Here is a 112702-nt window from a genome sequence, read left to right as displayed (position 1 = left end):
GCGTTCATGTTTTGAATGTCAGGGAGAAATGGCGGAACCATACAAGAGCGGTCGCTATTCCCGGCGATCAGGTCAAAGGGCCGGATTATCCTCATAAAGGCGGGCAGATTGAAGGGGAATACACTGACGCGCCGGAAACCGGAAAGCCGCAATGGACCAAATTGCACTTTGGTAATTGAGCATCGTTTTTTTAATTTTATCTGCAAATTAACAGTGGTTTTCTTGGCGCAGGGGATTGCGGCGCAGGGCTGAACATATTAAAACAATCAGGGATAGAGAGAATCTCTGTTTTTTGTTCAGTTATAACGCGTAGTATCACGGCATATCATGGTTTCGGCCCTCGCCTTTTATTTCTTTGCGACGATTTTGATTATAGCGGCCCTTCTGGTGATTTCCGCACGTAATCCCGTGCATGCCGTTCTGTTCCTCATCCTGGCTTTCTTTAATGCGGCGTGTCTGTTCGTTTTGCTGGGCGCCGAGTTCCTGGCGATGATTATTGCCATTGTTTATGTCGGAGCTGTGGCGGTTTTGTTCCTGTTTGTCGTGATGATGCTGGATATCGGGATCGAAAAAGTCCGGGCGGGCGCGCGGCGTTATGTGCCGCTGGGGCTGGGCGTGGGTACGGTTTTGCTGGCGGAGCTGGCATTTGTTTTCAAGGGATGGCATGCCGCGCCGGCGGTTGAAGCGCGGGCGGCGTCATCCCCGGCGCTGGATAGTAGTCTGGGGAATACAGAAATTCTGGGCCGGTTGATCTACACCGATTATTTTCTGGCGTTCCAGATGGCGGGATTGATTCTTTTGGTGGCGATGATTGGCGCGATTGTCCTGACGCTTCGGCATCGTTCCGGTGTGCGGAAACAATCCGTAGCCCGGCAGGTATCCCGAACCCGTGAGGAAACCATGAAAATCGTCAAAATCACACCACGGACGGGGGTCTGACGATCATGGAAATCGGTGTTGAGCATTATCTGTATCTTTCAGCGGTGGTTTTTACGTTGGGTGTTTTCGGGATTTTTCTGAATCGCCGGAATGTGATTATCATCCTTATGTGTATCGAATTAATGCTGCTGGCGGTGAACATTAATTTTGTGGCGTTTTCATCCTTTATGAACGATATGGCGGGGCAGGTGTTCACCATGTTTATCCTGACCGTGGCTGCGGCCGAGGCTGCTATCGGTCTGGCGATTTTGGTCGTGTTCTTCCGTAAGAGCGGATCGATTGCCGTCGACGATATCGCCGAGATGAAGGGGTAGGGGGATGGTTGAATTATTCGCTGTATTCTCACCGCTTGCCGGATTTTTGCTGGCCGGGTTGTTCGGGAAGCAAATTGGGGATAAAGGAGCGCAATTTGTAACGTGTGCCGGGGTTATTCTGGCGGCGTTTTCGTCGGTTATTTTATTTTTTGATGTAATCATGGATAGCGATCCGCGTGTGATTACGTTGGCGCCATGGATTACTGTGGGTGCGTTTAGTGTTGACTGGGCGCTGCGCGTCGATCAGCTCTCCGTCGTTATGATGTGTGTGGTGAATGTGGTTTCGGCCTGCGTCCATGTTTATTCGATCGGCTATATGAGTCATGATCCGCATAAAGCCCGTTTTATGGCGTATCTGAGCCTGTTTACCTTTGCCATGCTGATGCTTGTGAGCGCCGATAATTTGCTCCAGCTGTTTTTTGGCTGGGAAGGGGTCGGTGTGGCGTCTTATTTGCTGATCGGGTTCTGGAACCACAAACACAGCGCCAACTTTGCGGCGGTGAAGGCGTTTGTGGTCAACCGGATTGGCGATTTTGGTTTGATCCTCGGGGTGATGGGGATTTACGCCATTTTCGGTACCGTCAAGTTTGACGAGATATTTGCGGCAGTGCCTGCGCATGCTTTGGATCACATGGTCTTTTTCGGATTTCATATTCATGCCCTGACCCTTGTCGGTCTGGCGCTGTTTATGGGGGCGATGGGGAAATCCGCACAGTTGGGCCTGCATGTGTGGTTGCCGGACGCGATGGAGGGGCCGACGCCGGTGTCGGCTTTGATCCATGCTGCGACGATGGTTACGGCCGGTGTTTTTCTGGTGGCGCGTTTTTCACCGTTCTTTGAATATGCACCGATTGCTTCGATGGTGATTTGTATCGTCGGGGCGTTGACAGCGTTTGTGGCGGCGACGATCGGCATGACCCAGTTTGATATTAAGCGGGTGATTGCCTATTCGACGATGAGCCAGCTCGGCTACATGTTTTTTGCTCTGGGCGTGTCGGCGTATGGCGCGGCGATGTTCCATTTGATGACGCACGCTTTTTTCAAGGCTTTGCTATTCCTTGGCGCGGGGTCGGTGATCCACGCGATGAGCGACGAACAGGACATGCGCAATATGGGCGGGGTCTGGAAGAAAATACCAATCACCTACATTTTGATGTGGATTGGCGGGCTGGCGCTGGCCGGGATCCCGTTTTTTGCGGGTTACTATTCCAAGGACATTATTCTGGAGTCAGCCTTTGCCGATCATACATGGTTTGGTTTGTTCGCGTATTGGCTGGGGATTGCCGCGGCGATTATGACGGCGTTTTACACGTGGCGGCTTATTATCATGACCTTCCATGGCAAACCGCGGGCCTCAAGCGAGGTTATGCATCATGTCCATGAATCGCCGCAAGTGATGATCGGGCCGCTGGTGGTGTTGGCGGCCGGGGCGATTTTTGCCGGGGCCGTATTTTACGAGCCGTTTGTCGGGGGGCTGCACAAGGGGCCGGAACTGGTCACGCATGAGCTTGAAATCGAGCACGATGTCGAAGCACCGGCACTGGAAGACGAATGGCTGGAGCCGGCGATTAACCGCCGGTCGTTCTGGGGGGATTCCCTGTATGTTTTGAAGGCAAACGACACGCTGGAAGCTGCGCACCATGTGCCTGAATGGGTCAAGATGGCTCCGCTTGTAGCCGGGTTTTCCGGTATCGCTCTGGCTTACCTTGTCTATATGATCTTCACGGGAGTTCCCGGCTGGATCGTCCGGTTTATGCGGCCTGTGCATGATCTGTTTTACAACAAATGGTATTTTGACCAGCTCTACGACTTCTTTATTGTGCGGGTGATCCGTATTTTGGGGAACTATTTCTGGAAGACCGGTGACGGCAAGCTTATTGATGGTATGGGGCCGGATGGTATGGCATCCCTTTCCTACATTACCGGTAAAATTCTGGGGCGTTTCCAGACGGGGTATATTTATCACTATGCCTTTGCGATGCTGGTCGGTGTGATTGTATTTATTTCCTGGCTTTTGGTCAGCGGAATTATGTAACGGGATACAGGGGTTATGACGGAACTGCCGATATTATCCATTATGATCTTCCTGCCGCTGGTCGGGATATTGTTTATCTTGATGATCGGTAACAAGGATACGGTCGAAGCGGCGAATAATGTCCGCAAAACGGCGCTATTTACATCGTTGTTTACCTTTGTGCTCAGCCTTTACATGTTGTTCCAGTTCGACGTTGGCGATCCGGGGTTCCAGTTTGTCCAAAAGTCTGAATGGTTCCCGGGACTGGGGATTTCCTATCATGTCGGGGTTGATGGTATTTCCCTGTTTTTTGTGATGCTTTCGGCTTTTCTGACCCCTGTCTGCATTCTGGCGAGCTGGGAGTCGGTCAAGACACGGGTCAAAGAATACATGATTGTGTTTTTGATCTTGGAAACTTTTATGATCGGGACGTTCACGTCTCTGGATGCCTTGTTGTTCTATGTTTTCTATGAAGGGTCGCTGATCCCGATGTTTTTAATTATCGGGATATGGGGCGGAGAAAACCGGGTTTATTCGGCCTATAAATTTTTCCTTTATACGCTGACGGGATCGGTGTTGATGCTGGTCGGGCTGTTGGCGCTGTATTTCCTGACCGGGACGACGGACATCCCGACTTTGATGGCCAACCCGGTGACGGCGGATATCCAGCGGTGGTTATGGCTGGCCTTCTTTGTCAGCTTTGCGATCAAGGTGCCGATGTGGCCGGTGCATACGTGGCTGCCGGATGCGCACGTGCAGGCGCCAACGGCTGGCTCGGTTATTCTGGCCGGGGTTTTGCTGAAAATGGGCGGTTACGGGTTTTTACGGTTTTCCCTGCCGATGTTCCCGGATGCCAGCGCTTATTTCGCTCCGCTGGTTTACGGGCTAAGCGTTGTGGCGTTTGCCTATGCTTCGCTGGTGGCGTTTGTCCAGCGCGACATGAAAAAGCTGATTGCCTATTCATCGGTGGCGCATATGGGCTTTGTGACACTGGGGATTTTTACGGGTACGATTCAAGGGCTTCAGGGCGGTGTTTACCAGATGTTGTCTCACGGCTTGATTTCTGCGGCTTTGTTCTTGTGTGTCGGGGTGGTTTACGACCGGCTGCATACGCGGGAAATGTCGCGTTATGGCGGGCTTGTGAACAATATGCCTGTGTATGCGACCGTGTTTATGATTTTGATGCTGGGGTCGGTTGGCTTGCCGGGAACGTCCGGGTTCGTCGGTGAGTTTCTGGCTTTGCTCGGGGTGTTCCATGTGAATGTGACGCTGGCGTTTTTCTCTGCCGGGGGGATTATTCTGGGCGCTATTTATATGCTGCGTCTTTACCGCAAAATCATTTTCGGGCCACAGGATAATGCGGATGCGTCTATCCTGCCGGATTTGAATATGCGGGAAATCGTTATTTTCTTCCCTATTGTCGGGATGGTGATCTGGTTTGGTCTGTTTCCGAATTTTATTCTGGAACGCACAGAACCGGCTTTGGAAAAGCTTATGCTGAATTATCACATCGGTTTGCAAAAGCCCCTAGAGCTTTCTCAATGGAACTTAAACGGGATTATGCCGGCGGCCGGGAATGAGGAAACAGAGGTGTTTGGCGTTATGCCGCCGATGCCGGAGGAAATTATAAATGAGTGATGTTGTATCTCTAGCTTCGCCGATCATTGCGTTGCCGGAAATATTTCTGGCGGCGGCGGCTCTGGTTTTGCTGGTGGTCGGGGTGTCCCGCGGCCGGGAACTGACGTGCGGCATTTGTGTTTCCGTGGTGGGCTGTTTTGGGTTGGCGCTTTTGTTTTTGCTGGGGATTGATTGGGACCGCGGTCTGGCCTTTGGCGGCATGTTTGTGATGGACCAGTTTGCCGGACTTATGAAGATGCTGGTTCTTGTCGGTTTGATGGCGTCCGTTGCGCTGTCTGTTAAATACCTCCAGCAGGAAGAAATGGTCCAGTTTGAATATCCGCTTCTGGTCATGCTGGCCGGGCTGGGGATGTTGTTGATGGTTTCGGCCAATGACATGCTGATGGCTTATATGGCGCTGGAATTACAGGCGCTCAGCCTTTATGTTCTGGCGGCTTTCCGGCGCGATAACCAGAGATCCGGCGAAGCGGGGATCAAATATTTTATCCTGGGCGCTTTGTCATCGGGGATGTTGTTGTTCGGTATTTCCCTTGTCTATGGCTATACAGGGGCGATCGGGTTTGATGCGATTGCCGCCGTGCTGGCGGAAGGCCCGATCCCTGTCGGCGTGACGGTCGGAATGGTGTTTATTCTGGTCGGGATGGCGTTCAAGCTCTCGGCGGTGCCTTTTCACATGTGGAGCCCCGATGTTTATGAAGGAGCCGCGACATCTGTGACGGCGCTGTTTGTTATGGTGCCCAAAATCGCGGCGATGGCTCTTTTGATCCGGCTAATGATGGTTCCGTTTGGTTCGATGGTCGATCAATGGCAACAGGTGCTTTGGGTGATATCTGTCGGGTCGATGGTTGTCGGGGGCTTCGGGGCTCTGGTTCAAACCAATATCAAGCGCCTGATGGCGTACAGCTCGATCAGCCATATGGGGTATGCACTGGTGGGGCTGGTGGTGGCTTCTCCGCAGGGAATAAGCGCCGTCATCATATATCTTGTGATTTACCTGATGATGACTGCCGGGGTGTTCTCTATTATTTTGATGATGCGTCGCGGCGGACTGCCGGCGGTGCAGCTGGCTGATCTGGCCGGTTTTTCCCGTCATAATCCGATGTATGCCTATGCTATGGCGATCCTGATGTTTTCCATGGGCGCTATTCCGCCGATGGCGGGTTTCTTCAGCAAGATGTTTGTATTTCAGGCCGCTGTTCAGCAAGGCATGTACGTTCTGGCGGTGATCGGCGTTTTAACGTCGGTTATTGCGGCCTTCTATTATTTGCGGATTATCAAGGTCATGTTTTTTGATCCGCCCGCCGATCCTTTCGATCAGGATTTCGGTCTGGGGCGCCGGGCTATGGTCCTGATTAGCGTGTTGTTTGTTCTGGCCTTTATTCTGGTTCCCGATACGCTGGTCCAGATTGCCCGGAATGCGTCTTCCGTATTTTTTGGCGGCTGATGGTTGACTGGCAAGTTCATACTTACGCGTCTTTGTCCTCGACGCAGGATTATGTCCGCGAGCTGGCGGAGGAAGGACTTCCCGAAGGCACGGTTGTGCAATGCCTGACCCAGACCAAGGGCCGTGGGCGGCAAGGCAACGAATGGAATTCACCGATCGGTAATCTTTATATGTCGGCTTTGCTGCGGCCCGGTTGCACCGCCAATCAGGCCGGGCAGCTGGCGTTTGTTGTGGCGCTGGCGGTGTCGGCGGCGATGGATGACGTGATTGAATCAGGGCACAAGAAAACGCTGAAATGGCCGAATGATATTCTTGTCGATGGCAAAAAGGCTGCGGGTATATTGCTGGAGAGTGATATTCAGGGCGACCGTGTTGAGGGGCTGACGGTTGGCGTTGGTGTTAATATTATGGCGCCGCCGGAGGGGGCGGCTGGCTTACAGGCGTTGAGCGGTGGCGGACAGGTTCCGATTCATCCGTTCCGGGACAAGCTGTTGGCTCATTTGGGCCGGGAATATGAATGCTGGCAGGGGGAGGGGTTTGCCCCTGTCCGGGAGGCATGGCTGGCACAGGCGCATGGTCTGGGGCAGGCTGTGAAGGTCCGGCTGGCTGCGGAAGAGTTTTCCGGTGTTTTTAAAGATTTGGACGCGGATGGTACTTTACTGGTAGAGCTGGCCGATGGAAATGTCCGGGCTGTGCGCGCCGGCGACGTGTATTTTGAAGAAAGCGAATAGAGCCTGTGTTGCTGGTTATTGATGCCGGAAATACGAATATTGTGTTCGCCCTGTATGACGGGGATGAGCTGTGCGCTATTCACCGGATGGAGACGGCGGCTGTGCATGCGGTGGACGACGTTCATTTGCCGTTTGACCTGTCCGGCGTAACGGCGGCTGTGGTCGGGTCGGTTGTGCCGCGGCTCGACCCGGTTGTGAAACAATTTGCCGGATCATGCACCGATTCCGAACTGCTGTTTGTGACGCATGAAACGGTTCCTATGGTGATAAAGCTTGATGTTCCGGCGCAGGCCGGGGCGGATCGCCTGATTAATGCCTATGCGGCGGCGTGTGATTATGGTGCGCCTGTGGTGGTGGTTGATTTCGGGACGGCGACAACGTTCGATGTCGTGGATGCGGATGGCGCGTTTGTCGGCGGTGTCATTGCGCCGGGTGTGAATTTGTCGAAAGAGGCCTTGGTCAGCGCGGCAGCCAAACTTCCAGATATCTGCGTAGAAAGCCCCGCGCATGTGATCGGGACAAATACGGTGGATGCCATGCAATCCGGTTTGTACTGGGGGTATGCCAGCATGATCGAAGGGATGCTGGCCCGGATAGAGGGAGAGCTGGGCGTGAAACCGGCTGTGGTCGCGACGGGTGGGCTGGCGCCCTTATTTGCCGATGCGATCCCGGCGATTGAAAAAGTGGATAAAGATTTGACTTTGCGCGGGTTAGCACGCATTTATCAAAGCCATGGAACAGAATAAATCACATACAGAAGCGGCAGAATGACCAAAAAACTAAAACTGGATCCGGATAAACTGCATTTCCTGTCGCTGGGCGGAAGTGAAGAGTTCGGTGTGAATTTTAACCTGTATGCCACGGACAATAAATGGTTGGCGGTTGATTGCGGGATCGGGTTTGCCGACTGGCGGCTGCCGGGGGTTGATATTTTGCTGCCCGATCCGGCGTTTCTGGAAGAACGCCGCAAGGATTTAAGCGCGATTATCATTACCCATGCGCACGAAGACCATGTCGGGGCGCTGGCGTATTTATGGCCGCGGCTGCGCGCGCCGATTTATTGCACGCCCTATACGGCGGCAATTCTGGAGCAAAAATTCAAGGAATTTCCCGATTGCCGGGATGCTGATGTCAATGTGGTCAAGGCCGGTGATACGATTGATGCCGGGCCGTTTAAGGTGACATTCGTGCATGTGACGCATTCGATCCCGGACGCGACGTCGTTGATTATCGAGACAGAGGCCGGGCGCGTGGTTCACAGCGCCGACTGGAACATCGACCCGACGCCGGTGATTAACGGGCAGACGGATGAAAAAACGTTCCGGGCCGCCGGTGACAAGGGCGTGATGGCCTATATCGGGGATTCCACGAATGCCCTAACGCCGGGGCGCGCCGGGTCGGAGGGCGACGTGGAAAAGGGGCTCGATCAGCTTATGGCCGATGAGAAAAAAGGCGCGCTGCTGGTTACCATTTTTGCGACCAATACCGGGCGGCTGCAGAGTATTTGCCGGGCGGCGAAAAAGCACGGGCGGAAAGTGGTTCTGGCGGGGCGCTCGCTGCACAAGCATATTGAGGCCGCCAAGGCTTGCGGCTATTTGCAGGATGTCGCGCCGTTTATCGATCAGGATGAAGCGGCGGATATGCCGCGCGGCAAGCTGGTGATCGTGGCGGCGGGATCGCAGGCGCAGCATAATGCCGCGCTGACCCGGATTATTCATGGCGATAACCCGCGCCTGAAAGTGAAAAGCGGCGATGTGTTTGTATTTTCTTCGCGGGTTATTCCGGGCAATGAGCGCGCGATTTATGATCTGACCAATATTCTGAGTGGGGAAGGCGTGCGGATTTTAACGCCGCACCGTTCGCCCTATAAAATCCATGTATCGGGTCACCCGTGTCAGGACGAGATCAACGATATGCTGGACTGGGTGCGGCCGGATACGCTGGTGACGGTTCATGGCGAGCGCGCGATGCTGGAAAAGCAGGCCGCAATGGGACGGGACAAGGGGATCAAGAATATTGTTATTCCGGGTAATGGTAAGATTGTGGCTTTGCAGGACGGGCAAAAGCCGAAAGTTGTAGCCGAAATTAAAACGGGGATGCTGGCTGTTGAGCCCAAGCGGATTTTAGATGTCGAGCATGAAGGGATTGCCGAGCGGCGGCGGTTGCAATATCGCGGCGCGGTTTTTGTTTCTCTGGTTCTGGACGAGCGGGGCGATGTGGTGGATCACCCGCAGGTCGACGTTCTGGGGCTTTTGGACCTGAATAGCGATGAAGACCGGGAGCTGGAACAGGATATCTATGGCGAGATCAAGGACATCCTTGCGGATATGGACCGGGACGATCGCCGCGACGACCACGCCGTTCACGAAGAGGTGCGCATTGGTGTGCGGCGGTTGATCCAGATTGTTCTGGGCTTTAAGCCCTATGTTACGGTGCATGTATCAAGAGTTTAAATTCAAATGCTAAGAAAACTTTTCATCTTATTGTTTTTAATTACGATTCCGAGCAAATCATTCGCGCAAAACCCGGAGGCTGTTTGCAAGCTTCTGGCGCGTCATGAACCGGAAAAGAGTGTCATTTACCAGCCCGGTGTCGATGTGCATGGAAATGCGGTGACGCCTGCGGATCTGGCGGCGGCGCCGGTGATTGTGCCTGATGTTGTGCGGATACCGCTGAGTGTTGATTTGGCGCAGGGGTTGCAGCCTTCGCTGCCTGCCGGGACGGAACTAAATGCGCATTTCGGTATGATAGAGATTTACCGCGACGGTACAGTTGTGTTTAATGGGCAGAATCTGACGGATGCGGCATTGACGATGTGCGGGATGAAAAAGCCCGAACCTGTTCCGCAGCCTGAGGCGGCCCAAGAGCCGCCCTTGCGTTTGGCGCCTGTCGTCAAAGATGAAGGTGAATTAATCTGGGGTGAAGGACATTAGGTTTTGATTTTAGAACTGTCATCCTGAGCGTAGCGAAGGATCTAAAGTCGTCAGTAAAAGATTCTTCGCTTCGCTCAGAATGACAAAGAGTAGGATATAATTAGAACATGAACGCACAGGCACAACAAAAAAAGAATACACGGACAGCAATTACGCCGACGCGGGAAGAAAATTTTCCTGAATGGTACCAGCAGGTCATCAAGGCGGCCGATATGGCGGAAAATTCGCCGGTGCGCGGCTGCATGATTATCAAACCCTATGGCTATGCCGTGTGGGAAAATATGCAGCGTATTTTTGATGGCATGATTAAGGATGCCGGGGTGGAGAACGCCTATTTTCCCCTGTTTATTCCGCTGAGTTTCCTGAGCCGTGAGGCCGAGCATGTCGAAGGTTTTGCCAAGGAATGCGCAGTTGTGACGCATCACCGGCTGGAAGCCAATCCGGATGGCAGCGGTTTGCGGCCTGCGCCAGGAGCGGAGCTGGACGAACCGTTGATCGTGCGTCCAACGTCCGAGACGATTATCGGTGATGCCATGGCGCGCTGGGTGCAGTCTTACCGTGATCTGCCGCTCAAGCTGAACCAGTGGGCGAACGTCGTGCGCTGGGAAATGCGGACGCGGATGTTCCTGCGGACATCTGAATTTCTCTGGCAGGAAGGGCATAACGCCTTTGAAACGGCGGAAGAGGCGCGCGAAGATGCGCTGAAGATGCTGGAAGTTTACCGGGTGTTTGCTGAAGAGTATCTGGCTTTGCCGGTGTTGACGGGGGAGAAAACCGAGGATGAACGTTTTCCCGGCGCCGATGCGACGTTTGCCATCGAGGGCATGATGCAGGACGGTAAAGCGCTGCAGGCCGGGACGTCGCATGATCTGGGACAGAATTTTTCCAAATCCTGCGGTATCAAATTTCAGGGACGTGAAGGGCAGGAGCAATTTGCTTACACAACGTCATGGGGTATTTCGACGCGCCTGATCGGCGGAATGATTATGACGCACGGTGATGACGACGGGATGATTATGCCGCCGCGCGTGGCCCCGTATCAGGTTGTGATTATTCCCGTCGCCCGCGATGACAGCGATGTAACGGCCATTCATGAGTATTGTCAAAACCTGGCGGCGCAATTGAAAGCACAAGGTGTTCGTGTCAAGCTGGATGACCGCGACATGCGGACACCCGACAAGATGTGGGAAGCCATCAAAAAAGGCGTGCCGCTGCGCGTCGAGGTTGGCCAGCGTGAAATGGAAGCCGGGCAGGTTACGCACGTACGCCGTGATCTGGGCCGCGAGTCCAAGGAAACCTGCGGTCTGGATGAGTTTACCGGCAAAGTGGGTGTTTTGCTGGATGCTATTCACGATGAATTGCTGGGCCGGGCGCGGTCTTTCCGTGATAATCATATTGAGGACGTATCGTCGCTCGACGAGATCAAGGCGTTTTTTGGTGCCGGGAAGATTGGTTTTGTCCGGATTGATACTAAATTGATCCAGGGCGGCGCATTTGAAACCCTTGCCAAGGAGTTTTCCCTGACCCCGCGTTGTATGCCCTTTGCGGACAAGGGTGAAAAAGTTTATATCGGAAAAGCTTATTAAGGAGAAATAGAATGGAAAATACTTTGCAAAACAAAGCCGAGGAAATCATCCAGTTGCTGATGCAGCAAAATGAATTGCTGGAAAAGCTGTTGGAGAAAAAAGGTTGTGGCTGCGGTGATAACGGCGGCTGTTGCAAGGACGAGTCTAAAGAAGCGTGCGTAGATGAAGACGAAGGGTCTTGCTGTGGCGGCGGCTGTCATTAATCCTGCCTGACGAGTGATTGTTCATATGTTTTCCCCTTTTGAAAGAATGGTGGCCGGGCGGTATCTGCGAGCGCGGAAAGCCGAAGGCTTTGTGTCCGTGATCGCCGGTTTTTCTTTTATGGGCATCATGCTGGGCGTGGCGACACTGATTATCGTCATGTCGGTGATGAACGGTTTCCGGGCGGAGCTGGTTGGCCGTATTTTGGGACTGAACGGGCATATGAACGTCTATACGCGCAGCGGGCCGCTTTATGATTATAACGTCCTGAGTATGAAACTGGCCGAGGTTGACGGGGTGACATCTGTGATGCCGGTGATTGAAACCCAGGCTTTGCTGTCGGTTCATGGCGCGGCGAATGGTGTGATGGTGCGCGGGATTGCCCCGGAGGATTTTGCCCGCAAGCCGATCTTGTCTGACGGGATTATTGTCGGTGACAAAAGCACGTTCACCGGTAATGTCGTGGCGATCGGCAAGGTTATGGCCGATAAATATCATTTGACGCTGGGGGATAAGGTGACGCTGATTGCGCCCAAGGGGAAATCCGGGCCTTTCGGGACGATGCCCCGGTCGCGTAGTTACCAGATTGGCGCGATTTTCGATGTCGGAATGTATGAATATAACAGCGGTTTTGTCTTTATGCCGCTGGAGGCCGCGCAGGTATTTTTCCAGTTGCCTGAAGCGGTTAGCTCTTTGGAAATTATGACCAAGGACCCGATGAAGCTGGAAGATGTGCGGCGGCGCATATCGCTGATCGTTGAAGGGCGCGCCGGGGTTTATGACTGGCGGGATATGAATAACAGCTTTTTCAATGCGCTGCAGGTTGAGCGCAATGTCATGTTCCTGATCCTGACGCTGATTATTATCGTGGCGGCGTTCAACATCATTTCCTCCATGATTATGCTGGTCAAGGACAAGGGCCGCGATATTGCCATTATGCGAACGATGGGGGCGCCGCGGCGCTCGATGATGAAAATCTTTATGCTGACCGGGGCGAGTATCGGTTTTGCCGGGACCTTTGTCGGGGCTGTGGCCGGGATTGCTTTTGCCCTGAATATCGAGGCCATCCGGCAATGGTTGCAGGGGCTGACCGGGGTGGACTTGTTCTCGGCCGAGATTTATTTCCTCTCACAATTGCCGGCGGAAATTGAATGGCACGAAGTGGCTTTGGTCGTCGTGATGGCGTTTACGCTGTCTATTCTGGCGACGTTATATCCGGCGTGGCGGGCGGCGCGGCTCGATCCTGTGGAGGCGCTGCGTTATGAGTAAGTTACTGGACGTGCAGGGGTTGGAAAAAACGTTCTATCAGGGCGGCGAAAGCCTGACGGTCCTGAAGGGACTGGATATGGCGATCGAAAAGGGTGAAATGGTCGCGCTGGTCGGGCCGAGCGGGGCGGGGAAATCGACTTTGCTGCAGCAGATCGGGCTGCTGGATACGCCGAGCGCCGGAAAAATTATTGTCGGCGGTCAGGATGCCAGTCATATGAATGATAGCGCCCGCACCGCCATGCGCCGTGATTTTATGGGCTTTGTGTACCAGTTCCATTATTTGCAGCCCGAATTTACGGCGCTGGAAAATGTGATCCTGCCGCAGATGATTGCCGGGCGTAAAAAGAAAGATGCCAAAGAGCGCGGTTCTCAATTACTGGGGGCTTTGGGGCTTTCCCACCGGTTGGAGCACCGTCCGGCGCGACTGTCGGGTGGAGAGTGCCAGCGTGTGGCGATTGCGCGGGCGCTGGCCAACGAGCCTAAATTACTGCTGGCGGATGAGCCGACCGGGAATCTCGACCCGGATACGGCGGATGGGGTGTTCGATATCCTGATCGAGCTGGTGCGTAATACCGGGATCGGGGCGTTGATCGCCACGCATAATATGGACCTTGCCGACCGAATGGACCGTGTCCTTGAGCTCGGTCAAGGCAAGGTTCGCGAGATTTAGGCCGTTTTTTTATCTCTAAGGTAGCTGCCCCAATAGATTCTCTTCTTACCGATGGTGTCTTCCAGCTTGTACCAGGCACGGGTCAGGGGATAGAACAGGCGCGGCAAGCCCGTCAGTTTGACCGTTTTATCAAAGCGCTCATCATTGCCAATCGTGGTTGCGGCGGCGGGGTCCGGAAAGAGTGGGGCCGGGTAGAGCACCAGCGTTTCTAATCCTGTTTCCCATGTGCGGCCCTGTAGCGTGTCGATCGGGATCCAGTTACGCTGCATATGCTTCAGCATTATTTCAGCGGCATTCCGGGTCAGCAGGTAGCCGTGGGCGCCGCCGGGGGCGGTCGGCAGGCGGGCATATTGATAGCGGGTATTGCCGAGCGGCGCGATTTTACGGCAGCCGCGTTTGTAGATTTTCTCACTGCCGAGGAAGCGGATGACATCCCATTTGCGTGACGATTGTGCGAGAGCCGTTAGCGCGTCTTTAAAATCGGGTTCGAAAATTACGTCGTCTTCAAGGATGACGGCCAGCGGGATGTCCTCTTTCACCATCTTTTCAAAGATATTCCGGTGAGAGAGCAGGCAGCCGATTTCTCCCTTGGTCATATCGCGGCCAAAATAACGTTTGCGTTTGGCGCTGTCATAAACGGCGGCGATATCCGTATCGCTCATTTCTCGGCCATTGATGGCCTCGATAAAGGTCAATTCCACAGCAACATTTTGTGCACGGGCGTTTATGCCGTCCCTGCGGTCGGTGTCTTTGGCCATATTGATGACGAAAATGGGCGGTAAATCGATTTTGCTCATGGGATTGTTATAAAAAAAGACTGGAGGAAAGCAAGCGCTATCCTTAAAACTAAAACTATGCCCGATTCTGTGAAAGACAATTTTGTGCATCTACACCTGCACTCTGCCTATTCTCTGGCGGAAGGCGCGATCACGGTCAAGGACCTGTTGGGGCTTTGTCAGAAATACAATATGCCGGCTGTGGCGATTACCGATACCGGCAACCTGTTCGGGGCGATGGAGTTTGCCACTTACGCCGCCAAGGCCGGGGTGCAGCCTGTTTTGGGGGCGCAGATTGCCTTGGGGCTGGAGGGGCATCAGCTGGTGTTGCTGGTCCAGAGCGAGCAGGGGTATCGCAATCTTTGCAAGCTTGTCAGCGTGTCTTTCCTTGAAACCGAAGGGACGGAAAAACCGCATATCGACTGGGAGACACTGGATGCGCATACGGAGGGCCTGATTTGCCTGAGCGGCGGTTTGAAGGGGCCTGTCGACCAGTATCTTCTGCATAACCAGACAAAAGAAGCGGAAGCGGCGCTCAAGCGCCTCAAGAAAATATTTGGCGATCGGCTTTATATCGAGCTGCAACGTCATGGCTGGCCGGAGGAAGACCGGATTGAAGGTGCGCTGATTGATCTGGCCTATAAGCATGATATTCCGCTGGTGGCGACAAATGATTGTTATTTCCCGACCAAGAAAATGCATGAAGCGCATGATGCGCTGCTTTGTATCGCGGAAGGGCGCTATGTCACCGAATCTGATCGTCGGAAGGTGACGCCAGAGCATTATTTTAAGAATGCTCTGGCGATGAGGGATTTGTTTAAAGATGTTCCGGAGGCTGTTGATAATACAGTTATTATTGCGCAGCGCTGTTCGTATCTTTTGAAACCGATTGACCCGTTGCTGCCGCCGTTTGATACGGGAGAGGGACGTAACGAGGCGGAAGAATTGCGCAAGCAGGCACAAGATGGTCTGCAGTGGCGGCTGGAGAGATTTGTATTTCCTGAGGACGCTGACGAGGCGAAAAAGAAAGAAATCGCCAGCCCTTATTTTGAGCGGCTGAATTATGAACTCGGCGTGATCGAGGGAATGGGGTTTCCCGGTTATTTTCTGATCTGTTCGGATTTTATCAAATGGTCGAAGGAGCATGATATTCCGGTCGGACCGGGCCGGGGGTCGGGGGCCGGTTCCGTTGTGGCCTGGGCCTTGCAGATTACTGACCTTGATCCGCTGGAGTTCGGTTTGCTGTTCGAGCGGTTTTTGAATCCGGAGCGGGTGTCGATGCCGGACTTCGACGTCGATTTTTGCCAGACACGCCGGGATGAGGTCATTCATTACGTACAGGATAAATATGGCCACGATAACGTCGCGCAGATTATTACGTTCGGTAAATTGCAGGCGCGGGCCGTGGTGCGTGATGTCGGGCGGGTGCTGCAAATGCCGTACGGGCAGGTCGACCGGATTGCCAAGCTGATCCCTGCAAACCCGGCCAACCCGATTTCACTGGCTGAGGCTCTGGAACAGGAGCCGGATCTGGCCAACGAGCGGATGCGGGATGAGACCACTGATAAGCTGATTACGATTGCCTTGCAGCTTGAAGGACTCTACCGCCATGCATCGACCCACGCGGCGGGGCTGGTGATTGGCGACCGAGAGCTGCACAAGCTGCTGGCGCTGTATCGCGATCCGCGTTCCGACATGCCGGTGACACAGTTCAATATGAAATTCGTGGAGCAATCCGGTCTGGTCAAATTCGACTTTCTCGGCCTGAAAACCATGACGGTGATTAAAAAGGCGCTGGATCTGGTTGAACAAGTTCATGGCAAGAAAATCGATCACCTTGAAATCCCGTTTGATGACCAGAAAACCTATGAGCTTTTGACCAGCGGCCAGACGGTCGGGGTGTTCCAGCTGGAAAGTGCCGGGATGCGCGATGTCCTGCGTAAGATGAAGCCGGACCGGCTGGAAGATATTATCGCTCTCGTCGCTTTGTACCGGCCTGGTCCGATGGACAATATTCCACGCTATATTGACATCAAGGACGGCAAGGAAGAACCGGATTACATGCATCCGAAGCTGCAGCCGATTTTGGAAGAAACCTACGGGATCATGATCTATCAGGAGCAGGTCATGCAGGCGGCGCAGCTTCTGGCCGGCTATACGCTGGGCGGCGCTGACCTCCTGCGGCGGGCGATGGGGAAAAAGATCAAGGAGGAGATGGACGCCCAGCGCGACATGTTCGTGAAGGGCTGTGCCAAGCACAACGATATCCCCGCCGAGCAGGCGAACGCGATTTTTGACCAGATCGCCAAATTTGCCGGGTACGGGTTTAACAAATCACACGCGGCGGCCTATGCGGTTATTGCGTACTGGACGGGCTGGCTGAAGGCGAACTACCCAGTTGAGTTTATGGCGGCTTCGATGACTCTGGATCTGGGGAATACCGACAAGCTGGCCGTATTTAAGCAGGATCTGGATCGTTCGGGCATTGCACTTTTGCTGCCCGATGTTAACCGGTCCCTGCCGGAGTTCAAGGTGGAAGACGGGGCGGTGCGTTATGCGCTGGCGGCCCTCAAGGGGGTGGGCGAGCATGCGATGGAAGTACTTGTTGCCGAGCGGGACAAGAACGGTCCTTACAAGGATTTACAGGATTTTGCCAACCGGCTGGATGCGGGGACGCTCAACCGGCGCCAGATGGAGCAGCTTGCCAGTGCCGGGGCGTTTGAGTGTCTGAACTCTAACCGGGCGCAGGTCCATGATTATGCCGAAGCACTTTTGCGCTATGCCCAGAACCAGCGCGAAGAACGGGAGAGCGGCCAGAACAGTTTGTTTGGCGGTGATGCCGAGGGAGAAGCTCTGGCGATGCCGGCGTTGTCGGATGTGCGGGACTGGGATCCGCTGGAGCGGCTCAAGAAGGAATTTGACGCGGTCGGATTTTACCTGTCGGCGCATCCGCTGGATACGAAAGCCGGGCAACTGGAAGGCATGGGCATTGTGCCGATGGCGCGGGTAGAAGAAAAGTTGGCCCACCGGAGCAGTGCGCTGATCGAGATGGCGGGAGTTTTGCTCAAAAAGCAGGTTAAGGTTTCGGCAAAAGGGAATAAATTCGCTTTTCTGCAGCTTTCCGATTCAACCGGCGTTTATGAAGTGACTCTGTTTTCGGAAACGCTGGCGCGGGTCAAGGATATGCTGGAGCCGGGGGAAGGGCTATTGCTCAAGGCTGTGGTCGAGCAGCGTGAGGAGCAGCTCCGCTATACCGTGCAGACAATTCAGCCGCTGGATGAGGCTCTGGCCGGGAAGGTCAAGGAAGTGCAGATTACACTGGCCGATCCGCGGCCGGTGGGGATGATGAAGCAGCTTCTGGAGGCCGACGGCGGTGGGCGCGTACAAGTTAAAATTTACACCGAAGCCAAGCCGGGGCTGATCGCGGAACTGACCTTGCCGGGGCGATGGGGTTTTTCGCCCGATACCCGCAACGCCCTGATCCGCGAGGAGGGCGTGAAAGAGGTGCGGGAGCTGTAAACCGCTTTGCTTTTCTAAAAAGAACCCGCTATAACGGTTTCTGCTTATATAAATAAATTTAAATGAGGGATGGCGGCGATGGTTGATTATATGGCGGCTTGGAAAGTTTCCGAAAAAGATTTCCCGCAAGACGGAACGGCAGCAGAAAAGCTGGCGTTTTGTGCGCGCTATGCCCAGTTGACACCTTCGACTTATAACACGCAGCCGTGGCTGTTTTCGATCAGCGGCAACAAGCTGTTTTTGTATGCCGACCGGCGTTACGGGTTGCCGGTGACGGACCCGGATGACCGGGGACTTGAGATTGCCTGCGGGTCGGCGCTGGCCAATTTACAGCTGGCGCTCCGGGCTTTTGGCTATGAGCAAACAACCCAGCTTTTGCCCGATCCGACCGATGACGACCTGATGGCGATTGTAACGCTGGGGCATAAGCTGGATACTCCGGTTGAAGAAAGTGACAAGGGGCTTTTTCAGGTTATTGCCAAGCGTCATATGAACTGGGGTTCGTTTTCGGATAAGAAAGTACCCGACGAGCTTTTGCGCGCTCTGGAGCAAGAAGCGGAAAAAGCCGGGGCGTGGCTTCATATCTGTGCGCCGCATGAGCGCGGCCAGATCGTTCACATGGTTGCGGAAGCCGACCATATCCAGACCGGGGACAAACATTTCCGCCGCGAGCTTTTGAACTGGATTCACCCGCGCCGTTTAGGTAGCGGCGATGGTATCCCCAGCGACAGTGCCCGTTATTCGGCGATTATGTCGTCTTTCTCGCCGCATCTGTTGCGGCGATTTGAGGGGGAGCACAATAAAGCCGCCCGTGACGACCAGCTTGATGAGGGATCGCCGGTGATTGCTGTCGTCGGCAGCATGTCGGGCGGAACCAAATCGCGCCTGATGGCCGGGATGGCCTTGATGCGCGTTCTATTGCGGGCGGAGGAGGCCGGGCTGGCCGCGTCGACGTTGAACCAGCCGTGTGAGGTGCCGGAGTTGCGTTTGCGGCTCCATGATGCTCTCGACAGACAGGGACGCGCCCAGTTTATCTTGCGGCTTGGTTATGGCGGAAAACCGGTTTACACGCCGCGGCGACCGCTTTCGTCCGTTTTGACGTTTGAGGGTAAGAAAGCCGAAGACGTCGAACACATCTTGTCCGGGAAATCATCCAACGGGATGTTCGGCAAATTCAAGCGGGCTTTCGGCGCAAAGTAATCCTTGCAATCTCTCTGAAAACCATATATATCAGCGCTCAACCTGCCGTTTTGGCAGGAATTCACATGCGGGAATTTAAGGCTTATCCAGCCTGTCCGGTCTGTTTTAAACAGTCCTCTCCCGTAGCGGCATAACTGGAAAAAAGGAGAAAAGACATGTCCATGCCTGAATTTACAATGCGCCAGCTTCTGGAAGCCGGTGTTCACTTCGGTCACCACGCCCAGCGCTGGAACCCGAAAATGAAGCCTTACATCTTTGGTGTTCGTAACGGCATTCATATTATTGACCTGCAACAAACCGTACCGATGCTGGATCGTTCCCTGAAAACGATCCGTGATATTGCTGCCAAGGGCGGTCGGGTTCTGTTTGTTGCCACCAAGCGTCAGGCGCAAGAGAAAATCAAGGAATCTGCCAAACGTTGCGGTCAGTACTATGTGAACCACCGCTGGCTGGGCGGTATGATGACCAACTGGCAAACTGTCACGAAGTCCATCAACCGTCTGCGTGAGCTGGAAGGTATTCTGGGCGGTGATATCGAAGGTTACACCAAGAAAGAAATTCTGATGATGACGCGTGAGCGCGACAAGCTGGAATCTTCGATCGGCGGGATCAAGGATATGGGCGGTCTGCCGGATGCCCTGTTCATTATCGACACAAACAAGGAAGACTTGGCTGTGAACGAAGCGCGTAACCTAGGGATTCCGGTGTTTGCGATTATCGATACGAATTCCAATCCCGATCACATTGATTTCCCGATTCCGGGGAACGATGATGCTTTGCGGGCGATTGAATTGTATTGCGATCTGTTTTCCGCGGCCGTTCTGGACGGTCTGCAGGCTGAAATGGCTGCTTCCGGTATTGATGCCGGCGCTGCTGTCGAGCCGAAAAAGGAAGACCTGATTGAAGCTCCGAAAAAAGCGCCGAAAGCCAAGAAAGCCGACAAGGCTGCCGAGGCAACCGAGGCTGAAGAAGAGCCGACCAAGAAACAAGCAACGGCCTAACGGGTCTTTGTTAACGCAATTTAGAGGAAAGAAAGAGGACGACATGGCTGCGATTACAGCATCAATGGTGAAAGAACTGCGTGAGAAAACCGGGGCGGGCATGATGGATGCCAAAAAAGCTCTGGAGGAAGCCGGCGGCGATATGGATGCCGCTGTCGATGCGCTGCGGACCAAAGGTCTGGCAAAGGCTGAGAAGAAATCAAGCCGGACGGCTGCCGAAGGTTTGATTGCGATGGCTGTTCAAGGCAATAGCGGGGCGCTGGTTGAGGTGAATTCCGAAACCGACTTCGTTGCCCGGAACGAACAGTTCCAGAGCTTCGTCAAGCAGGTTGCCGATATCGCCCTGAAAGAGGAAGCTGATATCGAAGCGCTGCAGGAAGCCCAGTTTGGTAACGGCAAAAGCGTTCGCGAGACCTTGACCTCAAATATTGCGACGATCGGCGAACACATGACTTTGCGCCGGACGGTTACTCTGAGCGTTAACCCGGGTGTTGTCACGGGCTATATCCACAATGCCGTGGCCCCGAACATGGGTAAAATCGGTGTTCTGGTGGCGCTGCAATCCGAAGGCGATGCCGACAAGCTGCAAGCGCTGGGTAAGCAAATTGCCATGCACGTTGCAGCGGCGTTTCCGAAATACCTGAACCGGGATGCGGTTGATTCTGACGTGGCTGAACGTGAGCGCAATATCCTGCGTGAGCAGGCGATGGCAGAAGGCAAGCCGGCGGAAATCGTTGAAAAAATGCTCGAAGGCCGCATGCGTAAATTCTTTGAAGAGATTTGCCTGATGGATCAAACCTTCGTGATTGATGGCGAGACCCGTATTGCTGACTTGCTGAAAAATGCAGCCGCCGACGTCGGTGCGCCGGTTGAACTGGTTGCTTATGAGCGCTTCCAGCTTGGTGAAGGCATCGAAAAAGAAGAAACAGATTTTGCTGCGGAAGTGGCTGCGGCCGTGAACGGCTGATAGCTCTTTTTCTGAGTGTTTTTTAACAGCCGCGTTGCAATCCGACGCGGCTGTTATTACATTGAGGCGGTTAAATTTTTTGAAATTTATAAAAAGGGTGTATAAGAATGGGCATGGCCGAACAAAGAACCGATGAGATAACCCCTATGACAGATAAAAAGCTCCGCTTTAAACGCGTTCTTCTAAAGATATCCGGTGAAGTTTTGATGGGAAACCGCGAATTCGGTCTGGACCCGGATACGGTGAACCGCGTGGCGCGCGATATCAAGCAGGTCGTCGATATGGGGGTCGAGGTTTGTCTGGTTGTCGGGGCCGGGAATATTTTCCGCGGCGTATCCGGCGCAGCGGCCGGAATGGACCGGACGACAGCCGATTATATGGGGATGCTGGGGATTGTGATCAATGCGCTGGCGCTGCAAAATGCGCTGGAGCAAATGGATGTGAATACGCGGGTGCAATCCGCCATTCCGATGTCGGCGATTTGCGAACCTTACATCCGTCGCCGGGCGTTCCGTCACATGGAAAAAGGCCGCGTTGTTATTTTTGCCGCTGGCACAGGAAACCCTTATTTCACATCAGATACATGTGCTTCTTTGCGGGCTTCAGAGATGAATTGCGATGCTATATTCAAGGGAACCAAGGTTGATGGTGTTTATACGGCCGATCCGATGAAGGATCCCGATGCCAAGCGCTACGATCATTTGACTTACATGGAAGTTCTGACCAAGGATTTGAAGGTTATGGATGCCGCTGCCATTTCGCTGGCGCGCGAAAATGACATTCCGATCGTTGTTTTTTCTGTGAAAGAAGAAGGGAATTTCGCCGAAGCCGTTAATGGCCAGGGTGCTTTTACGATTGTTGAGAACAAATAAAGCAAGGGAAAGTTAGGTATGAGTAATATTACAGCTGATTTGCGTCGCCGGATGGAAGGTGCCGTTGAGGTGCTTCGGGATGAATTTTCGGGGCTGCGGACGGGGCGTGCGGCCAGCAGCATGTTGGAGCCGGTTCAGGTCGATGCTTATGGTTCTAAAATGCCGCTCAATCAGGTTGCCTCGGTTAACGCGCCAGAGCCGCGCATGTTGACCGTGCAGGTTTGGGATGCTTCGATGTGCAAGGCGGTGGAAAAAGCGATCCGGGATTCCGGTCTGGGGCTGAACCCGATGGCGGAAGGTTCGATGATCCGGGTGCCGGTGCCGGAGTTGAACGAGGAACGCCGCACGGAATTGACGAAGGTGGCCGGGAAATATGCCGAGCAAGCCCGTATTTCTGTACGCAATGTGCGCCGTGACGGGATGGATGCAATTAAAAAGGCCGATTATCCTGAGGATGAGAAAAAACGTCATGAGACAGATGTTCAGAAATTGACCGACGAAGTGATCGGCAAGATCGACGGCATGCTTTCCGATAAAGAAAAGGATATTATGACGGTATGAGCGATCAGGACGAACATATCTCCGGGAAATCCGGTCCTGTGCCGCGTCATATTGCGATTATTATGGATGGTAACGGGCGCTGGGCGCAGGCGCGCGGGCTGCCGCGCACTGTCGGGCACAAGCACGGCGTCGAAGCCGTCAAGCGGGCGGTGGAAGCTGCCGGTGAGCTGGGCGTTGAATATCTGACATTTTTTGGCTTTTCATCCGAAAACTGGAAGCGGCCGGCGGACGAGATCAAGGAATTGATGCGTTTGCTGCGTATGTATCTGCGGGCTGAGACGGCTGAACTGCATCGTAACAATATTCGTTTGAAGGTCATCGGGGACCGGACGGCGCTGGCCGATGACATCGTGATTTTGATTGAGCAGGCGGAAAAACTGACGGCGAATAATGACGGGATTACGGTTGTTATGGCCCTGAATTATGGCGGGCGTCATGACATTATGCAGGCAGCTTGCCGCTGGGCACAGATGTGCGTGGAAAAGGGGCTTCAGCCGGATATGGCCGCTGCCGAGGAATATTTCCCCGGTTTCCTTATGACCGAAGATATCCCGGACCCGGATATGTTGATCCGGACCAGCGGCGAACAGCGCGTTAGTAACTTTTTGCTCTGGCAGTGCGCGTATGCCGAGTTTTATTTTACGGAGCATTGCTGGCCTGATTTTTCCCGTAGCGATATGGAAGAGGCCTTGGAAGTTTACCGGAAACGTGACCGCCGATTCGGAGGGGTTAAGCAGAAGGGCGGCACTTGATATGAGTGTCTCGTCCTCCCGATTTCAGGTGCGCATGTTGTCCAGTTTGTTGCTGGCGCCTTTAACGTTGCTGGCGATCTGGCTGGGCGGCGTTTTTTTTCTGGGAATGGTTTTGGCAGCGATATTTATCTGTTTGTATGAATGGATCGGTCTGTCAACCATTCAGGGGAAAACACGATATGGCGCTCTGGCGCTGGGGGCTGTGTATCTATCGATTTGTTTTGCCTCTTTTGTTTTTTTGCGCGCCGGGTTTGAGCAGGGCGTTTGGCTGACAATGGCCGTTTTCGTTTGTGTCGCAGCCAGCGATACCGGGGCTTATGCTTTCGGAAAGCTGATTGGCGGACCGAAAATGGCGCCCAAGATCAGTCCAAACAAAACATGGGCCGGGTTTGCCGGAGCTGTCGCGGCGTTTGCCGTTTTCTTGACGGGATTTGTTTTGCTCTTGCCGATCGTGAATGTGCCTTTGTGGGCGGTATTTTTGGCGGGCGGTTTTCTGGGCGCTGTCGGGCAGGTCGGCGATCTGTTTATTTCGAGTTTCAAGCGCCGGGCCGGGCTGAAAGACACGGGGAATTTGATCCCCGGTCATGGCGGGTTGCTCGACCGTATTGACGGCTTGTTGCTGGTTTCCCCGGTTTTTCTGTTTTTGTGGGAATTATGGCTGAGATAAAAACCATTAACATATTGGGGGCGACCGGTTCTGTCGGGCGCAGTACGGTGGATCTTGTTCTCTCGCAGCCTGACCGGTTTTCCGTGCAGGCGGTGACGGCCAATGAGAATGCGCGGGCGCTGGCGGATATGGCGGTGCAGTTGAAGGCGCGTAAAGCGGTTGTCGCGGACCCCCGAAAATATCAAGAGCTGAAAGAGAGCTTGTCCGGGACGGGTGTTGAGGCCGCCGCTGGCGCCGAAGCCTTGCTGGACGCTGCGGCGCAGCCTGTGGACTGGACGATGGCGGCGATTGTCGGGATGGCCGGTTTGTTGCCGATTATGAAGGCGATTGAACATAGCCGCTGCGTGGCGATTGCCAACAAAGAACCGCTGGTTGCTGCCGGCCCTCTGGTTATGGAGGCGGCGAAAAAACATGGCACAAAGTTGCTGCCGGTCGATAGCGAGCATAATGCGGTTTTCCAGGTTTTCGATCATGAGCGGCCCGCAGGTATCGACCGCATTATCCTGACGGCCTCCGGCGGCCCGTTTCGCACGTGGACAAGGGAAAAAATGGCGGCGGCGACGCCGGAGCAGGCCGTGGCCCACCCCAACTGGTCGATGGGGGCTAAAATTTCCGTCGACAGCGCCAGTATGATGAACAAAGCGCTGGAGGTGATCGAGGCGCATTATCTGTTCGCCATGCCGCCAGAGAAGATCAAGGTTTTGGTACACCCGCAATCCGTGATTCATTCGATGGTTGAATACAGCGACGGTTCGGTTCTGGCACAACTGGGCGCGCCGGATATGCGGACGCCGATTGCCCATGCGCTGGCTTGGCCGGATCGCATGAAGACGTCGGGGCAACGGCTGGACTGGGCAAAGTTAAAGCATCTGGATTTTGAAGATCTGGATGATGTGCGGTTTCCGGCGGTTGATCTGGCGTACCAATGTTTGAATAATGGCGCGGCCGCCTGCATCGCTTTTAACGCGGCCAATGAAGTGGCTGTCGATGCGTTTTTGTCCAGACGCCTTGGTTTTTCAGGGATTATCGAGGCTATTCGGCAGACGTTGAGGCAAGCCGGATGTTCGTCCTTAAAGAATCTCGAAGAAGTTATTGCATTTGATGCCACTGTAAGAGACATTACAAAGTCCTATATATCTAGGGACGCCGCGTAATCGGTAATAATAACCCGGGAGTTACCATGCATTCTATTTTCGATATGTTTCATCTTGTCGCCCAGAATATCTGGCTGTATGGCGGGGCGTTTGTCCTGATCCTCAGTTTGCTGGTTTTTATCCATGAGTGGGGGCATTACATTGTCGCCAGAATGTGCGGCGTTCAGATCGAAAGCTTTTCCATCGGGTTCGGAAAAGAAATATTCGGGGTGACGGACAAGCACGGGACGCGCTGGAAATTATCATTGGTGCCGCTGGGCGGTTACGTGAAGATGTTTGGTGATGTTGACCCATCCTCCGCCGGGCATACCGATAATGTTGAAGATAAAGATACAAAAGAAGTGCGGCCAATGACCGCGGCGGAGCAAAACCGTGCCTTTTTTGCGAAGCCTGTGGGACAGCGGGCGGCGATTGCTGTGGCCGGGCCGGCGATTAACTATATTTTTGCTATCATTGTTCTGGCCGGGCTTTACATGTTCTATGGCCAGCCGGTAACACCGCCGATGGCATCGGCGATTGTTGGGGGCAGTGCCGCTGAGCGGGCCGGTTTCCAGCCGCATGACGAGGTTCTCACAATCGACGGGGTGAAAATCAGCTCTTTTGAGGAAATCCGCCGCAAGGTTTTGATTGCTCTTGATACGCCGATGGATTTCAAAATCCTCCGGGACGGTAAAGAAGCTACGATTAATGTTGCGCCCGACCGTTTGCAGGAAGAAGACCGTTTCGGCTTTAAACAGTCGCGAGGATTGCTGGGGCTGATCGGGCCGGGGAATGCTATTGATGTCAGTTATATCGTGTCTGTCGACGGGCAACCGGTGGAAGGTGCCGAGGCGGCACGGGCAGCCCTGATGAAGCATATGGATGAACAGGTTCAGGTAGAGCTGGACCGGGGGCCGATGGTTGATCGTCTGGTCATTCAGCCGCTGTCGACTTTGAATGAAGCGTTTTTAAACGATGCGGATGAGAGTAATCATCTGCTGGTGATTGTGAACAGTGAAGAAGAAGTGCTTGTTCAACACAACTTGTTCACCGCGCCGATCGCTGCCGTGCAGGAAACGTGGTCGATTACCACGAGCACGCTGGAAGCTTTGGGGCAAATGTTTACGGGAACGCGCAGCGCGACCGAACTGGGCGGGATTATTCGTATCGGCGCGATGGCCGGTGATATGGCCCAAGCCGGATTTTTGGCCTTTATTACTTTTGCCGCGTTGCTGTCGATTAATCTGGGGCTGATTAACCTGTTTCCGATCCCGATGCTGGATGGCGGACACCTTCTGTTTTACGCGATCGAAGCCGTCAAGGGATCGCCGATTTCCGAACAGGTTCAGGAATATGCTTTTCGTTTAGGGCTGTTCATACTGGTCGGAATCATGTTATTTGCTAATGTGAATGATCTCGTTCAGATATTCATGTAAGTTTTTGATATTCTGGACTTTACCGATTACAAAGACCGCGAAAGAAGTGGCTTATGATTGATATGATAAAGATAAAACCGGTTTTGGTGGCGTTTGCCTTTTTCTGTTTCGCCTTTACAGCGCCGTTCTCGGGGCAGGCGCGTGCTCAATATTACGGAGCTGATACTCAGGGCGAGGTCATTAGCGAAATACGGGTTATCGGGGCCGAGCGGATCGAGCCGGAAACGGTTTTGACGTATATGGACCTGAAGGTCGGTGACAAGATGAATCAGGAAGGCCTGAACCGTACGCTGAAGGGCTTGTTTGCAACGGGGTTGTTTGCCGATGTTTCCTTGCGCCAGCGGGGACGCGTTCTGGAGGTTTATGTTCAGGAAAACCCGGTTATCAACGAGATTGCTTTTGAGGGGAATGATAAGCTGGATGACAAGGAGCTGATGTCAGAGATCCAGCTTCATCCGCGTCAGGTTTTTACCCGGACCAAAGTTCAGGCTGATGTCACACGCTTGCAGCAGCTTTATCGCCGCAGCGGGCGTTTTTCAGCCAAGGTCGAGCCTAAAGTTATCAAGTTGGAACAAAACCGCCTTAATCTCGTGTTTGAAATTGATGAAGGCGAAGTGACGAATGTGAAAAGTATTCGTTTTGTCGGGAATACGCATTACGATGATGACAAGTTGCGCAGCGTTATCAGTACGCGCGAAGAGCGCTGGTATCGCTTTATCAGCAATGATGATCGCTATGACCCTGACCGTCTGGCGTTTGACCAGGAATTGCTGCGTCGTTTTTATCTGGCGCAGGGGTATGCCGATTTCCGGATTATTTCCGCTGTGGCCGAATTGTCTCAGGATCGTGAGAATTTCTTTATGACGTTTACCGTGGAAGAGGGCGAACGTTACAAAATCAAGGATATTGCCATTAACTCCGCGATCCGCCATTTTGATGCGGATGTCCTGAAACCGGAAATCACCGTAGAGCCGGGCGAATGGTATGATGCCGACGAAGTCAAAACGTCGATTGATAATCTGACGGATGCGCTGGGGGATCGTCAGTATGCCTTTGTTTCCGTGCAACCGGATGTGCAGCGCAATCCGGCTGAGCGCACCATCAATGTTGTCTTTAATATTAATGAAACGCCGCGGACATTTGTCGAGCGCATCGATATTCACGGTAACGTCCGGACTCTGGATAAGGTTATCCGCCGGGAAATGAGCCTTGTTGAAGGTGACCCGTTTAACCGTTCCAAGCTGACGCAATCGGAGCAGGATATCCAGAAGCTCGCTTACTTTGAACGCGTGGATGTAACGCCGCGTCAGGGCAGCGCGCCGGACAAAACCGTTATTGATGTTGACGTGTCCGAACAATCGACCGGTGAGCTTTCGATCGGGGCCGGGTTCTCAACACAGGACGGACCGCTGGCCGACTTGCGGATCCGCGAACGGAACTTTATGGGGAAAGGGCAGGATCTGGTTGCTTCGGCTACGATTGCCGGGGAGCGGACCGAGTTTGATTTCTCCTTCACGGAGCCTTATTTCCTTGATCGTGATTTTTCCGCAGGGATAGATTTGTTTCACATCACACGTGACTTGCAGGACGAAAGCTCGTTCAGCCAGCGCCGGACGGGTGGCGGCTTGCGGATGGGGTATCCGTTGTCTGATAAATGGCGCCAGACATGGCGTTATCGTTTGGAACGCAACGAGATTACCGATGTTCAGAGTGCGGCTTCCCTTTATATCCAGCAGCAAGAAGGGCAGCGGATTACCTCGGCCGTTTCCCAGAGCATTACGTATGATGACCGCGATAGCGTTCTCTTCCCGACAGAAGGGCTATATGGCTGGCTGGATACCGAGTATGCCGGGATTGGCGGCGATGCCAATTATGTGTCAGGGAAGCTGGGCGCGACGTACTATTATCCTGTGACCGACTGGCTGGTGTTTAACGTTCTGGGTGAGGGCGGTGCTATTGGCGGTGTTGCCGGTGAAGATGTTGCGATTAACGAGCGCTTCTTCCTTGGGGGATCGACCTTGCGCGGGTTTGAGCGTGCCGGTGTCGGACCGCGGGATATATCGACGGATGATGCTTTGGGCGGTAATCTATTCTATCGCGGGACGCTGGAGTTCACATTCCCGGTCGGATTTCCTGAAGAAATGGGCGTCAAGGGGCACGCCTTTACGGATGCCGGGAGTTTGTGGGAACTGGATAATGCATCGGGCGTTAACGTTGTTGACGAGGGGAGTCTTCGGGCTGCCGCCGGTGTCGGTATGTCCTGGCGATCGCCGATGGGGCCGATTCGGGTTGATCTGTCTCTCCCCTATCTGCAGGAAAACTACGACAAAGAACAAACGTTCCGCTTTAATTTCGGTACGCGGTTCTAGATTATTTGTTCGCGTTTCTGCTTGGTTTTTATATTTTAAGAAAAGAGGAATATTATGTCTGATATGGCTGTGCGCGCCCGCGTGTTTTTTGTTTCATTCGTTATGGCTATGGCGCTTTTGGTGCCGGTGCAAGCTGCCCATGCCGATACAAAAGTGGCGATTGTTAATGTTCAGACTATTTTGATGAATTCTTTGGCGGCGAAGGATATTCAGCGTCAGATCGAGGCTTATCAAAAAAGTTCGCAAGCTGAATTTTCCAAAAAAGAGGCCGAGTTGCAAGCGGTCGGTAAGGCGCTGGATGACAAGCGCAAGGACATTTCGACGGAGCAGTTTGATACGGAAAAGCTGGCTTTTGATAAAAAAGTCATGGAGGCCCGCCGGGCTGTTCAGGAGCGTAAGCAAGCTTTTGCCGAAGCGACAGCGAAAGCGTCCGGGGTTTTGCAAAAAGAAATCCTGAAAATTGTCGAAGGCCTTTCCAAAGAGAAAGATTTTGATCTGGTCCTGACCGGGCAGGGGATTGTCTGGAGCGAGCCGTCTTTGGATATTACCGCCGATGTCATGAAAAAGCTGGATGCGTCTTTAAGCGCGGTCAAGCTTGATGTAAAGGGCGTTAAATAATTCGCTATGGCTGATTTTCGTTTTTTCCAGCGTGCAAAGCCGATGACACTGGCGCATCTTGCGGCGCTGGCGGGGGCCGAGGTTGTGCAAGGCGATCCGGAAACGGTGGTTGCCGATGTCGCGGCTCTCGATCATGCCGGGCCGGACGATATCAGTTTTCTTGATAATATCCGCTATAAGGAGCAGTTTGCCGTAACCAAGGCCGCGGCCTGTATCGTTGCACAGGAAATGTGCGATCTGGCGCCGAATGGTTTGGCGTTGCTGGTATCACCCCATCCCTATAAATCCTATGCTAAAGTGGCGCAGGCTTTCTACCCTCAGGAAACATCCCCGGAGCCGTATATATCACCGCAGGCGATCATTGACCCTACGGCTAAAATCGGCGCGGGCTGCGTGATTGAAGCCGGAGCCGTGATCGGGCCGCATGTTGAATTGGGGGATTGCTGCCGGATTGGGGCGAACGCCACGATTTCCTATGCCGTGATTGGCGCTTATGTACGGATTTATCCAGGGGCGCGGATCGGGCAGGATGGTTTTGGTTTTGCCATTGATCCGGCGGGGCATGTCAAAGTGCCGCAACTGGGGCGGGTTGTGATCGGGGATCATGTCGAAATCGGGGCAAATAGCTGTATAGACCGCGGCGCAGGTCCGGACACGGTTATCGGGCAAGGAACATGGATTGATAATCTCGTGCAAATCGGGCATAACGTAAAAATCGGCAAGGGCTGTGTGATCGTCGCCCAGGTTGGCATTTCAGGGTCGACTGTCATTGACGATTATGCTGTGATTGCCGGGCAGGCGGGTGTTGCCGGGCATTTGCATATCGGGATGGGGGCACGGATTGCCGCTCAAGCCGGGATTATGCGGGATGTACCTGCCGGCGCGGAAGTGATGGGAGCCCCGGCGATTCCTATAAAACAGTTTATGCGGCAGATAGCCACCTTGAACAAACTGACAAAGAAGAGCAGGTGAAAAGGCGATGAGTGAGCAAGAAAAAGACTATATAGACGTAACCCGGATCATGGAGATGATTCCGCACCGTTATCCGATTTTGCTGGTTGATCGGATTGTCGACTATGTCGAGGGTGAAAGTGCTGTCGGCCTTAAAAATGTAACGATGAACGAGCCGCAATTTATGGGGCATTTCCCCGGCGCGCCGATCATGCCGGGTGTGATGATTATCGAATCCATGGCCCAGACAGCGGCTTGCCTGGTGGTGAAAACGCTAGGGCCGGAGGCTGAAGGCAAACTGGTTTATTTTATGACGATTGATAACGCCCGGTTCCGCAAGCCCGTTACCCCCGGCGATTCCATGTATATTCATGTGACGAAGCTGCAATCCCGGCGCAATGTCTGGAAGTTCAAGGGCGAGGCGATCGTCAATGACAAGCTTTGTGCCGAGGCGGTTTTTAGCGCCATGATTATGGATGATAAATAAACCCCGACAGGGACGTTTGTAACACCGCGCAATAAACCGTGATTTGCGCAGACAAAGGCTTTCCGGCATATTGCAGCTCATGACTGAGAATAATATTCATCCTACCGCGATCATTCACGAAACAGCGAAACTGGGGGCCGGCGTAAAAGTCGGACCGTATTGCGTTGTCGGGCCGAACGTGGTTTTAGGCGACAATGTGGTTTTGCATGCGCATGTCGTGGTTGACGGCCACACGGATATTGGTGAGGGAACCCAGATTTATCCTTTTGCCTCGATCGGCATGCCGCCGCAGGATTTGAAATATGGCGGGGAACCGTCGATGTTGAAGATCGGTAAAAACAATACAATCCGCGAACATGTGACGATGAATCCCGGTACGCAGGATGGCGGGATGGAAACCGTTATTGGTGATAACGGGTTGTTTATGATCGGTGTACATGTCGCGCATGATTGCCGTATCGGGAACAATGTTATTCTGGCCAATAATGCCACGCTGGGCGGCCATGTGGTTGTCGGTGATTTTGTCGTGATCGGCGGTTTGGCGGCGGTTCACCAGTTTATCCGGATTGGCGATCATGCTGTGATCGGCGGGATGTCCGGCGTTGAAAACGATGTTATTCCCTATGGCCGTGTCAAAGGCGAGCGGGCGCATCTGGCGGGGTTGAACCTTGTCGGGCTGGAGCGCCGCGGCTTTACGAGAGATCAGGTCAAAACCCTGCAAAGCGCCTTTAACGCCCTGTTTTCCGGCGAGGGGACTTTGGATCAGCGTCTGGAAAATGTGGCGCAAAACTTCGCCGATGAACAGGCCGTAATGGATATCATCCAGTTCGCCCGTCAGAAAAACAGGTTTACCCTATGTCAGCCCCCCCGGAAAGCCGCGTAGACGATCAAATTCCTGCTATTACCAGGCTGGGGATTATTGCCGGGGGCGGTGGTTTGCCGTCCCGGTTGGTGGCGGCGTGTGACAAGGCCGGAATTGACGTGTTTATTGTCGGCTTTGAAGGGCAAACAGACCCGCAGGTTTTTTCCGGTCGGAAGCACCTTCTTACCCGTTTGGGCGCGGCCGGGCATATTTTCAAAACATTGAAAGAGCGTAAGATTGACGACCTTGTCTTGATAGGCTCTATTCGGCGGCCTTCTCTGGCGGAGCTGCGCCCGGATATACGCACTGCCGGTTTTTTTGCCCGTCTGGGTGTCAAGGCACTGGGGGATGACGGGATTCTCAGCGCCCTGCGGGAGGAAATCGAAAGTGAAGGGTTTACGGTGCATCCGGTGCAGGACTTTGCCCGGGATTTGCTGATGCCGGAAGGTCTAATCGGCAAAAAGAAACCGTCAAAAGCCGATCAGGCTGATATCGAGCGGGGGATCGAGGTTTCCCAAGCTTTGGGCGCTTTGGATGTCGGACAATCCGTGATCGTGCAAGAAGGAATTGTTCTGGGCGTTGAGGGCGTTGAGGGCACCGATGCGTTGATCCGGCGATGCAAAGCGTATAAACGGGCCGGGCGCGGCGGCGTGCTGGTGAAAACCTGCAAGCCACAGCAGGATATCGCACTGGATTTGCCGACTATGGGGCCGGAGACGGTGCGTTTGTGCGCTGAGGCCGGGCTGGCCGGGATCATTGTGCAGGCCGGAACGGCGTTGCTTTTGGAGCCGGAAGAGGTGGCCGGGCTGGCCGATAAAAACAAGATGTTCGTGATGGGCGTTGTGCTTAAGCCGCAGGATCAGCCATGATGCAGGTGTTTATTACGGCGGGTGAAGCATCGGGCGATGTTTTGGGGGCGCGTTTAATGGCGGCCTTGAAGAAACAAGCGGAGGGCGCTATTGCCTTTCACGGTGTCGGTGGCCCGTTGATGCAAGCCGAGGGGCTGGAAAGCCTGTTTCCCATGGAAGATTTGTCGGTGATGGGGGTGGCGGAAATCCTGCCGCGTTTAAATCTTATTCTTAAAAGAATTAAACAGGCATCTGATAATATTGTAAAAATATCACCTGATATTGTGGTTACTATTGATGCGCCGGATTTTTCGTTTCGGGTTGTCAAGCAGGTGCGCCAGCGGTGCAGACCTGAAACTGCACCGCAAATGATCCATTACGTAGCGCCGACGGTCTGGGCGTGGCGGCCGGAACGGGCGGCGAAGGTGGCGCGTCTTTATGACGGAATTATGTGCCTGTTTCCCTTTGAGCCTCCGTATTTCGAGCGCGAGGGGATGAAGGCCGCGTTTGTCGGGCATCCTATGCTGGAAAGCGGTTATGCGACAGCCGATGGCGCGACGTTCAGGCGGGCGCAGGATATTCCTGCTACGGCGTCGACCTTTGGTGTGTTATTTGGCAGTCGCGGCGGCGAGTTAAAGCGCATGGGGCCGGTATTCGTTGCCGTTATGAAGCGGCTGGTGGCTCATGATCCAGATGTGCGGTTTATTGTGCCGACATTGCCGCATCTTGAGGCGCGGGTGCGGGCGTTGACGACCGATTTACCGTGCGTCATCACAACGGATCCGGCGCAAAAATGGAATGCTTTTGCCGCGATGGACGGGGCGCTGGCGACTTCGGGGACGGTGGGGTTGGAGCTGGCTGTGGCCGGGGTGCCGCATGTGATCGGTTATAAAATGAACCGCCTGACGTTCGAGATCGTGAAGCGTAAAGTGAGCGTCAAATATGTGCATCTGGCCAATTTGCTTTTGGATGCGCCGGTCGTTCCGGAATTTATCCAAAATGATTGCACGATAGAAAGATTGTCAGCGGCGGCAAGGGGGCTGACGGATGGTGCGGCCAAACAAAAACAGGCCTTTGACAAGGTTCGATTGCTTCTGACCGGGGCAAAAAAAATGCCGCCAGCAGAGCAAGCGGCATCTTTTGTTTTATCTTTGACGTAATTTTTATTTGCGTTTGTTCATCGGAACGTAGGGACGTTCGGCCGGGCCAGTGTAGAGCTGGCGCGGACGGCCGATCCGCAGGGATGGTTCCTCGATCATTTCTTTCCACTGGGAAATCCAGCCAATCGTCCGGCCCACAGCAAACAGCACCGTGAACATGTTGGTCGGGAATCCCATAGCGTTCAGAATAATGCCGGAATAGAAGTCGACATTCGGGAACAGTTTGCGCTGGACGAAATAATCGTCCTCCAGCGCGATACGTTCCAGTTCCATCGCCAGTTTCAGGCGTGGTTCGTCCTTGACGCCGAGTTCCTCGAGAACCTCATGGCATGACTCGCGCAACACATCGGCGCGCGGGTCGAAGTTCTTGTAAACCCGGTGGCCAAAGCCCATCAGGCGGAACGGATCGTCTTTGTCCTTGGCTTTTTCCAGATATTCGGGAATCTTGTCGACGGTGCCGATTTGGTCCAGCATCTCAAGAACGGCCTGGTTGGCGCCGCCATGTGCCGGTCCCCACAGCGAAGCAATCCCTGATGAAATGCACGCAAATGGGTTTGCCTGAGACGACCCGGCCAGACGGACCGTTGACGTCGATGCGTTTTGTTCGTGGTCCGCGTGCAGGATCAGGATTTTATCCATGGCGCGGGCGCAGGCCGGGTTTACCTTGTAGGGTTCGGCCGGAACGCCAAAGCACATCTGCAGGAAGTTTTCCGAATAGGTCAGGTCATTTTGCGGATACCGGAAAGGCTGACCGATCGAATATTTGTAACTCATGGCGGCCAGTGTCGGGATTTTTGACAACAAGCGGTGTGCGGAAATTTCACGGTGGCGCGGGTCCCAGATATCCAGCGAGTCATGATAGAACGCCGACATCGCGCCGACAGCGGCCACCATAATGGCCATCGGATGCGCGTCACGGCGGAATCCGCGGAAGAAATACTGCATCTGGTCGTGGACCATGGTGTGATATTTCACGTTACCCTGGAACGTTTCAAATTCTTTCTTGTTGGGCAGGTCACCGTATAGAAGCAGATAGGCGACTTCCAAAAACGTGCTTTTTTCAGCCAGTTCCTTGATGTTATAGCCGCGGTGCATCAGGATGCCTTTGTCACCGTCAATAAAGGTCAGGCGTGATTTGCAACTGGCTGTCGATGTGTAGCTGGGGTCGAATGTGAAAAGTCCTGTCTCGGAGTAAAGTTTACGGACGTCGATAACATCGGGCCCGGTTGTGCCTGACAGAACAGGGAGCTTCCAGCTTTCGCCGGTTTCGTCATTGGTCAGGGTAAATGTTTTATCTGTGTTTTCTTCTGACATGATAATCTGCCTCATTGGGTGGAATAAAAAGGGAAGGCGGTTTTTTAGAAACCGTGCAGGAATGATAATAGATTTATTGCGCTGCAAAATCAATCTGCAGCGTTCATTTATAGCTTGATTTTATTACCAATTATTTAATGACGGCTTCGAGACGGCTCAGACATTCTTCCCGGCCCAGAACCGGCGCGGCATGGAAGATTGACGGCGAAACAGTTGTGCCGGTCAGGGCGGCACGCAGGGGCATGGCGACTTTACCAAGCTTGCCTTCTTTCATGTCATTGGCCACGTCTTTACAAATTTGCTCGACGGTTTCAGCGGTAAAATCGGGGGTGTCCCTGAACCCTTTGTGCAGAGCCTGCAGGACCGGAATCGTGTCTTGGTCCAGCATTGCTTTTGCTTTCTCATCAAAGTCGAACGGTACTTTTTTCGCGTAAAATGCAGCTTCATCAGTGAGCTGCAGGAGTGTTTTCGCGCGGTCTTTCAAGTCGTTCATACCGTTTTTGAGCCGTTGATGCGCCGTTTCATCGCCGACAATGTCGAGATTATGGCGTTCGCGCAGAAATGGCGTGATGAGTTCGATCAGGCGTTCATCATTGGCCTCTTTCATGTAATGAGTGTTGATGCTTTCCAGCTTGGCAAAATCAAAGCGGGCGGCAGATTGATTGATGTTTTCAAGGTTAAACCATTCAATCGCCTGATTGGTACTGATGATTTCATCGTCGCCGTGGCTCCAGCCCAGACGCAGCAGATAGTTGCGCATCGCTTCGGGCAGGTAGCCCATATCCCGGTATTCCTCGACGCTGGCGGCGCCGTGACGTTTGGAAAGTTTTTTGCCGTCCTGTCCCAGAATCAAAGGCAAATGGGCGTATTCCGGCAACGGCCAGCCCATCGCGTCATAAATGGCTTTCTGGCGGAACGTGTTGTTCAAATGATCGTCGCCGCGGATGACGTGTGTGACGCCCATATCGTGGTCGTCGACTACAACCGAGAGCATATAGGTCGGAGTGCCATCGGAACGCAGGATGATGAAATCATCAAGTTGTTCGTTTTTGACAGTGACATCGCCCTGCACATGATCGTGGATCGTGGTTTCACCATCCAGCGGAGCTTTGATCCGCACGACCGGCTTGCCGCCAACCGGCGCGTCTTCCGGTCCTTTATCGCGCCAGCGACGATCATAGAATGTCGGGAGGCCTTCGGCCTTGGCTTTTTCACGCATGGATTCCAGTTCTTCGGGCGAGCAATAGCAGTAATAAGCTTTGCCTTCCTCGACCATTTTCCGGGCGATTTCAGCGTGGCGGTTGCGCTGTTCAAATTGGGAAACCGCTTCGCCGTCCCAGTCCAGTCCCAGCCATTTCATGCCGTTCATGATGGCCAGAACGGCTTCCTCTGAGTGGCGAGCGCGGTCGGTATCCTCGATCCGCAGCAGGAATTTACCATTGTGGCGCTTGGCGTACAGCCAGCTGTACAAAGCCGTGCGGGCGGTGCCGATGTGCATGTATCCGGTTGGAGAGGGGGCAATGCGGGTGACGACGCTCATGTTCTTTTTCCTGCTTTCGCGTTTGTTTTTGGTCTTCATTAGATATAGAAAAATATAGAGAAAAACAATCCATTGCCGATGATAAAGGGCCGCCGGTGCAATCGAGCGTTCATAATATGATGTTGACGATGCGGGGCTATGCCCGCCGCTTTTCCCTGCCCGATGACTGGCAGGCGGCGGTTCATGAGGCAATAGGGGCGCAGAAAGATAATATTTTATTATGGTTGCCGTTGTTTACGGGCGGCGGGATCGGGCTTTATTTTTCTTTGCCGTTCGAGCCGCCTTTGGCGCTGGCGCTGTCTTTGTGGTTCCTGATAACGGCGCTGTGGCTTTTGATCTGGCCCCTGCGGCATGAGGGCGGGCGGCAAATGGCGGGATGGCTGGTGCTGTGCTTTTTGTTCTTTCTTGTGTCGGGCTTTATGGCGGCGCAAATCCGGACGGCGTTGATGCATGCCCCGGTGCTGGAGCGAGACTTATCGCCTGTGGAGATCGAGGGGACGGTTATCGATATTGACCGGTTGGAGCCGGGGGCCGGAAGCCGTGTGATCCTGACTGACCTGGTGATTGAAAAATTGCGCCCCGCAGAGACACCGCGCAAGGTGCGAATCAAAATTCACAAGGATGAGGGCTTAAAAACCGGGATGCGCCTTCGTGTTCTGGCTGGGCTTAATCCGCCGTCTGCTCCTGTGGCACCGCGGGCGTTCGATTTCCAGTTTTACGCATACTTTAAACAGATTGGCGCTTTCGGTTTTGCTTATGATGCGCCGGAGGCATTGGCGGTGCCCTCAAAAACCGGCTTTGCGGGCACGGTTGAGGCTTTGCGGCAAGGGATTGTCAACCGGATCGAGGCGCAAATCCCGTACCCGCAGGCATCGTTTGCGGCGGCGCTGATGACCGGGGAGAGGGCGGCTATAACCGAAGAAGACTGGGAGGCGATCCGGGCGGCGGGGCTGGCGCATATGCTGGCGATTTCCGGGCTTCATATCGGCATGGTGGCCGGGCTTTTGTTTTTTATCAGCCGGTTTGTGATGGCATTGATTCCGGTGTTGGCGCTGCATTATCCGATCAAAAAATATGCGGCGGCGTTCGCCTTTGCCGGGGCGCTGGGCTATACGATTCTGGCCGGAGCCAATGTGCCGACGCTTAGGGCACTGTTTATGACGGGGCTGGTTTTGTTTGCCATTATTATCGACCGGATGCCGTTTTCGATGCGGACGGTGGCGCTGGCGGCGCTGGTGATTTTGTTGAGCGCGCCGGAGGCTCTGTTCAGTGCGGGGTTCCAGATGTCGTTCGCGGCGGTGACGGCGCTGGTGTTTTTCTTTGAAGTGATCCGTCCGTGGTGGTCGCGGCTTTATCGCGGGGCCGGGTGGGGGCGGCGTGTGCTGATGTATTTTCTCGGCGTATTGCTGACGACCCTTGTGGCGGGGAGCGCCGTGGCACCGTTCAGTCTGTTCCACTTCCAGCAATACCCGGTTTATGATCTGCCGGCGAATTTGCTGGCCGGGCCGCTGATGGCATTTGTTATTATGCCGTCTGTGGTTTTCAGCTTTTTCCTGATGCCGTTGGGGATCGAATTTCCGGCCTTTTGGGCTTTGGATATGGGGATTACCGGCTTGCTGGCGATTGCACGAGATGTTGCGGCGTTGCCAAATGCGACGGTTAATCCGCCGGTGTGGCCGGGGCTGGCGCTTTTGTGCCTTGTGCTGGGGGTGCTTTGGGCGATGCTGTGGCGCGGGCGTGGTAAAATTCTGGCACTGGTGTTTGTCGGCATGGCCGGGGCGATTATTATGCAGGCGCGGGTGCCTGATGTTCTGGTCGCGTCATCGGGGAAGCTGATCGCCGTAAACAGGGGCGCGGATGGCTGGTTTGTTTCTTCGCGGGTGCGGGACCGGTTTTCAGCCGAGAACTGGGCGCGGCTTTATGGACAGGATTATGAAACGCTGGGCAGGTTTCCCAAAGAGGGGACGGCAGACGGTATTACATGCGGTGAATGGGGATGCCGTATGGTTTTGAAGGGGCGCCATATTGCATTTTCCGATCATGAGAACGGGCAGGCCGAAGATTGTGCGTGGGCGGATGTATTGATTGCCCGTGATCCGCTGCGGGTGAAACCGTGCCGTGCCGGGCTTGTGATTGACCGGTTTGATTTGTGGGATAATGGGGCGTACGCGCTGTATGTGCCGGATGATCCGTCTGCGCTGCCGCGGGCCGAGAGTGTGGCGTCTGTGCGCGGCGCGCGGCCCTGGGTCAGCTCAAGCCGGCGTTAGGCCGGTTCGACAAAGGCGACAGCTTCGATCTGGTGGCCGTCCGGGTCGAGAATAAAGCAGGCGTAATATGTTGCGCGATATTCCGGGCGCCAGCCCGGTGGGCCGTCGCAAGTGGCGCCGTTTTCAATCGCGGTTTTGTAAAAGGCGTCGACTTGCTCTTTTGTTTTGGCCTGAAAACAGATGTGGGAGCCTCTGCATGGCGTTGCTGTATCGTTTTCATCCAGTGGCAGGTTGATGATGAAAGAAAGGGCATCTTCTTCTCCCCATGCCATATAGCCCTCTTCAATATTTCCATAGGCGCGTTTATGGCCGAGCAGGGCCATCAACGGATCATAGAAAGCAACGGATTTTTCAATATTCGTAATGCCGAGGGAGACGTGATTGAACATAAATTTCTTTCTTTTTGTGCGGTGTCATCCTGAGCGTTAGCGAAGGAACTGCGATGGTTTGGCTCTTTAGATTCTTCCGCCCCGCTTTCGCGGAGGTCAGAAGGACAATAGGGTTAATGATATGTTCTCATCAGGCTGACGAGGCGGCCCTGGATCTTGACGCGTTCGGGTTCCAGAACCCACGGTTCGTAATTGTCGTTTTCAGGTTCCAGAATGATACGGTTTCCGGCACGGCGGAAGCGTTTGAGGGTGACCTCAAGGTCATCAACCAGAGCGACAATAATCTGGCCCTGTTCGGTCCGTTCGGCCCGTTCGATAATGACGATGTCCTTATCGTTAATGCCGGCATTAATCATGGAGTCACCCTCGACCCGCAGGGCATAATGCGCGCCATTGCCGAGAAGCGAGGGCGGGATATCAATCATTTCCCCTTCGTCCCGGATGGCTTCGATCGGTGACCCGGCGGCGATTTTGCCGTAAAGCGGGATCGATTCAAAAGCATGGGCGATCGGTATCGGGCCGGTATCGGTTACAGGCATTTGAATCGGCGTTACGTTGTCGGCCGGGGATCGATAGCCTTCGGGCAGTTTTTTAACGTGCAGGGCGCGGGCGCGGTGGGGCAGGCGTTCCAGATAACCGCGTTCGACCAGAGCGCTGATCAGGCGGTGAATGCCCGATTTTGATTTCAGACCCAGCGCCTGTTTCATCTCTTCGAAAGACGGGGCGACATCGCCCTCATTCATCCGCTCATGGATCAGGATTAACAAGTCACGTTGTTTTTGCGTTAACATTTCAATCGTTCCCTTTTCCTTTGCGCGTCGTTATTCATCGTTCACGTACTATCCTTGTACGCCCCTTTTTCCATGCGTGGCGCAAAGAAAAAGTGAAACGGTTGAAAGCGAGCGAGATACAAATGTATTTATTTGAGACTAAAATAATCTCTTTTTGTTCTACTTTAGTTCTTGTTTTGTGTCAAGTGCCCGTCATCAGATTTTTAACGGCGGCGGCGATATCGTCCTGTCGCATCAGGCTTTCGCCCACCAAAAACGCATCGAATCCTGCGGTGTGCAGGGCGGTCAGATCGGCGTTTGTATAGATCCCGCTTTCGGCAATTTTAAGAACGTGGTCCGGCATGTCATCCCGTAAATCGTAAGAGGTCTGAAGGCTGACATCGAGGGTTTTCAGGTTGCGGTTGTTGATGCCGATCATATCGGCGCCAAGCGCTATGGCGCGATCCAGTTCTTCGCGGTCGTGGACTTCGACCAGCACATCCATGCCTAGATCGTGGGTAAGGTCATAAAGCTCTTTGGCAAGGACATCGTCGAGGGCGGCCATGATCAGCAAAATGCAATCGGCGCCCAGAGCGCGCGATTCGTATATCTGATAAGGATCAATCATGAAGTCCTTGCGCAGGACCGGGATTTTGACGGCGGCCTTTACGGCCACCAGATAATCATCGTGTCCCTGAAAGTAGGGTTCGTCGGTGAGAACGGACAGGCAGGTTGCGCCTGCTTGTTCGTAAGTCGTGGCAATTTCAACCGGATCGAAATCGGCACGGATCACGCCTTTGCTGGGTGATGCTTTTTTGACCTCGGCGATCAGGGCCGGTTGACCCTGTGATTTTTTTGACAGGATATTGTTTTTAAATCCGATGGTTGTGGGTATTTCTTTAATTTTTAATTTGAGGTCTGGCAGAGGCATTTGCGCCATTCTGGTTCTTATATGCGCGCGTTTTTTATCGCAGATTTGATCCAGGACGCTCATGCTGCGGCCTCGTTGGTGAAGGCGGCATAGTTTTCCAGTACTTTCCGGGCCTTGCCGGAGTCAATGGCGGCGGCGGCCGTGGCAACGCCGTCTTTCAGGTTTGTTGCGGTGCCGTGGATGAGGAGGACCGCCGCGGCGTTGGCCAGAACAATATCGCGGTAAGCTGATGGCTTGCCATCCAGCAGCGCGCGCAGGGCGGCGGCATTTTCCGCGGCCGTGCCGCCGACAAGTTCCTCCAGCTTATGTGTCGGCAGGCCAAAATCGCCGGGTTTCAGGCTTTTTTCGAAAATATCGCCCTTTTCAAGAACGGCTATTTTGGTCGGGCCGGTGACGGTGATTTCATCCATGTGGTCCGAACCATAGACAATCCATGCTTTTTCGGTTCCGAGATTTTTGAGGGCTTGCGCCATGGGAACCAGCCATTTCGGATCAAAGACGCCGATAAGCTGGCGCCGGGTTCCGGCCGGGTTGGCCAGCGGGCCGAGCAGGTTGAAAATCGTCCGGCAGCCGAGTTCCTTGCGTACCGGTACGACATATTTCATGGCTTCGTGGTGCTGGGGCGCCATCAGGAAGGCGAAGTTAAAACGTTTCAGCGCTTCTTCGAGTTTTTCATGGGGGGCGGTCAGATTAACGCCCAAGGCTTCTAAAACATCGGCGGCGCCCGATTTCGAACTGGCGGCACGGTTGCCGTGTTTTGCCATGGGGACACCGCAGGCGGCCGCTACCAACGCTACAGCCGTGGATACGTTATAGGTGCCGACACCATCGCCGCCGGTGCCGCAGCAATCAATCGCATCGGCCGGCGCTTTGATTGGGAAGGCTTTCTCGCGCATAACGCGGGCCGCCCCGGTTATCTCTTCCACCGTTTCGCCGCGTACGGCCAGCCCCATCAGAAAAGCACCAAGCTGCGCGTCGGTTGCCCCGCCGGACATGATCGTATTCATGGCTTCGATCATTTCTTGTTCGCTTAGTTTGTGGCCGCGGCGGATATGAGAGAGAATTTTTTTCATGACAGTGTCTCCACGAAATTTTTGAGCATGTCATGGCCGCCTTCGGTGGCGATGCTTTCGGGATGGAACTGGATGCCGTGGATGGGCAGGGTTTTGTGCTGCAGGCCCATAATCAGTTTATCCTTTGTCTCAGCGGTGATCTCCAGACAGTCGGGCAGGGTGTCGCGATCAACGACCAGCGAGTGATAGCGCGTGCCGGTCAGCGGAGACGGCAACCCCTTAAACAGGCTTTTGTCCGTATGATAGATATCCCATGTTTTGCCATGGACGGGCTGTGGCGCGCGGACGACATGGCCGCCGAATACCTGACCGATGCTCTGGTGGCCGAGGCAAACACCGAGCAGGGGAATAGTTTTGTCGGCGGCGGCTTTGATTAAATCCAGACAGATTCCAGCGTGATCCGGATCAGACGGGCCGGGCGATATAATAATGCCTTCCGGTTTCAGGGCCAGCACGTCGTCGACGGTGATTTTGTCGTTGCGGTGAACGTCGACGTTATGGCCCAGATCCCCGAAATACTGGACCAGGTTCCATGTAAAGCTGTCGTAATTGTCGATCAGTACAAGCATCGGATTGTTATGGCGTATTCAATGATGTTTTGCAATGTCATCCTTGTGTTTCCATTGACGGATGGCTTGTTATCTGGAGATTCTTCGCTTACGCTGGACAGGATAAAACCAACCGGAAGATTTTTGCTTTTATGAAACAGCCCCGTGATCCTCGTGAGACTCTGACCTTTGTTGTGATTGCCGTTATTTTAATGGTGATCGTTCAGTTTTTCCTGTTCCCCGATTATCAGCCCAAACTTCATGACCCGCGGGAGGACGCTGCGATGCCGGACGTTACCGTGCCGGTTACGACGGACGCCGTGGAAACCGCGCCGGATAATACCGCGAGGGTGAGTGACGATATTCCGATTATGCGGGTCGATCCCGAGCTTATTATCAAGGAACCACCACCTCCTCCTGCATGGCAGATCAATGCGGTGCCCGTTGCTGTGCCAGAAGGACAGGCCAAGGTGGTCATTATTATCGACGATGTCGGTGTCGATCATCGCCGTTCACAGGAAGTTATTGATATGCCGTATCTCCTGACGCTGGCTTTTTTGCCTTATGCGGCGGGTGTAAAGGGAATGGCTGCGGATGCGCGTGCCAAGGGGCACGAAATTATGGTGCATATGCCGATGGAGCCGATGAATCCCGATCTGGATACCGGGGGGATTGTCCTGCGCCACGACCAGAGCGCCGAAGAGTTTGAAAAAATGCTGGATGAAGGTCTGGGTGCTTTCGACGGTTATGTTGGTCTGAATAACCATATGGGCAGCCGTTTGACGCAGGATGAAAAAGCCATGGAGCGTTTGATGCCGGCGCTGCGTGACCGGGGCCTGCTGTTTGTCGATTCCCGGACGATTGCCACCAGCGTCGCGTTTGACGTTGCCGCGGATTACGGCGTACCGCATGCCGAGCGCGATGTGTTCCTCGACCATGATCCGTCGATCGAAGGGGTGCGGGCAAGTCTGCGGCGGCTGGAGCGCATTGCGCTGTCGCATGGGCAGGCGATTGCGATCGGTCATCCGAAAGATTCGACGATTGCCGGGCTGAAAGAATGGCTGCCGACGCTGAAAGGTAAGGGGATTGCCCTAGTGCCGGTGAGCGCCGTTGTGGTGCAGGGCGATCCGCCGGATGAATCAGAGGCGGTTAATGATTCTGACGCTGACGAAGCTGCGCCGTCCGCACCGCCTCTTCTGCCGCCGTCAGAAGAGCTTTTGACTTATTGATGCATTCTTGCTGTTCGCTTTCGGGGACACTGTCGGCGACAACACCGGCGCCTGCCTGTACATAAAATTTCCCGTCTTTAATCAATCCTGTGCGCAGGGCGATGCAGGTATCGACATCGCCATTGCCGTCGAGATAACCGACGGCGCCCGCATAAAAGCTGCGACGGACAGGTTCGAGTTCATCAATGATCTCCATGGCCCGGATTTTCGGGGCGCCGGTCACGGTTCCGTGAGGGAAGCCTGATAGTAAGGCGTCGAAAGAGTTTACGTCTGGACGTAATGTACCCTCTACGTTTGAAACGATATGCATGACGTGGGAATAGAGTTCGATAAAAAACTGGTCGGTGACTTTGACGGAACCGATTTCCGCAATCTTTCCAACGTCGTTGCGAGCCAGATCAATCAGCATCAGATGTTCGGCGCGTTCTTTCGGGTCGGACAGGAGATCTTCGGCCAGCGCCTTGTCTTCCTCCGGCGTCTTGCCGCGGGGGCGGGTGCCGGCGATCGGACGGACGGTTACCTTTTTGCCACGGACCCGGACGAGAATTTCGGGGCTGGAGCCGATCAGGCTGAAGTCATCAAAGTTCAGATGAAACAGGAACGGGGAGGGGTTTACGCGGCGCAGGGCGCGGTAGAGATCAAATGACGGTAAATCGAAATCGCAGGAAAAACGCTGGCCGATGACGGCCTGGAATATATCCCCGGCAAGGATATAGTCCTTGGCTTTTTCGACCATGCCATAGAATTCTTGCGGGGTGACGTTTGATTTTACATCCAGCGGCAGGGTGATCTGTGTTTCATTGTCCAGAGCCTCGTATGGCACCGGGGCGCGCAGGGCCAGCAAGGTATCCTGTATGCGTCCGGCGGCTTCGTCATAGGCGGCACGGGCGGTCTGGTCGCTATTGTTTTTATGGGCGCGGACCGGGGTGGCAACGCACATTTTGTGTTTGACGTTATCAAAGATGACCATGACGGTCGGGCGGATCATGATGCTTTGCGGGATGCCCAGTTCGTCGGGATTGGAATCGGGAATGTTTTCGATCAGGCGGATCATGTCATAGCCCATGTATCCGAACAGGCCGGATGCGGCCATCGGCGGCATGTCGCGCTCAATGTGATCGATTTTGCATTTACGGACGAGATCCTTGATGGTGTCCAGCGTGTCGCCGTCTTTGAATGTCCAGATCAGGTCGGGATTCAGGCCAATAGCGGAATAACGGCCGATATTCTCGCCGCCTTCGACGGATTCGAGAAGAAAGCTGTAAGCCTCATTATTGCATAGCTTGAGGTAAGCGGATACCGGGGTTTCGAGGTCCGCAGCGATCCATTGCCAGACAAGCTGGCTTCGTCCGGCATTGAAGTGGTCCTGAAATGTTTTCAGATCAGGGCTTATATCCATCAATATTGCTCGCTTCCGGCGCCGTAGAGTCTGTCGAGCAGATGATGATTGATTGTCACCTTGTATTTGTTATGCAGGCTTTGCAGGTAGGTCGCAAAAACGGCTTGTTGCTCGCTGCCTTTCAAGGCGTCTTTAATGCCGTTTATGGTGTCCTTGTCGGCTTTGGCCGGATCGGGCAGGGTGATCGTTGTTACTTGTCCCAGCAGCAGACCGTCTTTTGCGCTGACGACCTGAGCATCGTCCTTCTTGACGGTGAACAGCTCGTTCATGCCGGCTGCGGTAAGTGGAGCAGGGGCTTCTTCGCTACGGGACAGGCTGTAGGTTTTAACCGATACCCCGTTTTCCTTGGCCAGATCGCTCAGTGTCTTTTCGCCATTGAGAAGAGCTAGCAAGGCGTCCTGTGCTTTTTGTTTGTTTAGTACCTGTTGCTGGTCGGCTACCCACAGATCGCGCAGGGATTTTTTGACGTCTTCGAACGGCGTATAGCTTTTTGGCATCAGGGTGTCGACCCGCAAAGTCATATAGCGTCCGTCGGCCATCTCCATGACGGGGGAGGTCTCCCCCTCCATCATTTCGTAAGCGGTCTCCAAGATATAAGTCCGGTCGGCTTCGTAATCTTTCAGGCCATCTTTGTCATCCGGCGTTGATCCGTCTTCCCGGACCGGGCCGATTTTAACCAGCTTCAATCCCATTTCCTCGGCGACGTCTTCGAGCGTTGCGCCGCCCGCCAGAGCATCGTCAATCTGTCCGGCATGCTCAAACATCTGGTCGGCCATGTGTGTGTGCATCAGCTCTTTTTTCAGGGCTGCTTTTACATCGTCGAAGGGGCGCGTTTTGGGCGGCAGGATATCCTTTACAATCAGGGCGTGCCAGCCGAGCGCTGTTTTTATCGGTCCGACAATGTCGCCTTTGGCTGCGGCATAAACCGGTACGCCTATTTCTTCCAGCAATCCGGCCTGTTCGAAATCCTCGGTACCCAGATAGGCGTCCGTTTTGTTCGTGACGTCTTTTACCGCCTGTTTCATATCGACCCCTTTGTTCAGTTTGTCGATAACGGCTTTGGCCGTGGCTTCGTCGCTAAATACGGCCTGTTCCAGTTTCCGGCGTTCGGGAAGCTGGTAAGCCTGTATCTCGGATTCGTATGTCGCGCGTAATTCTTCGTCAGAGATATCCAGCGTTTCTTTCAACTTGTCACCCGTCAAAATCGCCATGGTGAAGACGCGAGTTTCCGGAATGGCGTAACGTTCCTGTCCGGCCTGGTAGAACGGCAGGAGCACTTCATCGCTGGGTTCCTGAAAATCCTTGATAGCACTGTTGGGCAGGAAAAAGCCTTTGACGGTGCGTTGTTCGTTGTTGAATTGATAGATATCGTCGGCGGCTTGCGACGAGGCATAGGCCGCAGGCAAAATGAGAGCTGTGCGGAGTACCGTTCCCGTCATCTCCGAGCGCAGGGCGCGAATGAATTCGCCTTCGGTCATATTCTGGCTCATCAAAATGCGGCGGACGGCTTCTTTTTTGCTGACGTTTTCTGTGACGTAAGGGGCCACCAACTGGTTGATCTGGCGGGCGATAGTCTCGCTCCCGACCTGCAGGCCTGTATCATAGGCGGCGCGTTGCAGGAGGTTGTTGCTGATTTCATTATTCAGGATTTGTTCGACCAGACCCAGCTGGTAAGCCGTTTGGACATCCAGTCCTTGCCGGGCCAGAACGCGGCGCATCGTGCGGTCAAATGTGATGGCCGGAAATTCCTGTCCCTCAATTTTGGCGACATTATTCGTGCCGGTGCCGCCGCGGAAAAACCCGCCGACGTCCATCAGCACCAGACCGCCAACAGCCATGACCATCAGTCCCATCAGTATAAGTTTCATAAACCCTGATTTTGCGCCTTCGCGCATTGCATTCAGCATGTTTTTTCTGGCTCCTTATTATCTCTTGTGCGGCAAGACTATAAAACGCCTTGCGAAAGCGGGCAACAGGGGATTGCAATTTAGACACAGGGTCGCTAAGACGGTGAAAGACATTATAAAGGAAGACATCATGAAAAAGCTGATTGCCGGGAACTGGAAAATGAACGGGAACAAGGCGGGAGCGCTGGCGCTGGCCGAGGGAATCGTCACGGCGATCAAGGTTGATCCGGAGGTGGCGGACAAGTGCGATTTTCTGGTCTGTCCGCCGTTTGTTCATATTCCCGGTGTGGCGGCTGTTCTCAGCGAAGATGTGGCGCTGGGCGGGCAAGACTGCGCCGACGTTCCGGCGGGGGCTTATACGGGCGATGTTTCTGCGGATATGCTGATGGATTGCGGTTGTGAATACGTTATTCTGGGACACTCCGAACGGCGTCAGTATCATAAAGAGAGTAGTGGTTTGATTGCTGAAAAAGCGGCGCAGGCGCATCGTAGCGGTCTGAAAACGATTATCTGTGTCGGGGAGACGGAAGACGAGCGGGAAGAGGGGCGGGCCGAAGATATCGTCGGTCATCAGTTGCGTGAATCGCTGCCGTCGCTGGTGAATGCCGGGAATACCGTTATCGCTTATGAGCCGGTGTGGGCGATCGGCACCGGAAAGGTGGCCACGGTCGAAGATGTGCAGGCCATGCACAGATTTATCCGTGGTAAATTGCAGGAAAGACTTGCAGATGCCACCGAAATCCGTATTTTGTACGGCGGTTCCGTCAAACCCGATAATGCGGGCGACCTGTTCAGGATCGAAAACGTGGATGGAGCGCTGATTGGTGGCGCGAGCCTGAAGACGGATGATTTTATCGGTATAGCGAAAGCGGTGTAAGTATATGGAATCGGTTGTTCTTGTTATTCATTTAATTTTGGCGCTGGCGATTATCGGGCTGGTGCTGTTGCAGCGCTCGGAGGGCGGCGGCCTTGGTATTGGCGGTGGCGGTGGTCTTGGCGGGCTGGCTTCGGCGCAGGGGACAGCCAATGCGTTGACGCGGGCGACGGCTATTGCCGCGGGACTGTTTTTTGTTACCAGTCTGGTTCTGGGTGTTCTGGCCGGGGCCGATAGCAAACAAAAAAGTATTCTTGATGCGCTGGACGAAGAAACGCCCGCGGTTGTGGATACAATTAAGGAAAATCTGGAAGAAGCTCCGGAATCAATTACAATTCCTCCATCGGCTCCTGTTTCGGAATAACAATGACTAGATATATATTTATTACCGGCGGCGTGGTTTCCTCTTTAGGAAAAGGCCTCGGCTCCGCTGCGCTTGGCGCGTTATTGCAAGCTCGTGGCTACACGGTGCGGCTGTGCAAGCTCGACCCTTACCTGAATGTCGATCCCGGCACGATGAGCCCGACCCAGCACGGGGAAGTTTATGTGACCGATGACGGCGCGGAAACCGATCTGGACCTTGGGCACTATGAACGCTTTACCGGCCGGCCGGCGACGCAGGGCGATAACATTACGACGGGCCGTGTTTATACCAACGTCCTGCAGCGCGAGCGCCGCGGCGATTATCTGGGGGCGACGGTACAGGTCATTCCGCATATTACCGATGAGATTAAAAACTTTATCCGCGAAAAAGACGGGACGGCCGATTTTGTCCTGTGCGAGATCGGCGGTACGGTCGGTGATATTGAAAGCCTGCCGTTTTTAGAAGCCATTCGCCAGTTCGGAAATGAAGTCGGGCGGGCCCGCGCGCTGTTTATTCATGTGACGTTATTGCCGTATATCCCGGCGGCCGGGGAGCTGAAAACCAAGCCGACCCAACATTCGGTCAAGGAGCTGATGAGTGTCGGGATCAGGCCGCGCATATTGCTGTGCCGGGCCGATCGTCCGATTGCCGAGGAAGAGCTGCGTAAGATCGGGCTGTTCTGCAATATTGATGAAGACAACGTGATTCCGGCGCTGGATGTGTCGACGATTTACGAAGTGCCGCTGAGCTATCATGCCGAGGGGCTGGACACGCAGGTACTTGATTGTTTCGGGATGCTGGCGGAGTCCAGGGAGCCTGATCTGTCGGTTTGGGAAGATATCGTGCGCCGGATCAAGGAGCCGGAGGGCAAGGTTAAAATTGCCGTGGTCGGCAAGTATACCGAGCTGCTCGACAGTTATAAATCGCTGGTGGAATCGCTGGTTCACGGCGGGATTGCCAATAATGTGAAGGTAAAGATCAAGTTTGTTGAATCCTCGGTGTTCGAGACGGAAGATCCGGCCAGTCATTTGCACGGCATTCACGGGATTCTCGTGCCCGGCGGCTTTGGTGAGCGTGGGGCGGAAGGCAAGATTAAAGCGGCGCAGTTCGCCCGCGAGCATAAGGTGCCATATTTCGGGATTTGTTTCGGGATGCAGATGGCTGTGCTGGATGCGGCACGGAACCTGGCCGGGATACCGGATGCGACCTCGACCGAATTCGGGGAGAAAGGGACGCACCTGATCGGTTTGATGACCGAATGGGAGAAGGATGGATCGAAAGAAAAGCGGAGCGAAAACACCGATCTGGGCGGAACGATGCGTTTGGGGGCTTATCCGGCGAAGCTGGCCGAAGGGTCACAGGTTGCCAAGATTTACGGCAAGACCGAAATTTCCGAACGTCACCGCCATCGCTACGAAGTGAATACAGATTATATCAAGGCGCTGGAAGAAAAAGGGCTGCGGTTTTCCGGGATGTCACCGGACGGGCGCCTGCCGGAGATCGTCGAGAACGTCAACCATCCGTGGTTTATCGGCGTGCAGTTCCACCCGGAACTGAAATCCAAGCCGTTTGATCCGCACCCGCTGTTTGTTTCCTTCATCAAGGCCGCGATGGAACAAAGCCGGTTGGTTTAAGGGATGTCTAAACTCTTTTTCATTGGCGACAGTATTACGGCGGGATCATGTGACATGGGCAAATTATTTTGTGTCGGGAGCAGTTCTACAGCGGGTGCTAATGATACGGGCGGAGGTTGGGTTGCGCGCCTGAGCGGCCAGATATTTGCTGAAAATGTAAAGGCTGAGGAAAACGGACGGGATTTCTGGTGCTTTCCTTTTAATCTCGGTGTGCCGGGCGATATGGTCCCGGATTTAATAGCGCGGGCGGAATCCGAGGCTCGGGCGCGGATGGAAGAACGGCTGGAAAATGAAAATCTCCAGATTATCTTTTCGATCGGGACGAACGATTCCCGTTATTTGGTCGATGAAAAACGGCCCATGTTTTCGGACGAGGAATTTCGTGGGAACTTACTGTCGTTGATTGCTTTGGCAAAAGGTATTACGGCGAATGTCTCCTTCCAGGGGCTGACGCCGGTTGATGATTCCTTGTTAAATCCTGTGCCGTGGCGACCGAGCATGGCTTACCAGAATGAGCGGATCAGGCTGTTCGATGGCATCATTCAGTCCGTTTGCGCGGAAGAGGGTGTTTCTTTTCTGCCGATGCTGGAACCTTTTATGGCCAATGCCAACTGGAAAGCTATGTTACAGGATGGCCTGCACCCGAATAGCGAGGGGCATGCCTTTATGGCGGATCGTGTGAAAGACTTTCTTTTTACCGATGAGTTTTTTGCCTTCCATTCAGAGGGGTGAAGCCTATATAAAGGTGGGCATGAAAACCGTACGCGTAAAAAATATAGAGATTGCCAACGACAAGCCGTTTGTGCTGATCGCCGGGCCGTGCCAGATGCAAAGCCGCGATCACGCCTTTATGATGTGCGAGACCTTGACGGGGATTGCCCAGCGGCTGGGGATTGGCCTGATTTACAAATCATCATTCGACAAAGCCAACCGAACCTCGATCCACGGTCAGCGCGGGATCGGGCTGGAGGGCGCGTTGCCGGTGTTCGAAGAGCTGCGCCAGGAATTCGATGTGCCGTGTATCACCGATGTCCATACGGAAGAGCAATGCGCGGTTATTGCACGGTCGGTTGATGTCCTGCAAATTCCGGCGTTTTTGTGTCGCCAGACGGATCTGGTCGTGGCGGCTGCGAAAACGGGCCTGCCGATTAATGTCAAAAAGGGCCAGTTTCTTGCGCCGTGGGACATGAAAAACGTGGTGCAAAAAATTGCGGAAAGCGGCAACGAGAATATCATGCAGTGCGAGCGTGGTGTGACGTTTGGCTACAACACACTGGTCAATGATATGCGTTCTCTGCCGATCATGGCGCAAAACGGCTATCCGGTGGTGTTTGATGCCACGCACTCGGTACAACAACCGGGCGGACTGGGCGGCAGCACTGGCGGCGACCGGACGATGGTGCCGTATCTGGCGCGCGCCGCGCTGGCGACGGGCTGTGTCGGGGCGGTGTTCATGGAAGTTCATGAAGATCCGGATAACGCGCCGTCGGATGGGCCGAACGCGGTTTATCTGGATCAGCTTGAAGAAATGCTGAAGCCGATGATGGCGATCGACAAGATTGCTAAAAACCTGTAAGCGTTCTATAATAATAGGTAGAAACGAAGAACCGTTGGAAAGGATTTCCGGGATATGAGTTCTTTACTGGATAGCGGACAATATACGCTCGGCCTGCTTTCTGTGGGGCGAGGTAATGCGCCTCGGGGCGCGCCGGGGCTATCTGCGAGTTCCCGTGCTTTGATCAATGATTTCCTGTCTTCATCCTCAACCAACAGCAACACGTTGTTTGCCAATACGACGACCGGGGCGTATTCCGTCGAGGAATTGCAAACGGTTATCAAGGGGTTGCGGGCCAGCCTGCCGGAGCGGATGGTTTTGCCGTCGTTGCTGGGGCAGGAAGTCGACACAGAAGCCTAGATTTAATTGATATTCATTGATAAACGGTCTGCAAGTCCCGCGTTTCTTCGCTTCCGGGGCGCATGTATTTCTTTATACACTTACGCTTCCGGTTCTCGAAACACGGGCCTTTCGACACGTTTCTCTTCGAATATCAATTAAATCAGCTCGTTCGTTATCAATTATATTTTCCCTGTAGAATCGCTTTTATTCTCATGATAGAAGACTATTGTTTTGACGGCATAAATTGATGTCAATTTATGCCTGCGTTCATACGCCACGCATGCTTCGGTCCACTGGGGCCGGGCCGCGGTCGCGGCCTTTGCAGGGCGTTTTTATTGTTTATAGGGCCGGCGCTCTATGGCTTTTACAAGAAAGAGGACTTTATCATGACCGCCATTATCGACATTACCGCAAGACAAATCCTGGATAGCCGCGGCAACCCGACTGTAGAAGTCGATGTGCAACTGGAAAGCGGTGCGTTTGGCCGGGCGGCGGTGCCGTCGGGCGCGTCGACAGGGGCGTATGAAGCCGTTGAGCTGCGCGATGGCGACAAGGATGTTTATAACGGCAAAGGCGTTGAAAAGGCCGTTTCTTTCGTGAATACCGAGATATTCGAAGCGCTGGTCGGGATCGATGCCGAAGAGCAGCTTTATATCGACCAGTTGATGTGTGAAATGGACGGCACAGAGAACAAGGCCAAATTCGGGGCGAACGCGATCCTTGGTGTTTCTCTGGCGATTGCACGGGCGATGGCGGACGAGTTGGCTCTTCCGCTGCACCGCTATCTGGGCGGACCGTTTGCGCATTTGCTGCCGGCGCCGATGATGAACATTATTAATGGCGGGGCGCATGCCGATAACCCGGTCGACATTCAGGAGTTCATGATTATGCCGGTCGGAGCGCCCGATTTCGCGGAAGCGTTGCGTTGCGGGGCCGAAATTTTTCATGCCCTGAAAAAACAGCTTTCCAATGCCGGCCTGAACACCAATGTCGGGGATGAGGGCGGTTTTGCCCCGGCGGTTAAATCTTCATCCGAAGCGTTGGACTTTATCATGAAGGCGATTGATGCCGCGGGCTATAAGGTCGGGGAAGAAGTTGTGATTGCTCTGGACGCTGCCTCGACCGAGTTTTACAAGGACGGCAAATATCATCTGGCGGGAGAGGGCAAAGTTTTGTCGTCTGCCGAGATGGTGGCTTATTATGAAGATCTGTGCGCGCGCTATCCGATTGCCTCGATCGAAGACGGTTTGGCCGAAGATGACTGGGATGGCTGGGTGGCTCTGACCGAGGCGTTGGGCGATAAGGTGCAGCTGGTCGGTGACGATCTGTATGTGACCAACGCCAAGCGGCTGGCCAAGGGGATTGAGCTGGGCGCCGGGAATGCCATTTTGGTGAAAGTGAACCAGATCGGCTCTTTGAGCGAGACGCTGGAAGCGATCGAGATGGCCAAACGGGCGGGTTTTGGGATTATCCTGTCGCACCGCTCCGGCGAGACGGAAGATTCCACGATTGCCGATATCGCTGTGGCGACCAATGCCGGACAGATTAAAACCGGTTCCCTGTCGCGCTCCGACCGGATGGCGAAATACAACCAGCTTCTCCGGATTGAGGAAATGCTGGGCCCGCAGGCGCAATATGCCGGGGCCGGTGTTTTGCGGGTTAAGGCGTCGTCGGCAGCTGATCGCAAGAAGAATGCGGCATAAAACAGCGGGAGACCGCCTATGAAGCAAACGCCATACTGGGGTAAAGTCTATATTTTTCTCGGGCTGCTGTTTATAGCGCTGCCGAGCCTGATAGGGCTGTATAACGGTCATACCGACCGTGTGCTGGTGGCGCGCCCGTCGATCGGCTCCGGGCATGGCGGGGTGTTTGACCGCAGTGTGATCTATCTGTTTCGTCATAAACTGTCCGGGGCTTTCGGTATGATCGTCAACAAGCCGCTTGATCCCGATGAGCTGGCGCGCCTGTTCCCGGAAGGAAAATCTTTTCCCCTTCCCGTTTATTACGGCGGGCCGGTCGATTATCCGGAGCGCTTGTATCTGATCGGGACGGATCGCGATAGCGGCGCGGTAAAAATCTATCCGGATCCGTACGATAATGACGGAACGCGCGTTGATATGGCTTATCTGCAGCATCTCGACTGGTATGACAATGCCCGCGTTTATGTCGGGTATTCTGGCTGGTTTCCCGTGCAACTCAATGTCGAGATTGTGAGAGGGGCGTGGGATGCGATTGATTACGATCCGGTTATTTTCCGGGGCGGGGCGCCGGAAGAGACATGGAAGCGGGCGCGGGACCGTGTTCTGAACGAAATGCCGGTGGCCGACAAAAAAATGCTATAGCGTGTATTTTGGTGATTTGTGAATCATTAGAATCACTTAGCTGTGGATGTTTTGGCTTTGTTCTCTTTTAACCCATTGACTCTATTGAATTTCTCTATTGACGAAGGTGATTCGTTTGTGATTCGATGGGGGTATGGAACGACTGATTGAACAACGTTATTTCTTGCGGCAGAATTTTCTAGCCATTTTAGGGCTGGGGCTGTGCTGTTATTTTTCTTGGCATATTCTGGCCGGGGAGCGCAGTTGTTTTCGTCTTTTTACCCTGCAATCCAGTGTTGAGCGCGTGTCGGCGCAGTATGACAGCCTGCATACCGAACGGGAAGGGCTGGAGCGTAAAGTCGTTGATCTGCGACCGGGAACGCTGGACAGGGACTTTCTGGAAGAGCGCGCGCAAATTGTTTTGGGCTATGCCCATCCGGGCGATCACATGATCGTTTATCCAGAGCATTGATTTAATTGCCGTAATCTAAAAAATCCATAAATATCAACATGTTGCGGTGCAGCAAGGCATTTTTTCTGCTGGCCTTGGCCGGAAAAATGTTGTACCTCCATTGTCTGAGTTTATCGTGTAAGCCTGTTGCATGGGGGGATAACCGTGGCCGCAGCTAAAAAGAAAAAATCTGGACAATCGAATTCTCTGGCTTTGACCACTGAAGAATTGGCCGCGCTTTATCGCAAAATGGTGTTGATCCGCCGTTTTGACGAAAAGGCCGGGCAGCTCTATGGCATGGGGATGATCGGTGGATTTTGTCACCTTTATATCGGGCAGGAAGCTGTCGCCGTTGGCGTGCATTCTGTGCTGGAGAAAGGAAAAGACACCATTATTACGACATACCGCGAACGCGGGCCGTTGTTGGCTGCGGGCGGAGACCCGAAGGAAGCTATGGCCGAGCTGACAGGCCGGGCAACGGGAAGTTCCGCCGGGAAGGGCGGTTCCATGCACCTGTTCGACCAGAGCCGGAATTTCTATGGCGGGCACGGGATTGTTGGTGCCAGTGCGCCGCTGGGGCTGGGGCTGGCTTTTGCCCACAAATACCGCGACGATGGCGGCGTGGCCGTTGCTTATATGGGCGACGGGGCGGCCAACCAGGGGCAGGTCTTTGAGAGCTTTAACATGGCGGTTTTATGGAAGCTGCCGATCCTGTTTATCATCGAGAACAACCAGTACAGTATGGGAACGGCGCTGAACCGTCATGCGTCCGGCGATTTGTACCGCCGCGGCGAGCCGTTTGGCATTCCGGGCGAGCAGGTCGATGGTATGGACCTGTTTACGGTGCGTGAAGCCGTTTCCAGTGCGGTTGATTATGTGCGTTCCGGTCAGGGGCCGTATCTTCTGGAGATGAAAACCTATCGCTATCGCGGGCATTCGATGTCTGATCCGGCCAAATACCGGACCAAGGAAGAGCTGCAAAAAATGAAAGACGAGCGCGATGCGCTGAATACTGTCAAGGAGCGTTTGATTGCTGACGGTATGGCGGAAGACGATATTAAGGCGCTGGAAAGAGAAGTGAAGCAAATCGTGGCGGAAGCCGCCGAGTTTGCCCAGCAATCGCCAGAGCCTGCGCCTGCCGAACTTTGGACCGATACACTGATCCCTGTAGAGGAATAAACAAATGACTGTACAAGTATTGATGCCCGCCCTGTCACCGACGATGACAGAAGGAAATCTGGCGAAGTGGACCGTCAAGGAAGGCGACAAAGTTGCGCCGGGTGACGTTTTGTGTGAGATCGAAACGGACAAGGCGACGATGGAAGTTGAAGCCGTCGATGAAGGTGTGATCGGTAAATTGCTGATCGACGAAGGCACGGAAGGTGTTGCCGTGAACACGCCGATTGCTGTTTTGCTGGAAGATGGTGAAAGCGCCGGTGATATTTCTTCCGATGCTGCCGGTGCACCGGCCCCGGTGGCGGCGCCTGTCGCGGACAATGTTGTCGAATTGCCGCAAATGTCCGTGGCGGCTCAGCCTGCGGGCGCGGCGGTGGATGACCGTGATATTCTTTATGCGCAAGGCGTGATTATTGAACCGCCGCCGTTTGACGAAGAAAAATTTATGGCCAACACGCAAGGCATGACGGTGCGTGAAGCTCTGGGTGCGGCGATGAGCGAAGAGATGCGCCGTGATCCGGATGTGTTCCTGATGGGCGAGGAAGTGGCCGAATATCAAGGCGCTTATAAAGTGTCTCAGGGTATGTTGCAGGAATTCGGTCCGAAGCGTGTGATTGACACGCCGATTACCGAATACGGCTTTACGGGGATGGCTGTGGGCGCTGCGTTTCGCGGTTTGCGTCCGATTGTCGAATTTATGTCGATCAACTTTGCCATGCAGGCCTGTGACCATATTATTAACTCGGCGGCCAAGACGCTTTACATGGCGGGTGGCAAAATGGGCTGTCCGATCGTGTTCCGCGGTCCGAATGGCGCGGCGGCACAGGTGGGCGCGCAGCACTCTCAGGAATATGCAAGCTGGTATGCCCATATTCCGGGGATGAAGGTTGTTTCCCCGTGGTCGGCGGCGGATGCCAAGGGTTTGATGAAAGCGGCGATCCGCGATCCCAATCCGGTGATGTTTCTGGAACATGAGATGCTTTATGGTCAGAGTTTTGACGTGCCGGTCGATGAGGATTACGTGATTCCGATCGGGCGGGCAAAAATTGAGCGTGCCGGTAATGATGTAACGATCGTGGCCCATTCGGTGATGGTCGGGCGGGCGCTGGAAGCGGCTCAAAAACTGGCGGAAGAGGGCATTGATGCCGAAGTGATTAATCTGCGCTCAATTCGGCCGCTGGATCGCTGGACGATTCTGGAGAGTGTCAAGAAAACCAACCGGATTGTCTGTGTTGAGGAAGGCTGGCCGTTTGCCGGGATTGGTTCCGAGATTGCAGCGCTGGTCGGCGAGCAGGCATTTGACTATCTTGATGCGCCGCTCAAGCGTGTTTGCGCCGCCGATGTGCCGCTCCCTTACGCGAAAAATCTGGAGCGTCTGGCGCTGCCGCAGGTTGATACTATTGTTCCGGCTGTCAAAGAGGTTTGTTACCGGTAGGCTTAAGAGAAGCTGAAGCGGCGGATGGCTTTTCCGGATTCCCCCGAAAGGAGACGTTGAACCTTGCGGATGCGCGCTCTGGTTAAACTGCCCGGGGTGTGGCCATGCGCAATGCTTGTGACCTGTTCACAGGTGACGCCCGTTCTCGTGGCGATACCGAATGTTCCCCTGATATTTTCCTGTGCCATTTGAAAACTCTTGTTTTGGATGACGTTTCTATACAGGTTTTAAAGTGCCTTTTTTGATGCCTTTGAGCGTTGCTTTCGCTGCGGCTTTTTCCCATGCCGTTGCGTTCGGTTTATTCCCATTTTTAAGGGTGGTGTCAATGCGCGTGGCGTTCATAGTTTCAAATGCGGGGGCGCTGCTTTCAGGTGATTTTTTGTCGTTCATTTTTTCCTCTTTTGTCTATTTGGATGTTTTATTTGTGTAAAAATTTTGTAACGGCTTTGGCCAGATTGCTGAATTCCTGATTGGTTAGCGGTTCGGCGTTGTCTGTGTCGTTCATGAGTTGTTGGAGCCGTTCACCGTCAAGATTTGCTTTTTGTGCGATGTCCTCGATGGCACGGGCGCTGTGGTGTTCGAAAATGGCTCTCAAACCTTCCCCCAGCAAGCCGGCGTCATTCTGGCTGAAATGACTGGCAACTAGATTTTGGGCGGCGGTCTTGCCGCTTTCTCTTTTTTTGGTTCGGCTCATGGAGTTTTATTTTCTCGTCAGTTGGTGGCCAAAGCCGTATCGGCCGATGCCAACTTTGATAGAGCGCACTTCGTCCGGTTTTTTGCCCGGTATGTTGCGAGCGCCTGTGGCGATGTCTCTGGCTTGTTGTTCGGTGATCTTGTTGGCGCGCAGGAAATCATTCAGTGATGTCGGCGCAGATGATGCGTTGCAGCGTGTTTTTCTACCTGCCATGATCTTTTACCCTCTTACTTTTTTTATTGGCTTTGCTTATAAAGAGGGAACCATAAAATAATACTTTTTATTATGTCAAGGAACTTTTGAGAGATGCCAACACATGTATTGATGCCTGCGCTGTCGCCTACGATGACGGAGGGTAACCTTGCCAAATGGGTCGCCAAGGAAGGCGACATGATCGAAGCCGGTGACGTGCTGTGCGAAATCGAGACCGACAAGGCGACAATGGAAGTCGAAGCGGTCGATGAAGGAAAGCTCGCCAAGATCCTTGTTCCGGAAGGTAGCGAAGGGGTGGCGGTTAATGCGCCGATTGCCGTGTTGCTGGAAGAAGGGGAAGATGAAAGTGATATCGGGGCGGTAGCCAGCGCGCCTGTGGCGGCGCCAGCCGCGGCGACTCCAGGGCCGGTTGAAGAGGAAAAACCCGTTGCTGCGGCTCCGGCACCTGTGTCTGCAAAAACCGGGGAGCGGATTTTCGCTTCGCCGCTGGCCAAGCGTTTGGCGGCGGATAAGGGCGTTGATCTGTCGAATGTGAAAGGCAGCGGTCCGCACGGCCGGATCGTGAAAGCGGATATTGAAGGGGCGAAGGCCGGCGCGGTTCCGGCAGCAGCGGTGTCAGTTGCTTCTGCGCCGGTAGCGGCGAGTGGCGAGGCTTATGTCGATATTCCGAACAACAATATCAAGAAAGTAACGGCCAAGCGTTTGCAGGAATCCAAGCAGCAAGTGCCGCACTTCTATCTGACGGTCGAATGCAGGATCGACGCGTTGATGGCGGCGCGTAAACAGATCAATGACGATGCCAACGGGGCTTACAAGCTGTCCGTGAATGACTTTGTCCTGAAAGCTGTGGCGCAGGCGCTTAAAGCTTTTCCGGCGGCCAATGTCAGCTGGGGCGATGATGCTGTGCGCCAGTATACCCATGCCGATATCTCCGTGGCGGTGTCGACGCCGAACGGGTTGATTACGCCGATTGTGTTTGCCGCCGAGACAAAAGGCTTGCGCCAGATTTCCGACGAGGTGAAAGATCTCGCGGGCCGGGCGCGCGAAGGCAAGCTGAAACCCCATGAGTTTCAGGGGGGGACGTTTACCGTGTCCAATCTTGGCATGTATGGCGTGAAGGAATTCGATGCGATTATCAACCCGCCGCAAGCCTGCATTTTGGCGGTCGGGGCGGGGATCCAGCAGCCGGTCGTTGAAAAGGGCGAGATCAAGATTGCGACGGTGATGAACTGTACGCTGTCGGTCGATCACCGCGCGGTTGATGGGGCGGTCGGGGCCGAGTTCCTGCAGATTTTCAAGCGCTATATCGAAAACCCCGCAGCGATGCTGGTGTAATATGCGGGTTAGCTGGCAAAAGCATAACGGCGTTGAAGCCCAGCTTTTTCAGCCCGATCAGAAAACTGGTCAGGCGATTGTCTTTTGCCCCGGTTTTCCGGGGATGGGGGCAACGCTGTTTGAGCAGCGGCATGCCGGAGCTTTGGCAGCACAGGGGTATGACGTTTATGTGATCAAGCATAAAGGCGTTAAGCTGGCTGACCCAACCGGGCCGGCATTTGTGAATAACAGCGTGCGTCTTTATGACGGGCGCAAGGCGGGGGAGACGCATATCGGCGGCGGGCCTGCAACGATTGATGAATGGCTGGACGAGCCGTTTCATCTGTTATCTGCTATTCATGATGATTATTCATCTCTCTATGTGATCGGGAACAGCTTTGGGGCGTTATCTTCGCTGAAGGCGTTGTCCGATAGTGATAAGTCGTTTCCACATGTGAAATCCCTGCTGCTTTATGCCGGGGCGCAGGGCGTTAATGAGGGGCGCGCGGATGATATCATGCGGCTGTGGAGGCCCGAATTTATTGCTCACCCTATGGTTACGCAGAAGGTATCCCTGAACGATCCTGTTGAGATACAGAAAACGCTGGGTGATTTTTACAAGGGCTTGCCGGGGCGCGTGAAAAATGGTTTGTCGCCGGATATAAAGCTGAGTTATCTGGTTGTTGCGAATGATGAACTGCTGACACTTAAGGACACGGAAGATTTCCGGGCGGCGATTGGCGGCCGGGGTGACATTGTTATAGACGATGTGGATCATGCGTGGCCTGATATGGGGTTGATTGCCCATGACACGCCGAACTATAAAACAGATGACTTGCTGGCATTGCTGGCGGTTTGAGAGGATGAGAAGAGATGAGTGACAAAGTGTTTGACCTTATCGTGATCGGCGGTGGGCCGGGCGGTTATGTAGCGGCGATCCGCGCGGCACAGCTGAAAATGAATGTGGCGCTGATTGAGGCGAACCATTTGGGCGGAATATGTCTGAACTGGGGGTGCATCCCGACCAAGGCGCTTTTACGATGCAGTGAACAGTATCACCACATGACGCACTCTAATGATTTTGGAATTAAAATCAAAGGATTGGAGTTTGATCTTAAAGCGATAGTTGATCGTTCGCGCGGGGTGGCCAACCAGCTCTCCGGCGGGGTCAAACATCTGCTCAAGAAGAACAAGGTGACCGTATTTGACGGTTACGGGCGCTTGAAGGGCAAGGGGCAGGTGGCGATCGAAAAAGACGGCAAAATCGAAATCTTGAGTGCCAAGAATATTATTCTTGCGACCGGGGCGCGGGCCCGCGCTTTGCCGGGGCTGGAGCCGGATGGGAAATTTGTCTGGAGCTACCGTGAGGCGCTGGTGCCTGACATGATGCCGAAAAAGCTGCTGGTGATTGGATCCGGGGCGATCGGGATTGAATTTGCGAGCTTCTTTAAAAACCTCGGTGCTGATGTGACGGTGGTCGAGGTGATGGACCGCGTTTTGCCGGTCGAAGATGAAGAAATTTCGGCCTTTGCGAAAAAGGCGTTTGAAAAGCAGGGTATGAAGATCATGACCGGGGCGAAGGTCACTAAGCTCGACAAGGGCAAGGATAGTGTGACGGCGCATATCGAGGTGGGTGGCAAAACCGAAACCTTGAGCGTCGACCGCGTTATTTCCGCCGTCGGGATCGTGGCGAATATCGAGGATATCGGTCTGGAGAACACCAAGGTCAAAACCGACCGCGGGCATATTGTGACGAATGAGTGGTGCGCAACGGATGAACCGGGCGTGTATGCGATCGGCGATATCACTGCGCCGCCGTGGCTGGCGCATAAAGCGTCGCACGAAGGGATACTCTGTGTGGAAAAGATTGCGGGCGAAAAAGACGTTCACCCGCTTGATACGCGGAAAATTCCGGGCTGTACCTATTGCATGCCGCAGGTGGCAAGCGTCGGTCTGACCGAAACGAAAGCGAAAGAGGCGGGTTACAGCGTCAAAGTCGGCCGGTTCCCGTTCATCGGCAACGGAAAGGCGATTGCGCTGGGCGAGCCGGAGGGGCTGGTCAAAACTGTTTACGACGCCAAGACCGGGGAACTGCTCGGCGCGCATATGATCGGCGCGGAAGTCACGGAGCTGATTCAGGGCTTTGGCATCGGCATGACGCTGGAGACCACCGAGGCTGAGCTGATGCACACCGTCTTCCCGCACCCGACCCTGTCCGAGATGATGCACGAAAGCACGCTGGACGCGTACGGCAAAGCGGTGCATATGTAGTAGAACGGTTTTTATACTGGCTTGTGAGGTTGCAGATGACTGTTCCCGTTCTTTCCGATCATGAAATCAAGGTTTTCAAAAAAGGAAGCCAAATCATCCGTGCCGGGGAAATGCCTGCGGCGGCTTATTTGATTAAGGATGGTGTAGTCGAGGTCTATAAAAAGGTGCCGGGGAGCGGTGTGCACCATAAAATTGCCAATTTGGGGGCCGGAGAGTTGATTGGTGAGATGGCTCTGATGGCCCATAAATACCATACGCTGGATGTCGAAGCGGTGACAGATGCCGAAGTCTACGTGATTAGCCGAGAATATCTGGATAACATGCTGACGAAGTCTCCGCCGTTGATGAAGCTGGTTGTCGAAACATTGCTGGATCGGATCTATGCTTATGATCGCGTTCTTGCAGAGCGAGCTGATTAGTGTGGTTGCCGGGAATAATTTGAAAACAGGACTCCATTGTGACCTATAATCCGAAATTAACAGACCGGGCCAAGCGGCATCCGGAAAAGCAAAAGAACCCCGACCGGCCAAGCGGGAAGAAGCCGGACTGGATTCGTGTGCCGGCGCCGCAGGGCAAGGTATACGAAGAAACCCGCGCGATTGTCCATGAAGGCAAGCTGAATACCGTGTGCGAGGAAGCGGGCTGCCCGAATATCGGGGAATGCTGGCAGCAAAAACATGCGAGTTTCATGATTATGGGGGAGGTTTGCACCCGTGCGTGCAGCTTTTGTAATGTCGCGACGGGTAAGCCGGAGGCGCTTGATAAGATGGAGCCGCTGCGGACCGGGGTGGCTGTGATGAAAATGGGGCTGAAACACGTGGTGGTGACCTCGGTGGACCGGGATGATTTGCCCGATGGCGGGGCGGACCACTATGTGAAGACTATCGAGGCGATCCGCTACAAGTCACCGGGGACGACGATTGAAATCCTGACCCCTGACTTTAAAAAATGCTTTGATAGTGTTGATATAGTTGCAAAAGCGCGGCCTGATGTTTTTAATCATAATCTGGAGACTGTGCCGCGGTTGTATCCGACAATTCGTCCGGGGGCGCGTTACTTTACGTCGCTGCGGTTGCTGGAGCGGGTCAAGGAAGTTGAACCGGAGAGTTTTACCAAGTCGGGCTTGATGGTTGGTCTGGGTGAAACCAAGGAAGAAATTGCGCAAGTGATGGACGATATGCGTGCCGCCGATGTCGATTTTATCACGATCGGTCAGTACCTCCAGCCCAGCCCGAAGCACGCGCCGGTCGAGAAATTCTGGACGCCCGGCGAATTTAAAGAGCTGGAGAAGTTGGCATATAACAAGGGATTCCTGATGGTATCGGCGACGCCATTGACGCGGTCTTCCCATCATGCGGGTGCGGATTTCGAAAAGCTCAAGGCGGCGCGGGCCGCGAAACTGGCCGCGGCGGAATAGATGTTATGGCCTACTTTTTATTTATTGATGAATCGGGACATGACCGAAAAGAAGCTCCATATGAAGTCCTTGGTGGCGTTTGTATACAGGACAGGGATTTATGGAACTTGATTACAGCTCTGCATGGGCTTGAAGAGAAGTGTTTCGGACAACGGTATAGCCTTGGAACAAGGGAGCTTAAGGGACGTAAAATTCTCAAAAAGAAAGTGTTCAGGCAAGCCGGTTTGAGCGTGGATGTATCGCCGGAAGAGGTTTCATTTTTGGCAAAACAAGCGCTTGTTTCAGGAGGAGACGCGACCGTTGAGCAAATCAAGGCACTTGCGCTGGCTAAGCTAAATTATACGCAAGAGCTTTTCAATATTTGCTCCCGTTTCGGATGCCGGGCTTTTGCCAGTATCGTAGAGACTGACGCGGAGAGGACAGCTTCTGATGGTTTGAGAAAAGATTACGGCTTTTTGTTGGAACGCTTTTATTATTTCCTTGATGAGCAAAGGCCGCGTGAGCAAGGTATCGTTGTCTTTGATGAACTGGAAAAAAGTCAAAGTCACATTCTGATCGGTCAGATGGATGAGTATTTCAAGGAAACGGCGACAGGACGACTTCGTTCAAATTTAATCGTGCCTGAACCGTTTTTTGTACATAGTGACTTGACGACGGGAATTCAGGTTGCGGATTTGATCTCCTATATCGTGTCATGGGGATTCAGAACGCGATATATGGCAAAACCGGCGCGGGAAGAGTTAAACGACTTTGTTTCACAGGTGTCTTCGTTACGGTATAGAACGATACGGGAGGGGCATGAAATATGGAGTTTCAAACATATAACGGATTTGCGTACGCGGTCGGAGCGTGACCTCGAATAAACAAAAAAGGCAATGCAGTTCCCTGCAAAGCCTCCACTTTCAGGATATCGAATATCTTTACTTTTTTGCAAGAAAAAAATGCCTCAGCACACCGAAAAACGTCATATGCCCTATACGGCCGAGCAGCTCTTTGACCTTGTCGCCGGGGTGGATCAGTATCCGGAATTTTTGCCCTGGTGTCTGGCCAGCCGGATCAACAAGCGCGAGGGTGATGTGTTTTATGCAGACCTTGTGATTGGCTACAAGATGGTGCGGGAGACGTTTACATCGAAAGTTACGGCGCTACGGCCCGATCATATCCATGTCGAATACATGAAGGGGCCGATGCGGCACCTGTCGAACCATTGGCGGTTCATCGAAGAGCCAGACGGGTCATGTACGATTGATTTCTATGTTGATTTTGACTTTAAAAACCCTTTTTTACAAGGCGTTATAACCGCTTTCTTTAACGAAGCCATTAAGAAAATGGTTGACGCGTTCGAGAAGCGGGCGGCGGCGCTCTATGGGGTTTCGCCGTCAAAAGCCGGGTAGCGATAGTTCTTTTCGATCGTGCCGCCCTGCAGGGTTTTGAAGTCGGTTGTGACGGCCCGGTTGATGCGCATTTCATCAAAGCCGGACAGGTGTAAAATTCCGATTTCGTGATGGGGTAAGTAGGGTTCGACCCATTTTTCCTTTTCGGTATCCCACAGTGGTTTGAATTCGCACAGCCAGTGGACCCAGCCGGGCAGTATTTCAAATTCGTAGCCTTCGAGATAGCACATGATGCCGAGCGAGAGCTGTTCGGCGGTAAAAACTTTCCCTTTTTTTACGGCGGTTTTGACGAGTTCCTGCCAGCGGTCCCAATGCGGCGCGTCTTTGTGCAGGCAAAAGGCACCGGCCAGTAGTACGTGGTAGGGCAGAAGTTCTTTGGCGCGTTTAAACCCGAACGCACGCAGGGCGTTGGAGAAATAAAAGCCGCGGACTTTCCATGGCCAGCGGCCTAGCCATTTAACGCGGATCTGGCGCGGGTAGGCGCGGTCGACTTGGCCGGTCAGGGTGATTTTTTTACGCAGGCCGCCGGTGATGAACAGCTCGACAGCTTCCCAGTTTTGCACCCATGTATCGGCATCCATCCAGAAATAGAGGTCGTAACCGGGGAAATAGTTCTTCATGAACGGGCGGGCGACGCAGGCTTTCAAATATTCTCGGCCCCTAATTTTGTAGGCCGGGATCGGGCAGGGCCAGTCCGGATCGATGATCGTTGTGACCAGCGGGCGGAGTTTTTCGATCTGCTCCGGCGTCATGCCGGAATCCATGATGCAGATATCCATGTCTTTGCTCTCGCCGAAGGAGCGGATGCAATGAACCCATTCCAGAAGCATCGGAAAATAATTGTGGTCGGCCGACGATACAAAGGCGATTTTTGTCACGGGGTTTCCTTGATGAGGTTCACGAGATGCTTGATGGCCGCATCGACACTTTGCTGACGAACGGCGGCGCGATCACCTTTAAAGTGGTGTTCATAGCTTTTGACCGGGTGGCCCTTGACGCCGACGCCGATATAAACCGTGCCGACGGGTTTGGTTCCCGTGCCGCCGGTGGGGCCGGCGATGCCGGTTGTGGCGACGGCGATGTTGCCGCGGCTGTTATGCAGGGCGCCGCGGACCATTTCCTCGACCGTCGGGCCGCTGACGGCGCCGAATTGCTGGATGGTTTCGACGGCAACGTTCAGCATTTCGCCTTTCGCTTCGTTGGCGTAAGTGACAAAGCCGCGCTCAAAGACTCGTGAAGAGCCGGGGATATCGGTGATCGCCGCCGCAATCATGCCGCCGGTGCAGCTTTCGGCTGAAACCAGCCGCATGTTGTTTTTATCGAGTAGATCAAATAATTCCTGCATAGCGTAACCCTCCTATAATTAGTGCCGCATATACGCCGGCCAGAACGTCATCCGCCATGACGCCCAGTGCGCCGGGCAATTTTTTATCCGCCCAGCCGACTGGCCACGGTTTGAGAATATCAAAGAACCGGAACAGCGCAAAGGCAATAAGAATATGCACGGGGACGAGCGCCGCGGGGAGCATGGCAATCCATACCCCGACGACTTCATCGACGACGATGGCGCTGTTGTCGTGGGTTTTGGTCATGGTTTCGAATTTTTCCGCGGCTTTATAGCCTGCGGCAAAGATAATGATGGCTGCGGCCAGCAAAAGCGGCCAGCCGTCGATGAGCAGCAGCGCTATGCCAAAGGGCAGGGCGCCAATCGTTCCCCATGTGCCGGGTGCTGGTTTCATCAAGCCGCATCCCAGCCATGTTGCCAGCCAAACAGACCGGTCTTTGAAATCGAGTTTTTGAATCAGGTCGCGGTCGAGCATGGTTTAGCTTTCCTTGGGCAGTTGAATGGTGGCGGCTGCCTGAGCGGCGATGCCTTCGCCGCGGCCGGTGAAGCCGAGTTTTTCTGTCGTGGTGCCTTTGATATTGATACGGCTTTCATCAATGCTGCAAATTTTGGCTATGCGGGCGCGTATCGCTTCACGGTATGGGCCGATTTTGGGCGTTTCGCAGATAATGGTCAGGTCCATGTTGTTGATGGCGCCGCCTTGTTCTTTTACGAGGTGAACCGCTTTTTCGAGGAAGAGGGCGCTGTCGGCGCCTTTCCATTGCGGGTCCGAGGGCGGGAAGTGCTGGCCGATATCGCCCGCGCCGATCGTTCCGAGGAGCGCATCCGTCAGGGCGTGCAGGGCAACGTCGGCATCGGAATGTCCCGCCAGCCCTTTGTCGTGCGGGATATCAATGCCGCCGATACGGATGGCAGTGGTCGTTTGCGCTGTGAACGCGTGGACGTCAAAGCCGCTGCCAATACGCGTTTCTGTTGCGGGGGGCGCCGTTATAAGCTGTTCAGCCATGTTCATGTCCTCTGCCGTTGTGATTTTGAAGTTGCGGCGCGATCCGGTGACGATTTCAACCGGATGTCCCAGCGCGGCCACCATGGCTGTGTCATCGGTGTATTTGACGGCGGGGTCGGCTTTCTCATGGGCGCGGCGGATCAGGCCATAGTGAAAGCCCTGCGGGGTCTGGACGGCCCACAGGCCGGTGCGGTCGATGTAATGGCCGTTTGTGTGGCGTAGTGTATCGCTAACCGGGGCGGCCAGTGTCGCGGCGCCGGTTTCCTTGACGCGGATGACGGTTTGCTCGATTTCCCCGCGTGATACGAACGGGCGGGCCGCGTCGTGGATCAAAATTATATCTTTATCTTTTAGATTAGAAAATTTGTTTAATCCATTTGAAACACTATCATTTCTTTCTTCTCCGCCGTTGATGGGAGGCAGCATATCCAGACCCGTGACGCTTTCCTGATACCATTTTGCATGGGCCGGGTCGATGATGACACGAATTTGCCGGAGGCCGGGGCAGGTCAGGAAGGCCTCGATCGTGTGGCGCAGTATGGTTTTTCCCGCAACGGACCGGTATTGTTTTGGCCGATCTCCGCCCAGACGTGTGCCGCTGCCGCCGGCGGCGATCAGGACATAAAAGGGAATGGGGTCGATATTTGTTGCAGAAATTTTCATAGGCTCCTATGTTGTGCTGACTGTTGCAAAAATGTCATACAAGAGTCACATTGGTGGACACACTAGCAAAACAAATTCATATAATAAAACAGTTTTAAGAATGCCGTTCCCTTTGAATAAAAATCTTTTCGCAAAAATCGCGTTGCTGGCCCGCGTTGGCAGTGACTGGGGGAACCGTTTGGCGCTTTTGCTGATTTTTGCGGCGATCCTGAGCGGTTTTTCGACTTATGCCGCTTTGACTGAAGCACCGCCTTTCGGTAGTGATCCTGAAACCGTTATCTGGCTTTTGAACCTTGATATGGTGATTTTGCTGGTGCTGGGGATTTTGATTGCCCGGCGGATCGCTAATTTGTGGAGCGGGCGACGGCGTGGACTGGCGGGATCACGCCTGCATGTGCGGCTGGTCTTTGTCTTTGGGCTTCTGGCGGCAACGCCGGCGATTTTGATGACGGTTTTTGCCGCTTTCTTTTTGCATTTCGGGGTGCAAAGCTGGTTTAGCGAACGGGTCAGCACGGCGGTTAACCGCTCGCAGGCAGTTGCCGAGGCGTATTTGCGCGAACACCAGCAGGTTATCCGGGTTGATATGATGGGCATGGCCAATGACCTGAACCGTCAGGCCGAAATTCTGACGGAAAATCTGGAGGCGTTTGCCAAGGTCATGCGGACGCAGTCTTTGCTGCGTAATTTTTCGGAAGTGATTGTTTTTGACCGGGCCGGGCAGGTGCTGGCGCATGCCGGCGTTGAAATTTCTCCGGCGTTTGCGGAATTGCGCTCAGTCGATCTGGCGGAGGCTGATGCCGGTGAGATTGTCCTGATGACCAGCGAGGATGACGACCGGGTGCGGGCACTTGTGCGGCTGGAGAATTTTGCCGACGCTTATTTGTTTGTCGGGCGGATGGTCGATCCGACGGTCTTGTCCTATCTGGCCGATACCCGGCAGGCTGTGGCGGCTTATGAAGCGCTGGAAGGGCAGTATTCCAATTTGCAGGTCAAAATAACCCTGATTTTTGTCGTGGTGGCGCTGTTGTTATTGTTGGCGGCGACGTGGTTCGGGTTGATTTTTGCCCGGCAGCTTGTTTTGCCGATTGGCGAGCTGATTACGGCCGCGGAACGGGTGCGGGGCGGTGACCTGACGGCGCGGGTGCGGGAATTTCGTCGAGGCGATGAATTTACCTTGTTGGCGCGGACCTTTAACCGGATGACCAGCCAGTTGCAGGAGCAGCGTGATGAGCTGGTGGCTGCCAACCGTCAGATTGACCAGCGCCGTCATTTTATCGAAACGGTTCTGGCCGGTGTATCCGCCGGGATTGTCGGGGTTGACGAAAAAGGCGTGGTGCGGCTCGTGAATAACTCGGCTTGCGAACTGTTTCAAACGGAAAGTGATGCACTGTCTGGTCAGCTCATTACCGCTATCATTCCCGATCTGGCGCCGCTTTTGGAGCAAGCTCATCAAAAACCGGGTAAAATTACCCAGTTCGAATTGCCTTATGTTTGTCAGGACGGGACGAAACGGGTTTTGCTGGTGCGGATGGCGATTGAGATGTTGGGCGAGGAAGATAAAGGCGCTGTTCTGACGTTCGATGATATTACCGAATTGCAATCGGCGCAGCGTAAAGCAGCCTGGGCGGATGTGGCCCGGCGGATCGCGCATGAGATTAAAAATCCGCTGACGCCGATACAACTTTCCGCCGAGCGTTTGAAACGCAAATACCTGTCGCAGATCAAGGACGATCAGGATATTTTCGCGCAATGCACCGATACGATTATTCATCATGTCGGGGATATCGGGCGGATGGTCAATGAATTTTCAGCTTTTGCGCGGATGCCCGAACCGGTTATCAAGCGTGATGATCTGGGGCGCTCGATCCGGGATATGCTGACGCTGGAGCAGCAAGCGCATCCCGATATTTCATTTGGTTTGACGGGGCTGAACGAAGGGGATGAAGCCGTGTTCGCCGCTTTTGATACCCGGCAAATCCGGCAGGCGATGACCAACATTATTCAAAACGCCATCGATTCCATTCATGCGCGGCAGGAACAGGATTCTGTTGCGGGGCGGATCGACATTTTGATGTCCTGTCATGGACAGGATATTTTTGTGGCAGTGACGGACAACGGTCTGGGACTACCCGGTGAAGAGAACGTCGATAACCTGACGGAGCCCTACGTTACGCACAAGGCCAAGGGAACCGGTTTGGGGCTGGCGATCGTCAAAAAGATTATGGACGATCATCACGGGCGTCTGGTTCTGGGCGTTCCGGGCTGGCTGAAAGACCAAAAAGACTGGGTAAATCTTGGCGGAGCCACGGTTATTCTGGTGTTGCCCGCCGAAGGGGAAGACATGCTTGAAATCCAAGCGGCATAGAAAAAAAGAAAAGGCAAAAAATGAGTAAAGCCGATATTTTGATTATTGATGATGAAGCCGATATTCGTCTGGCGCTGCAGGGGATTTTGCAGGATGAGGGCTATGCCATCCGGCAAGCGGGGAATTCGGATGATGCTTATGCCCAGATAGAAGACTGTGAACCGAATCTGGTGATTCTGGACATCTGGCTGAAGGACAGCACGCATGACGGGCTGCAAATCCTGGAAACTATCAAGGCTGCGCATGCCGATATTCCTGTTCTGATGATTAGCGGACACGGCACGATTGAAACGGCGGTCAGCGCCATTAAACAGGGGGCTTATGATTTTATCGAAAAGCCGTTTAAAACCGACCGTTTGCTTTTGATGATCGAACGGGCGCTCGAAAACGCCAAGCTGGTGCGGGAAAACAAAAAATTGAGAGAAAAGGCGCAGGGACCGTCCGAGCTGGTGGGAGATTCCCATGCGATAACGGCTCTGCGCCAGATGTTGTCACGGGTAGCGCAGACTAACAGCCGGGTTTTGATTACCGGCGAGCCGGGAACAGGCAAGGAGATTGCCGCTCGTTTGATTCATCGGATGTCCCAGCGGGCACAGGGGCCGTTTGTGGCGCTGAACTGTGCGATTTTGCATCCGGAGCGTCTGGAGGCGGAATTATTCGGTGTTGAGGATGAGGCCGTAAAAACCGGTTTGCTGGAGCAAGCCGACGGGGGGACGCTCCTTCTGGATGAAGTCGCCGATATGCCGGCCGAGACGCAGGGCAAGATTGTACGGGTTTTGCAGGATCAGAAATTCCAGCGCCTTGGCGGGCAGGATTTTATCGAGGTTGATGTACGCATTATCGCGGCCAGCAACCGTGATCTTGAAAAAGCCATGGAGCAAGGTGATTTTCGCAAAGACCTTTATTTTCGCCTGAACGTCGTTCCGATCGAACTTCCGCCGCTGCGCGATCATTTACAGGATATCGGGGCGTTGACGGATTATTTTATTGAACAGTTTGCCGCCCAGACCGGGATGCCGCCGTGCAGGCTGGCCAAAAGTACGCTGGCGGCGCTGCAGGCTTATGACTGGCCGGGTAATGTCCGCCAGCTCCGGAATCTGGTGGAGCGCCTGATGATTATGGGCGGTGGCGCCGCAAACGACGATGATATGGTACGGCCCGATCAGTTACCGTCAGAGATTGTCGGCGGTGCGCCCGGCGGGGATGATCCGGTTGACCATCAAACCCTTATGAGCGCGCCGCTGCGTGAGGCGCGCGAGATGTTTGAAAGGGAATATCTGGCGTCCCAGATCAAGCGGTTTGACGGCAATATTTCGAAAACGGCCGAATTTGTGGGGATGGAGCGCTCGGCGTTGCATCGGAAATTAAAACAGCTTGGCATCACAGCGATGGCAAAGCACAATGAGCGTGATGAATCATCTGCGGCATAGAAATGCTGCGTTAAAGAACGAGGACGTGGGGAACAAATGCGGGTTATTATATGCGGCGCCGGACAGGTTGGGTACAACATCGCTTCTTATCTGGCGCGAGAAGATAACGATGTGACCGTCGTTGACTGTGATCGCCATTTGATTGAACGAGTTAATGACGAACTGGATGTGAATGCGCTTTTGGGGCATGCATCCGATCCCGAAGTCCTGTCTATGGCCGGGGCCAGTGACGCTGACCTGATTGTGGCGGTTACGGATCAGGACGAAGTTAATATGGTGGCGTGTCAGGTTGCTCATTCCCTGTTTGGCGTCCCTAAAAAAATTGCCCGGATACGCGAACAAAGTTACCTGAACCCGGCATGGTCAAACCTGTTTAGCCGGGCGCATATGCCGATTGACGTTATTATCTCACCGGAAATCGAAGTTGCCCGTTCGATTAACCAGCGTTTGCGCATTCCGGGCACAACCAGTGTTGTTTCTTTGGCAGAGGGCAAGGTTTATCTGGTCGGTGTTATTTGCAAGGACGATTGTCCTGTGGTGAATACGCAGCTCAAGCAATTACACCAGACGTTTCCTGATTTGAATTTCGAGATCAGCGCTATTCTGAGAGAAGGGCAGCCCTTGGTCCCCGGTTCGGATGACCAGTTGCAGGTTGACGATGAGGTTTTCTTTTTCACGGTTAGTGAGCATCTTCACCGGGCATTGGCTATCTTTGGCCATGAAGAAGAGCGCGCGCGCCAGATCACCGTTGTCGGCGGTGGTAACATAGGGATCAGTCTTGTAAAGTTACTGCAGCAGGACCATGACAATATCCAGATCAAGGTCATCGAAAAAAATGAAGCCACAGCCAAGGAGGTCAGCAAGATTCTTCAGGATGTGATTGTCATTCACGGTGATGCTCTCAATCATGAGATTATGAAAGAGGCCAATATCGCCCGGACGGATACGCTGATATCCCTGACTGACGATGATGAAACTAACATTCTGGCTTCATTGCTGGCAAAACAGCATGGCTGTGAGCGGGTTATTGCGCTGGTTAACAATACGACCTATGCCGTTTTGACGAATTCGCTGGGGATTGACGTGACAGTTTCGCCCCGATCTTCGACGGTTTCCACGATTATGCAGCATGTGCGCCGGGGACGGATCAAGGCGCTTCACACTTTGCGGGACGGATTTGCCGAAATTATCGAAGCAGAGGTTTCCGACACGATCTCGATTGCCAATGTGGCTATTCGGGATATTAAATTACCACAGGGCGTGGTGATTGGCATGCTCGTCCGCGAGGATAAAGTGATTAACCCGCCGTCTGACTTTGTTGTGCGGCCGGGGGATCACATCATTTTGCTGGCGGCCGGCGGACAGGCCCGGAAAGTCGAAAAGATGTTTTCCGTTCAGATTGATCTGTTCTAGGGAGCTGGTGAGTATCATTCATGAAACTGGGCGTTTTTGATTCAGGGCTGGGCGGGCTGGTGATTACCAGAGCGATCCGGACTCATTTGCCGCACCATGACCTGATTTATATGGGCGATACGCTTCACATGCCCTATGGCGGCCGTTCGCGCGATGCCATTTATCATTATACGCGGCAGGCCATGGAGTATTTGTTTTCCGCGCATGATTGCAAGCTGATTATTATCGCCTGTAATACGGCCAGTGCCGCGGCGCTACGGCGGTTGCAGCAAGAATATTTGCCTGAACATTATCCGGATCGCCGGATTTTGGGGGTGGTGGTGCCGACGCTGGAGGAGGCCTATGAGAAACGCCTTAAGCGTATTGGTTTGCTGGCGACGCACCAGATTGTCTGCTCCGGTGTTTACCAAGAAGAACTCAGCAAGCTGGATCCGGATATAAGGATCGTCCCGCAGGCATCGCCTTTGCTGGTGCCGATGATTGAGCACGGCGGTATGCGCTGGATTGAGCCTGTGCTGGAGAGCTATATTCAGCCGCTCGTTGATTCCGGGATAGAGGGACTGATTTTGGGGTGCACGCATTATCCCTATCTGAAAGACACGATCCGTACGATGATCGGGTCGGATGTGGCGCTGTTGTCCCAAGATGAAATTATTCCGCGCAAGCTGGCTGATTATTTACAGCGGCATCCGGAAATTGACTCCGCGATCAGTCAAACCGGGAAGAGCCGTTTTCTGGTGACGGACGTCACGGATAATTATGTTTGCAGCGCTCAGGATATTTTCCGGGATTCTCTGGCGATTGAAAAAGTAGAGGCGGCCTGAACAATGATAGAGAACGTTCCTTTGCCGAAAGCGCTGGTGTTTGACTGGGATGGCACGCTGGTGGATACGATGGCGTGTGTTCTGGACGGTCATAATGCTGTGCGGCGGCATTTTAACCTGCCGGAATGGGATATGGCCGAATATGTTGGCACTATCGCACACCGCTCTTCGCTGGATGCTTATCCCGATCTGTATGGTGACAGGTTCGATGAAGCGCTGGGTATTTTGTATGATGAAATTGCGCGTATTCATCTGGACAGGCTTGAAATTTTACCGGGGGCAGATGAGTTGATGTCTTTTCTGACGGGAACAAGCATTCCGCTCGGGATTGTCAGTAATAAACGGCATGCGTTTTTGCTGGACGAGATGATGCATTTGGGCTGGGCGGACCATTTTTTTTCCATTATCGGGGCGGGGCACGTTGAACGCGACAAACCCGATCCTCTGCCTTTAATCACGGCCCTTGCGGAAGCGGGGTTGGAGGACGAGATGGCGGGAGTATGGTACGTCGGTGATTCTGTGGCTGACATGCGGCTGGCCCGCAATGCCGGATGTGTGGCTATTCTGGTTGGGGCTTCTGACGCTGTGCAGGATAAGCTGGTTGAAGAATTTGCGCCTTTGGGCGTATTTAATTCGTGTCATGACTTGCAAAAGGCGTTGGCACGTTGTATTGAGCGTAATGGAGAAAGACAGGCTGTCGGCTGATATTTCATAACAATTACAGGGCGGTCAGTATTTAAAAATAAACAGGACATCATAAAAATGAGCGAAAAAAATCAAAACGTACAGGATGTATTTCTAAACAAAATCCGGAAAGAGAAGATGAGTGTTACTGTCTTCTTGGTGAACGGGGTGAAACTTCAGGGCGTTGTGACCTGGTTTGACAATTTTTCCATGCTGCTGCGCCGGGATTCGCATATCCAGTTGGTCTATAAGCATGCGATTTCGACGATTATGCCGGGCGCGCCTTTGAATCTGTATGATACGGATGAAGAGAAAAGCGGCGAAGAGTCCGAAGATTAAAAATATCCTTATATGAGTGGATTCCAGTATTTTGAAACGCGGGCAGCGCCGGACAGGGCGCTGATCGTGCATCCTGTCTTGCGTGGGCAGGGGGGCGAAGCGCGGATGCCGGAATCATCGCAGATAGATGCGCAGGTCGAGGAAGCGGCCGGGTTGGCGCGCGCGATTTTCCTTGAGGTGGAGGATATTCGAATCGCGCGGATTTCCCGGATTAATCCTGCTCATTTCCTGGGGAAGGGGACGTGTGAAGAGATTGCGGAAACCGTGGCGGCTCTGGAGCCTGATCTGGTGATCGTTAATCACGATTTGTCGCCTGTGCAGCAGCGTAACCTTGAAAAATTCTGGAATGTGAAAGTGATCGACCGGACAGGGTTGATCCTTGAGATTTTCGGGGAGCGGGCCCAGACGAAGGAAGGGCGCATTCAGGTGGAGCTGGCGGCCTTGGAATACCAGAAATCACGGCTGGTGCGGTCGTGGACCCACCTTGAGCGGCAACGCGGGGGGACGGGGAAGACCGGCGGGCCGGGGGAAACGCAGCTTGAAATTGACCGGCGGATGATTATTGACCGGATTGCCCATCTTAAAAAAGACCTCGAAAAAGTGCGCAAGACCCGTGAGCTGGGGCGGAAAAGCCGTGAGAAAGTGCCGTATCCGATTATTGCGCTGGTCGGCTATACCAATGCCGGGAAATCGACGCTGTTTAACAAGCTGACCGGGGCGGGGGTGTTTGCCGAAGATTTGCCGTTTGCGACGCTTGACCCGACGATGCGTAAAGTGACGTTGCCGGGCGGGCAGGATGTGATTTTCTCTGACACGGTCGGGTTTATCGCGGATTTGCCGCATGATCTGGTGGCGGCGTTCCGGGCGACACTGGAGCAGGTGCAGTATGCCGATGTGATTTTGCATGTGCGGGATATGGCGCGGGCCGATCATGAAGCGCAGCGCGCCGAGGTCGTGAAAATTCTTGCGGAGTTAGGGGTGGAGCATGATTCAGATCCGCGCGTGATCGAGTTATTCAACAAGATGGATGCCGTGTCGGAGGATGAGCTGCCCGATATTGAACGACGTGCCCGGTTTGGCGCCAATATTGTGCCGTTGTCGGCGTTAAGCGGGGCAGGGACCGATGTGCTTTTGGATACGATCGGGGCGTTTTTATCCCGTAAGCGCAAAACGGTGAGCTTTTGCCTGCCGCCGACCGACGGGGAAGCACTGGCATGGCTTTACCAGCATGGTCATGTCGAAAGCCGGAGTGACACGGAAGAGGGGATTTCCCTGACTTTGAATATCGACCCTTCGCAGTTGGGCCGTTTTCAGGAGCGGTTTGGATATAAGCCGGCGAAAGCAAAAAGCGGCGCGTAAGGGCGTTTATTTCTGGGCCTGCCAGATTTCAAGCATTTTGGTCAGAGATGGCGAATCTATTTTCTTAAGTTTCTTTTCCATCGCTTTGAATCTACTTTCAAATTTATAATTACAGTCACGCATGGCGGTCTCGCAGTCAACGCCCAGCATCCGGCCCAGATTGACGACGCAATAAAGCACGTCGCCCAGTTCTTCGTGTATGTGGTTTTGGTCGTCTTCGGTGATGGCTTCCCGCAGTTCGCCGAGCTCTTCGTCCAGTTTATGCCAGGCGCCTTGCGTGTCCGGCCATTCAAAACCGATGCGGGCTGCGCGTTTTTGCAACTTTTGGGCGCGCATCATGGCGGGCAGGGCGCGGGTCACGTCATCAAGGACGCTTTCGCATTCCGTACGCTTTTTCTCTTTATCTTTTTGCTGCTCCCAGATGCCATGCAGGACATCATCGCCGGTGGCGGCGGTTTCATCGCCAAAGACGTGAGGATGGCGGTGAACCATTTTATCGGTGACGTGCCTTGCGACATCGGCGAAATCAAACAGGCCTTCTTCCTCGGCCATTTGCGCGTGAAAGACGACCTGGAGCAGTAAATCGCCAAGTTCGTCCTTCAGGTCATTCATGTCGCCGCGTTCGATGGCGTCGGCGACTTCGTAGGCTTCCTCGATCGTGTGCGGGGCGATAGATTTGAAATCCTGTTCCAGATCCCACGGGCAGCCGCCGTCAGGATTGCGCAGCCGAGCCATCAGGTCGAGAAGGTCTTGGGTGGCTTTCTGGTTTTTATCGTGTTTGTCCATAAACTCTGCTTAGCCGATTGTGGTCGGCTTGTACAGGGCGGGTTATGCCGGGACGTCGATCATGATGACTTCCGCGTCGGTCAGAGCTTTGATTGTGACACTCTTTTGATCCGTGATCTCAACGCCGTCACCTTTGCGGAGTGGTTCATCAAGAATCTCTATTTCTCCATCTGATACAATTAGATATGTCTGATCTTTAATGTTTTGATTTATTTCTTTTCCTGCCTCTATTTTGCCACCAAGAATGGAGGCGTCCTGATGGATGTACAGAGCGCCTTTGCCTTTATCCTCGGCGCGGCCGGAGACGAGCAGGGGGAGGTTGCTTGCCGCTTTGCTGTTGTCGAACCGGGCGCTGTCCCAGCGCGGTTTGACGCCTTTTTCTTTCGGGAAGATCCATATCTGGAAGAGGGTGGTTTCCCGGTCTTCCTTATTGAATTCGGCGTGGCGGATACCGCTGCCGGCGCTCATGACCTGCACATTGCCGGCTTCGGTGCGGCCTTCGTTGCCTTCCGAATCGCGGTGGCTGATGGCGCCGCTGCGGACGAAGGTGATGATCTCCATATCCTCGTGACCGTGCATGTCGAACCCGGCGCCGGCGGCGATCGTATCATCGTTAATGACGCGCAGTTTGCCAAAATGGACGCGGCGCAGATTGCGGTAATCCGCGAAGCTGAAATGATACTTCGTGCGCAGCCACCCCAGATCGGCGCGCCCCAATGTTTCGGCAGGATAAACGGTGATCATGCTTTGCTCGCTTTCATTTTTTGGGTTACGTGGCGATTTGTTTTGTTAATATAATTCCGTCGTTAACGATTTCCAGAGAAGCCTTAGAATTAGTGCGGTCATTGAGCTTGATACGATTGATGGGGGGTGCTCGGAGTGCCGATTGATAATAATGTGATAATGTATATTATGGAAAATAATATACAGGGATAACGGGGCAGGTTATTCGTTAAGGGGTTCGAGAGTGCTATTAGAATGGATAATTTATTTATCGCGTTCTGAGGTTGCTCAGCCCTGTTTACAGTGTGCAATCGACTTCAAGGCCGTCATAGGCCGGCTCGAATCCTTCCGGCAATTCTTTCAAGAGTGTTTTGTAATCCATGGATGGCGGCATGTGCGTGACAATCACGCGATCGGCCTGAATAACCTCGTTAAGCTCGTAAAGTTTCTTCAGGTTTGCATGCACGGGATTTTCAGTGTGTTTATAAGCTGCGCTGTCGGCAATCCATGTTTTGACGCCTGAGAGCGTTTCCAGCGCTTGCTGGTCAAGGTCAACCATATCTGTTGAGTACGCGACGTCGCCAAAGCGAAAGCCCAGAGACTTTATCGTGCCGTGCTCCTGTTCAAACGGAACAACCGGGATATCGCCAATCATAAACGGCGTGCCGTAATGCGTGTCCTTGATCGTATGCGGTTCGACAACCCGTGGATACAGGCGGTTTTCGCTGTTAATAAACAAAAACGGAAAGGTTTTTTCCAGCGATCCCAGCGTTTCGCGGTTGCTGTAGATATCGACGCAGCTTTTGGTATGATTGCGGATAACGCGTAGTTCATCCATGCCGTTGACATGGTCGCTGTGGGCGTGGCTGTACAGGATGGCGTTAATGATTTCTATGTTCGCCCGGTTAATCTGGTGGCGGAAATCCGGGCCTGTATCGACGATAACGGTGGTTTTGGCCGTTTGAACGGCTATGGAGGCCCGCATCCGGTTGTTTTTAGGTTCGCCGGGATCGCAATTCCCCCAGAAATTGCCGATGGATGGCGTTCCCGCCGAGTTGCCGGAGCCTAAAATGGTGATTTTGGCGTTCATACCGGCTCCGCCTTATCAAAAAGATTAAAAAAGTTTTGTTTTGAATGGTTTGCGAGGCTTTCTTCAGAAATATTTTTAAGCTCTGCAAGGTGGCGACCCGTGTGAACCATCAAGGCCGGTTCATTGACCCGCCCGCGGTGTGGCTCCGGGGCAAGAAACGGTGCATCGGTTTCGGTCAGGATGCGGTCCAGCGGCACGTCGCGGGCGAAATCCTTTAGTTCCTGTGCTTTTTTAAAGGTCACGATGCCGGAAAAAGAGATGTAGAAGCCAAAATCCAGAGCGGCTTCCCCTAGGGCGCGGCTGGAGGAAAAGCAGTGCATGAGCCCTTTTAGCTTTGTTCCGGTGCCCTCTTCCCGGATGATCCGTATAATATCGTCATCGGCGTCGCGAGCGTGGACGATCAGCGGCAGGTCGGTTTCGATGCAGGCGCGGATATGTTTGCGAAAGCTGTCCTGCTGGTCTTCGCGGGGGCTGTTATCATAGTAGTAATCGAGGCCGCTCTCCCCTATTCCGACGATTTTCGGGTTTGAATTCGCAATTTCGATGAGTTTTTCCAAGGTAATTGCTTTTTCGGCTTCTTCCCCGGCTTCGTGCGGGTGCGTGCCGATGCTGCACCAGATGTTATCGTGTTCCTGCGCAATTTTCAGGATTTCGGGAAATTCATCGGATACGCGGCAGCAAATCGTGACCATGCCTTCAATTCCGGCCTTGTGTGCGCGGTCTATTACGGCTTCCAGTCCGCCGATTTCATCCATGCGGTCGAAATTCAAATGGCAATGTGAATCGATGTACATATTTCTAGCTTTTCCAGTAAATTACGGCGATTCCAGCCAATATCAAAAGACCGCCAAATGCTGTGCCCCAGTTAAGCTGGCTTTCTTTGAAGATCAGGGCCGCCAGAATAAACGTAAACAAGGGGTAGCAAATTTCAATAAAAGCGGTCAGGGTTGCGTTCTTTTCCGAGATGCTGAGCAGGCTGAAAAAGTTGCCAGCGACAACGGTTATCGCCATCAGCAGGATGACCCATAGCTGGTCCGTATTGTTTTTTATCAGTTCCCATCCGGGTTTGATTTCATTGAATTTTGCCGCCAGCAGGAGATACAGGGGGGCGCAGATCGTGGCGCTTATCGTCATCATCAGGGCGGGAGTCATCCCCATGCGCAGAAGTTTTTCTGAAATGACGTAAGCTATCCCCCATGAAAACGAAGCCATGAGTGCGTAGAAAAACCAGAGGTTTGCCGCCATATTACGCTACCTGTTCTTTGTTATCCTCTTCGACGATTCGCGGGAAAACGCCTTGTGGTTGGTCGATGGTGGTGCCGCTCGCCAGCGCGTGCCCGGCGTTGATATGGCTGAAGTCACGGGCGCCAGCCGGAATTTTGATCTGGTCCAGCATTTTGCCGGCACTTTCGGGCATGACGGGCTGGACGATCAGGGCCAGACAGCGAATAGTTTCGGCCAGCACGTACAGCACTGTACGCATACGGTCGGGATCTTCTTTTTTCAGCTTCCACGGGGCTTGTTCATCGATATAAGCATTGGCGTCGCCAACGATGCGCCAGATGATTTCCAGCGCTTTGTGGAAGCGCTGCAGGTCGAGTTCCTGACGAACGCCGGGCACCATGCGGATATGGACTTCGTCGAGTAATTTTTTATCGGCCGGTGTGAAATCGCCATGTTCCGGGAGGGCACCGTCGCAGTTTTTGTAAATCATGCTGAGCGTGCGCTGGGCCAGATTTCCCAGCCCGTTGGCCAGATCGGCATTAATCCGGGTAATGGCGTCTTCGTGCGCGAAGTTGCCGTCATTGCCAAATGGCACATGGCGCATCAAGAAATAGCGCGAGGCATCGACGCCGTAGCGTTCGACAAGGTCGTGCGGGGAAATTGCGTTGCCCAGCGATTTGGACATTTTCTGCCCCTCGATCGTCCACCAGCCATGGGCGAAGACGCATTGGGGCGGTTCCAGCCCGGCCGCCATCAGGAAGGCCGGCCAGTACACCGCGTGAAAGCGCAGGATATCCTTGCCAACGACATGGTAATCGGCAGGCCAGAATTTCTTGTAATCCGGCGCTTCGGTATCCGGGTAGCCCAGCGCGGTAATATAGTTGGTCAGGGCATCGATCCAGACATACATCACATGTTTGTCGTTGCCTGGAACCGGGACGCCCCAGTCAAAGGTGGTACGGCTGATGGACAGATCACGCAGGCCGCTTTTCACGAAGCTGATGACCTCGTTGCGGCGGGATTCCGGCAAGATGAAATCAGGATTTTTTCTCGTAAAGTTCCAGCAGGCGGTCTTGCCACGCGGACAGGCGGAAGAAATAGCTTTCCTCTTCAACCCATTCGCATTCCGCGCCGGACGGGGCGACTTTCTTGCCGTCTACGTCGGTCAGTTCATCCTCGCCGTAATAGGCTTCATCCCGCATCGCGTACCAGCCGCTATACTTGTCGAGATAGATGTCTCCTGCTTCGACCAGTTTGTTCCAGATGCCTTGTGCCGCCTTGATATGGCGCGGCTCGGTGGTGCGGATGAAATCGTCATTCGAAAAATTCAGCGTTTCACAAAGATCACGGAAGTTCTGGGAGACCTGATCGGTGAATTCCTGCGGGCTGATCCCAGCGTTATCCGCAGCCTGTTTGACTTTCAGGCCATGTTCATCCGTGCCGGTCAGGAATTTAACGTCATAGCCGTCCAGCCGTTTGAAGCGTGCCAGCACGTCGCAGGCAATCGTCGTGTAGCTGTGCCCCAGATGAGGTTTGTCGTTCACGTAATAAATCGGGGTGGTTACGTAATAGCTGGGCTTGTCGGTCATTTAGGCGGCTTTCCTGTCTTGGTATATTCCAAACGCGCCCAGAACGGCTTGCCGTTTATCAAGGTTGGCGCGGGTAAAGGTTTCAAAATGGTCCCTGAGGGTTTCGCAGATTTTGATCCAGTCTTCAAGAGAATACTGGATTTTGAGAGCTTCCAGCCGGGCGATCCCTGCCGGCAATTCACTCTGGCAGGCGGTGGCTTTTAAAAGACTTTCATTGGTCCACAGCATAACATCGCAAAAGGCGCGGTAGCTGCTTTCGGCGCCGGGGCGTGCGAGCTTGTCGGCGAGTTTATGGATGGCGCTCCAGTCGGGCTGTCCCGTGTTATCCATTAGGGACAGAACGGTGTCGAGCATTTCCAGGCCGCCCTCCTCCGCGATTTTAAGCCCCTGCCCGGCGCTTCCTTGCGCGATGGCGTACAGGGTGTCGATATCGTCCGCGGGCATGGAGGGATGCTCTTTGCGGATCAGCGCGGCAAAGTCAGCACGGCTCAGCGGCGGGATGTTTACAACGCGGCAGCGTGAGCGGATCGTCGGGATCAGCGCCCCGATCCGGTGCGTAATCAGGATCAGTAAAGCCTGTTCCGGCGGTTCTTCGAGAATTTTAAGCAGCGCATTCTGGGCGTTGCGGTTCATGGTGTCGGCATCGTCGATGATGACAATCCGCCAACCGCCCTGCGAGGCTGTCATGCGCATAAAGGGGGCAACTTTGCGTACGGAATCGACGGATACGCCGCTTTTGACCTTGCCGGTTTTTTCGTCGGTTTCGCGCTCTACGGTCATCAGGTCGGGATGTCCACCGGACGCCACTTGCCGGAAGACCGGATCTGCAGAAGGAACCGACAGGTTTTCAGGTTTTTCGGCGGGCAAGGCCTCGCCAAATAATCCGCCGCTATCATCTTCAGTGTTTCCGTGCTTGAACAGGTACCGCGCCAGCCGGAAAGCCATGGTTGCTTTTCCGACGCCTTCCGGCCCGGCAAAAATCAGGGCGTGGGGCATGCGCTGGCTTTGTGCCATGGCCAGCACGAAGGATTCGATGTTTTCCTGGCCGGTACAGGATGTCATTTCCCGCGGTGGCACCAGACCATCACCGGCTTCCGTTACCGGCGCGTCGCCAAAGTTGTCTTCGTCTTCGAATTCGTCAAAAAGCATTCAGTTTATCCGTAACGGCTGATTCCAGAGCACCGGCGATTTCATCAATCGTTCGGGTTGCGTCGATCACTTTGCAGCGCTCCGGTTCGCGGGTGGCAATATTCAAATATTCGCGGCGCAGGTTTTCATGAAACGAGATATCCAGTTTTTCAAAGCGGTCTTCGGTTTCCGTGCCACCAACGGCGTTTTGTTTCAGGGACCGGGCCAGTCCGGCGCGAGGCTCGATATCGAGGATGAACGTCAGGTTCGGCGAAAAACCGTTGATGGCCAGATCGTTGACGGCTTCGATTTTCTCAGGCGGTAAGCCGTGTCCGGCGCTCTGATAGGCGCGGGTCGAGTCGGTGAAACGGTCGGAAATGACAATTTTTCCGGCGGCCAGCGCCGGTTTAATTAAATCTTCGACATGCATGGTGCGGGCGGTGAAAAACAGCAGGACTTCAGCCATCGGCGTCCAGTGGCCGCCGTCGCGCTGAACAAGAAGGTTGCGGATTTTTTCGGCTTCGGGGGTGCCGCCGGGTTCGCGCGTTGTGACGACTTCATGCCCGCGTGCTTCCAGCCGCTCTTTCAAAAGCCTGATTTGTGTGCTTTTGCCGCTGCCCTCCCCGCCTTCGAGGGTGATGAACAGGCCGCCGGACATTATTTTTCGTCCTCTTTATGTCCGAAAACAGACAGTTTTATTTTGGCCAGCGTTCCGGCAACAAGCCCCAGACGTGGAACGTCCTGTGAGGCCAGCAGCGGAATTTCCAGCGTTTCTCCCCGCGGCACGGCCACGCGCAGTACGGCGACTTTATCGCCTTTGGCAATCGGCGCTTCCAGCGGCGATTCATAAACGACATCGACTTTCAGGTCATTTTTGACACTGGAGGGAACGGTGGCCTTTAAATCCTGCGCGAGGGTGAGGGCTACCTTGTCGGACTTGCCCATCACAACGGAAGCGTTTTCGACGGTTTCACCGGCTTTGAACAGTTCTACGTTTTCAAAGCTTTTCATGCCCCATTCCAGAAGTCTGGCGCCTTCCTGTGCGCGGGCCTTTTCATCCGGCAGGCCGTTGACGACGATAATAACCCGCCGTCCATTATAAACACCGGCGCCCATCAGGCCGTATCCCCCGATCTCGGTGTGGCCGGTTTTAACGCCGTCGGCACCGATATCACGGTAAAGCAACGGGTTGCGGTTGCGCTGTTTGATGTTGTTATAGGTGAATTCCTGTTCTGCAAAATAATGGTAGTAATCCGGAAAATCACGGATGATTGCGGCGGACAATGTGGCCAGATCGCGGGCGGTTGAATAATGATGGGGGTCGGGCCAGCCGCTGGCATTCATGAAATGGGAATGTGCCATGCCCAGTTGCCGGGCTTTGGCGGTCAGTCCCTCGGCAAAAGCTTCTTCGGTACCGGCCAGACCTTCGGCCAGAACGATTGTGGCATCGTTACCCGACTGGATCAGCACGCCGCGGATCAGATCCTCGATTTTGACGTTTTTGCCAACTTCGACAAACATCTTGGAGCCGCCCTTGCGCCAGGCTTTTTCACTGACGCGTAAGGTGTCGTCGAGAGATATTTTCCCATCTTTCAGGGCATCAAATACCGCATAAATCGTCATAACCTTGCTCATCGACGATGTCGGCATTTGCGTATCGGCGTCCTTTTCAAACAAAACCATCCCGGTATCGTAATCGATGACGATGGCTTGTTTGGCGCTGGTCGTCATGGGGGTTGCGGCCTGTGATGCTGTCACGGGCGCCAGAAAAAGGGCTAGTACGAAAAGGCGGTAAATCAGTCGTTTCATTATCTTTCCAATAAAAGAAGAAGTCGGTTTTTCTACAGAATAAGGATTTATGGCGCTTATTCAACCACTATGATCGCATCCTGATGACCGGTGTTGACGAGACGGGCCAAAAGCTCGTCGGCCTGATCGACCGAGCTGACCGGTCCCAGCCGGACGCGGTAAAAATGCTGGCCGTTGATTTCAACAGGATAGACACCGGCGCGCCCAACCGGCTCCAGACTATTCCGGAGGTTGACGGCATTATCGTGAACACTGAACGAGCCTGCCTGCACATAAATGTTGCTGGGGGTGACGGCTTCCTCGGTGATGACCGGGTCGGGATAAAACTGACCGTTACGCGTGTGACCGGGAATAACGCTTTGCAGCGGTTCTTTCTGGACGCCTTGCAGCCCGGCGGTTTTTCCGGTTTCCGGCGTGACGGCGGCGGTCTGGTATGTTGCCGGTGGCTGTGATGCGGTCGCAGGTGTCGGTTCCGGTGTTGCCAGATAGCCTTTTTTATTGGCGGCAATTTCAAAGCCGCTTGTATCCCTGCCGGATTTGGCGGCCTGCGCGATTTTCATGCTTTCCTCGCGCAATACCTGAAGGCGGACTTTGGCTGTACCCTTGTTTTTAAAGCCCAAAAGATCAGCCGCCCGTTTGGAGAGGTCGATAATCCGGCCCCGTGCGTAAGGGCCGCGGTCATTGACCCGGACGATGAGGGAACGGCCGTTTTCAAGGTTGGTTACCCGCACCAGAGAGGGCATTTGCAGTGTCCGGTGCGCAGCCGTGAGCTCATTCATATCAAAAATTTCGCCATTGGCAGTCTGTTTGCCGTGGAATTGCGGACCGTACCATGAGGCAATCCCGGTTTCCACCAATGTGTAGCTTTCTGTGGGGTAGTACATTTTGCCATCAATTTTGTAAGGCGATCCGACCTTGAAGGTTCCCTGGCTTTTGGGCGGCGGGTTGATACTTTTGGCGACATGAGAGGCAAACTGGATTTCCGAGCAGCCGGATATCAGGAGCACGGAAGCAAACAGGAAAAACAAGGATCGAATATTATTGTGCGATAGCATCGGCCAGTAACCCCACGGATGTTGCAAAATAGGTGGAACGGTTCCATTTCATGATGGTTCGGAAATTATCGTAAGCCAGAAAGGCCGGGCCGCCAACGCCGTCCGGCGTGACAATGGAGGCCTTGATTCCGGCGGCTATTGGTATAGGCTTTCCATTTGGCAGGGTTACGTCCTGTTTTTGCCAGTCCGACAGGCTCTTTTTGACTTCCAATCCTGTCAGGGATTCTGGGAATCCGGTGGGAAGTTTAACCTCCCTGCCCCAGCGATATCCGGCCTGCCAGCCGCTGCGGGACAGGTAATTGGCTGTCGAAGCAAAAACATCGGCTTTTGTACCCCATATGTCCTTGCGGCCGTCATTATTGCCATCGACGGCAAAGCTCATGAAGCTGGAAGGCATAAACTGATTTTGTCCCATGGCGCCCGCCCATGATCCTTTCATGTCACCGGCGGCGATATGTCCGTTATCAATGATCTTCAGGGCGAGCAGCAGTTCTTTGCGGAAAAATTCACCGCGCCGCCCGTCCCATGCCAGCGTCGCGAGTGCCGGAACAACATCAAAGCCGCCGGTGTTGGTGCCAAAGTTGGTTTCAATGCCCCATAGCGCTACAACATATTCGGGGGCTACGCCGTACTTTTTTTCCACCGCGGCCAGTTCATCGGCGTACTGGCGGCGGAGTTTGCGGCCTTTTTCAATCCGGACCGGATCAACGATCCGGGTGCGGTACTGTGCAAAGGTCATTTTGCTTTCGGGTTGTTTGCGGTCAAGCTCGATAACGCGCGGGATCGGGGCGATGTCCTTCAGGGCGGCATTCAGGGTTTGTTCTGAAACGCCTTGTTGAACTGCTTCGGCCCGGAGGGTCTGCAGCCATTGATCGAATTCACCGGCATACACCGGTGATGAAATTGTAAATAATAAATAAAATACAATTACTTGCGCAACGTATTTAAAGTTATTTGTTAGCAAGTTGTTTTCTCCATAAATTCGATTCGGCTTTTCAATACTCTAGAAGAGCCGCCGGTCACTCACAAAGAAATTTTATGGTTTATCCCGCTTTTTCCGTAGGCAATCCGGCCTGTTTCCAACCGGTCAGGCATCCCTGGAACCGGTATGGTTTTTTGCCGGTCAGTGCTAAAAATTGCTGACAGGCCATTTGCGAGCGTTTGCCGCTCAGGCATTGCAGGATGATTTTTTTGTCCCCGGCCAGCTCCGCCACATGTTCGGGGCGAAAACGGGATAATGGTTCGGATACGGCACCGGCAATGTGTTCTCCCCGGAATTCATCGTCTTCGCGGACATCAAACAAGACCGCCTTCCCGGCTTCGATCCATTCTTGTGCCTGTTGCGGCGTGATGATCTCCATGGTGCAGTCGTCGCTTGCGCAAGCAGAGTTGTTACCGAGAATTTTATTGAGAAAGCCCATCATGGCTGTGTGTCTCCTGCGTTGATTCGAATAAATTAGCCCTTACTATAGTAAAAATCCTTTACGAATAAAGAGGGGATGTGTATTCCTTTTATCCGAAAAGACGGATGGGTGGCTGAGCGGTTGAAAGCACCGGTCTTGAAAACCGGCATGGGTGCAAGCCCATCGTGGGTTCGAATCCCACCCCATCCGCCATAACCGTCATAAGATTATCGGCTAGACTCTTCTCATATCCTCGATGAAGTGAATCCACGAAATCTATAAAAAGAGCCGCACGCGTGCAAAGCACGCTTCCGTGATTCTTTGTGGCCGCTATTTTTTCTTGCCGATAAACTCCCGTTATGTAATTCTCTATAAATTAGGAAATGCTAATTTTTAGATCGGGATCGTTTAATTATGTCTGACTCAATTCGGTTGCACGCTATATTTGCCGCGCTTGGCCATGAGACACGGCTGGCGCTCGTGGATCACATGGTGAATGGTGATGGGGAAAGAAAAACCGTAAACGAGCTTGCCGATCTTTGTGGGATCAGTCCGCCCGAAACATCTCGCTCCCTGAAAAAACTATGGGAAGCCGGAATCGTTGACCGCAAGAGAATGGCTGTGCCGGGAAAAAAAGGGATGGTTGTGCTTTATAGCTTGTCAGGCGAGACTCTTCAAAATTCTCTTTGTGATGTTGCACATTTATTTCGGCTGACGCCCTGTGCTTCCCGCGCTTGATGTTAAAATATTAACAAAATATTGATATATCCTGTTTTATACTAAAAGTTGATTACCAAAGAATAAAAATACAAAAGGGACATACAAATCTTCTGACTATATTGTATTATAGGTCAGGAATAGGAGATTCGTATGAGTGGTAAGGGAACAGAAAATACTCCTGATAAGGTTGTGGATAGCGGTTTTAGCGATGCAACGCTGGATCCGGAAGTGGCGCATGAGGCCATGGCCCATTTGATGGACCATTATCTCAATACACATCAAATGGTTATGAAGAAGCTGTGCCATGCCCGCGATGCAACCCAGCAGCGTCTGGATGATATAGAGAGTGCTGAAACCGGCGGTGTTGAGCTTGCGATCATTCAGCAATACAAGCAACTTGGAGACTTATGGACCAGTTTGGTGGCGCTTTTTGAGCGATCGGCCCTGTCCGTTGAGGAAATGGAAGCTGTGGACGGTGCCATAGGCATTATCCCGAAATCAATCAAGAGATATTACGATACGCTGGTGCGGATGGATACGGATCTGATGGCGCTTATTACCAAAATGGCGAGCGAAGAGTACCAGACTGCGTACCATGAAGCTAAAAAGGTCACCGAAAAGGTTCAGCAGGGCCGCAATCTCCTGTCCGGTCTGTCGCCAGACGAATATGAGCCCGCTGCAGCAAGAGATTTGCCTACATCGGCCGTCAGCCAGAAATGGGATGTGATTACATTGCCCAACGGGCAAAAACTTCACCTTCAGGGCGGTGCCTGACTTTCTAAATCTGATAAATAGGTGGAGAAATCAGGCCGCCTGATTAACAACGTGTTCTTGTCCCGGTTCCAGAGCCGCTGTCAGAATGTCGCGGATGACCTGATATAAGCCGGGGGGGAAACGTTCTTTATCCGTAAACAGGGCTTGCAGCTCGCTGGCCAGCTCATTGAACCCCTTTACCGTTTGCTGGAACTGGTCACTGATATTCTCAGGCAATGCCCCTGCTCCCTGCAGGGTCAGGCTTTGTTCCGAAACAGAAACATGAAGGTAATCAAACTGGATTTCCAGACTTTGTTCGATCTGTGTAACAGAGCCGTCTTCGTTCTGGATTGTCGCGACGCTGTTAAAGCTGGCGCTCAGGCTGATGGCCGTTACTTCAACCTGCCGCTGTTCAATTTGAAGCGTTTGCGGCTGGGGCGTGATGGCGCCGATCTGCCGGCCCAGCGCATGCAGGGCGGTCCCCACCTGTTTCAGGCCGTTAATCAGAGGATTCGCCTGTTCCGGTTGTGCCTGTGAGAGCAGGCTTTTCAGGAAACCTATCTGCTCCTGGAGCTGTTCCAGACGCTTTGAGATGAATTCTTCGTCTTGCTGGCGAAGCTTTTCCGGCCCCTTACGCAGTTCTTGCAAGGCTTGCCGTCCTTCACGCAAAAAGTTGCGTGCTTCTTCCGACAGATCAATCTGATCGCTCAGATGATCGTTGGCCTGCCCGGCTTTATTCGAAAACCCCTGAATATTTTGGTATGAAGACGCAGAAGATGCCCGATCCGATGAGGTGGCCGGGCCTTGAGAAAACAGCGATGGAATTTCTACTCCTGCAAACATGTCATTTCTTCCTGAAATGAACTCATTTCTTACTATCCTACTCCTGATCGTAGAATAAAAAAGTAAAAAACTCATTAGCAAAGACCTTAATATCCACAAAAACCTCTTTTGGGGTCGGGAAAAAGATTTGCGAATTTACGGATACATTTTCTTGACAGCCTATAGGCTTTGTGTATATTACAGCCCTTCGTAAATCAGAACAAAAAGTGGTTGAGAATTATGTTTGCAGTTATTCGCACAGGCGGGAAACAATATAAAGTCGCTAAAGACGACAAGTTTAATGTTGAAAAACTGGACGCCAAAGAAGGCGCTTCGGTTGATCTTGACGTTCTTTATGCCGAAGGTGGCAAAAAAGCGACCGTGAAAGCCAAGATTATTGAGCATGGCCGCGGCCCGAAAGTGACGATTTTCAAAAAGAAACGCCGTCAGAATTACCGTCGTACAAAAGGACACCGTCAAGATCTGACCTTGATCCAGATCACGGACGTCAAAGCGGCCTAAATATATAAGAATTCGTATTCAGGAGATTAAATAATGGCACATAAAAAAGCAGGTGGTAGTTCCCGTAACGGTCGCGATACAGCGGGCCGTCGTTTGGGCGTAAAGATTTACGGCGGTTCTTTCGCGAATGCCGGTAACATCATTATTCGCCAGCGTGGGACGAAATTCCACCCCGGCCACAATGTTGGTATGGGCAAAGACCACACGATTTTTGCATTGGTGGAAGGTAATGTGACTTTTTCCATGGGGCGCAATGGCCGTACAACGGTTAACATTGTTCCGGCAGCCAATGATACGATGGCGCAAGCCGCCGAATAGTCGGGCTTTCCAGTAAGAATTTATGGAGGGGGAAGGTCAGCCTTCCCCTTTTTATTATGGGTGAATAAAAATGAAGTTTCTCGATCAGGCAAAGATTTATCTGCAGAGTGGTAACGGTGGTCCGGGCTGTGTCTCGTTCCGGCGCGAGAAGTATATTGAGCGCGGCGGGCCGGACGGTGGTAACGGCGGCAAGGGCGGCGATATTGTCTTTGAATGTGTCGATACGCTTAATACCCTGATTGATTTTCGCTATCAGCAGCATTTTCGTGCCCGTCCCGGCGAAGGCGGAGCCGGACGGAATAAAACCGGTGCCGGCGGCGAGGACTGTCTTATCAAAGTGCCTGTAGGCACCCAGATTCTCGATGAGGATAAGGAAACCGTCTTGCTTGATATGATGGAACCGGGCGAACAACTTGTGTTCCTGCGCGGTGGGGATGGCGGTTTTGGCAATACGCATTATAAAAGTGCGACCAATCAGGCGCCGCGGAAGGCCCTGCCCGGCTGGCCGGGCGAGGAACGTGCGGTGTGGCTACGGCTGAAACTGATTGCCGATGTCGGTCTGGTGGGGCTTCCCAATGCCGGGAAATCTACTTTTTTGGCGGCCTGTACGCGGGCGCACCCGAAAATTGCCGATTATCCGTTTACGACGCTGCATCCTAACCTGGGCGTTGTCCGTATTGAAGGCGGGCGTGAATTCGTGCTGGCCGATATTCCGGGGCTGATCGAAGGGGCGCATGAGGGCCATGGTCTGGGTGATCGTTTTCTCGGCCATGTCGAGCGGACGAGTGTTCTCCTGCACGTGATCGACAGCACGCAGGACGATGTTGTCGGGGCGTACAATGTTATTCGCAATGAGCTGGCCGAATATGGCGCCGGGCTGGATGAAAAGCCGGAGATTATCGCGTTGAACAAATGTGATGCAATGGGTCCGGAATTATCCGCCGATCAGGCGCAAATCCTCGAAAAAGCGACCGGGAAAAATATCTATAAGATTTCCGGCATCTCCGGCGAGGGAGTGAAAGATGTTCTGTTTGCGTTGAACAAGGTTATTCAAGACAATAAAATAAGTGAGTATGAAAGCGAAACGAGCATTTGATATTGTAGGCTCTCTCGTCGGAATAGTTGTTGCCGCTATTCCTGTCACTGCTGCGGCTGTATCGTTAGCTGTTGTTAATCGCGGCTCCCCTTTTTTTGTTCAGGAACGTGTGGGGCTAAATAGAAAGCCCTTTAAAATTCTCAAACTGAAATCTCTCAAAGATGTGTACAATGCGAAAGGTGAGCTGTTGCCTGTTGAGCAGAGGGTGTCCAAGGTTGGGACGTGGCTGCGGAGAACAAAGATTGACGAGATTCCACAATTCATAAATGTACTAAAAGGCGATATGAGTTTGGTTGGGCCACGGCCAAGCATTGATCCCCATCAACCTTTTGGTGATCAATTATCTCTTGATGAAAAAAGGCATAAAGTTTTGCCCGGCATGACGGGGCTGGCACAAATTCACGGTCTCAATTTATTATCTAATGAGGAGGTGCTCAGGCTGGACTATCAATATGTTGACAGTCATTCCGTCATGGGTGATGTGATGATTTGTTTGAAAACACCTTTTTGTATCGTAGCTCAACGAAAAGCTCCTCATTATAGTAATAAGTCTTCGTGCTTTGATTCCGGTGCTTCCTATCCTTCCCAGAAATTTATGCCGTAATGGTCAGTAGGTTCGAAGGGACTCCTTCCTTTTATTATTTTTCATTGTTATCATTGAGGAACAATAACGATTCCTGATGAAAGTGATTTTGCGCCATGAAAACCGATACGCCGCAGACGATTTACCTTAAAGACTACCAGCCTCCCGCGTACACCGCGCAGCATATTGATCTTGATTTTGTTATTTCCGACAGCCGGACGCTGGTGGCGGCAAAGACGCGCTTTCAGAAAAATCGTGACGGTGATGAAAAGCTGGTTTTAAGCGGCGAACACATGGTTTTGAAATCCGTGGCGCTGGACGGCAAGCTGCTGGAAGATGGCAAGGATTATGTTGTCGACAAGGAAAGCCTGACGCTGCTTGCCAAGACTTTTGACAGTTTTGAGCTGGAAGTAACAACCGAGATTAACCCGGCGGCGAATACGGCGCTGGAGGGGCTGTACAAGTCCCGCGGTACGTATTGTACGCAATGCGAGGCCGAAGGGTTTCGCCGGATTACCTATGCGCTCGACCGGCCGGATGTTATGCAGACCTTCACGGTGCGGATTGAGGCATACAAAAAAGATTGCCCGGTTTTGCTGTCGAACGGGAACCTGATAGAAGAAGGCAATGTTGGTGATGACCGGCATTTCGCCGTTTGGCACGATCCCTTCCCCAAGCCTTGTTACCTGTTTGCGCTGGTGGCCGGTGATCTGGTGCATATTGAGGACACGTTTACGACGGCCAAGGGGCGCGATGTTGTCCTGCGGATTTATGTGCGCGAAGGCGATCAGGACCAATGCTGGCATGCCATGGAATCCCTGAAGCATTCCATGAAGTGGGATGAGGATGTGTACGGGCGCATCTATGAGTATGATCGTTTCAACATTGTCGCGGTGAGCGACTTTAATATGGGCGCGATGGAGAACACATCGCTGAATATTTTCAATACGGCGCTTGTACTGGCCCATCCGGAAACGGCGACCGACAGTGATTTCGAACGGGTCGAAGGCGTGATTGCGCACGAATATTTCCACAACTGGACCGGTAACCGCGTGACTTGCCGGGACTGGTTCCAGCTGTCCCTGAAGGAAGGGCTGACCGTTTTCCGGGATCAAGAATTCAGCGCCGACATGAACTCGCGCGATGTGCAGCGGATTGCCGATGTTTCTATGCTGCGCCGCCTGCAGTTTCCCGAGGATGCCGGTCCTCTCGCCCACCCGGTGCGCCCGGACAATTATATGGAGATCAATAATTTCTATACCGTAACTGTCTACGAAAAAGGGGCGGAAGTGATCCGGATGCAGCATACGTTGCTGGGCCCTGAAACCTACCGCAAGGCAACCGACTTGTATTTCCAGCGTCACGACGGGCAAGCCGTAACCTGCGAGCACTTCGTCAAGTGCATGAGCGACGCTTCAGGCCGGGATATGGAACAGTTTTTCCGCTGGTATACGCAGGCCGGAACGCCGGAGATTAAGGCATCGGGCCGTTACGACAAGGACGCGCGGACCTATACGCTGAGCCTGTCTCAATCGCTGGCTCCGACCCCCGGTCAGTCGTCGAAAAAGCCGATGCATATCCCGGTCAAAGTCGGTCTGGTCGGACCGAATGGCGATGATATGGCCGAAGAATTGCTGGAGCTGACGGACAGCAAGCAGGATTTTGTTTTTGAAAACATATCTTCCCAGCCTGTACCGTCGATCCTGCGCGGTTTCTCGGCGCCGGTGCGGCTGACGACCGATATCAATGAAGCCGGTTTGCGGTTCCTGATGGTCAATGATAATGACGGCTTTAACCGCTGGGAGGCCGGACAGACTTATGCGCTGCGGATGTTAAACCGCTTGATTGATGCGCAGGAAGGCGGGCAGGAATATAATGATGCCCCGGAAGATTTTCTGGATGCTTATGGCGCTCTGCTCGATCAGGCCTTTGCGCCGGATGTCGATAAGGCGCTGTTATCCCGTTCGCTGGCGTTGCCAGACGTTGCGGTTATCGGTCAGCACCGGAAGGAAGTCGACCCCGGCAGCATTCACCGTGTGCGTGAAAAAGTCATGGCAGCCATTGCCAAGACGTATAAAGACAAGCTTGAGAAAATCTATCACGACAACCGCACGGCGGAGCCGTTTGAAAATGATTTTGCGGCTATGGCGCAGCGTAGCCTTCAGAATACCGCCCTGCACTATCTGAACGATCCGGCGTTGGCAAAACGGCAATACGATCAGGCCAATAACATGACGGACCGGGTGGCGGCGCTCAATGTTCTGGGCGATAGTCACGATCCGGTGCGGGATCAGGCTTTTGCCGATTTTTATGAGCGATTCAAAGGGTATCAGTTGGTGATGGATAAATGGTTTGCTTTGCAGGCGGCGGCCGTGCGGCCGGAAACTATCCGTGATGTAAGGGCGCTCAAGGGACATGCTGCCTTTACCATGACCAACCCGAACCGGGTGCGTTCGCTTTATGCCGCTTTTGCCATGAATAACCCGGTTTGTTTCCACGACAGCAGCGGTTCAGGCTATGAATTCCTGACCGATGCGGTGGTGGAGCTGAATGCGCTTAACCCGCAGATTGCGGCGCGGCTTTTGACCCCGTTTAAAGAGTGGCGGCGCTATACCCCGGACAGGCAAGAAAAAATGAAAGCTTGCCTGGAGCGCATTGCCAGCATTCCGGATATTACATCAGACGTCTACGAGATTGTTACGAAATCGCTAGAATAGAAGGGAGAATGGGCGGTACATTGACATGTGCCTGACCTTTTTTTCCTTCTGGATGTTTGTAAAGAGACTTTTCAAATTCCGGCAATGTTTTTTGCAAGGCTTTGAATAGTTTTTTTCCGGTTTTCTCATCTTTGTGTACACCCGCAGAGAATACCTCGGCCAGTTCTAAAGCATGAGATTCACACGGTTTGTTTTCTGCCGCTTTATATATATTGGCAATAACCAGCATTCCCATTAGTGCTTTGGCGCACTCGTGTTCATATAGATTTTCTTCCCCGGACGGGGTGTCGCAGTTTTCACTTGTTCTGAAAACAGTGGAGGCCCAGCATGACATTAAGTTATTCATGGCTCTGGGGAGCTGGAATGTATTGTTTCCGGCTTCTTTGCTTTCCTTGATAAGGGCAAAAGCTTCTGTGCTGCAAGCTCTGACATCAAACGGCTTTATGACTTTTTCTTCTGTGTCTTTTTCCAAGGTATTCACACGCTCTGTTTCGCTTTGTTTGTCCATTAACGTGGGGTTGTACCAGATATCTTATTAAAAATCAAACTAATGGTTATGAAATTATCAAGCGATTGTTGAGGTGGTAATTACCGGGAATCGGGATAGACTAACGGGAATGGTTCTCTAACAACGGTTTTCAAACAATTTCCATGATCCTCGCGCATATAGAACAAGGTTCCGACGAATGGCATGATGCGCGTTGTGGCGTGGTTACGGCTTCGAATTTCAAGGCTGTTCTGACCGGCGGGCGTGGTAAAACGCGCGCCAGTTACATGCGCCGTTTGCGCGACGAGATCATCACGGGGCGGCCGACGCCGCCGTCTTTCCAGAGTGCGGCTATGGTTCGTGGTTGTGATCTGGAGCCGCAAGCAAGGCGGGCCTATGAAGAGCATGCCGGGGAAAGTGTCCGCGAAGTTGGAATTGTGTACCTGAATGACCAGCGGCGGGTGGCGGCATCGCCTGACGGGCTGGTGAACGGGAATGGCGGACTGGAGATTAAATGTCCCCTGCCCCATAACCATGAGAAGTATTTTCGCGAAGGCCGCGTTCCCGCGCAATATGTGCCGCAGGTTCAAGGAAACTTGTGGGTGACGGGCCGGGAGTGGTGGGACTTTGTATCCTATGCACCGGAATTTCCGCCGGAATATCGTTTGATGACCCGGCGTGTTTACCGTGATGAGGCTTTTATTTCGCTGTTAAAGGCGGAAGTGGAGCGTTTTATCGAGGAGCTGGACAAGGCCGTCCAGAATACATAAGCTTTGATCCTGTAGATAAGGAGAGCGTTCATGTCCCCGACCCAGATTACGATTTTATCCGCCATATGTGTTTATTTTGCTGCGATGATCGGGATTGGTCTGTATGCCAGCCGTAATCAGAGCCATGAAGGGTTTGTGATCGGCAGCCGTAATGTCGGCTATATCCCGACGATCGGTTCGCTGGCGACCAGTTTCCGCGATGGGATGGGAATTTTATTCTGGTTTGGATTTGCCGCGACGTCCGGCTATGGCGGTTTGTGGTTAATTGTCGGGGCGATTGTCGGTTTGTTGATTTATACGATTATCGGGCCGCGTGTTCGCGATATTGCCAAGCGTCATGATTATGTGACGATCGGAGAGATGCTCCGTGCACAGATCGGTATTGTAACGGAGCGTGTAACAGCCCTGATCATTGTTGTTTTTGCCCTGCTTTACAGCGCTATGCAGCTTTATGTGTCCGGTAACCTGTTTGCGGTCGTGTTGGGTCTCGATGCCTGGATCGGGGTTTGGGGCGTCGCTCTGGTTGTCGGATTTTACCTTTATTTCGGCGGGTACAGCACGGTTGTTAAAACCGATGCGATCCAGTTTTTTCTGATTATTTCGCTTATCCTTATCCCGTTTTTCTTTACCCCGGCCAAAGAAGATTTGCTGGATTTCGGCAGTCTTTTTTCTTTGCCGGCTGATATGTCATGGGCTCTCGCTTTTATTGGGTTTTTCTTTGTTCTTGGCTCGGCGGACACGTGGCAGCGTGTGTTTTCCGCCCGAAATGATCGTGTTATCAAGATCAGTTTCCCGCTGGCTGGTGTGATGCTGGGGATTATGACTCTGAGTCTGATTTTTCTGGGGATGGCGGCCAAACCGTATCTGGGCACGGACATTTCAGCCGACAATGCTTTTTTCCTGATTTTCGAAGGTGATTATATTGCGCCGTGGCTGCTGGCGTTTATTGCGGTGGTGACGATGGCGATTTGTATGTCGACGTTGGACACGATGTCCTATCTGGCGGCGGCAACGATCGGTAAAAATTTTATGCCGCCGCAGATCACGGAAAAGCGAGAGCAATATGTGCTGATGAGCCGGGTTGTGATGATTGTGATCCTGATCGGGATGGCTATCGTTGCCATGACGATTACCGATGTGATCCAGTTCCTGTTTAATACGGCCAGCGCCTTGTTCATACTGGCGCCGCTTTATGTGCTTGTTGCTTTTGGGTTGCCCCACCGCAGGCATCGTTCGACCGATGTGATGATAACGCTGGCTACGGTGGTCAGCCTTCTGTTTTACCTGTTCCTGTTCGTGAACGGTTATTTTGACAAATATATCCTGACGATGATTTTACCCGTGGCGATTAATGCGGTTTTGGTCGGCGGTGTGTTGTCGATGGATGGGATCAAGCATGCCAGAGCCTGAGCTGATCTGCGGCATAGACGAAGTCGGACGCGGACCCTTGGCCGGGCCGGTTGTGGCGGCCTGCGTGATTATTCCCGGTGACGTACGCGGTTTGCCTTTCTGGTCGCTTGTCACGGATAGTAAGAAACTGACGGCAAAAAAACGCGAGTATTTATTTCCGCTGATCCGGCAACATTGTCGCTATGGCATTGCCGAAGCCTCGGTGCAGGAAATTGATGATCTGAATATCCATCATGCGACGTTGCTGGCGATGAAGCGATCTTATTTCAATTGTTGTCATCCTGAACGAAGTGAAGGATCGTTTACCGCTTTTGATTTCAGATCCTTCGCTAACGTTCAGGATGACAGAATGAAAGCTTTAATCGACGGGAAATTCTGTCCGACCCTGCCCTGTGCGGCGCAGGCCATTGTCGGCGGTGATGGAAAAGTGCCGGAAATTTCCGCGGCCTCCATTTTGGCCAAGGTTACGCGGGATCACCTGATGATGAAACTTCATAAGGAATACCCGTATTTTGGCTGGGACCGGAACGCCGGTTATGGCACCGCCCAGCACATGGAGGGGTTGGCGCAACATGGTCCGACAGATCATCACCGGCAATCGTTTGCGCCTATTCGACTATATGCGAAGACCGGATAATTTTCTTTGATTCAAAAAAGAGTCTAAAAACAGAGTCTTAGCAAGGGTTTAAGGCTATAACGCATTGACTCTGTTTGATGAATCCTCATTTTTTGCTTGACGCCGAGTCCCGGATGACTCATGATTCGCCCTCTTGATTTCGAATAGGAGGCAAAATGTCGAGTCAAAAAAGAGCGATATCCACAGTCAAAAATACAATTCTTCAAGGCGAATGTGTCGAGATGATGCGCAGCCTGCCGAAGGAAAGCGTGGATATGGTGTTTGCCGACCCTCCTTATAATCTCCAGCTGGGCGGTGATCTGCACCGCCCCAACAATTCCAAGGTTGATGCGGTCGATGATAGTTGGGACCAGTTTGACAGTATGAAGGCTTATGACGATTTTACCCGTGAGTGGTTGTCGGCGGCGCGCGATGCGCTGAAGCCCGACGGCTCGATCTGGGTGATCGGTTCTTATCACAATATTTTCCGGGTAGGCGCGATTTTGCAAGATTTGGGGTACTGGATCCTGAACGATGTGATCTGGCGCAAAACCAATCCGATGCCGAATTTTCGCGGGCGGCGGTTCACCAACGCGCATGAAACGTTGATCTGGGCGGCTAAATCTGAAAAATCCAAATACCGGTTTAATTATGACGCCATGAAGGCGCTGAACGAAGATTTGCAAATGCGCAGCGACTGGTTCATTCCGCTGTGTACGGGCGGTGAACGTTTGAAGGGCGATGACGGGCAAAAGGCTCACCCGACGCAAAAGCCTGAAGCCCTGCTCTATCGCGTCCTGATGTCCTCGACCAATCCCGGCGACCTTGTGATGGATCCGTTTTTCGGGACGGGTACGACGGGCGCTGTTGCGAAAAAGCTGGGGCGTGATTTTATCGGGATCGAGCGTGAAGACAGCTATATCAAAGCGGCACAGACCCGCCTTGATGGGATTAAAAAACTGGGCAGCGATGAAATTCTACATACGCCGTCCAAGCGCGAACAGCCGCGTATTCCGTTTGGCACGCTTATAGAAAAAGGTGTTTTGAAGCCGGGAACGGTTTTGCGAGACGCCAAGGGTCGTCATGAAGCCAAAATTGGTGCCGATGGAACGTTGATTGCCAATACGCACCGCGGGTCCATTCACAAGGTTGGTGCGGCCCTGCAAGGGGCGCCAAGCTGTAATGGCTGGACGTTTTGGCATTATCAAAACGGCCGGGAATTGTTGCCGATCGATTCATTGCGCCAGCAGGTTCTGGCCGAAACAGCGTCGGTTCATAATACGTTGCAGTAAGTGTTGGCGGCTCAGGAGATCAATAGTTTCGACGATCTTCTTCGTGGAGAAGGAATTTTTTCTCCTCGTCGGCATAAAATTCCAGTCCGTCAATCCGGCCGAAAACAGAGGCCATTAATCCCCCGGTGTTGCCCCGGCTCATGCCGCGATAGCTCATGACAGAGAATTTAACGCGCATATAGGCCATCCTTGTATAGTATCGCAGACGTCTTGTTTGCCCGATCCCTTCGTATTTCAGAGAAACCATTTTGAGGTATTCGTCGGCCAGATCCCTGCTGACGGGAACTTTGCGCAGGGAAAAGGGCCGGGAAACGACGAGCTCAAGATTTCGTGGGTAATTGGGAATTTCCCGGTCATATCCACAAATGGCGGCGTCGTAGCGGCTGGTTTCAATCTGGAACCGGGTTTTGGAGTCAATCATGCTTTCCGGTTCTACTTCAAAATATTCCTTTTCGGTGTTGTACCGTCCCAGTTCCAGAGGGATGAGAACATCGAATGTTCTTTTGAACTCGGGAAGTCTTCTAAAGATCTCACGGCGGCTGGCTTCCCTGATGTTGTGCCAGTCCAGATCGTTGAAATAAAACTGGGTGTACAGGTCGCATTCATTAATCATCAAATAGTAATCAATGGCTTCATCGTTGTTAATGTCCAGTTGCGCCAAGGCCCAATAGAGTTTGGACAGGTTGTCGAGTGTCGTCGGCACGTAATCTTCTGAATTGACAGGGGCCAGCATTTCTTCGGGGTCGACATAGGAAAAGGCCTCTAGCTCGTCCTCTTCTTTTTGCGCAAAGGCATGACCGGAAAAACATGTTCCCAGCAACACAATAAGGGCAAGCGTCATTAACGCATAAAATTTACCAAGCTGTCTTTTTTTCGTCATGTCACACAACTACCAATCTTGTTCTGATGACTATTATAGCATAAAGCAAAACTCTATTCATAATGGACACTGCTATCACTATGCCTCTAAAAGCTTTACGAATTTCTTAAAAAGCGTGGGCCATCCGGTCTTTAAAATATCCTTTTTGGCAATCCAGAAAAAATCATCAGGAAAGAGCATGCTTTGAGTGTCTGGCAGTGTAATCAGGTGGCCTGATAGCTTCAGATCAAAATGGGTGAAGCTGTGGGATATGGATTCGTCTAACGGTTTCGGGCTAAGGGGCTTCAGGAAATCCGGATGTGTTGGTTTTTCGTCAGCGGGAAGCCATTCCGATGTCGGCAATCCCGTCATACTGCCGAGCATTCCTTTTTCCGGTCTTTTCTGGGCGAGCAGATTGCCATCGGGATCGGTGATCCAGTAAATATAGCCGTGTTTTTGCGGCTTTTGTTTCTTCGGTTGGCGCCGGGGAAAGGTTTCCGGGGTGCCAGCCTTGTAAGCGGTGCAGCCGGATTGCAGGGGGCATAATCCGCAGCGCGGCGCTTTGGGGATACAGACCCCTGCCCCGATATCCATTAATGCCTGGGCAAAGTCACCGGGATGATCGGTACGGTTTTCGCACCAGAGCTCCGTTTTGGCTTTGATGTCTTTTTTGCCTTTGGGGAGTGGCTGTTCGATCGCGTAGTAACGCGAAACGACGCGCTCTATATTGCCGTCAATCACCGTTGCCGGTTTGTCAAAGGCTATGGCCGCAATCGCAGCGGCGGTGTAATCGCCGATGCCGGGCAGTTTCTTCAGCTCTTCTATGGTGTTCGGGAACGTGCCGCCGTGTTCTTCAGAAACAATCCGGGCGCATTTATGCAGATTACGGGCGCGGGCGTAATAACCCAGCCCCGCCCAGGCATGCATGACGTCGTCCTGCGGTGCGGCGGCCAAATCGTGAACCGTGGGCCATTGTTCTGTGAATTTCAGGAAATACGGAATAACGGCATTTACGACGGTTTGCTGGAGCATGATTTCCGATAGCCAGACATGATATGGGTTCGGCGTTTGTCCCGGCAGCGCCCGCCACGGCAGAGAGCGTCTGTGAGCATCATACCAGCGCAAAACCTTTTGCCGGAGGATGTCGATATTCTTGTCATTTTTGGGCAGGGCTGTCATAGTGCTCCGCATGAGTTTACGTCCCTTGTCATCCACCGTGCCCAAAGTGACCGAGCAGGTTTGCAGCCGCAAATATATCATGCTGGGGCGGCTTGTCACGCACTGGCCGGAAATTGTTGGCGAAGAGCTGGCGAGCAAAGCGCACCCGGTGAAAATCCGTTATATGAAGAAGAAAGAAAATCAGAAGACAGCCGCGACGGCGACGCTGGATATTTCTGTTTCGCCGGCGGATGCCACCCTGCTCCATTACCGCAAGGATTTGATTTTGGAGCGGATTAACCAGATATTCGGCGATCGCTGGGTGAGCGCGCTGCGGTTCGTGCCGCAAACCGGGAATGAGAAGGCAAAGCCGACCCGGCGTAAGAAAACGGTTGCTCCCAGTATGGCGGATAAAAAATATTTAGCGGGAATGCTTGCAAATATAGACGATCCCGATATATATGAACGCCTTGAAAACATGGGGACAGCCTTTCTGCAGGATAAAAAAGATAAGGAAACAAGAGAACATGGAAAATAGTGCCCTATCTCTCGCGGAACGATTTTCTAGTCATGAAAGAATTCCTACCAGTGCAGCAAGGCAAAACGTGTCTCTTCTCGTAGAAAGGACTTTTTCCGGAAACTCGACGGTTTGGACGCGATATTCCCGGGATAAGGTGGCGATTGTTCCTGTGGAGCACCTTATGGTGATTGATTATCTTATGGCAACGGGGCAACACGCGTCTACGCTGGAGTCGGCTAGACAAGAGAGAGACCGGAATTTAGAAGATTTAAAGCATAAATTATAGTGACGATTAAAAGAGGTTAAATAAATGAAAGTTACGGCGATTACCCTGCGGGCGGGCAATGTCATTGAATATAACGGCAAACTGTGTGTTGTTGTGAAGAACGAAATTATTCAACCGGGGAAAGGCGCGTCAGTCTCCCAGATCGAGATGCGCGACCTGCGCACAGGCAACAAGGATAACGTGCGTTTCCGGACACAGGAAACTGTTGAGCGGGCGCGGCTGGAGCAAGAAGACTATCAATATCTCTATGAAGACGAAGCCGGCTACAACTTCATGCATACCGGGAATTACGAACAGATTGCCGTTAAAGGCGATATTATCGGCGATCCGGCGGCTTTCCTGCAAGAAGGCATGATCTGTGTGATTGAAACCTTTGAAGGCGAGCCTTTGCGCGTGGAGTTGCCTGCCACCGTTGTTTTGGAGATTGTCGAGGCCGAGCCTGTGGTTAAGGGGCAAACGGCGACGACTTCTTATAAGCCGGCTATTCTTGAAAACGGTGTCAAAGTCATGGTTCCTCCGCATGTCAGCATGGGTACCCGTGTTGTGGTGAAGACCGAAGATTCAACATACGTCGAACGCGCGAAGGATTAAGCTTATGGCTCTCTCCCCTCATATCAATATCATGTTGCGCGCGGCTGAGAAGGCCGGCCGGACGCTGGCGCGCGATTTCGGCGAAGTCGAACAGCTTCAGGTTTCGCAAAAAGGCCCCGGTGATTTCGTATCGGCGGCGGATCGGCGTTCTGAAGAGATCCTTTATAACGAGCTTTCGAAGGCCCGCCCCGATTACGGGTTCCTGATGGAGGAAAGCGGCGATTCCAAAGGGCCGAAAGACTACGAATACCGCTTTATTATCGACCCGCTGGACGGGACGACCAATTTCCTGCACGGCATTCCGCATTGGTGCATTTCGATCGGGCTGGAGCGCAAGGGCGAAATTATCGCCGGGATCATTCTTGACCCGGTTAAGGATGAGGTGTTCCGTGCCGAAAAAGGCATGGGTGCCTTTATGCGCAATACACGCCTGCGGGTGTCGGGACGGCAGGGGTTGAAGGATGCTCTCGTTGCAACCGATCGCACCCCCTTTGATGTGAAAGAAAAATACATGAGGGAATCGCTTGCGGTTTCCAAGTTTGTGCCTTCTTTGCGGGAGATGGGCAGTGTTGCTTTGGGGCTTGCTTATGTAGCTGCCGGACGGTTTGATGGCTATTGGGCTTTAAGTGCAAAACCATGGGATATGACGGCAGGCGCTTTGATTGCCAAGGAGGCCGGTGGGATGGTTTCGGAAGTAAATGGTAAAAGTTATGCTCTTGATTCAAACAATATCATTGCCTCTAACGGCCCGTTATTCAATGATCTGAAAAAGTTGTTGCAAGCGGCGAACAAAGGTCAGGAAGCGGCTTGAACTTAATCAACAACGGCTGCAAATGATAGATATGTATGGCTGTCTTAAATATGCGCTGTTTTTGCTGTTTCTGTTCGGAGGTATCGTACCTCTTCGGGCGCAGGATGAGCCTGTTCCGTCTGTTGAAATTGACACCAGCGTCCTGAATGAACTCAATCGTCATTATGGTGTGCCGGATGAGGAAACGCCTCACCCTCTTACCCTGACACCGCCGGCGCCTGTGCGCCCTTCTGCGCCGTCCTTGACGGCTACTCCGGCGGAAAAAAAGGTTGAAAGCCCCCCTGTGCAAACGCCTGTTCAGGCCCGTGTGCCTGCCAAAGCCCAAAGTTTCCCGGTGCAAACGCGCGTGCGCAGCGAAAGCATTAATCCGGCAAGTCTGGCTACGCCTCAGCAGAAAGACGTGCCTGCTGCTGTGGCTGTTCCTTTGCCACCGCGTAAGCCGCCGATCGCATCACCGATGCCCGATATGGTTACCGAGGCTGTTCGGGATGTTATGCGGGATGAGGTTGACGATACGGATATTCTTACGCCGGAGCCGTTTATCGCGACGCCTGTGCCGCCCAAGCCCAAGCGGCGACCGGATAGTTTCAAGGTTTCCCGCACTTATGCGCGGAACGTACAAAAAGAAAGCCTAAGCAAAGAGGCTGCCGCTGCCAAACCCAAGCCGCCGGTTGTCGTGCGTCAGGATAAAGTTACAGCCGACGTTCCCAAGATGCCGGCGGTGCCCAAAGACCTGGTAAACAAGGAGCCGTTGACGAAGAAGCTGGTGAACCCCAGTCGGGAGCAACTTTTGGCCAGCGTCGAGCAAATTGCCGAGCAGACAGGCGAGGTCAGTGAAATCGTTATGGAACCTTCGCCGGAAGATTTACTCGATTTTGAACAGGTCGTAATCTTTTTTGCGCCGGACGTTGCGCAGCTTGACGACAAGGCTCAGGAAACAATCAAAAAAATGATTATCCCCTTGTTACAGAACAATGCTGCCGCCCGCGTTCAGGTGATGGCGTATTCGGCACCGTCAGACAGCTTCAGCAGTGGTGCCCGCCGGACGTCCCTTTCACGGGCTTTGGAAATTCGTGCGTTTTTATTGAAGAACGGGATTTCCACGCGCCGCGTCGATATACGGGCGCTGGGGGATGAAACGGACCAGATGCCTCAAGACCGGGCTGAGCTGGTTTTGATTCCCGGCGCCTGAAAAGCGGAATATGTGGATAAGATAATCCGAATCGCCCGGTTTTCTTGACTTTTCTTATATTTATCTTGATTTTCAACGTTCAGCCTTTTACATCATTTGAGTAAGAAACCTTTTTTATGACAAGGATTTTTCGATGCCTGACAAAAGCAATAGCAATAAGATCGTTTTGATCGTCGCCAGCATTCTGGTGGCGGGTGCTTTGATATTCGCAGCGATGTCGATGGCGCCGCAAAGCAATGCTGATAATAATGAAACATCATCCCCTGCTCTTGCCGTTGTAGAGGAAGAGGTGGACGCGATGCCAGTGCCGGAAGAATCTGCGGATGAAGTAACGGAGGCTGTGGAATCCCTGTCTGATGAGGCGGCGGTGGCTCCTGTTGTCGCGGCGATTGATCCGCAGCACGTTTTACGGGTAACGGCGCTGGGTAATCCCGACGCGCCGGTCAAAATCGAGGAATTCGCATCTTTGACGTGCGGCCATTGTGCCCATTTTCACGCCGAAAATTACGAGAAACTCAAGGCTGAGTATATCGACACCGGCAAGGTTTACTTCGTTTACAACGATTTCCCCCTGAATGCGCCGGCGATGGCAGGGACGATTATCGCACGCTGTTTGCCGGAAGATCGCTATTTCCAGTTCGTTTCGTTCCTGTTTGAAACGCAAGATAAATGGGCTTATCAGGACGATTACCTGCAAATCCTGAAGCAAAACGCCAAATTGCTGGGTGGTAATGAGACGGTGCTTGATGCCTGTCTGGATGACGAGAGTTTGCGGGCCGGCGTGGCTGCCCAGATGCAGGAAGCGCAAAAGAAATATGATATCAATTCGACGCCCAGCATTGTCCTGAACGGAGAGAAGACCCTGCGTGGCAGCATGCCTTATGAGCAGCTCAAGAAAGAAATTGATGCGCTGTTGCCGGCTTCGGAAAAATAAGGACAAAATCTGCGCATGATCCAGTTTAACAAGCTACGCCTGCAGGGATTTAAATCCTTCGTCGAACGGACCGAAATGGAAATCGGGCCGGGGTTGACGGGCGTGGTCGGGCCAAACGGATGCGGGAAATCCAATCTGGTCGAGGCACTGCGCTGGAGCATGGGAGAGTCGTCTTCCAAACGGATGCGCGGCGGCAGCGCCAGTATGGATGATGTGATTTTTAACGGTACATCCACCCGTCCGGCGCGAAATGTGGCCGAGGTTTCCGTTTTGCTGGACAATACAAAGCGGACGGCCCCTGCCCCGTACAACAACAGTGATGATATCGAGGTTGTACGCCGGATTGAGCGCGATCAGGGGTCTAATTACCGGGTGAACGGTAAAAATGCCCGGGCGCGCGATGTACAGCTTCTTTACGCGGATATCCTGAGTGGGGCCAATTCGCCTTATCTTGTCTCTCAGGGCAAAATTACAACGATGATCCAGGCCAAGCCTCTGGAGCGGCGGATGCTGCTGGAGGAAGCCGCGGGGATTTCCGGTTTGTATGCGCGGCGACATGAGGCCGAATTGCGGCTGCGGGCGACCGATAATAACCTCAAGCGGCTGGATGATTTGCTGGGCGGGATGGAAAACCGCCTGAACGACCTGAAAAAGCAAGCACGGCAGGCTGCCCGTTACCGGAATCTGAGCGCCCAAATCAGGCAGCTGGAGATTATGATTGCTTGCACGGAATGGCAGCAGGCGCATGAGAAGCTGCGGGATGTGCATAGCCGTTTCGGGGAAGCGGAAAGCGCGGTGGCCACGCATATGACGGTCGTCAGCCAGCTTACCCGCACCCAGAATACGCAGGCGCAGGATCTTCCCGACCTGCGGCAGAGGGAAGCGGAAATGAGCGCGGCGCTACAGGCGCAAAAGTTGGCGCTGCAGCGGCTGGAAGACGAAGAGCAACGGCTGGAGAATGAGCTGGCGACGGCGCAGGGCCAGCTTTCCCAGATGGGGACGGACCGAACGCATGAGTGTTCAATGCTCGATGAAAATTCGCTGGTGCTTGAAAAGCTGGAAAAAGAAGAGGCTTCGCTGGCGGCGCGTCAAAGCGATGAGCAGGACGATCTGGCGCACCGGGCGGCTGCGCGCGAGGAACAGCAGGAAAAAGTAACGGCGCTGGAAAACGCCTATACGGCCCTGATGGAAAAGGCCGCGGCGGCCCGGGCCAGCAAGGACAGTCTTGATCGTCAGATCGGTCAGGACGAACAGCGTCTGGGCCGTATCCGGGACCGGTTGGCGACGGTCAGGGAAGAGTTGCAAGCTTTTCAGGATAGCGATCAAAGCGATGGGTCTGTTGAGGAATTGCGGCGCGTCATTGAATCCGGTGAGGATGCCGTTTTACGCCTGCAAAAAGATATTGAGCGCTTTACGGCGGAGGTAGAGACCGCCCGTGAAAGCCGTGAAGCCCAGCGGGCGGCTCATCGGGAGTCTGAAAAAGAAAAAGATAATAATATATCTGAAATCAATGCTTTGGAATCCGTTCTTAATGCAAATGATGAAGGTGGGTTCCGTCCGGTTATTGACGATGTGCGCACCGATGATGGTTTCGAAGCGGCTTTGTCACGGGCGCTTGGCGATACGCTGATGGCTTCGACCGATCCGGAAGCGCCGGTGGTTTGGCAGGATGCCGGAAACTCCGCCCTGCCCCCTTTGCCCGACGGGATTGAATCGCTGGTGCCGCATGTGAAGGCGCCCAAGGCGCTGGAACGGGCTTTGAGCCAGATCGGTTTTATTGAGGATGAGGCTGCCGGTCCGGATTTGATGAAAAAATTGGTGCCGGGCCAATCGCTGGTTTCCCGGTCCGGGGCTTACTGGCGCTGGGACGGCCTGCATATCAAGGCCGCGGCGGCGGATCGTCATGCTGTTCAGATTCGTCAGAAAAACCGTCTTTTGGAGCTGCAAAAAGCCCTGCCCAAACTGGAAAAAGCTGTCGAGGATCATGCCGCGCTTTGCAACCGGTGTGACGAGCAGCTTGGTGCGGCGCAGAATTCTCTGACGACGGCGCAGGCCGAATTGCGGACACAGGAAAGCGCTGTGAAGGAAAAACGGGCGGCACTGAACGATCTGGTGCAGGCGCAAGCGGCGCAACAGGCCGAGCGTGCGAAGCTGGAGGAAGCTCAATCTCTGGCGCAAGCGGATATGGTGGCTCTGGAAGAAACGCTGGCTGCGAATAAAGAGCAGCGCAGTGCTTTTGACGAAGAGAGTCTGGCGCAGCAGCAATCTGAAATTGAAAAAGCACGTACGGCGTTGTCGGAAGCGCGCGAAGCTCTGCAGGAAGCCATTACCGCGCACGATATGGGCATGCAGGAAAAATCACGCCGGGATGCCCGGCTGCGGGCGATCGCCGATGAGCGGATCAATTTGCAAAACCGCTGTATCCGGGCGCGGGAGCGGCTTAAAGAGCTGGATGAGCGGGAAGCTGCGCTTGTCGAACGTGTAGCGGATCTGAAAATTCGTCCGGCGGTGATCAAAAAGGACAGCGAAGCCCTGCTTTCAAAAATCACGGTTCAGGAACAGGAAAAAACGGTCGTTTCCGACAAGCTGGCGGCGATTGAAAACGAGCTGACCGAGACAACGCGGGCGTTGAAAGAAGCAGAGGCGAAGCTGGCTGAATCCCGTGAAGCCCGTGTGCATGCGCAGGCAACGGCGGCGGAGCGCCAAACTCATCTGGAGGAAATCAAGGCTCATATTGACGAGCATTTCGGTATGACGCCGGAAGAGCTTTCTGCTGAAGCGGCGCTTGATCCTGAAGCCCTGCCCCCGCTGGATGAGTTGAAGCAGCGAAAAGATTCCGACGTCCGTAGCCGTGATTTGATCGGTCCTGTGAATCTGCGGGCCGATACGGAGGCCGACGAGCTGGAAAAAGAGCTGGGCGGGATTTTGAACGAACGGCAGGATTTGCAGGAAGCTATTGACGAGCTGCGCGGCGGTATTCAGAAGCTGAACAAGGAAGCGCGGGAACGGCTGCAGACGGCGTTCGACCATGTAAACGGTCATTTCCGTGAGATGTTCACACGGCTGTTTGATGGCGGGAAGGCGCATCTGGCGCTAATCGAATCGGATGACCCTCTGGAAGCCGGGCTTGAGATTTATGCCCAGCCGCCGGGTAAAACACTGCAATCACTTTCCCTGCTTTCCGGGGGGGAGCAGACATTGACGGCGATTGCCCTGATTTTTGCGATGTTCCTGACCAATCCGGCGCCGATTTGCGTGCTGGACGAGGTTGACGCGCCGTTGGATGACGCGAACGTTGACCGGGTTTGTGATCTGCTGGAGGAGTTTGCTGAACGGGGTGAAACCCGCTTTATTCTGATTACCCACCACCGTTTGACGATGGCGCGCATGGACCGCCTGTACGGGGTAACAATGTCGGAGAAAGGCGTTTCGCAACTGGTGTCTGTTGACCTTAACCAGCAGCTTGATTTCCTGGAAGCTGCGGAATAAGCCATGGATGACAGGCTTGAAAAGCTTTCCGGCAAGATACTGGCTTTCCGGCAGAAGGAAGACAAGGAACAGGCTGACATCACAAAAGAAGAATACGAAGCCGATAACATGAACAGCGGCATTCGTGCCGGCGCGGAAATGGTCGTCAGTATCATTGCCGGCGTTCTGATCGGTTTGTTGCTCGATAACGCTCTGGGGACCAAGCCGTGGTTTTTACTGATCTTCATTTTTGGCGGGATTCTCGCCGGTTTTTTGGGTGTTTACCGAATTACTCAAAATTTTGACTCTTCGGTTGGTTATTCGCGGTTGCAAAATGGTCAAAAAGACGATACAAAGACGCCGGAAAACGAAGATAATTAACAAAAACGGAACCTCCTATGACCGACCCGATTCACCAGTTTGTGATTGTGCCGATCGTTGAACTTAATCCCGGCGGCGTGGATATCTCTTTCACTAATTCTTCTTTATGGATGGTGATCGGGATGGTTGTATCCGCTTCGTTTCTTTCCCTCGCTATTCGCCGCAAGGCCTTGATCCCCGGACGCATGCAGGTTTTATCGGAAATGCTGTATGAATTTATTGCCGGGATGATCCGCGAAAATATAGGTAGCAAGGGGCGTCAATATTTTCCGCTGATTTTCACCCTGTTTATCGTTGTGTTGATGGGGAATTTGCTGGGTATGGTGCCGTTTTCCTTTACCTATACCAGCCATATTGCTGTGACGCTGGCTCTGGCCATGATGATTTTTTTCGCTGTGGTTATCATCGGTCTTGCCCGGCATGGCCTGAAATTTTTCAGCCTGTTTGTGCCGCCCGGCGTGCCCGTTTTTCTGTTTCCGCTGATTATTCCTATTGAGCTGATTTCTTTCCTGATCCGGCCTCTTACCCTGTCTGTTCGTTTGTTTATCAACATGATGGTGGGGCATTTGCTGTTAAAGGTTGTGGCCGGTTTCAGCGTGATGTTGCTGGCGCTGGGCTTTGGCGGGCTTCTGGCGGGGACGCTGCCAGCGCTATTCAATGTGATCCTGATTGCTTTTGAATTTCTGATTGCCTTGCTGCACGCTTATGTTTTTACGGTTCTGTCTTGTATTTACCTGAAAGATACGGTTGATCTTCATCACTAAATATGCAGGATGGCGTCGGAATATTTATTGAAATTAATATCGTTAACTAACTGAAAAAGAGGAAACCTAACATGGAACTCGAAGCTGCTAAATTGATTGCCGGGGCGATTGCCCTCCTCCCGATTCTCGGGGTTGGTATCGGTCTGGGCCTGATCTTCTCATCTTACAATGAGGCTGTCGGTCGTAACCCAAATGCTGCGGAACTGCTGGACAAGAAATTCTTCCTGACCTTTGCGTTGACGGAAGCTCTGGCTATTTTCGCTTTGGGGATTTCGATCATTATCCTGCTGGGTATTTTCTAGTCATAAAGGATTTTCCTCCATGCGCGACGGCATGAAAGCTTTTACTGCTTTTGTATTTTGCACGGTCATGTTCGGCATGACGGCGGCGTTTGCTGCTGAAGAAGCCGGACATGAAGCCGCAGGCGCTGCGCATGGCGGGGATCATGCTTCTTCGGCCGGGATGCCGCAATTTGATGTAACAACGTACCCGTCGCAGATTTTCTGGCTGACGGTTACGTTCCTGATTCTTTATGTGTTCTTTTCAAGCCGGATATTGCCAGATATTTCCGGTGTTCTCGAAAACCGTCAGGAGCATATTAACGGTGACCTGAAAACGGCGGAACGTCTAAAAAAGGAAGCTGAAGAAGCTTTGCTGTCCTATGAGGGGAGCCTGAATGCTGCCCGGACCGAGGCAGCGGCGATCACGCAGGCCATGCACGGAGACCTTAAGAAGAAAGCCGATCAGGAAACCCGGAGGTTTCAGGAAAAAGCTGCTTCGGAAATGTTGTCGATGGAAAAACGCCTCGTCAAAGCCCGTGAGCAAGCCATAGAAGAGATGGATGATCTGGTGGCGTCTGTGGCCAGCGAAGCGGCCCATAAGATTGTCGGGATTGACCAGGACCTGAAAAAAGCCAGCAAGGTGGTTAAAACATTAAGCAAGAAAGAGGCTGCCTGAAATGGAATTGCTCCATAATCCTGCTGTTTGGGTTCTGATATCCTTTGTGATCTTTGCTATCATTGCTTATCGCTATGGCCGTGATGCCTTTCTTGCCAAGCTTGACGGGCGGATTGCCGAGATTCGTACGGATATCGAAACGGCTGAGTTGCTGCGGGTTGAGGCTCAAGAGCTTCTCGCCCAGTATCAACGCAAACAGCGTGATGCTGAAAAAGAAGCCGAAGCCATTATGGCGAACGCAAAAGACCACGCCGAAAGAATTCGCAAGCAGGCGGAAGCCGATCTAAGTGACAGCATGGCTCGCCGCGAACAGCAGCTGGAAGAGCGCCTGCACCGCATGGAACAAGCTGCGAAGCAACAGATTCAAGCGTATGCCGCGGAACTGGCTGTTAAGGCGGCGGCTGGCATTATTGCCGATCATATGGATGAAAAATCGGCGGCAAAGCTGATTGATCAGACTATCGGCGATATTTCTAAAAAAATGCACTAATCGCTGTAGCGATGTTCCGTGTCATCGGAGATAATATCGCTTATGGAACATAGCAGCCGCATTTTTTCTCCTCCTCATTTGCATGACAGTGCCCGCTGGGCCGGGATGCGGATCGGTTTGCTGGGTGGATCGTTCAATCCGCCGCATGAGGGGCATGTGCATATCAGCCAGATTGCTTTGCGCAGTTTAGCTCTGGATGCCGTTTGGTGGCTTGTTTCGCCGCAAAATCCTTTGAAATCCAGTCATGATTTGCAACCGTTCGTTCGGCGACTGCAGTTGTGCGAAGAGCTTACGGCGGCTTTTCCTCATCTTGTCGTTAGTGATCTGGAGCAGGAAACGGGCTTTAACCGGACCTTTGATACGCTTTGTATGTTGCGTTGTCACTTTCCCCGTACAGAGTTCGTTTTTTTAACCGGGATGGACAATGCCCTGTCTTTCCATCGCTGGCACCGCTGGCGTGAAATTTTAAAACTGACGGCGACGGCGCATATTGCCCGCCCGCCGGCGCGAAACCTGGTTAAATCCTGTCCGTTGCGTCTGTTGGCGACCCAAGAGCATGTTTTGCTTTCCAAGCCGGGAATGGTTTCACTGGCACCGGGGTTTAGTTACTGGTTATTGCAAAACCGGATGATGGAAATTTCCTCCACCGATATTAGAAAAAACATTATATAACAAAATGTTAATATGAATATCTTAATGTCATTTATTAACGGTAATTCTAACATTATCTTGCACGTCTGGTTGAATGGGCGTAAAATAGAGTTATGAAGGCAGATAAAAATATGACTGAAACAAGAAGGGGATGGAACTGACGTTGGTTAGCGAATACGTCATGGTCATGCCTGTTGTTACATCTTCGGAAACGCGGAACCCAAGCGCTTCGGCAGTAAAATGTCGCGGCGCTTTTTGCTGCTTTGTTCCGCTTGCCGTTATAACAAGGAGAACGCCGTTATTCTAGTTACAGGAAACAGGGCCAAAGGACTGGACCCGGAAGCATTGAAAGACCTTATCAGGGATTCTCTGGATGCCGATAAGGCCGAGGATATTGAAATTATCAACCTGACGGGCCAAAGCGCCCTCGCCGACTATATGGTTGTCGCAACAGGTCGTTCTTCACGGCAAGTGGGTGCCCTGGCAGAAAAGCTGCAGGATCGTCTTAAATCCGCCGGCGTTAAAGATGTTAAAATCGAAGGGAAAGACCTTGGAAACT

The 112702-nt window shown here is 53.3% G+C and carries 115 protein-coding genes, 1 tRNA gene and 1 pseudogene (2 of these 117 only partly in view); 83 read left to right on the top strand and 34 right to left on the bottom strand.

The genetic code is table 11. The features are described from left to right. The 14 genes from H6868_07650 to H6868_07585 form a co-directional block, all read left to right on the top strand. Nucleotides 1-179 carry the 3' portion of a hypothetical protein gene (locus H6868_07650; protein ID MCB9989191.1) on the top strand. The gene continues 49 nt to the left of window position 1, outside the view, so the window shows 179 of its 228 coding nt (coding positions 50-228); its start codon lies off the left edge, out of view; it ends in the stop codon at nt 177-179. Nucleotides 180-327: 148 nt separating this feature from the next. Beyond that, a complete protein-coding gene (locus tag H6868_07645) occupies nt 328-939 on the top strand; it encodes an NADH-quinone oxidoreductase subunit J (protein MCB9989190.1) in 612 nt (203 codons plus the stop codon). 5 nt (nt 940-944) lie between these two features. Further along, nucleotides 945-1253 carry an NADH-quinone oxidoreductase subunit NuoK gene (gene nuoK / locus H6868_07640; protein MCB9989189.1) on the top strand — a complete coding sequence of 103 codons (309 nt, stop codon included), beginning with the start codon at nt 945-947 and terminating at the stop codon, nt 1251-1253. A gap of 4 nt (nt 1254-1257) precedes the next feature. Then, entirely contained in the window at nt 1258-3288 is a 2031-nt protein-coding gene (gene nuoL / locus H6868_07635; protein MCB9989188.1) for an NADH-quinone oxidoreductase subunit L, read from the top strand. Nucleotides 3289-3303: 15 nt separating this feature from the next. Continuing rightward, nucleotides 3304-4905 carry an NADH-quinone oxidoreductase subunit M gene (locus H6868_07630; protein MCB9989187.1) on the top strand — a complete coding sequence of 534 codons (1602 nt, stop codon included), beginning with the start codon at nt 3304-3306 and terminating at the stop codon, nt 4903-4905. Next, nucleotides 4898-6349, top strand: a complete 1452-nt coding sequence (gene nuoN, locus H6868_07625; protein MCB9989186.1) for an NADH-quinone oxidoreductase subunit NuoN — start codon at nt 4898-4900, stop codon at nt 6347-6349. Before H6868_07630 ends, nuoN begins: the two co-directional genes overlap by 8 nt. Then, entirely contained in the window at nt 6349-7080 is a 732-nt protein-coding gene (locus H6868_07620; protein MCB9989185.1) for a biotin--[acetyl-CoA-carboxylase] ligase, read from the top strand. Before nuoN ends, H6868_07620 begins: the two co-directional genes overlap by 1 nt. Before the next feature lie 5 nt (nt 7081-7085). Beyond that, nucleotides 7086-7826 carry a type III pantothenate kinase gene (locus H6868_07615; GenBank protein MCB9989184.1) on the top strand — a complete coding sequence of 247 codons (741 nt, stop codon included), beginning with the start codon at nt 7086-7088 and terminating at the stop codon, nt 7824-7826. Nucleotides 7827-7847: 21 nt separating this feature from the next. Further along, nucleotides 7848-9533: a ribonuclease J gene (locus H6868_07610; protein ID MCB9989183.1), complete on the top strand. Its 1686-nt coding sequence runs from the start codon at nt 7848-7850 to the stop codon at nt 9531-9533. 30 nt (nt 9534-9563) lie between these two features. Further along, nucleotides 9564-10013, top strand: coding sequence for a hypothetical protein (locus H6868_07605; protein MCB9989182.1), 450 nt, complete (start codon nt 9564-9566; stop codon nt 10011-10013). Nucleotides 10014-10120: 107 nt separating this feature from the next. After that, on the top strand, nt 10121-11599 hold the full coding sequence (locus H6868_07600) for a proline--tRNA ligase (GenBank protein MCB9989181.1): 1479 nt from the start codon (nt 10121-10123) through the stop codon (nt 11597-11599). 11 nt (nt 11600-11610) lie between these two features. Further along, the gene (locus tag H6868_07595; GenBank protein MCB9989180.1) at nt 11611-11802 is read left to right on the top strand and encodes a hypothetical protein; all 192 of its coding nucleotides are present in this window, start codon (nt 11611-11613) and stop codon (nt 11800-11802) included. 25 nt (nt 11803-11827) lie between these two features. Further along, entirely contained in the window at nt 11828-13069 is a 1242-nt protein-coding gene (locus tag H6868_07590; protein ID MCB9989179.1) for a lipoprotein-releasing ABC transporter permease subunit, read from the top strand. Then, the gene (locus H6868_07585; protein ID MCB9989178.1) at nt 13062-13739 is read left to right on the top strand and encodes an ABC transporter ATP-binding protein; all 678 of its coding nucleotides are present in this window, start codon (nt 13062-13064) and stop codon (nt 13737-13739) included. Before H6868_07590 ends, H6868_07585 begins: the two co-directional genes overlap by 8 nt. On the opposite strand, the gene H6868_07580 is transcribed toward H6868_07585, so the two are convergent. Next, nucleotides 13736-14536, bottom strand: coding sequence for a glycosyltransferase family 25 protein (locus H6868_07580; protein ID MCB9989177.1), 801 nt, complete (start codon nt 14534-14536; stop codon nt 13736-13738). The two genes, H6868_07585 and H6868_07580, sit on opposite strands and share 4 nt — an antisense overlap. Nucleotides 14537-14593: 57 nt before the next feature. Between H6868_07580 and dnaE the strand changes: the two genes are divergently transcribed. From dnaE to lpxB, 17 genes are all read left to right on the top strand, one after another. Next, nucleotides 14594-18034 carry a DNA polymerase III subunit alpha gene (gene dnaE / locus H6868_07575; protein MCB9989176.1) on the top strand — a complete coding sequence of 1147 codons (3441 nt, stop codon included), beginning with the start codon at nt 14594-14596 and terminating at the stop codon, nt 18032-18034. A 78-nt stretch (nt 18035-18112) separates the two neighbouring features. Beyond that, entirely contained in the window at nt 18113-19234 is a 1122-nt protein-coding gene (locus H6868_07570) for a nitroreductase (protein ID MCB9989175.1), read from the top strand. A gap of 155 nt (nt 19235-19389) precedes the next feature. After that, complete coding sequence (gene rpsB / locus H6868_07565) at nt 19390-20235, top strand: 30S ribosomal protein S2 (GenBank protein MCB9989174.1); 846 nt, start codon at nt 19390-19392, stop codon at nt 20233-20235. Between the two features lie 43 nt (nt 20236-20278). Beyond that, on the top strand, nt 20279-21202 hold the full coding sequence (locus H6868_07560; protein ID MCB9989173.1) for an elongation factor Ts: 924 nt from the start codon (nt 20279-20281) through the stop codon (nt 21200-21202). Nucleotides 21203-21348: 146 nt separating this feature from the next. Then, nucleotides 21349-22074 (top strand): UMP kinase, encoded by a 726-nt coding sequence (locus tag H6868_07555; protein ID MCB9989172.1) that lies wholly within the window; start codon nt 21349-21351, stop codon nt 22072-22074. An 18-nt stretch (nt 22075-22092) separates the two neighbouring features. After that, entirely contained in the window at nt 22093-22635 is a 543-nt protein-coding gene (gene frr / locus H6868_07550) for a ribosome recycling factor (GenBank protein ID MCB9989171.1), read from the top strand. Next, nucleotides 22632-23387 (top strand): isoprenyl transferase, encoded by a 756-nt coding sequence (locus H6868_07545; protein ID MCB9989170.1) that lies wholly within the window; start codon nt 22632-22634, stop codon nt 23385-23387. The genes frr and H6868_07545 overlap by 4 nt, the downstream gene beginning before the upstream one ends. 1 nt (nt 23388) lies before the next feature. Further along, complete coding sequence (locus H6868_07540; protein ID MCB9989169.1) at nt 23389-24054, top strand: phosphatidate cytidylyltransferase; 666 nt, start codon at nt 23389-23391, stop codon at nt 24052-24054. Then, on the top strand, nt 24042-25208 hold the full coding sequence (locus H6868_07535) for a 1-deoxy-D-xylulose-5-phosphate reductoisomerase (protein MCB9989168.1): 1167 nt from the start codon (nt 24042-24044) through the stop codon (nt 25206-25208). The genes H6868_07540 and H6868_07535 overlap by 13 nt, the downstream gene beginning before the upstream one ends. Before the next feature lie 26 nt (nt 25209-25234). Continuing rightward, nucleotides 25235-26623 carry an RIP metalloprotease RseP gene (rseP, locus tag H6868_07530; GenBank protein MCB9989167.1) on the top strand — a complete coding sequence of 463 codons (1389 nt, stop codon included), beginning with the start codon at nt 25235-25237 and terminating at the stop codon, nt 26621-26623. A 56-nt stretch (nt 26624-26679) separates the two neighbouring features. Further along, nucleotides 26680-28992: an outer membrane protein assembly factor BamA gene (bamA, locus tag H6868_07525; protein MCB9989166.1), complete on the top strand. Its 2313-nt coding sequence runs from the start codon at nt 26680-26682 to the stop codon at nt 28990-28992. Between the two features lie 54 nt (nt 28993-29046). After that, nucleotides 29047-29610: an OmpH family outer membrane protein gene (locus H6868_07520; protein MCB9989165.1), complete on the top strand. Its 564-nt coding sequence runs from the start codon at nt 29047-29049 to the stop codon at nt 29608-29610. 6 nt (nt 29611-29616) lie between these two features. Next, the gene (lpxD, locus tag H6868_07515) at nt 29617-30582 is read left to right on the top strand and encodes a UDP-3-O-(3-hydroxymyristoyl)glucosamine N-acyltransferase (GenBank protein MCB9989164.1); all 966 of its coding nucleotides are present in this window, start codon (nt 29617-29619) and stop codon (nt 30580-30582) included. Nucleotides 30583-30589: 7 nt separating this feature from the next. Further along, nucleotides 30590-31048 (top strand): 3-hydroxyacyl-ACP dehydratase FabZ, encoded by a 459-nt coding sequence (fabZ, locus tag H6868_07510; protein MCB9989163.1) that lies wholly within the window; start codon nt 30590-30592, stop codon nt 31046-31048. Between the two features lie 79 nt (nt 31049-31127). Then, a complete protein-coding gene (lpxA, locus tag H6868_07505; GenBank protein MCB9989162.1) occupies nt 31128-31931 on the top strand; it encodes an acyl-ACP--UDP-N-acetylglucosamine O-acyltransferase in 804 nt (267 codons plus the stop codon). Next, nucleotides 31904-32779 carry a UDP-2,3-diacylglucosamine diphosphatase LpxI gene (gene lpxI / locus H6868_07500; GenBank protein ID MCB9989161.1) on the top strand — a complete coding sequence of 292 codons (876 nt, stop codon included), beginning with the start codon at nt 31904-31906 and terminating at the stop codon, nt 32777-32779. The genes lpxA and lpxI overlap by 28 nt, the downstream gene beginning before the upstream one ends. After that, on the top strand, nt 32776-33918 hold the full coding sequence (gene lpxB, locus H6868_07495) for a lipid-A-disaccharide synthase (protein ID MCB9989160.1): 1143 nt from the start codon (nt 32776-32778) through the stop codon (nt 33916-33918). Before lpxI ends, lpxB begins: the two co-directional genes overlap by 4 nt. Before the next feature lie 3 nt (nt 33919-33921). Here the strand turns inward: lpxB and gltA are convergent, their stop codons facing one another. Beyond that, nucleotides 33922-35232, bottom strand: a complete 1311-nt coding sequence (gene gltA, locus H6868_07490) for a citrate (Si)-synthase (protein ID MCB9989159.1) — start codon at nt 35230-35232, stop codon at nt 33922-33924. Nucleotides 35233-35362: 130 nt separating this feature from the next. Continuing rightward, nucleotides 35363-36772, bottom strand: a complete 1410-nt coding sequence (locus H6868_07485) for a glutamate--tRNA ligase (protein MCB9989158.1) — start codon at nt 36770-36772, stop codon at nt 35363-35365. 116 nt (nt 36773-36888) lie between these two features. Between H6868_07485 and H6868_07480 the strand changes: the two genes are divergently transcribed. Continuing rightward, nucleotides 36889-39039 carry a ComEC family competence protein gene (locus H6868_07480; GenBank protein MCB9989157.1) on the top strand — a complete coding sequence of 717 codons (2151 nt, stop codon included), beginning with the start codon at nt 36889-36891 and terminating at the stop codon, nt 39037-39039. Here H6868_07480 and H6868_07475 read toward each other — a convergent pair. The 5 genes from H6868_07475 to H6868_07455 all read right to left on the bottom strand — a co-directional run bounded on the left by H6868_07475 (nt 39036) and on the right by H6868_07455 (nt 42771). Continuing rightward, nucleotides 39036-39428 carry a VOC family protein gene (locus tag H6868_07475; GenBank protein ID MCB9989156.1) on the bottom strand — a complete coding sequence of 131 codons (393 nt, stop codon included), beginning with the start codon at nt 39426-39428 and terminating at the stop codon, nt 39036-39038. The genes H6868_07480 and H6868_07475 overlap by 4 nt on opposite strands. Before the next feature lie 113 nt (nt 39429-39541). Then, nucleotides 39542-40219 carry a transcriptional repressor LexA gene (lexA, locus tag H6868_07470; protein ID MCB9989155.1) on the bottom strand — a complete coding sequence of 226 codons (678 nt, stop codon included), beginning with the start codon at nt 40217-40219 and terminating at the stop codon, nt 39542-39544. A 181-nt stretch (nt 40220-40400) separates the two neighbouring features. Continuing rightward, entirely contained in the window at nt 40401-41192 is a 792-nt protein-coding gene (gene trpC, locus H6868_07465; protein MCB9989154.1) for an indole-3-glycerol phosphate synthase TrpC, read from the bottom strand. Then, complete coding sequence (trpD, locus tag H6868_07460; GenBank protein MCB9989153.1) at nt 41189-42202, bottom strand: anthranilate phosphoribosyltransferase; 1014 nt, start codon at nt 42200-42202, stop codon at nt 41189-41191. Before trpD ends, trpC begins: the two co-directional genes overlap by 4 nt. After that, nucleotides 42199-42771: an aminodeoxychorismate/anthranilate synthase component II gene (locus H6868_07455; protein MCB9989152.1), complete on the bottom strand. Its 573-nt coding sequence runs from the start codon at nt 42769-42771 to the stop codon at nt 42199-42201. Before H6868_07455 ends, trpD begins: the two co-directional genes overlap by 4 nt. Before the next feature lie 131 nt (nt 42772-42902). Between H6868_07455 and H6868_07450 the strand changes: the two genes are divergently transcribed. Next, nucleotides 42903-43979, top strand: a complete 1077-nt coding sequence (locus H6868_07450; protein ID MCB9989151.1) for a divergent polysaccharide deacetylase family protein — start codon at nt 42903-42905, stop codon at nt 43977-43979. On the opposite strand, the gene trpE is transcribed toward H6868_07450, so the two are convergent. Beyond that, on the bottom strand, nt 43900-45378 hold the full coding sequence (gene trpE / locus H6868_07445) for an anthranilate synthase component I (protein ID MCB9989150.1): 1479 nt from the start codon (nt 45376-45378) through the stop codon (nt 43900-43902). The two genes, H6868_07450 and trpE, sit on opposite strands and share 80 nt — an antisense overlap. Next, complete coding sequence (locus H6868_07440) at nt 45378-47285, bottom strand: peptidyl-prolyl cis-trans isomerase (protein ID MCB9989149.1); 1908 nt, start codon at nt 47283-47285, stop codon at nt 45378-45380. Before H6868_07440 ends, trpE begins: the two co-directional genes overlap by 1 nt. 130 nt (nt 47286-47415) lie before the next feature. On the opposite strand from H6868_07440, the gene H6868_07435 reads away from it, so the two are divergent. The 11 genes from H6868_07435 to H6868_07385 all read left to right on the top strand — a co-directional run bounded on the left by H6868_07435 (nt 47416) and on the right by H6868_07385 (nt 57437). Then, entirely contained in the window at nt 47416-48162 is a 747-nt protein-coding gene (locus tag H6868_07435) for a triose-phosphate isomerase (GenBank protein MCB9989148.1), read from the top strand. A 4-nt stretch (nt 48163-48166) separates the two neighbouring features. Continuing rightward, the gene (gene secG, locus H6868_07430) at nt 48167-48523 is read left to right on the top strand and encodes a preprotein translocase subunit SecG (GenBank protein MCB9989147.1); all 357 of its coding nucleotides are present in this window, start codon (nt 48167-48169) and stop codon (nt 48521-48523) included. A gap of 2 nt (nt 48524-48525) precedes the next feature. Further along, nucleotides 48526-50157: a CTP synthase gene (locus H6868_07425; GenBank protein MCB9989146.1), complete on the top strand. Its 1632-nt coding sequence runs from the start codon at nt 48526-48528 to the stop codon at nt 50155-50157. A gap of 3 nt (nt 50158-50160) precedes the next feature. Further along, nucleotides 50161-50889: a hypothetical protein gene (locus H6868_07420; protein MCB9989145.1), complete on the top strand. Its 729-nt coding sequence runs from the start codon at nt 50161-50163 to the stop codon at nt 50887-50889. Nucleotides 50890-50908: 19 nt separating this feature from the next. After that, nucleotides 50909-51733, top strand: a complete 825-nt coding sequence (kdsA, locus tag H6868_07415; GenBank protein ID MCB9989144.1) for a 3-deoxy-8-phosphooctulonate synthase — start codon at nt 50909-50911, stop codon at nt 51731-51733. 54 nt (nt 51734-51787) lie between these two features. After that, the gene (locus tag H6868_07410; GenBank protein MCB9989143.1) at nt 51788-52072 is read left to right on the top strand and encodes a hypothetical protein; all 285 of its coding nucleotides are present in this window, start codon (nt 51788-51790) and stop codon (nt 52070-52072) included. A gap of 368 nt (nt 52073-52440) precedes the next feature. Then, the gene (gene eno / locus H6868_07405; GenBank protein MCB9989142.1) at nt 52441-53757 is read left to right on the top strand and encodes a phosphopyruvate hydratase; all 1317 of its coding nucleotides are present in this window, start codon (nt 52441-52443) and stop codon (nt 53755-53757) included. A gap of 18 nt (nt 53758-53775) precedes the next feature. Beyond that, nucleotides 53776-54396: a YqgE/AlgH family protein gene (locus H6868_07400; GenBank protein MCB9989141.1), complete on the top strand. Its 621-nt coding sequence runs from the start codon at nt 53776-53778 to the stop codon at nt 54394-54396. A gap of 133 nt (nt 54397-54529) precedes the next feature. Continuing rightward, nucleotides 54530-54847: a septum formation initiator family protein gene (locus tag H6868_07395; protein MCB9989140.1), complete on the top strand. Its 318-nt coding sequence runs from the start codon at nt 54530-54532 to the stop codon at nt 54845-54847. Between the two features lie 144 nt (nt 54848-54991). Next, complete coding sequence (gene pdhA, locus H6868_07390) at nt 54992-56005, top strand: pyruvate dehydrogenase (acetyl-transferring) E1 component subunit alpha (protein ID MCB9989139.1); 1014 nt, start codon at nt 54992-54994, stop codon at nt 56003-56005. A gap of 4 nt (nt 56006-56009) precedes the next feature. Next, nucleotides 56010-57437, top strand: a complete 1428-nt coding sequence (locus H6868_07385; GenBank protein ID MCB9989138.1) for a pyruvate dehydrogenase complex E1 component subunit beta — start codon at nt 56010-56012, stop codon at nt 57435-57437. A gap of 2 nt (nt 57438-57439) precedes the next feature. Here H6868_07385 and H6868_07380 read toward each other — a convergent pair whose 3' ends face one another. From H6868_07380 to H6868_07365, 4 genes are read right to left on the bottom strand one after another with little or no spacing between them, the layout of a single operon-like run. Further along, nucleotides 57440-57625 (bottom strand): hypothetical protein, encoded by a 186-nt coding sequence (locus H6868_07380; protein MCB9989137.1) that lies wholly within the window; start codon nt 57623-57625, stop codon nt 57440-57442. Between the two features lie 28 nt (nt 57626-57653). Beyond that, nucleotides 57654-57827 (bottom strand): hypothetical protein, encoded by a 174-nt coding sequence (locus tag H6868_07375; GenBank protein MCB9989136.1) that lies wholly within the window; start codon nt 57825-57827, stop codon nt 57654-57656. Nucleotides 57828-57855: 28 nt separating this feature from the next. Then, nucleotides 57856-58131 (bottom strand): hypothetical protein, encoded by a 276-nt coding sequence (locus tag H6868_07370; GenBank protein MCB9989135.1) that lies wholly within the window; start codon nt 58129-58131, stop codon nt 57856-57858. A gap of 6 nt (nt 58132-58137) precedes the next feature. Continuing rightward, nucleotides 58138-58344, bottom strand: a complete 207-nt coding sequence (locus H6868_07365; protein ID MCB9989134.1) for a hypothetical protein — start codon at nt 58342-58344, stop codon at nt 58138-58140. Nucleotides 58345-58437: 93 nt separating this feature from the next. On the opposite strand from H6868_07365, the gene H6868_07360 reads away from it, so the two are divergent. From H6868_07360 to H6868_07330, 7 genes are all read left to right on the top strand, one after another. Continuing rightward, the gene (locus H6868_07360) at nt 58438-59679 is read left to right on the top strand and encodes a pyruvate dehydrogenase complex dihydrolipoamide acetyltransferase (GenBank protein ID MCB9989133.1); all 1242 of its coding nucleotides are present in this window, start codon (nt 58438-58440) and stop codon (nt 59677-59679) included. Nucleotide 59680: 1 nt separating this feature from the next. Continuing rightward, a complete protein-coding gene (locus H6868_07355; GenBank protein MCB9989132.1) occupies nt 59681-60517 on the top strand; it encodes a hypothetical protein in 837 nt (278 codons plus the stop codon). Between the two features lie 14 nt (nt 60518-60531). Continuing rightward, nucleotides 60532-61929 carry a dihydrolipoyl dehydrogenase gene (lpdA, locus tag H6868_07350; GenBank protein ID MCB9989131.1) on the top strand — a complete coding sequence of 466 codons (1398 nt, stop codon included), beginning with the start codon at nt 60532-60534 and terminating at the stop codon, nt 61927-61929. 35 nt (nt 61930-61964) lie between these two features. Continuing rightward, entirely contained in the window at nt 61965-62348 is a 384-nt protein-coding gene (locus H6868_07345) for a cyclic nucleotide-binding domain-containing protein (protein ID MCB9989130.1), read from the top strand. A gap of 38 nt (nt 62349-62386) precedes the next feature. Beyond that, nucleotides 62387-63346 carry a lipoyl synthase gene (lipA, locus tag H6868_07340; GenBank protein MCB9989129.1) on the top strand — a complete coding sequence of 320 codons (960 nt, stop codon included), beginning with the start codon at nt 62387-62389 and terminating at the stop codon, nt 63344-63346. Between the two features lie 5 nt (nt 63347-63351). Beyond that, nucleotides 63352-64209, top strand: a complete 858-nt coding sequence (locus tag H6868_07335) for a DUF3800 domain-containing protein (protein ID MCB9989128.1) — start codon at nt 63352-63354, stop codon at nt 64207-64209. A gap of 78 nt (nt 64210-64287) precedes the next feature. Beyond that, a complete protein-coding gene (locus tag H6868_07330; protein ID MCB9989127.1) occupies nt 64288-64740 on the top strand; it encodes a type II toxin-antitoxin system RatA family toxin in 453 nt (150 codons plus the stop codon). On the opposite strand, the gene H6868_07325 is transcribed toward H6868_07330, so the two are convergent. From H6868_07325 to H6868_07310, 4 genes are read right to left on the bottom strand one after another with little or no spacing between them, the layout of a single operon-like run. Continuing rightward, the gene (locus tag H6868_07325) at nt 64710-65570 is read right to left on the bottom strand and encodes a glycosyl transferase family 8 (protein MCB9989126.1); all 861 of its coding nucleotides are present in this window, start codon (nt 65568-65570) and stop codon (nt 64710-64712) included. The two genes, H6868_07330 and H6868_07325, sit on opposite strands and share 31 nt — an antisense overlap. A gap of 44 nt (nt 65571-65614) precedes the next feature. Next, entirely contained in the window at nt 65615-66085 is a 471-nt protein-coding gene (locus tag H6868_07320; protein MCB9989125.1) for a CinA family protein, read from the bottom strand. Next, on the bottom strand, nt 66069-66560 hold the full coding sequence (locus H6868_07315) for a phosphatidylglycerophosphatase A (GenBank protein ID MCB9989124.1): 492 nt from the start codon (nt 66558-66560) through the stop codon (nt 66069-66071). Before H6868_07315 ends, H6868_07320 begins: the two co-directional genes overlap by 17 nt. Before the next feature lie 3 nt (nt 66561-66563). Next, the gene (locus H6868_07310; GenBank protein MCB9989123.1) at nt 66564-67754 is read right to left on the bottom strand and encodes a bifunctional 2-C-methyl-D-erythritol 4-phosphate cytidylyltransferase/2-C-methyl-D-erythritol 2,4-cyclodiphosphate synthase; all 1191 of its coding nucleotides are present in this window, start codon (nt 67752-67754) and stop codon (nt 66564-66566) included. Nucleotides 67755-67854: 100 nt separating this feature from the next. Here H6868_07310 and H6868_07305 point away from each other — a divergent pair, with 100 nt between their 5' ends. The 7 genes from H6868_07305 to hflX are packed head-to-tail and all read left to right on the top strand — an operon-like array spanning nt 67855 to nt 76168. Next, nucleotides 67855-70119: a PAS domain-containing sensor histidine kinase gene (locus H6868_07305; GenBank protein ID MCB9989122.1), complete on the top strand. Its 2265-nt coding sequence runs from the start codon at nt 67855-67857 to the stop codon at nt 70117-70119. Between the two features lie 20 nt (nt 70120-70139). Next, a complete protein-coding gene (locus H6868_07300) occupies nt 70140-71549 on the top strand; it encodes a sigma-54-dependent Fis family transcriptional regulator (GenBank protein MCB9989121.1) in 1410 nt (469 codons plus the stop codon). 36 nt (nt 71550-71585) lie between these two features. Further along, nucleotides 71586-72962, top strand: coding sequence for a Trk system potassium transporter TrkA (trkA, locus tag H6868_07295; protein ID MCB9989120.1), 1377 nt, complete (start codon nt 71586-71588; stop codon nt 72960-72962). 20 nt (nt 72963-72982) lie between these two features. After that, nucleotides 72983-73786, top strand: coding sequence for a glutamate racemase (gene murI, locus H6868_07290; GenBank protein ID MCB9989119.1), 804 nt, complete (start codon nt 72983-72985; stop codon nt 73784-73786). A gap of 3 nt (nt 73787-73789) precedes the next feature. Next, nucleotides 73790-74491: an HAD family hydrolase gene (locus H6868_07285; protein MCB9989118.1), complete on the top strand. Its 702-nt coding sequence runs from the start codon at nt 73790-73792 to the stop codon at nt 74489-74491. 57 nt (nt 74492-74548) lie between these two features. Next, nucleotides 74549-74809: an RNA chaperone Hfq gene (gene hfq, locus H6868_07280; GenBank protein ID MCB9989117.1), complete on the top strand. Its 261-nt coding sequence runs from the start codon at nt 74549-74551 to the stop codon at nt 74807-74809. 12 nt (nt 74810-74821) lie between these two features. Continuing rightward, complete coding sequence (gene hflX / locus H6868_07275) at nt 74822-76168, top strand: GTPase HflX (GenBank protein MCB9989116.1); 1347 nt, start codon at nt 74822-74824, stop codon at nt 76166-76168. Between the two features lie 6 nt (nt 76169-76174). Here hflX and mazG read toward each other — a convergent pair whose 3' ends face one another. The 12 genes and pseudogenes from mazG to H6868_07215 form a co-directional block, all read right to left on the bottom strand. After that, nucleotides 76175-76954, bottom strand: coding sequence for a nucleoside triphosphate pyrophosphohydrolase (gene mazG / locus H6868_07270; protein ID MCB9989115.1), 780 nt, complete (start codon nt 76952-76954; stop codon nt 76175-76177). 42 nt (nt 76955-76996) lie between these two features. Continuing rightward, nucleotides 76997-77698 (bottom strand): pirin family protein, encoded by a 702-nt coding sequence (locus H6868_07265; protein ID MCB9989114.1) that lies wholly within the window; start codon nt 77696-77698, stop codon nt 76997-76999. Between the two features lie 277 nt (nt 77699-77975). After that, nucleotides 77976-78767 (bottom strand): MBL fold metallo-hydrolase, encoded by a 792-nt coding sequence (locus H6868_07260; GenBank protein MCB9989113.1) that lies wholly within the window; start codon nt 78765-78767, stop codon nt 77976-77978. Beyond that, nucleotides 78764-79561, bottom strand: coding sequence for a TatD family hydrolase (locus tag H6868_07255; GenBank protein ID MCB9989112.1), 798 nt, complete (start codon nt 79559-79561; stop codon nt 78764-78766). The genes H6868_07260 and H6868_07255 overlap by 4 nt, the downstream gene beginning before the upstream one ends. A gap of 4 nt (nt 79562-79565) precedes the next feature. After that, nucleotides 79566-80012, bottom strand: coding sequence for a DMT family transporter (locus H6868_07250; protein MCB9989111.1), 447 nt, complete (start codon nt 80010-80012; stop codon nt 79566-79568). A 1-nt stretch (nt 80013) separates the two neighbouring features. Beyond that, a pseudogene (locus H6868_07245) lies at nt 80014-81580 on the bottom strand (methionine--tRNA ligase). Then, complete coding sequence (locus H6868_07240) at nt 81581-82729, bottom strand: DNA polymerase III subunit delta' (protein MCB9989110.1); 1149 nt, start codon at nt 82727-82729, stop codon at nt 81581-81583. It lies immediately after the preceding pseudogene. After that, on the bottom strand, nt 82719-83366 hold the full coding sequence (locus H6868_07235; GenBank protein MCB9989109.1) for a dTMP kinase: 648 nt from the start codon (nt 83364-83366) through the stop codon (nt 82719-82721). Before H6868_07235 ends, H6868_07240 begins: the two co-directional genes overlap by 11 nt. Continuing rightward, on the bottom strand, nt 83366-84529 hold the full coding sequence (locus H6868_07230; GenBank protein ID MCB9989108.1) for a D-alanyl-D-alanine carboxypeptidase: 1164 nt from the start codon (nt 84527-84529) through the stop codon (nt 83366-83368). The genes H6868_07235 and H6868_07230 overlap by 1 nt, the downstream gene beginning before the upstream one ends. A 44-nt stretch (nt 84530-84573) precedes the next feature. Then, nucleotides 84574-85572 carry a septal ring lytic transglycosylase RlpA family protein gene (locus tag H6868_07225; protein MCB9989107.1) on the bottom strand — a complete coding sequence of 333 codons (999 nt, stop codon included), beginning with the start codon at nt 85570-85572 and terminating at the stop codon, nt 84574-84576. Next, nucleotides 85556-86554 carry a lytic murein transglycosylase gene (locus tag H6868_07220; GenBank protein MCB9989106.1) on the bottom strand — a complete coding sequence of 333 codons (999 nt, stop codon included), beginning with the start codon at nt 86552-86554 and terminating at the stop codon, nt 85556-85558. Before H6868_07220 ends, H6868_07225 begins: the two co-directional genes overlap by 17 nt. 61 nt (nt 86555-86615) lie before the next feature. Next, nucleotides 86616-86933 (bottom strand): rhodanese-like domain-containing protein, encoded by a 318-nt coding sequence (locus H6868_07215; protein MCB9989105.1) that lies wholly within the window; start codon nt 86931-86933, stop codon nt 86616-86618. Nucleotides 86934-87098: 165 nt separating this feature from the next. Between H6868_07215 and H6868_07210 the strand changes: the two genes are divergently transcribed. From H6868_07210 to H6868_07200, 3 genes are all read left to right on the top strand, one after another. Then, nucleotides 87099-87188, top strand: a tRNA-Ser gene (locus tag H6868_07210). Nucleotides 87189-87389: 201 nt separating this feature from the next. Beyond that, nucleotides 87390-87713: a winged helix-turn-helix transcriptional regulator gene (locus H6868_07205; GenBank protein MCB9989104.1), complete on the top strand. Its 324-nt coding sequence runs from the start codon at nt 87390-87392 to the stop codon at nt 87711-87713. Between the two features lie 132 nt (nt 87714-87845). Continuing rightward, nucleotides 87846-88469 (top strand): hypothetical protein, encoded by a 624-nt coding sequence (locus H6868_07200; GenBank protein MCB9989103.1) that lies wholly within the window; start codon nt 87846-87848, stop codon nt 88467-88469. A 30-nt stretch (nt 88470-88499) separates the two neighbouring features. Here H6868_07200 and H6868_07195 read toward each other — a convergent pair whose 3' ends face one another. Beyond that, nucleotides 88500-89291, bottom strand: a complete 792-nt coding sequence (locus tag H6868_07195; protein ID MCB9989102.1) for a hypothetical protein — start codon at nt 89289-89291, stop codon at nt 88500-88502. A gap of 219 nt (nt 89292-89510) precedes the next feature. On the opposite strand from H6868_07195, the gene rplU reads away from it, so the two are divergent. From rplU to pepN, 5 genes are all read left to right on the top strand, one after another. Then, the gene (gene rplU, locus H6868_07190) at nt 89511-89792 is read left to right on the top strand and encodes a 50S ribosomal protein L21 (protein ID MCB9989101.1); all 282 of its coding nucleotides are present in this window, start codon (nt 89511-89513) and stop codon (nt 89790-89792) included. 33 nt (nt 89793-89825) lie between these two features. Further along, the gene (rpmA, locus tag H6868_07185) at nt 89826-90110 is read left to right on the top strand and encodes a 50S ribosomal protein L27 (GenBank protein MCB9989100.1); all 285 of its coding nucleotides are present in this window, start codon (nt 89826-89828) and stop codon (nt 90108-90110) included. A gap of 70 nt (nt 90111-90180) precedes the next feature. After that, the gene (gene obgE, locus H6868_07180; GenBank protein MCB9989099.1) at nt 90181-91206 is read left to right on the top strand and encodes a GTPase ObgE; all 1026 of its coding nucleotides are present in this window, start codon (nt 90181-90183) and stop codon (nt 91204-91206) included. Then, nucleotides 91184-91810 carry a sugar transferase gene (locus tag H6868_07175; protein MCB9989098.1) on the top strand — a complete coding sequence of 209 codons (627 nt, stop codon included), beginning with the start codon at nt 91184-91186 and terminating at the stop codon, nt 91808-91810. The genes obgE and H6868_07175 overlap by 23 nt, the downstream gene beginning before the upstream one ends. A 95-nt stretch (nt 91811-91905) precedes the next feature. Beyond that, complete coding sequence (pepN, locus tag H6868_07170) at nt 91906-94506, top strand: aminopeptidase N (protein MCB9989097.1); 2601 nt, start codon at nt 91906-91908, stop codon at nt 94504-94506. Here the strand turns inward: pepN and H6868_07165 are convergent. Continuing rightward, nucleotides 94487-95014: a hypothetical protein gene (locus H6868_07165; protein ID MCB9989096.1), complete on the bottom strand. Its 528-nt coding sequence runs from the start codon at nt 95012-95014 to the stop codon at nt 94487-94489. The two genes, pepN and H6868_07165, sit on opposite strands and share 20 nt — an antisense overlap. 143 nt (nt 95015-95157) lie before the next feature. Between H6868_07165 and H6868_07160 the strand changes: the two genes are divergently transcribed. From H6868_07160 to H6868_07145, 4 genes are all read left to right on the top strand, one after another. Further along, nucleotides 95158-95763 carry a YqaJ viral recombinase family protein gene (locus tag H6868_07160; protein MCB9989095.1) on the top strand — a complete coding sequence of 202 codons (606 nt, stop codon included), beginning with the start codon at nt 95158-95160 and terminating at the stop codon, nt 95761-95763. A gap of 30 nt (nt 95764-95793) precedes the next feature. Then, entirely contained in the window at nt 95794-97173 is a 1380-nt protein-coding gene (locus H6868_07155) for a hypothetical protein (protein ID MCB9989094.1), read from the top strand. Then, a complete protein-coding gene (locus H6868_07150; GenBank protein MCB9989093.1) occupies nt 97148-97810 on the top strand; it encodes a ribonuclease HII in 663 nt (220 codons plus the stop codon). The genes H6868_07155 and H6868_07150 overlap by 26 nt, the downstream gene beginning before the upstream one ends. A 155-nt stretch (nt 97811-97965) precedes the next feature. Continuing rightward, entirely contained in the window at nt 97966-99081 is a 1116-nt protein-coding gene (locus H6868_07145; GenBank protein ID MCB9989092.1) for a site-specific DNA-methyltransferase, read from the top strand. 19 nt (nt 99082-99100) lie between these two features. Here H6868_07145 and H6868_07140 read toward each other — a convergent pair whose 3' ends face one another. Together H6868_07140 and mutY are read right to left on the bottom strand one after the other, a co-directional pair. Next, nucleotides 99101-99961 carry a DUF4852 domain-containing protein gene (locus tag H6868_07140; GenBank protein ID MCB9989091.1) on the bottom strand — a complete coding sequence of 287 codons (861 nt, stop codon included), beginning with the start codon at nt 99959-99961 and terminating at the stop codon, nt 99101-99103. A gap of 78 nt (nt 99962-100039) precedes the next feature. Next, on the bottom strand, nt 100040-101131 hold the full coding sequence (gene mutY, locus H6868_07135) for an A/G-specific adenine glycosylase (protein ID MCB9989090.1): 1092 nt from the start codon (nt 101129-101131) through the stop codon (nt 100040-100042). Here mutY and H6868_07130 point away from each other — a divergent pair. The 13 genes from H6868_07130 to rsfS all read left to right on the top strand — a co-directional run. Continuing rightward, entirely contained in the window at nt 101130-101636 is a 507-nt protein-coding gene (locus tag H6868_07130) for a DUF721 domain-containing protein (GenBank protein MCB9989089.1), read from the top strand. The genes mutY and H6868_07130 overlap by 2 nt on opposite strands. 292 nt (nt 101637-101928) lie before the next feature. After that, the gene (gene efp, locus H6868_07125) at nt 101929-102495 is read left to right on the top strand and encodes an elongation factor P (protein ID MCB9989088.1); all 567 of its coding nucleotides are present in this window, start codon (nt 101929-101931) and stop codon (nt 102493-102495) included. A 4-nt stretch (nt 102496-102499) separates the two neighbouring features. Next, nucleotides 102500-103306: an inositol monophosphatase gene (locus H6868_07120; GenBank protein ID MCB9989087.1), complete on the top strand. Its 807-nt coding sequence runs from the start codon at nt 102500-102502 to the stop codon at nt 103304-103306. Between the two features lie 31 nt (nt 103307-103337). After that, complete coding sequence (locus tag H6868_07115) at nt 103338-104498, top strand: OmpA family protein (GenBank protein MCB9989086.1); 1161 nt, start codon at nt 103338-103340, stop codon at nt 104496-104498. 133 nt (nt 104499-104631) lie between these two features. After that, complete coding sequence (locus H6868_07110; protein ID MCB9989085.1) at nt 104632-105432, top strand: DsbA family protein; 801 nt, start codon at nt 104632-104634, stop codon at nt 105430-105432. Nucleotides 105433-105447: 15 nt separating this feature from the next. Beyond that, nucleotides 105448-108921: a chromosome segregation protein SMC gene (gene smc, locus H6868_07105; protein MCB9989084.1), complete on the top strand. Its 3474-nt coding sequence runs from the start codon at nt 105448-105450 to the stop codon at nt 108919-108921. A gap of 3 nt (nt 108922-108924) precedes the next feature. Next, the gene (locus H6868_07100) at nt 108925-109281 is read left to right on the top strand and encodes an AtpZ/AtpI family protein (GenBank protein MCB9989083.1); all 357 of its coding nucleotides are present in this window, start codon (nt 108925-108927) and stop codon (nt 109279-109281) included. 17 nt (nt 109282-109298) lie between these two features. After that, nucleotides 109299-110045 (top strand): F0F1 ATP synthase subunit A, encoded by a 747-nt coding sequence (locus H6868_07095; GenBank protein MCB9989082.1) that lies wholly within the window; start codon nt 109299-109301, stop codon nt 110043-110045. 71 nt (nt 110046-110116) lie between these two features. Beyond that, complete coding sequence (locus H6868_07090; GenBank protein ID MCB9989081.1) at nt 110117-110347, top strand: F0F1 ATP synthase subunit C; 231 nt, start codon at nt 110117-110119, stop codon at nt 110345-110347. A 19-nt stretch (nt 110348-110366) separates the two neighbouring features. Continuing rightward, nucleotides 110367-111002 carry a hypothetical protein gene (locus H6868_07085; GenBank protein ID MCB9989080.1) on the top strand — a complete coding sequence of 212 codons (636 nt, stop codon included), beginning with the start codon at nt 110367-110369 and terminating at the stop codon, nt 111000-111002. A gap of 1 nt (nt 111003) precedes the next feature. Continuing rightward, nucleotides 111004-111492 carry a hypothetical protein gene (locus H6868_07080; GenBank protein MCB9989079.1) on the top strand — a complete coding sequence of 163 codons (489 nt, stop codon included), beginning with the start codon at nt 111004-111006 and terminating at the stop codon, nt 111490-111492. Nucleotides 111493-111534: 42 nt separating this feature from the next. Beyond that, nucleotides 111535-112164 (top strand): nicotinate-nicotinamide nucleotide adenylyltransferase, encoded by a 630-nt coding sequence (locus tag H6868_07075; GenBank protein MCB9989078.1) that lies wholly within the window; start codon nt 111535-111537, stop codon nt 112162-112164. Nucleotides 112165-112383: 219 nt separating this feature from the next. Then, a protein-coding gene (gene rsfS / locus H6868_07070; GenBank protein MCB9989077.1) for a ribosome silencing factor crosses the window boundary here: on the top strand, nt 112384-112702 show its 5' portion. It continues 149 nt past the right edge of the window; only the first 319 of its 468 coding nucleotides appear in the window; its start codon is at nt 112384-112386; its stop codon lies beyond the right edge, outside the window.

This window comes from Rhodospirillales bacterium (assembly GCA_020638175.1).
Taxonomy (GTDB): domain Bacteria; phylum Pseudomonadota; class Alphaproteobacteria; order Micavibrionales; family Micavibrionaceae; genus JACKJA01.
The sequence above is the reverse complement of the archived record's forward strand: the minus strand, read 5'-3'. Positions and strand labels throughout refer to the sequence as shown.

What these genes read in the sequence shown, in the direction of transcription:
- H6868_07320 (MCB9989125.1), bottom strand. Translation starts at nt 66,085, where the DNA reads ATGCAGGAATTATTTGATCTACTCGATAAAAACAACATGCGGCTGGTT.
- H6868_07285 (MCB9989118.1), top strand. Translation starts at nt 73,790, where the DNA reads ATGATAGAGAACGTTCCTTTGCCGAAAGCGCTGGTGTTTGACTGGGAT.
- H6868_07335 (MCB9989128.1), top strand. Translation starts at nt 63,352, where the DNA reads ATGGCCTACTTTTTATTTATTGATGAATCGGGACATGACCGAAAAGAA.
- H6868_07610 (MCB9989183.1), top strand. Translation starts at nt 7,848, where the DNA reads ATGACCAAAAAACTAAAACTGGATCCGGATAAACTGCATTTCCTGTCG.
- H6868_07485 (MCB9989158.1), bottom strand. Translation starts at nt 36,772, where the DNA reads ATGAGCGTCGTCACCCGCATTGCCCCCTCTCCAACCGGATACATGCAC.
- nuoL (MCB9989188.1), top strand. Translation starts at nt 1,258, where the DNA reads ATGGTTGAATTATTCGCTGTATTCTCACCGCTTGCCGGATTTTTGCTG.
- frr (MCB9989171.1), top strand. Translation starts at nt 22,093, where the DNA reads ATGAGTAATATTACAGCTGATTTGCGTCGCCGGATGGAAGGTGCCGTT.
- H6868_07360 (MCB9989133.1), top strand. Translation starts at nt 58,438, where the DNA reads ATGCCAACACATGTATTGATGCCTGCGCTGTCGCCTACGATGACGGAG.
- H6868_07370 (MCB9989135.1), bottom strand. Translation starts at nt 58,131, where the DNA reads ATGAGCCGAACCAAAAAAAGAGAAAGCGGCAAGACCGCCGCCCAAAAT.
- H6868_07130 (MCB9989089.1), top strand. Translation starts at nt 101,130, where the DNA reads ATGAGTTTACGTCCCTTGTCATCCACCGTGCCCAAAGTGACCGAGCAG.
- H6868_07375 (MCB9989136.1), bottom strand. Translation starts at nt 57,827, where the DNA reads ATGAACGACAAAAAATCACCTGAAAGCAGCGCCCCCGCATTTGAAACT.
- H6868_07200 (MCB9989103.1), top strand. Translation starts at nt 87,846, where the DNA reads ATGAGTGGTAAGGGAACAGAAAATACTCCTGATAAGGTTGTGGATAGC.
- H6868_07345 (MCB9989130.1), top strand. Translation starts at nt 61,965, where the DNA reads ATGACTGTTCCCGTTCTTTCCGATCATGAAATCAAGGTTTTCAAAAAA.
- lpxA (MCB9989162.1), top strand. Translation starts at nt 31,128, where the DNA reads ATGACTGAGAATAATATTCATCCTACCGCGATCATTCACGAAACAGCG.
- H6868_07455 (MCB9989152.1), bottom strand. Translation starts at nt 42,771, where the DNA reads ATGCTTGTACTGATCGACAATTACGACAGCTTTACATGGAACCTGGTC.
- rseP (MCB9989167.1), top strand. Translation starts at nt 25,235, where the DNA reads ATGCATTCTATTTTCGATATGTTTCATCTTGTCGCCCAGAATATCTGG.
- H6868_07075 (MCB9989078.1), top strand. Translation starts at nt 111,535, where the DNA reads ATGGAACATAGCAGCCGCATTTTTTCTCCTCCTCATTTGCATGACAGT.
- H6868_07150 (MCB9989093.1), top strand. Translation starts at nt 97,148, where the DNA reads ATGGGATCAAGCATGCCAGAGCCTGAGCTGATCTGCGGCATAGACGAA.
- H6868_07260 (MCB9989113.1), bottom strand. Translation starts at nt 78,767, where the DNA reads ATGAACGCCAAAATCACCATTTTAGGCTCCGGCAACTCGGCGGGAACG.
- trkA (MCB9989120.1), top strand. Translation starts at nt 71,586, where the DNA reads ATGCGGGTTATTATATGCGGCGCCGGACAGGTTGGGTACAACATCGCT.
- H6868_07110 (MCB9989085.1), top strand. Translation starts at nt 104,632, where the DNA reads ATGCCTGACAAAAGCAATAGCAATAAGATCGTTTTGATCGTCGCCAGC.
- H6868_07400 (MCB9989141.1), top strand. Translation starts at nt 53,776, where the DNA reads ATGAAGCAAACGCCATACTGGGGTAAAGTCTATATTTTTCTCGGGCTG.
- H6868_07590 (MCB9989179.1), top strand. Translation starts at nt 11,828, where the DNA reads ATGTTTTCCCCTTTTGAAAGAATGGTGGCCGGGCGGTATCTGCGAGCG.
- fabZ (MCB9989163.1), top strand. Translation starts at nt 30,590, where the DNA reads ATGAGTGAGCAAGAAAAAGACTATATAGACGTAACCCGGATCATGGAG.
- H6868_07155 (MCB9989094.1), top strand. Translation starts at nt 95,794, where the DNA reads ATGTCCCCGACCCAGATTACGATTTTATCCGCCATATGTGTTTATTTT.
- H6868_07250 (MCB9989111.1), bottom strand. Translation starts at nt 80,012, where the DNA reads ATGGCGGCAAACCTCTGGTTTTTCTACGCACTCATGGCTTCGTTTTCA.
- trpE (MCB9989150.1), bottom strand. Translation starts at nt 45,378, where the DNA reads ATGGATATAAGCCCTGATCTGAAAACATTTCAGGACCACTTCAATGCC.
- H6868_07365 (MCB9989134.1), bottom strand. Translation starts at nt 58,344, where the DNA reads ATGGCAGGTAGAAAAACACGCTGCAACGCATCATCTGCGCCGACATCA.
- trpC (MCB9989154.1), bottom strand. Translation starts at nt 41,192, where the DNA reads ATGAGCGTCCTGGATCAAATCTGCGATAAAAAACGCGCGCATATAAGA.
- efp (MCB9989088.1), top strand. Translation starts at nt 101,929, where the DNA reads ATGAAAGTTACGGCGATTACCCTGCGGGCGGGCAATGTCATTGAATAT.
- rpsB (MCB9989174.1), top strand. Translation starts at nt 19,390, where the DNA reads ATGTCCATGCCTGAATTTACAATGCGCCAGCTTCTGGAAGCCGGTGTT.
- H6868_07450 (MCB9989151.1), top strand. Translation starts at nt 42,903, where the DNA reads ATGAAACAGCCCCGTGATCCTCGTGAGACTCTGACCTTTGTTGTGATT.
- nuoN (MCB9989186.1), top strand. Translation starts at nt 4,898, where the DNA reads ATGAGTGATGTTGTATCTCTAGCTTCGCCGATCATTGCGTTGCCGGAA.
- rplU (MCB9989101.1), top strand. Translation starts at nt 89,511, where the DNA reads ATGTTTGCAGTTATTCGCACAGGCGGGAAACAATATAAAGTCGCTAAA.
- hflX (MCB9989116.1), top strand. Translation starts at nt 74,822, where the DNA reads ATGAGTGGATTCCAGTATTTTGAAACGCGGGCAGCGCCGGACAGGGCG.
- H6868_07255 (MCB9989112.1), bottom strand. Translation starts at nt 79,561, where the DNA reads ATGTACATCGATTCACATTGCCATTTGAATTTCGACCGCATGGATGAA.
- H6868_07145 (MCB9989092.1), top strand. Translation starts at nt 97,966, where the DNA reads ATGTCGAGTCAAAAAAGAGCGATATCCACAGTCAAAAATACAATTCTT.
- H6868_07630 (MCB9989187.1), top strand. Translation starts at nt 3,304, where the DNA reads ATGACGGAACTGCCGATATTATCCATTATGATCTTCCTGCCGCTGGTC.
- H6868_07620 (MCB9989185.1), top strand. Translation starts at nt 6,349, where the DNA reads ATGGTTGACTGGCAAGTTCATACTTACGCGTCTTTGTCCTCGACGCAG.
- H6868_07330 (MCB9989127.1), top strand. Translation starts at nt 64,288, where the DNA reads ATGCCTCAGCACACCGAAAAACGTCATATGCCCTATACGGCCGAGCAG.
- H6868_07540 (MCB9989169.1), top strand. Translation starts at nt 23,389, where the DNA reads ATGAGTGTCTCGTCCTCCCGATTTCAGGTGCGCATGTTGTCCAGTTTG.
- H6868_07305 (MCB9989122.1), top strand. Translation starts at nt 67,855, where the DNA reads ATGCCGTTCCCTTTGAATAAAAATCTTTTCGCAAAAATCGCGTTGCTG.
- H6868_07380 (MCB9989137.1), bottom strand. Translation starts at nt 57,625, where the DNA reads ATGGCACAGGAAAATATCAGGGGAACATTCGGTATCGCCACGAGAACG.
- rpmA (MCB9989100.1), top strand. Translation starts at nt 89,826, where the DNA reads ATGGCACATAAAAAAGCAGGTGGTAGTTCCCGTAACGGTCGCGATACA.
- smc (MCB9989084.1), top strand. Translation starts at nt 105,448, where the DNA reads ATGATCCAGTTTAACAAGCTACGCCTGCAGGGATTTAAATCCTTCGTC.
- obgE (MCB9989099.1), top strand. Translation starts at nt 90,181, where the DNA reads ATGAAGTTTCTCGATCAGGCAAAGATTTATCTGCAGAGTGGTAACGGT.
- H6868_07080 (MCB9989079.1), top strand. Translation starts at nt 111,004, where the DNA reads ATGGAATTGCTCCATAATCCTGCTGTTTGGGTTCTGATATCCTTTGTG.
- H6868_07355 (MCB9989132.1), top strand. Translation starts at nt 59,681, where the DNA reads ATGCGGGTTAGCTGGCAAAAGCATAACGGCGTTGAAGCCCAGCTTTTT.
- H6868_07205 (MCB9989104.1), top strand. Translation starts at nt 87,390, where the DNA reads ATGTCTGACTCAATTCGGTTGCACGCTATATTTGCCGCGCTTGGCCAT.
- lpxD (MCB9989164.1), top strand. Translation starts at nt 29,617, where the DNA reads ATGGCTGATTTTCGTTTTTTCCAGCGTGCAAAGCCGATGACACTGGCG.
- H6868_07535 (MCB9989168.1), top strand. Translation starts at nt 24,042, where the DNA reads ATGGCTGAGATAAAAACCATTAACATATTGGGGGCGACCGGTTCTGTC.
- pepN (MCB9989097.1), top strand. Translation starts at nt 91,906, where the DNA reads ATGAAAACCGATACGCCGCAGACGATTTACCTTAAAGACTACCAGCCT.
- H6868_07545 (MCB9989170.1), top strand. Translation starts at nt 22,632, where the DNA reads ATGAGCGATCAGGACGAACATATCTCCGGGAAATCCGGTCCTGTGCCG.
- H6868_07315 (MCB9989124.1), bottom strand. Translation starts at nt 66,560, where the DNA reads ATGCTCGACCGCGACCTGATTCAAAAACTCGATTTCAAAGACCGGTCT.
- lpxI (MCB9989161.1), top strand. Translation starts at nt 31,904, where the DNA reads ATGTCAGCCCCCCCGGAAAGCCGCGTAGACGATCAAATTCCTGCTATT.
- H6868_07300 (MCB9989121.1), top strand. Translation starts at nt 70,140, where the DNA reads ATGAGTAAAGCCGATATTTTGATTATTGATGATGAAGCCGATATTCGT.
- H6868_07195 (MCB9989102.1), bottom strand. Translation starts at nt 89,291, where the DNA reads ATGTTTGCAGGAGTAGAAATTCCATCGCTGTTTTCTCAAGGCCCGGCC.
- H6868_07215 (MCB9989105.1), bottom strand. Translation starts at nt 86,933, where the DNA reads ATGGAGATCATCACGCCGCAACAGGCACAAGAATGGATCGAAGCCGGG.
- H6868_07160 (MCB9989095.1), top strand. Translation starts at nt 95,158, where the DNA reads ATGATCCTCGCGCATATAGAACAAGGTTCCGACGAATGGCATGATGCG.
- H6868_07420 (MCB9989145.1), top strand. Translation starts at nt 50,161, where the DNA reads ATGTCTAAACTCTTTTTCATTGGCGACAGTATTACGGCGGGATCATGT.
- H6868_07385 (MCB9989138.1), top strand. Translation starts at nt 56,010, where the DNA reads ATGACTGTACAAGTATTGATGCCCGCCCTGTCACCGACGATGACAGAA.
- H6868_07585 (MCB9989178.1), top strand. Translation starts at nt 13,062, where the DNA reads ATGAGTAAGTTACTGGACGTGCAGGGGTTGGAAAAAACGTTCTATCAG.
- H6868_07395 (MCB9989140.1), top strand. Translation starts at nt 54,530, where the DNA reads ATGGAACGACTGATTGAACAACGTTATTTCTTGCGGCAGAATTTTCTA.
- H6868_07600 (MCB9989181.1), top strand. Translation starts at nt 10,121, where the DNA reads ATGAACGCACAGGCACAACAAAAAAAGAATACACGGACAGCAATTACG.
- eno (MCB9989142.1), top strand. Translation starts at nt 52,441, where the DNA reads ATGACCGCCATTATCGACATTACCGCAAGACAAATCCTGGATAGCCGC.
- H6868_07435 (MCB9989148.1), top strand. Translation starts at nt 47,416, where the DNA reads ATGAAAAAGCTGATTGCCGGGAACTGGAAAATGAACGGGAACAAGGCG.
- dnaE (MCB9989176.1), top strand. Translation starts at nt 14,594, where the DNA reads ATGCCCGATTCTGTGAAAGACAATTTTGTGCATCTACACCTGCACTCT.
- H6868_07225 (MCB9989107.1), bottom strand. Translation starts at nt 85,572, where the DNA reads ATGCTATCGCACAATAATATTCGATCCTTGTTTTTCCTGTTTGCTTCC.
- H6868_07555 (MCB9989172.1), top strand. Translation starts at nt 21,349, where the DNA reads ATGACAGATAAAAAGCTCCGCTTTAAACGCGTTCTTCTAAAGATATCC.
- nuoK (MCB9989189.1), top strand. Translation starts at nt 945, where the DNA reads ATGGAAATCGGTGTTGAGCATTATCTGTATCTTTCAGCGGTGGTTTTT.
- kdsA (MCB9989144.1), top strand. Translation starts at nt 50,909, where the DNA reads ATGAAAACCGTACGCGTAAAAAATATAGAGATTGCCAACGACAAGCCG.
- mutY (MCB9989090.1), bottom strand. Translation starts at nt 101,131, where the DNA reads ATGCGGAGCACTATGACAGCCCTGCCCAAAAATGACAAGAATATCGAC.
- lpdA (MCB9989131.1), top strand. Translation starts at nt 60,532, where the DNA reads ATGAGTGACAAAGTGTTTGACCTTATCGTGATCGGCGGTGGGCCGGGC.
- H6868_07090 (MCB9989081.1), top strand. Translation starts at nt 110,117, where the DNA reads ATGGAACTCGAAGCTGCTAAATTGATTGCCGGGGCGATTGCCCTCCTC.
- H6868_07440 (MCB9989149.1), bottom strand. Translation starts at nt 47,285, where the DNA reads ATGCTGAATGCAATGCGCGAAGGCGCAAAATCAGGGTTTATGAAACTT.
- H6868_07100 (MCB9989083.1), top strand. Translation starts at nt 108,925, where the DNA reads ATGGATGACAGGCTTGAAAAGCTTTCCGGCAAGATACTGGCTTTCCGG.
- H6868_07140 (MCB9989091.1), bottom strand. Translation starts at nt 99,961, where the DNA reads ATGACGAAAAAAAGACAGCTTGGTAAATTTTATGCGTTAATGACGCTT.
- secG (MCB9989147.1), top strand. Translation starts at nt 48,167, where the DNA reads ATGGAATCGGTTGTTCTTGTTATTCATTTAATTTTGGCGCTGGCGATT.
- H6868_07265 (MCB9989114.1), bottom strand. Translation starts at nt 77,698, where the DNA reads ATGATCACCGTTTATCCTGCCGAAACATTGGGGCGCGCCGATCTGGGG.
- H6868_07570 (MCB9989175.1), top strand. Translation starts at nt 18,113, where the DNA reads ATGGTTGATTATATGGCGGCTTGGAAAGTTTCCGAAAAAGATTTCCCG.
- H6868_07325 (MCB9989126.1), bottom strand. Translation starts at nt 65,570, where the DNA reads ATGCTTCTGGAATGGGTTCATTGCATCCGCTCCTTCGGCGAGAGCAAA.
- H6868_07520 (MCB9989165.1), top strand. Translation starts at nt 29,047, where the DNA reads ATGTCTGATATGGCTGTGCGCGCCCGCGTGTTTTTTGTTTCATTCGTT.
- murI (MCB9989119.1), top strand. Translation starts at nt 72,983, where the DNA reads ATGAAACTGGGCGTTTTTGATTCAGGGCTGGGCGGGCTGGTGATTACC.
- H6868_07595 (MCB9989180.1), top strand. Translation starts at nt 11,611, where the DNA reads ATGGAAAATACTTTGCAAAACAAAGCCGAGGAAATCATCCAGTTGCTG.
- H6868_07475 (MCB9989156.1), bottom strand. Translation starts at nt 39,428, where the DNA reads ATGTTCAATCACGTCTCCCTCGGCATTACGAATATTGAAAAATCCGTT.
- H6868_07240 (MCB9989110.1), bottom strand. Translation starts at nt 82,729, where the DNA reads ATGCTTTTTGACGAATTCGAAGACGAAGACAACTTTGGCGACGCGCCG.
- hfq (MCB9989117.1), top strand. Translation starts at nt 74,549, where the DNA reads ATGAGCGAAAAAAATCAAAACGTACAGGATGTATTTCTAAACAAAATC.
- H6868_07175 (MCB9989098.1), top strand. Translation starts at nt 91,184, where the DNA reads ATGAAAGCGAAACGAGCATTTGATATTGTAGGCTCTCTCGTCGGAATA.
- H6868_07560 (MCB9989173.1), top strand. Translation starts at nt 20,279, where the DNA reads ATGGCTGCGATTACAGCATCAATGGTGAAAGAACTGCGTGAGAAAACC.
- H6868_07310 (MCB9989123.1), bottom strand. Translation starts at nt 67,754, where the DNA reads ATGAAAATTTCTGCAACAAATATCGACCCCATTCCCTTTTATGTCCTG.
- H6868_07095 (MCB9989082.1), top strand. Translation starts at nt 109,299, where the DNA reads ATGACCGACCCGATTCACCAGTTTGTGATTGTGCCGATCGTTGAACTT.
- H6868_07480 (MCB9989157.1), top strand. Translation starts at nt 36,889, where the DNA reads ATGATGTTGACGATGCGGGGCTATGCCCGCCGCTTTTCCCTGCCCGAT.
- H6868_07120 (MCB9989087.1), top strand. Translation starts at nt 102,500, where the DNA reads ATGGCTCTCTCCCCTCATATCAATATCATGTTGCGCGCGGCTGAGAAG.
- H6868_07410 (MCB9989143.1), top strand. Translation starts at nt 51,788, where the DNA reads ATGAGTTCTTTACTGGATAGCGGACAATATACGCTCGGCCTGCTTTCT.
- H6868_07115 (MCB9989086.1), top strand. Translation starts at nt 103,338, where the DNA reads ATGTATGGCTGTCTTAAATATGCGCTGTTTTTGCTGTTTCTGTTCGGA.
- H6868_07235 (MCB9989109.1), bottom strand. Translation starts at nt 83,366, where the DNA reads ATGTCCGGCGGCCTGTTCATCACCCTCGAAGGCGGGGAGGGCAGCGGC.
- H6868_07085 (MCB9989080.1), top strand. Translation starts at nt 110,367, where the DNA reads ATGCGCGACGGCATGAAAGCTTTTACTGCTTTTGTATTTTGCACGGTC.
- lpxB (MCB9989160.1), top strand. Translation starts at nt 32,776, where the DNA reads ATGATGCAGGTGTTTATTACGGCGGGTGAAGCATCGGGCGATGTTTTG.
- lexA (MCB9989155.1), bottom strand. Translation starts at nt 40,219, where the DNA reads ATGTTAACGCAAAAACAACGTGACTTGTTAATCCTGATCCATGAGCGG.
- H6868_07645 (MCB9989190.1), top strand. Translation starts at nt 328, where the DNA reads ATGGTTTCGGCCCTCGCCTTTTATTTCTTTGCGACGATTTTGATTATA.
- mazG (MCB9989115.1), bottom strand. Translation starts at nt 76,954, where the DNA reads ATGGACAAACACGATAAAAACCAGAAAGCCACCCAAGACCTTCTCGAC.
- H6868_07425 (MCB9989146.1), top strand. Translation starts at nt 48,526, where the DNA reads ATGACTAGATATATATTTATTACCGGCGGCGTGGTTTCCTCTTTAGGA.
- H6868_07165 (MCB9989096.1), bottom strand. Translation starts at nt 95,014, where the DNA reads ATGGACAAACAAAGCGAAACAGAGCGTGTGAATACCTTGGAAAAAGAC.
- H6868_07580 (MCB9989177.1), bottom strand. Translation starts at nt 14,536, where the DNA reads ATGAGCAAAATCGATTTACCGCCCATTTTCGTCATCAATATGGCCAAA.
- trpD (MCB9989153.1), bottom strand. Translation starts at nt 42,202, where the DNA reads ATGAAAAAAATTCTCTCTCATATCCGCCGCGGCCACAAACTAAGCGAA.
- gltA (MCB9989159.1), bottom strand. Translation starts at nt 35,232, where the DNA reads ATGTCAGAAGAAAACACAGATAAAACATTTACCCTGACCAATGACGAA.